We start from the raw sequence: 112,430 nt of genomic DNA, 5'->3' as shown, positions 1-112,430 counted from the left end.
CCGCCGCATGCAAAGAAACCGCCGAAGAAACCCTCTCAGACGAAGCAACACCGTCTCGCCAACGCGGATGCAACGCCGGCGAAACGTCACAAGGGAGACTGACCATGGCCGCTGTCAGCGCCAACAAGCTTGAATTGCTGCAGATCGCCGACGCCGTCGCGCGCGAGAAGTCGATCGATCGCAGCATCGTCATCTCCGCGATGGAAGACGCCATCGCCAAGGCCGCCCGCGCCCGCTACGGCAGCGAGACCGACGTACATGCCGAAATCGATGCCAAGAAAGGCGAGTTGCGGCTGTCGCGGCATATGCTGGTGGTCGAGCAGGTGGAGAATCCCGCGAACCAGATCGCGGTGGAAGACGCCCGCAAGCTGAACCCCGGCGCGCAGGTCGGCGACACCATCGCCGACACCCTGCCGCCGCTGGAGTATGGCCGCATTGCCGCCCAGTCCGCCAAGCAGGTGATCGTGCAGAAGGTGCGCGAGGCCGAGCGTGACCGGCAATACCAGGAGTTCAAGGATCGCATCGGCGACATCGTCAACGGCACCGTCAAGCGTGTCGAATACGGCAGCGTGATCGTCGATCTCGGCCGTGGCGAGGCGATCATCCGTCGCGACGAGATGCTGCCGCGCGAGATGTTCCGCAACGGCGATCGCGTGCGCGCCTTCGTGTTCGACGTTCGCCGCGAGACCCGCGGTCCGCAGATCTTCCTGTCACGCACGCACCCGCAGTTCATGGCCAAGCTGTTCGCGCAGGAGGTGCCGGAAATCTATGACGGCATCGTCGAGATCAAGGCGGTCGCCCGCGACCCCGGCTCGCGCGCCAAGATCGGCGTGATTTCCCGCGATTCCTCGGTCGACCCGGTCGGCGCCTGCGTCGGCATGCGCGGCTCGCGCGTGCAGGCGGTGGTGAACGAACTGCAGGGCGAAAAGATCGACATCATTCCGTGGTCGCCGGATATCGCCACCTTTGTCGTCAACGCGCTGGCGCCAGCGGAAGTCGCCAAGGTCGTGCTCGACGAAGACCGCGAACGTATTGAAGTCGTGGTCCCGGATACCCAACTGTCTCTTGCGATCGGCCGGCGCGGTCAGAACGTTCGTCTCGCCTCGCAATTGACCGGCTGGGACATCGATATCCTCACCGAGCAGGAAGAATCCGAGCGCCGTCAGGCCGACTTCGAGAACTCGACCCGCGTCTTCATGGAAGCGCTGAACGTCGACGAGGTGGTCGGACAGCTTCTGGCGTCGGAAGGTTTCTCGTCGGTCGAGGAACTCGCTCTGGTCGATATCCGCGACCTCGCCGGAATCGAAGGTTTCGATGAGGAAACTGCGGCCGAGCTGCAGTCGCGCGCGAAGGAATACCTGGAGCAGCAGGAAGCCGAGCTCGAAGCCCGCCGCAAGGAACTGGGCGTCGAGGATGCGGTGAAGGACGTGCCCGGCGTCACCTCGAAGATGCTGGTCAAGTTCGGCGAGAACGATATCAAGACCGTCGAGGATCTCGCCGGCTGCGCTACCGACGATCTGCTCGGCTGGAACGAGCGCAAGGACGGCGAGAATATCCGGCAGGCCGGCATTCTCGAAGGCTTCGAGCTGACCAAGGAGGATGCGGAAGCGTTGATCATGCAGGCACGGCTTGCCGCGGGCTGGATCACCGAGACCGATATCGCCAAGGATGCTCCGGCTGACGCCGAAGCCCCCGAAGCAACGGCATAAGGAGATGCCAAGGGAATGCTTGCCAGCGTGGACGAGGCCCATCTCGATGACGGCCCGAAGGCTTCAAAGCCCGGGACGGTGCGGATGTGCGCGCTCACGCGGCAGGTTCGCCCAATCGACGAACTGATCCGCTTCGTCGTTGCGCCATCCGGCCAGGTCATAGCCGATCTGCGGCGTAAGCTTCCCGGCCGCGGGCTTTGGCTGACCGCATCGCATAGGGCGGTGGCGGAAGCTGCCAAACGCGGCGTTTTCAGCAAGGGCTTCAAGCGCGACATTCCCGCGCAGCCCGCCCTCGCTGACGATACCGAACGGCTGATGGTTCGTGCCGCTGTCGAGGCGCTCGCCATCGCCGCCAAGGCGAAACAGGTGGTTTCCGGCTTCGCAAAAGTCGAAAACGCGCTGAAGCGCGGCAACGCGATCGCCCTGATCCACGCCGCCGACGGCGCGGCTGATGGAATCCGCAAGCTCGACGGCATGATCGACCGGGAAACGCCCGGTTTCCCGATCATCACGGCCCTCACCTCTGCTGAATTGGATTTGGCACTCGGCCGGGCAAATGTGATACATGCAGCGCTGCTTGCTGGCACGGCCGGCAAGACTTTCCTGTCCCGCTGTGAGGCCCTCGCCCGGTTCCGGGCCAATGCGCTGAGCGAGACGGCAAACGAAAATTCAGGTAGCAAGGCCCCCTTGGGTAGAAAGACTCGGGCAGGAACAGCCCGGCAAGATTTAGGACTTCTGGATGGCTGAGACCAAGACCCCCGGCGACAAGACGCTCAGCGTCGGCTCGAAAACTCTGTCGCTCAAGCCGCGGTCGGAGACGGGCACCGTGCGCCAAAGCTTCAGCCACGGCCGCACCAAATCGGTGGTGGTCGAGAAGAAGCCGAAGCGCCGCATGCCTGGTGACCCGCCGACCACGGTCGAAGCGAAGCCGGCGCCGGCCCCTGCTGCGCCGCGTCCCGCGCCGCCAGCTCCGCCGCCGCCGAAGCCCGCGCCCCAGCGCAATCCTGGCGTGCTGCTGCGCAGCCTGACGGAAGAGGAGCGCTCGGCCCGCGCCAACGCGCTTGCCGATTCCAGGCTCCGCGAGATCGAAGAGCGGCGCATCGCTGAGGAAGAAGCCGCCCGGCGCGCCGCGCGCGAGAAGATCGAACGCGAAGAGCGTGAAGCCGCCGAGGCCCGCAAGAAGGCCGAGGACGAGCGCCGCCGGCATGATGAAGAGGCCAAGAAGAAGGCCGAGCAGGAAGCCAAGAAGCGTTTCGGCGACGACCAGAACAATGCGGCCGCGGCAGCAGCGCCAGCGGCTGCCAGCCCTGCCGCGCGTCCCGCGACCGCAACCACGACGGCTGCGGCCACGACCCGTACCCCGGTCGCCGCGACCGATGCCGACGAGGACGAAGCGCCGCGGCAGGTTCGTCGCCCCGGCAGTCCGGCCCGTCCGGCTCCGGCACCGAAGGTCGCCGCGCGTCCTGGTGGAGAAAAGCGCCGTGGCCGGCTGACGCTGGTTACAGCGCTGAACGCTGACGATGTGCGCGAGCGCTCGGTCGCTTCGTTCCGCCGCCGGACCCAGCGTCTGAAGGGCCATCACAACGACGAGCCGAAGGAGCGGCTGGTTCGTGAGGTGACCATTCCGGAAGTCATCACGATTCAGGAACTCGCCAACCGCATGTCGGAACGCGCGGTGGATGTCATCCGCCTGCTGATGAAGCAGGGCGCGATGCACAAGATCACCGATACGATCGACGCCGACACCGCACAGCTCGTTGCCGAAGAACTCGGTCACACCGTCAAGCGCGTTGCCGAATCCGACGTGGAAGAAGGCCTGTTCGACGTTGCCGACGATCACGCGACGGATACCACGCCGCGCTCGCCGGTCGTCACCGTCATGGGTCACGTCGATCACGGCAAGACCTCGCTGCTCGACGCGCTGCGCTCGGCGAATGTCGTCAGCGGCGAAGCCGGCGGCATCACCCAGCACATCGGCGCTTACCAGGTGAACGCGCCGAACGGTGGCAAGATCACCTTCATCGACACGCCGGGCCACGCGGCATTCACCGCGATGCGCGCCCGTGGCGCCAAGGTTACCGACATCGTCGTGCTGGTGGTCGCGGCCGATGACGGCGTCATGCCGCAGACGGTCGAGGCGATCAATCACGCCAAGGCGGCGAAGGTGCCGATGATCGTCGCGATCAACAAAATCGACAAGGCCGACGCCAAGCCTGAACGCGTGCGCACCGAACTGCTGCAGCACGAGGTGCAGGTCGAATCGATGGGCGGCGACGTGCTCGACGTCGAGGTCTCGGCCAAGAACAAGACCAACCTCGACAAGCTGCTCGAGACTATCTCGCTGCAGGCGGAAATCCTCGACCTCAAGACCAATCCGGATCGCCCGGCGGAAGGCACCGTGATCGAAGCCAAGCTCGATCGTGGCCGCGGCCCGGTGGCGACCGTGCTGGTCCAGCGCGGCACGCTGCGCGTGGGCGACATCATCATCGCCGGTGCCGAAATGGGTCGCGTCCGCGCGCTGATCTCCGATCAGGGCGAGACCATCACCCAGGCCGGACCGTCGGTGCCGGTCGAGATTCTCGGCTTCAACGGCACACCGGAAGCGGGTGACCGCCTCGCAGTGGTTGAAAGCGAAGCCCGTGCCCGCCAGGTGACGGACTACCGCGCCCATCAGAAGCGCGAGAAGCAGGCGGCGCGTGCCAGCGGCATGCGCGGCTCGCTCGAGCAGATGATGTCGCAGCTCAAGACGGCCGGACGAAAGGACTTCCCGCTGATCGTCAAGGCCGACGTGCAAGGTTCGCTGGAGGCGATCATCGGCTCGCTGGAGAAGCTCGGCAACGAAGAAGTCGGCGCGCGTATCCTGCATGCGGCGGTCGGCGGCATCAGCGAATCCGACGTCACGCTCGCCGCAGGCTTCAACGCGGCGATCATCGGCTTCAACGTCCGCGCGTTCAAGGAAGCGTCCGACTCGGCCAAGCGCGACGGCATCGAGATCCGCTACTACAACATCATCTACGACCTCGTGGACGACGTGAAGAAGGCGATGAGCGGCATGCTGGCGCCGACGCTGCGCGAAACCATGCTCGGCAACGCGCAGATCCTCGAAGTCTTCAATATTTCAAAGGTCGGCAAGATCGCCGGCTGTCGCGTCACCGACGGTCACGTCGAGCGCGGCGCCAATGTCCGCCTGATCCGCGACAATGTCGTCATCCACGAAGGCAAGCTGTCGCAGCTCAAGCGGTTCAAGGACGATGCAAAGGAAGTCGTCGCCGGACAGGAGTGCGGCATGGCTTTCGAGAACTACCAGGATATGCGCGCTGGCGACGTGATCGAATGCTATCGCGTGGAGACGATCCAGCGCTCGCTGTGAGTCCAAATCTCACATCGCGCTCTGGATTGAATTGAACTGTCGTGTCCCGCGCAGGCGGGACACCCGGTAACCCGGTTTCTATCGAACGTAACGACCGCCGGATCATCCGCTTTCGCGGGTGACCGGGGCAATGGGATTTGCAATCATGCCTCGTCATCAACGCGGCAAGACACAGAGTTCGTCGCCGAGCGGCTCGCAACGGCAGTTGCGCGTCGGCGAACTGGTGCGGCACGCCATTTCCGAAGTCCTCGCGCAGGGCAACGTGCATGATCCCGTGCTCGAAGGCCACCTGATCACCATTCCCGAAGTGCGCATGACCGCGGACCTGAAACTCGCGACCATCTACGTCATGCCACTCGGCGGCGGTGCCGTGGACGACGTGGTCGCAGCGCTCGAGCGGAACAAGAAATTCCTCCGCGGCGAGATCGCCCATCGCGTTAACCTGAAATTTGCACCTGACATCCGCTTCCGCGCCGACGAGCGATTCGACGAAGCGGAACGGATCGAGAAATTATTGAGAACGCCTGCGGTGCAAAGAGACCTCAACAACCCTTCCGACGAGACGTGACCGACGTGACCGCTCAACACGACACCATCGCCGCCGCAGCCGACGGCTTTGATGAAAAAAATTCCGGCGACGCGATCGACCGTGGCGACCGCGCGGAGCGCCGCGGCGGCGGCCGGCACAACCGGCCGAAGCGCGACAAGCGCGACGTGCACGGCTGGGTGATCCTCGACAAGCCGGTCGGCATGACCTCCACCCACGCGGTCGCGGTGATCAAACGGCTGTTCTCCGCCAAGCGCGCAGGCCACGCCGGCACGCTCGACCCGCTCGCCTCCGGTGGCCTGCCGGTGGCCATGGGCGAGGCCACCAAGACCGTTCCGTTCGTGATGGACGGCCGCAAGCGCTACCGCTTCACGGTGCGCTGGGGCGAAGAGCGCGATACCGACGATTCGGAAGGACGGGTGGTCGCCACCAGCGACGAACGCCCCACCGCCGAGGCGATCCTTGCCCTGCTGCCGCGCTTCATGGGAACCATCGAGCAGATCCCGCCGCGCTACTCGGCGATCAAGATCCAGGGCGAGCGGGCCTATGACCTTGCCCGCGATGGCGAAGTCGTCGAACTGCAGCCCCGCCCGGTCGAGATCTACGAATTAACCCTTACGGACCAACCGGATAGCGATCACGCGGTGTTCGAGGCCGAATGCGGCAAGGGAACCTATGTCCGCTCGCTCGCCCGCGACATGGGCCGGCTACTCGGAACCTATGGCCATGTCAGCGCCCTGCGACGGACCGCCTGCGGCCCGTTCGACGAGCGGGACATGATTCCACTGGAAGAACTGGAAGCAGTGTGTCATAGAGCCGCGTCCGGTGAGGGGAACCTCGCCGACGCGCTATTGCCCGTTGAGACCGCGCTGGACGACATCCCGGCACTGGCCGTCACACGGGCTGATGCGGCAAGGCTCCACCGGGGCCAGGCCGTTTTGTTGCGCGGAAGGGATGCGCCCAATTCGAGCGGCACAGTCTATGTCACCGTCGGCGGCAGGCTTCTCGCCCTCGCCGAAATCGACAATGGCGAACTCATCCCCAAGCGCGTGTTCAACCTGAACGGGCTGGTCGCCAGTCCGCTCCGACAAGATGAAGAAGGTGTTTGACGATGTCGATTACCGCAAAGCGTAAAGCGGAAGTCATCAAGACGAATGCGACGAAGGCCGGCGACACCGGCTCTCCGGAAGTCCAGGTTGCGATCCTCTCGGAACGCATCACCAACCTCACCGAGCACTTTAAGACCCACACGAAGGACAACCATTCGCGCCGGGGTCTTCTGAAGCTCGTGTCCACCCGCCGTTCGCTGCTCGATTACCTGAAGCGTACGGACGAGGCGCGTTATAAGGCACTGATCGAGCGGCTCAACATCCGCCGCTGACGTTTGACGGCGCGCATGCGAGCAGCTTGCGCGCCGTGTCGATTCCGGCCGTTTCCGGTTCATGAAGCGGCCGACTTTGAAGACCGGCGACAGTCCTGGCCCTTGCAGAGAGCGGGCCGGGCTTCAGCTTAGCGGGTCGTACGTTTGGCCCGCAGTTTGCGCCCGATCGCAATACGGCAATCGGGCAACGACGGGAGGATACCCGTCTCGTGCGGACGAAGACGTCCGCATCTTCCGCGAGGGAAGAAAGCCATGGCAGGATCGCCAAGTTCTGATCTCACGACGCGATCGAGGTCAGCACTTTGCCGTCTTGCTCATGGCTTTCGTGCTTTTCGCGGAGCCATGATGAGAGAAAGACGCAATGTTCGATATTCACTCGGTAGAACTGGATTGGGGTGGACGTCCCCTCAAGCTTGAAACGGGAAAGATCGCGCGCCAGGCAGATGGCGCAGTTATGGCGACCTACGGCGAGACCATCGTGCTCGCGACCGTCGTCGCCGCGAAGCAGGCGAGAGAGGGCGTCGACTTCCTCCCCCTGACTGTCGACTATCAAGAGAAGGCTTACGCGGCAGGCCGCATCCCCGGCGGTTACTTCAAGCGCGAAGGTCGCCCCACCGAAAAGGAGACGCTGGTTTCGCGTCTGATTGACCGTCCGATCCGCCCGCTGTTCGCGGACGGCTGGCGCAACGAAACCCAGGTGATCGTCACCACCCTGTCGCACGACATGGAGACCGATCCCGACGTGCTGGCGATGGTCGCGGCCTCGGCTGCACTGACCCTATCCGGCGCGCCGTTCATGGGCCCGATCGGCGCAGCCCGCGTCGGCTTCATCAACAACGAATACGTCCTCAATCCGACCCTGGACGAGATGAACGAGACCCAGCTCGATCTCGTCGTCGCCGGCACCAACAACGCGGTGCTGATGGTCGAATCGGAAGCGAAAGAGCTGCCGGAAGAGGTGATGCTCGGCGCCGTGATGTTCGGCCACCGCCACTTCCAGCCGGTGATCGATGCGATCATCAAACTCGCCGAGAAGGCCGCGAAGGAGCCGCGCGAGCTCAAGACCCTCGACAACAGCGAGATCGAGAAGGAAATGCTCGGCATCGCCGAACAGGACCTGCGCGCCGCCTACGCGATCCCGGTCAAGCAGCAGCGTTACGCGGCGGTCGATGCCGCGAAGGCCAAGGTGATGGCCCACTTCTTCCCCGACGGCGCCGAGCCGCGCTTCGACAAGCTGCGCGTCGCCGGTGTGTTCAAGGAGCTCGAAGCGAAGATCGTTCGCTGGAACATTCTCGATACCGGCAAGCGTATCGACGGCCGCGATCTGAAGACCGTCCGCAACATCGTCGCCGAAGCCGGCGTCCTCCCCCGCGCGCATGGCTCCGCCCTGTTCACCCGCGGCGAGACGCAAGCGCTGGTGGTCACCACGCTGGGTACCGGCGAAGACGAGCAGTATGTCGACTCGCTCGCCGGCACGTACAAAGAGACGTTCCTGCTGCACTATAACTTCCCGCCCTACTCCGTTGGCGAGACCGGCCGCCTCGGCGGCACCAAGCGCCGCGAGATCGGGCACGGCAAGCTGGCGTGGCGGGCCATTCGTCCGGTCCTGCCGCCGCACCACGAGTTCCCGTACACGCTGCGCGTTGTCTCGGAGATCACCGAATCGAACGGTTCCTCGTCGATGGCGACCGTCTGCGGTTCATCGCTGTCGCTGATGGACGCGGGCGTGCCGCTGAAGCGGCCGACTGCAGGCATCGCGATGGGCCTGATCCTGGAAGGTGAGCGCTACGCCGTGCTGTCCGACATCCTCGGTGACGAGGATCATCTCGGCGACATGGACTTTAAGGTGGCGGGCACCGAGAAGGGCATCACCTCGCTGCAGATGGACATCAAGATCGCCGGCATCACTGAGGAGATCATGAAGGTCGCGCTGGGCCAGGCGAAGGACGGCCGCATGCACATCCTCGGCGAAATGGCCAAGGCGCTGACCACCGCCCGCGCCGAACTGGGCGAGCATGCGCCGCGCATCGAGGTGTTCCAGATCGCCACCGACAAGATCCGTGAAGTGATCGGCACTGGCGGCAAGGTGATCCGCGAGATCGTCGAGAAGACCGGCGCCAAGATCAACATTGAGGACGACGGCACGGTCAAGGTCGCCTCCGCCTCCGGCGAGTCGATCAAGGCGGCGATCAACTGGATCAAGTCGATCGCTTCCGACCCGGAAGTTGGCCACATCTACGAAGGCACCGTCGTCAAGGTGATGGAGTTCGGCGCATTCGTGAACTTCTTCGGCGCCAAGGACGGCCTCGTCCATATCAGCCAGCTCGCGGCAAACCGCGTGCAGAAGACCTCCGATGTCGTCAAGGAAGGCGACAAGGTGAAGGTCAAGCTGCTCGGCTTCGATGACCGGGGCAAGACCCGGCTGTCGATGAAGGCGGTCGATCAGACCACCGGCGAGGACCTGGAAGCCAAGCCGAAGGTCGAGCCGGCGGCCGAGTAATCCAAGCCGCGGCAAACAGCGATCTGCGCAAACAAAAAGGGCGGCCCGCAAGGCCGCCCTTTCCGCGTCTGCGACGCTCTCGCTTATTTCGCAGAGAACGCCTTGCCGATCAGGCCGCCAATGAGGCCGCCGACGATCGGCGCGACCCAGTACAGCCACAGCGACTGCAGCGCGACCTCGCCACCGAAGATCGCCGTCGCGGTGGAACGGGCCGGGTTCAGCGACGCGTTCGACACCGGAATCGAGACCAGGTGAAACAGCACCAGCGCGAGGCCGATCGCGATCGGCGCAAAGCCCGCGGGAGCCTTCTCCGAGGTCGACCCGACGATCACCACCAGAAACAGCGCAGTGATCACGACTTCGATCAGGCCGGCGCTGAGCAAGCTGAAGCCCGAACCGCCATAGGTGTTGGACACCGCCAGGAACGTATTCCACTTACCCGCCGCCGGCGCACCCTGCAGGATCACGTAGAACACCGCCGCCGCCGCCACACCGCCGAGCACCTGGGCGATGATGTAGGGCAGAGCCTTACCGGCGCTGAAACGGCCAGCAGCGACCAGCCCGAGCGTGACCGCCGGGTTGAAATGACCACCGGAAATCGGCCCTAGCGCGTAAGCCATCGCCAGCACCGACAACCCCACGGCGAAGGCGACGGCGACCAGTCCAGCGCTCGGCGCGGAGAACAATGCCGCGCCGCAAACCGCCGTGACCAGCGAGAACGTCCCCACAAACTCCGCACCCAGCTCCTTCGACATCTGAATATCTCCCCTTTCCCGGCCCATGCTTCGGGCTAATGGCATCATGACACCTTGCCGCAGGACCTGACAACGCCATCACGCCTGAGTTCACAACAGTCGCGCTGGCCGACGCCGCGAAAATGACAAGCGCTCCGCCCACGCACGACTTTCAAGCATCTTATTCTTCAAGCGAAATCGCATGTCCTACGATGCCTGCGCCCGACCGGATTTGAAGCCGGCATGGCAGGCATGTTTTGCATTGTGCGAGCGCAGCGTCTGGCCCCAGCTCTGCAGATGACATCACCATGACGCCTATTGGATGCACTGATTCGCCGATGTTGAATCGATTTGAAGGGAGTTTGCGATGCCGGCCGTGACGATCCGCGAGGCGCAGGAAGACGACTATGAGACGATTGCCCGGATCTGGACGGAGAGCTGGGCGTCGGTCGGAATCGAACCCGCCAGCGCGGCCATGCTCGCCGAGAACCGGGCCCGCATCCCACGCGAGATGGCTGCCGGCTGGAGCCTCTACGTCGCCGACGATGGCGGACGGATTGCGGCCATGCTCGCCTTCCGGCCCCGCGACAGCTATCTCGATCAACTCTTCGTCGCGCCGGAGCATCACGGCCGCGGAATTGGCAAAATGCTCCTCGAATTTACCCGCAAACGTCTCCCCGACGAAATCTGGCTGCGCTGCGCCAGCCTGAACGGCAAGGCGTGGCGCTGGTACGAGCGTGAAGGCTTCGTCCTCGAAAAGGAAGAGATGCATCCGCAAAGCGGTCTGATGATGCGATACTATCGCTGGAGGAAGGAGTCCCGCGCATGATGAAACTCTACTGGTCGCCGCGCTCGCGCGCGTTCACAACCCTCTGGCTGATGGAAGAGACCGGCCAACCCTATGAGCGGGTGCTGACCGACATCTCGACGGGCGCGCAGAAGAAGCCGGAGTTTCTCGCTATCAACCCCATGGGCAAAGTGCCTGCGCTGCAGGATGGCGATGCTGCAATGGGCGAGGCAGCCGCCATTTGCGCCTACGTCGCGGATCGTTACCCGCAAGCGAATCTTGCCCCACCCGTCGATGATCCGCGCCGCGCCAAATATCTCTATTGGCTATTCTTCGCTCCGGCCTGCATCGAGCCCGCCATCATTCAGCTCTTTACCAAGATTCAGGTGCCGACCAGCACGGCCGGTTGGGGCGACGCGGCGCAGGTCTTCGACGTGCTCGACCGCGCCGTGGAGACCGGCCCGTGGCTGCTCGGCGACAGCTTCTCCGCCGCTGACGTCGTGATCGGCTCAGGCCTGAACTACGCGGTGCGCGCGTTCAAGATGGTGCCAACACGTCCGTCATTCGACCGCTACATCGATCGCTGCGCGGCCCGACCGGCCTTCCAGCGCGCGACGGCGATCGCCAACGGCTGAGCATGAGCCGTACCTGAGCGGCGCGTCTGTCCAAGAAGGCGCGCCCACGGCTCCAAGCTCGTGCCGAACGGGCCAGTGAAACGCAGAACGGCACATCATACCGCAGGCTTGATACCGCAAGGCCTGCCGCGGCCTTCCGCCGGCTCTTGGCCGGAGCCGTGAATACCTATTTGCCGGTGGTGGACGGATCGGATTCCGCGGCCGACTCCGCCTCGTCGATCAGCTTCAGCGCCTCGGCCCGCGGCATCGAGATGATGTTGTAGCCGGAATCGACATAGTGAATGTCGCCGGTGACGCCGCTCGACAGATCCGACAGCAGATACAGCGCCGAATTGCCGACCTCGTCGATCGTCACCGTCCGCCGCAACGGCGTATGCCGCTTCTGGAACGAGAACATGTAGCGCGCATCGGAAATCCCCGCGCCGGCAAGCGTGCGGACCGGGCCCGCAGAGATCGCGTTGACGCGGATGCCGCGCGGTCCGAAATCGTTGGCGAGATAACGCACCGACGCCTCGAGCGCAGCCTTCGCCAGGCCCATGACATTGTAATTCGGCATCACCCGCTGCGAACCGGCGTAGGTGAGCGTCAGCAGCGAGCCGCCGCTCTCCGGCATCAGCTCAGCGGCGCGCTTTGCGACTTCCGTGAAGGAGAAGCACGAGATCACCATGGTCCGGGAGAAGTTCTCCCGCGTGGTGTCGGCATAACGCCCCTTCAGCTCGTTGCGATCCGAAAAGCCGATCGCATGCACGAGGAAATCGAGCCGGCCCCACTTGGCGCGCAATTGCTCGAACACGGCATCGACCGAGGCGATATCCTCGACGTCACAGGACAGGATGGTGTCGGAGTTGACCGATTGCGCGAGCGGACGGACGCGCTTGCCCAGGGCCGCGCCCTGGTAAGTGAAGGCGAGCTCCGCGCCCTGCGCAGCGAGGGTCTTCGCAATGCCCCATGCGATCGAATGATCGTTGGCGACGCCCATGATCAAGCCGCGCTTGCCCTGCATCAATGCCTGCATGTCCACCTTCCGGAGCGGTAACCAACCTCAAGGCTGGCTTCAATTGTCTTAGAATTGGCTTATCAAAACGCCGATGGCCGGGACAAGCCCGGCCATCCGCAAACTCAATCACCGTTTATAACGATCATGCATCGAGGCGCTTGAACACCAGCGTCGCGTTGGTGCCACCGAACCCGAATGAATTCGACAGCACGGCACCGAGCTTGGCATTGTCGATGCGCTTGCGGACGATCGGCATATCAGCGAACGCCGGATCGAGCTCCTCGATATGCGCGCTCTCGCAGATGAAGCCATTGTTCATCATCAGCAGCGAGTAGATCGCCTCCTGCACACCGGTTGCGCCGAGCGAATGCCCGGTCAGCGACTTCGTCGCCGAAATCGGCGGACACTTGTTCTCGTTGCCGAAGATGTTGCGGATCGCCCCGATCTCCGGCGGATCACCGGCCGGCGTCGAGGTCGCATGCGGGTTGATGTAGTCGATCGGCGCCTTCACCGTCGACAGCGCCATACGCATGCACCGCTCCGCGCCTTCGCCTGACGGCGCCACCATGTCGTAGCCGTCGGAGGTCGCGCCATAACCTGCAACCTCGGCGTAGATGCGCGCGCCGCGCGCCTTCGCATGCTCCAGCTCTTCGAGCACCAGCACGCCGGCACCACCGGCAATGACGAAGCCATCGCGATTGATGTCGTAAGCGCGCGATGCGGTTGCCGGCGTATCGTTGAACTTCGACGCCATCGCGCCCATCGCATCGAACAGCACCGACATCGTCCAGTCGAGGTCTTCGCAACCTCCGGCAAAGACAATGTCCTGCTTGCCCATCTGAATGGTCTCGTAGGCGTTGCCGATGCAGTGGTTCGACGTCGCGCACGCCGATGAGATCGAGTAGTTCACGCCCTTGATCTTGAACCAGGTGGCGAGCGTCGCCGACGCAGTCGACGACATCGCTTTCGGAACGGCGAAGGGACCTACGCGCTTCGGTCCCTTCGAGCGGGTGATGTCGGCGGCATCGACGATGGCGCGTGCTGAGGGGCCGCCCGATCCCATGATGATCCCCGTGCGCTCGTTGGAGACGTCTTTCTCCTCGAGACCCGCATCGCGGATCGCCTGCTCCATCGCAACGTGATTCCACGCTCCGCCTTCACCAAGGAAACGCATGGCGCGGCGATCGACCACATCGGCAGGCTTCAGCGTCGGCTGACCAAAGACCTGCGACCGGAAGCCGAGCTTGGCATACTCTTCCGAACGCGTAATGCCGGACTTCGCCTCATGGAGGCTTCCGAGAACTTCTTGAGTGTTGTTGCCAATCGATGAGACGATGCCCATCCCGGTAACGACAACCCGCTTCATGCTCGCCTCGCCTTGATTCCTGCTTGTCGACATCGCGGCCGCTTGCTGCAGGCCGCTTCGGCATCATGATCCAGCTGGATCACAATCTCATTGCGTTCGTTGAGACGATCTCGTCGTAAAATCTGTTTCCGCCGTCATGTCAGGCAATCCGCGATCGCGGCCGCCGGTCACGCGCCAGGCTGAACTGCAGCCTCTTGCTGGAACAGGCCCACCTTGAGATCCTTCGCGCGGTAGATAATCTCGCCGTCGGCGGAAAGCCACCCGTCCGCAACCCCCAACACAAGTTTCGAGCGCATCACCCGCTTGAAGTCGACATTGTAGACGATCTTGCGGACGTTCGGCAGAACCTGGCCCGAGAATTTCAACTCGCCCAGGCCGAGCGCGCGGCCGCGCCCGGGGGAACCGAGCCAGCCGAGGAAGAAACCGACCATCTGCCAAAGCGCGTCGAGTCCGAGACAGCCCGGCATCACCGGATCGCCCTTGAAGTGGCAGCCGAAGAACCAGAGGTCCGGCTTCACATCGAGTTCGGCGCGCAGGAAGCCTTTGCCGTACTCGCCGCCCTGTTCGGAGATTTCGGTGATCCGATCAAACATCAGCATCGGCGGCAGCGGCAATTGCGCATTGCCCGCCCCAAACAATTCGCCGCGGCCGCAAGCCAGCAGGTCTTCATACTCGAAACGGCTTCGGCGTTCGGTCATCACGTTCCATTTTCCCGTTGCCGGCCCCCATCCGGCCGAATAATGCGGGGTCTGTAACACAAAGCCGGGAGAACACGAAAACGAGTTCGGCCATTCCGCAGCCGCATGGCGCCCTGCCGTTAACCTCATTCACAGCTTAGCGGATGGCCTGTCTGCCATCGGAGCGACGCGGGATTTCGGTCCGGCTTGTGACGGAATCATTAAACTCCATGATTCCACAGCGTTTTTCAGGAGACCTGGCGCTGCAGCCCATGGCGCATCCAAAGCCTGTGCTGCACCCCCGGACAGCTGCCCAGTTGCGAAATACTTGCATCTATCCCCTTGAGTTTCTATAGTGAAATTCAATCGAGCCGTGAATGGAAGGGCAGGCGCAGGTCTGCACCCGGGACCGTATGACTGAACAGACCGCCGATCGGAAGAGCGACGAGGCTATGGTCGGCCAGGGCCGCCCTCCCCTGCTGACGGGCTGCCCGTGGCATGACGTCAACGAGATGCTGCAGTCGGTTGGACTTCGCCCGACGCGGCAGCGCATGGCTCTTGGCTGGCTGCTGTTCGGCAAGGGCGAACGGCACCTGACGGCGGAAATGCTCTATGAGGAAGCCACGCTGGCGAAGGTGCCGGTGTCGCTGGCCACCGTCTACAACACGCTGAATCAATTGACCGATGCAGGCTTGCTGCGGCAGGTGAGCGTCGACGGGACGAAGACCTACTTCGACACCAACGTGACCGCCCATCATCATTTCTACATTGAGGGCAAGCACGAGCTGGTGGATATCCCGAACTCCAATCTCGTCGTTCAGAACATGCCGACCCCGCCGGAAGGCTATGAGATCAGCCGCATCGACATGGTGGTGCGGTTGCGAAAGAAGCGCTGAGGTCAACGGCGTCCGACCCGCGATCCGCGTCTGGCCGAACTTTTTCCGGCCGCCGTATCCACGCATCAGCTAAACACGTCTCGTTCAGCGAACACATCGCGTGGGGCGGGTTTCGCGCGCGACGCAGGCATGCGGCTCTCGGCCGCGGCCGAACCATGTGTGACCGCCGCACAGAACACCGCTTTGCAGCGCAGGGAGGGACGCCCCAGCGCCTCAGTCGAGCTTTTCGTCGGGGTAGACGCCCCAAAGCCGTTGCTGCTCGATCCAGCCGTCGAAACCGCTGCCGCTGATCCGGCACCAGCTGCCGGAGCAGCGTCGCACGGTCGCGAGCACGCCAGGCTCGAGCCGGGCTGCGATCGCGCTGGTGGGATCCGCCCTGTCGTAGAGCGGGGTCAGGTCGTCCTTCACTTTGGCGATCACCACGGCGGTTCGGCGTCCTGATAGCAGCGAGTGATAGACCCAGCCCTCGGCGCCCTCGGAATCGCGAATCCGCCGCCAGTTCTCGAATTCGGCTGTGATCTCCACGGGCAGGCTGGACCGGGTGTAGATATAGCTGACGTCGTTGTCCTTGGTCGGGCCGACCCGCACGTTCACGTGGTCCGATTTCAGGCTGACGAAGCGCGGCACTGGCAACCCGCTGGTGGTCAGAGCCCCATCCTTTGCCGGGGCGATACTGGCCGAGCCAACGGTTGCGGTTCCGGCCAGAACTGCTGCGACAAGATAACGGGCAGAAAACATCGGGACCGACCCCTCCAGACTTCCGGTTTCTGTTGATCCAGTGTGCGCAAACCGGGCTTCTTGTCTTGGCCCCGCCTTCTGCTAGAGAGGGCCGAAGCTTCCAGATGCTGCCGGCTGCGGTGAATTTGCAGTTTCATTCAGCCGGGTTAACGACGCCTGAATAATCTTAGCAATTGACAGCCGCCGCACGCATTGGCTCGATCGAGGTTTGAGACGCTGAAGATGTCGGTTCGCAAAAAGCCCCTGGTCGTCGTCACGCGCAAGCTGCCTGACAGCATCGAGACGCGCATGCGCGAACTGTTCGATGCCAGGCTGAACCTCGACGACCGGCCGATGACGCCCGAGCAGCTGATCGACGCGGTGAAAACCGCCGACGTGCTGGTGCCGACGGTCACCGATGAGATCAACGAGGCGGTCCTCAATCAGCCCGAGCTCAAGGTGAAGCTGATCGCCCACTTCGGCAACGGCGTGGACAATATCGACGTCGAAGCCGCGCATAAACGCGGCATCACCGTCACCAACACGCCGAAGGTTCTCACCGAAGACACCGCGGACATGACGATGGCGCTGATCCTGGCGGTGCCGCGGCGCCTGATCGAGGGATCGTCGATCCTTGCCGAAGGCAAGGATTGGCAGGGCTGGGCGCCGATGTGGATGCTCGGCCACCGCATCGGCGGCAAACGGCTCGGCATCATCGGCATGGGGCGGATCGGCCAGGCGGTGGCGCGCCGCGCTCATGCCTTCGGACTGCAGATCCACTATCACAACCGCCGTCCGGTTGCGCCGAGCATCGAAGAAGAGTTGGGAGCAACCTATTGGGACAGCCTCGACCAGATGCTGGCCCGCATGGATATCATCTCGGTCAACTGCCCGCACACGCCGGCGACGTTCCATCTGCTCTCGGCGCGCCGTCTCAAGCTGCTGAAGAAGGACGCCTACATCGTCAACACCGCGCGCGGCGAGGTGATCGACGAGACCATGCTGACCAAGCTGATCGAGAGCGGCGATATCGCCGGAGCGGGCCTCGACGTCTACGAGCACGAACCCGCGGTTAGCCCGCGGCTGCTGCGGCTTGCGAAGGCCGGCAAGGTGACCCTGCTGCCGCACATGGGATCAGCGACCATCGAAGGCCGCGTCGAGATGGGCGAGAAGGTGATGATCAACATCCGCACCTTCCTCGACGGGCATAAGCCGCCGGACCGGGTGTTGCCGGGCGTTGGCTAAGGCTTGCGGCTGAACGCCTTCCTTCGATCGTGGTTGTTCAGCCCGAAGCGGCGATTGCGTGCTCTCGTGAGGGAGAGGTGAAGCGCTCCATTCTATGAATTCGATTCAAGCGATCACATGCCTTAGGACGCGTGGACGGCCAGATCGCAAATCGTCGGCTTGTCACCATTCAGAGGATTTGACGGGTCGCGCGCATAGGCCAGCGTTTCAAACCGCATCGCGCGCGCATCGACCATCAACAGCCTGCCGACCAGCCCCTCGCCGAAGCCGACGATCTCGCGGATTGCCTCCAGCGCCATCATCGATCCCAGCACACCCGTCAGCGCGCCGAGGACGCCGGCCTCCTCGCAGGTCGGGACCGTTCCATCCGGCGGCGGCTCGGGAAACAAGCAGCGGTAGGTCGGATTGAAGTCGCCCTGCGCATTGCGCTCATGGGCGCGGATCGTCGTCAGCGAGGCATCGAACACGCCGAGCGCACCGGTGATCAGCGGCTTCCGCGCCAGATAGCATGCATCGGAAACGAGATAGCGGGTGGCGAAATTGTCGGAGCCGTCGGCAACGAGGTCGTAATCGGCAAGCAGGGCCATCGCATTGCCGGCGTCGAGACGCTGCCGATGCGTTCGAATCGTCACATGTGGGTTGATGGCGGCGATCCGATCACGCGCGCTGTCGGTCTTGGCCCGGCCGACGTCCGCCGTCGCGTGAATCACCTGGCGCTGCAGGTTGGATAACGACACGACATCATCATCGACCACGCCGAGCGTCCCCACTCCCGCCGCCGCGAGATACATCAGCGCAGGGGCTCCCAGACCGCCGGCGCCGATCACCAGAACCCGCGCAGCCTTCAGCTTGGCCTGTCCTGGACCGCCGACCTCGCGCATGACGATGTGCCGCGCATAGCGTTCAAGTTCGTCGGAGGTCAGCATCGCTCGTCTCGGTTCCCCTGCATCGAGGCTGTGTAGCACGCGCCGCCGCTGACCAGGAGTTCCCGTTGGCGTCTGCAACATAGCTGGGATGCAGGGAACATTTTGCACTGCACACTGTTAACCAAGGCTCAGCTTACGAGGATGGTCATGTCAAACGCGGTCGAAACGGCCACGCGCCGGGTTCTTGAGACCTATGCGCTGATGTTCAATTCCGCAAAGGCGGAAGCCGCGCGCGATTCCGTCGTCGATTACCTGCAAAAGGTGTTCAGCGCCGGCGAAAAGGACGAGATGCGCCTGGCCGTCTATGGTCTCGCCTACCTGCGCGAAAAACACGGCGACAGTGATCCGGTGAGCCAGGGCTATACAGGCCTTTGACGCCATCCGATTCGGATGGCGCTTGTCCCGCTCAGTCTTCCGGCCGACGCTCCGAAAACGTGATGCGACTTGGATAGATCGCCCGCGCACGGCGGCATGCCGCCGCAGATTCAAGACTGCTGTCACTCTCTGGCATGAGGCGGACTTCCCGGCGCAAATGCTGTGCTAGGTTGCTGCCATGCGCGCGTCGTGCTGCGCCCGGGAGCTGTCTGTGTCTACACCGCTTGCTTTGAAGATCGCTCGCGACTACGGCACCCCTGCCGTCGTCATCGACATGGACCGCGTGGAGCGCAACATCGCCCGGATCCAGGCCCAATGCGATGCTGCGGGCCTTGCCAACAGGCCGCATATCAAGACCCACAAGAGTCCCTATCTCGCCCGCCTGCAACGGGATGCAGGCGCCAAGGGCATAACCTGCCAGAAGCTCGGCGAGGCCGAGGTGATGGTCGATGGTGGCCTCGACGACATTCTCATCAGCTACAATCTGATCGGCGAGGAGAAGATGGCGCGCCTCGCCGCGCTGATGCGCCGGGCGAGCGTCACGGTCGCGGCCGACAATCCGACGGTGGTCGCCGGGCTGCAACGGGCTGCTGAACTCGCCGAGCGTCCGCTGTCCGTGGTGGTCGAATGCGATACCGGCCGCAAGCGTGCAGGTGTCGAGACGGTTGCCGAAGCCATCGCGTTGGCGGGACAGATCGCCGCCACCAAAGGCCTCAGCTTCGCGGGCTTCATGCTGTACCCCACCGAAACCGGCTGGCGCGAGGCGCAGACATTCTACGACGAGGCGCTCAACGGCGTGCGGGCGCTGGGGCTTAACGCCAGCATCGTATCTACGGGCGGATCGCCGAACATGAAGAACCTCGGCAAGCTCGTTGGCGCCACCGAACATCGCCCAGGCACCTACATTTATAACGACCGGATGCAAGTCGCCGCCGGCGTCGCCACACTGGACGACTGCGCCTTGCAGATCTACGCCACCGTCGTCAGCCGTGCCGCGGCCGACCGCGGCATCCTCGATGCCGGATCGAAAACGCTGACCGCCGACCCTGGCGGCGGACTCGACGGCTATGGGCTGATCCTCGAACATCCGCAAGCGCGCATCGCGCGCTTCGCCGAGGAACACGGCTTCCTCGATCTCGCCCAAAGCAACACGCGGCCGAACGTCGGGGATGTCGTGCGTATCATCCCGAACCACGTTTGCGTGGTCGTCAATATGGTCGACGAGGTGGTGATGGTGCGTGGCGACGAGATCATCGGCACGCTACCGGTTGCCGCGCGCGGCAAGCTACGCTGATCCTACGCTGCCCTTTCCTTCTCCTCCCTAACGAAGACCTTCCAGCATGCGGCTTCCGTTCTTCTATGGCTGGCTCGTCGTCGCGGTGACTTTCGTGACCATGGGCATCGGCGTCAACGCACGAACCTCGTTCTCCCTGCTGTTCTCACCGATCATCGACGAATTCGGCTGGCCGCGCGGTGTCACCGCCGGCGCCTTCTCGTTCGGCTTCGTGATGTCGGCGATCTTCAGTCCATTGATCGGCAAGCTGATGGATCGCACCGGTCCGCGCATGGTGATGGAGATCGGCGTGCTGCTGATGGCCGCGGGTTTTCTGCTGGCACCGCTGACGACCGAACCTTGGCATCTGTACCTGACCATCGGCGTCCTGGTCGGCGCTGGCAGCGTTTGCCTCGGCTATTCCGGACAATCGCTGTTTCTGCCGAACTGGTTCGTTCGCAAGCGCGGGCTCGCGATCGGCATCGCTTTCGCAGGCGTCGGCGTCGGATCGATCACGTTGCTGCCTTGGATGCAGACCCTGATCGAGCGCAGTGGATGGCGCGCGTCGTGCTGGATGCTGGGCATTCTGATCCTGCTCGTGCTGGTGCCGATCAACCTGTTGCTGCGCAAGCGCCCGCAGGATCTCGGATTGCAGCCGGATGGCGATGCTGCTCCGGCGCCAGGCGCAACCCGTGCGTCGAACATCGTCGATGCCGATTGGGCCTCGACGGAGTGGACGCTGTCCCGCGCCGTCCGCACGCAGCGTTTCTGGTGGCTGGCCCTGACCTACTTCTGCGGCCTGTACGTCTGGTACGCGGTACAGATTCATCAGACGAAATNCCTTACCGAGATCGGCTTCTCGGCCACCGCCGCTGCATGGGCGCTCGGCTTCGTCAGCCTGATCGGCGTCCCGGGGCAGATCTGGCTCGGCCATCTCTCGGATCGCATTGGCCGTGAATGGGTCTGGACCATAAGCAGCGTTGGCTTCGCGGCCTGCTTTCTCGCATTGATCGCCCTCGAACGGACGCCCTCTCTGCCGCTCCTGTATCTGATGATCGCAACCCAAGGCTTTCTCGGTTACGGCTTCACCTCGATCATGGGTGCGGTGGCGATGGAGATCTTCGAGGGCAAGCACTTCGGCAGCATCTACGGAACGCTGACGCTGGCCGGCCTGTCAGGCGGCGCGGCGGGCCCTTGGATCACCGGTGTCCTGCACGACAGGCTCGAAACCTATACGCTCGCGTTCTGGCTCGGCGTCGTCATCAGCCTGCTCTCGGTGCTGGCGATCTGGATGGCATCGCCGGGCACGATTCGCGCCGTTGCCGGACGAATCGATCGCATCAAACCCGCGGTCTGAGCCTCAAAGAAATCGGCGCGCTGTCCTGCAGCGCGCCGATGTGATGGTTTGATTGCGGATGTCAGCGCCGCGGCGGCGCTGCGCCCGGCGGAGGCGGCGGCGGGACCTGATTTGCTCCTGCGAGCAGTGGCGTGATCCGGCGGATGGTCGAGCGGCGGTTCGCCCGCTCAGGCTCCTGCGTCGGCACCTTCAGGTACTGCTCACCGTAGCCCTGGGTGGTCAGGTTCTCCGGGGGCACGTTGAACGAGTCCGTCAGCGCCTGAGCCACAGCTTCCGCGCGCCGATCCGACAGCGACAGGTTGTCAACGTCGGAGCCGACCGCGTCGGTGTGACCTTCGATGAGGAACACCTCGCGCGGATTGCGGGAAATGGCCCGGTTGAGGCCTTCGGCGATCGCGGCCAGCTTCTGCACCTGATCGGGCGTGATCTCCCACGAGCCGGTGTCGAACGTGATGGTGTCGAGATCGATGCGCGGCATGCGATCGCGGACCATCGGGCTGTAGCGGATTTCGTCGAGGCTGTAGCGACGATCGATTCGCTCCACCGGCGGCGCCACCAGGGTCTCGTAGATCAGATCCGGGTCGGCGCTCTCCGCCTCGACGATGTAACGGTCCTGCGGGATGCGAACCACCGGCGGCGGCAGGTTGACGTAGTAACCGCCGATCACCGCCCCGGCGACACCCGCCGCGACACCCGCGGCGATGCCTCCTACTCCCGGTCCAGGCCGCGGACGAACGCTATCGTCGATGATGATGATCTCGCGCCCATGGGAATCGCGTCGGATGCGGCGGAGCAGCCGTCCATCCCGATCGCTGGTCGTGATGATCTGCGATCCGTCGGGCCTGACGATCACGGTGCGGGTCTCCCCGCCACGCTGCTGCACCTGCACGTCACGCGCACCATAGCGGAAGCGGTCGATCTCGTTGTGACGCACGAACGACTGCCCGCTCGGATCCCGCACGATGATACGGCCAGGCTCGTTGATGATGGTGCGGCCGCCCTCCTGCACCTCGCGGCGCTGCGAGCGGAAGCTGTCGAGCTGACGCGGCTCCTTTGCGCCCGGCGCGATCGGCGCCGCGGTCGAAACCGAAGGCGGCGGCGGCAACGGGGCAGCGACCGTGGGCGGCGGTGGCGGGACGGCCGCCTTGGCGCCGCCGGGCGGTTGACCGCCCTGCTGTTGCGGAGCGGCACCCGGCGCGGGGGCCTGTGGCTGCGTGGCCCCCTTCACGCCACCGGGCGCAGGCGCTGCAGGTGGAGACGTGGCGGTGGAGGGAGCCGGCTGCTGAGCGGCTCCCGGCGCTGCGGGTGCTCCTGCAGGTGGCGGCCCACCAGCACCCTGCGGCGGCCTTCCCTGACCACCAAGACCACTGCCGGGACCACCAGACCCGCGCGGGCCCTCCCGCCGCTCGGTTTGACCCGGCGCCGGTGCAGGGGCGGGCGAAGCCGGTGGCGTCGCTTGCGACGGTGCTGTTTGAGCCGGTGCAGCCGGCGGCGCGGCCTTCGTCCCCGGCGCAGGCGCTCCACCAGGCGCGGGCGTAGGCGCGGCAGGCGGTGCAGCCTTCTGCTGCTGTGAGGGCGGAACGGCCGGCGCGGCCGGAGGCGGAGCCGACTTCTGTTGTGGCGGCGGTGTCGGCGCAGGGGCGGCAGGAGACGGCGCCGGACGCGCAGCCGGAGGCGGAGCTGCCGCTGGCGGCACCTTCGGTTGCGGGTGAGCCGCAGGAGGCGGAGGCGGCGCGGACTTCTGGGCAGGCGGCGGAGGCGCGGCAACCGGCGGCGGAGCCTTCTGTTGAGGCGGCGGCGGAGGCGGAGGTGCGGCCGGACGCGGCGCGGCAGGCGGCGTTGCCGCAGGCGGTGAGGGTGGTGCAGGCCGCGCAGCGGGAGGAGCGGCAGGATGCGAAGGTTGTGCAGGCGCCGTCTTCGGCGTTTCGCGAGGCTGCTTCGCCTGCCCTGGAGGTCCCTTGCCTTCATCAGGCTGCGCTTGCGCGATGATGGTGCGCGCGTCGTTCGCTTGCGCACCATGCGTCAATGCAAGCGCCGAGACAGCCGTCGTCGCCAACAGGATGAAACGAAATCGAGCCATGGTGATATCAACCCCAGCAATCCCTGAATGAACAACAAGTGACGTGCGCAACAGTTCCAGGGACATCCGTGCGCGTTGCTATCAACGTCACTGTTGAGGGCCGCATTATGGCAGCGTGCCAGGCAAATTTCTTCACATGCGGTTGCATGTTCAGCACTCATTCATCGACAGCGCACATGCAGCATTCGCGAAACGCGAAAGGCGCGCCGCGACAATATGGCCTTAATGCGATGCGATCGCGCATGACGGCAATTGACAAGCACGCGGAGAAACTCCACGGAACGGCGACCGAACTTGCGTCACGTTGGAGAGGATTCGATGCCGCTCGCTTATTGGTGCGTCCTGATCGCAGCCTTGATGCCGCTCGCCATCGTGAGCTACGCGAAGGCCGGTACGCAGAACAGCAATCACAATCCTCGCGAAGGCATCGACGACCTACCGCCCGCGAAGCGACGCGCCTATGCGGCTCATCAGAACGCCTACGAGAATTTTCCGTTCTTCGCTGCGGCGGTGATCATCGCGGTGGTGTCAGGCACGCCGATCAACACCGTCAACATCCTTGCGGCGCTCTACATCGTACTGCGCGCCATGCACGCAGTGCTCTACGTCAATGACGCCGCGACCGCGCGATCGATCGTCTATGCGCTCGCACTCGTGGCGAACATCGCGATCTTCGTTCTGCCGGCATTTCAATGATCGATCCGGACGCATGAACCGGGCACAGGTTCGGAACGACGTTCATCCCGGCTTATGACACACCGCCTCGATGTTGTGGCCATCGGGATCGAGCACGAACGCGCCGTAGTAATCCGGATGATAATGCGTGCGGAGACCGGGCGCACCGTTGTCCCGGCCGCCCGCCGCGATCGCTGCACGGTAGAACGCATCGACGGCCGATCGCTCGTCCGCCGCGATCGCGATGTGCACGGACTTGCCGAGGCCCCCCTCGCCGCCGATCCAGAAATCCGGCTTGCCGCCCTTGCCAAATCCCGCCGCCGGGGCGTCATGTTCGTTCTGCTGCACCTCCATGATCAGCCCATAACCCAGCGGCGCCAGCGCCTGGCTGTAGAACGCCTTTGCCCGCGCATAGTCGGAGACCGGAAAGCCAATGTGATCGATCATGAGCCTCTCCATTGTCGGAACGTCGCCCGCATCCTAGCATGACCGACCGATGCGGTGTCGCGGCAGCGAGCCTCATTGACGAGGTTCTTTCGGCTGGGTCGGCACGACCGAGACCAAGCAGGGGTGAATGATGATCGGATTTCAGATCGCCAAGCGCATGCGGAGAATCGACGAGGGCATGGTCGACAGGTTTCGCCGACTTCCGGTCGCCAACATCAGCGATTCGATGGCACGCATGACGGCCGGCGGCGCGAGCCTGCGGCCAATGCATGCGGGTGGCGTGCTCGCGGGCCCGGCGTTGACCGTGAAGACCCGTCCCGGCGACAACCTGATGATCCATAAGGCGCTCGATCTGGCCCAGCCGGGCGACGTCATCGTCGTCGACGGCGGCGGCGATCTCACCAACGCGCTGATCGGGGAGATGATGGTGGCGCATGCGGAAACCCGCGGCCTTGCCGGGCTGGTCATCTATGGCGCTATCCGCGATTACGATACGATCCATGCCGGCCGGTTTCCCGTCTACGCGGCGGGCGTCACCCATCGCGGCCCTTACAAGGACGGCCCCGGCGAGATCAACGGCGCCATTGCCATCGACGGCATGGTGATCGAGCCCGGCGATTTGATCATCGGCGATGGCGACGGCGTGCTCTGCGTGCCGTTCGCACTGGCCGAGACGATCTACAAGGCCGCGAAGGCCAAGAACGATGCCGAGATCACCCAGCTTGCCGCCATTCGCGAGGGGCGCAGCGACCGAAGCTGGGTCGATGCCACATTGCAGCGCCTGGGCTGCACGCCGTGAGCAGCACATGACGGGACGACTTCCGATGACGTCATTCGCCTTTCAGCAAGTCGATGTGTTCACGACTGTTGCGCTCAAGGGGAATCCGCTCGCGGTCGTGATCGGCGCGGACGGATTGTCCGATGCGGCGATGGCCGCGCTCGCCAACTGGACCAATTTGAGCGAGACGGCATTTCTGCTGCGACCGACAGCATCCGGGGCTGACTACCGCGTCCGCATCTTCACTCCCGAACGCGAACTGCTGTTCGCCGGACATCCGACACTTGGAAGCTGCCAGGTCTGGCTCAATGCCGGTGGCAAACCGAAGGGGGCCGACATCGTCCAGGAATGCGGCGTCGGCCTCGTCAGGATCAAACGCGATGGCGAGCAGCTTGCGTTCGCAGCGCCGCCGCTTCGGCGCACCGGTGACGTCGAACGCGAGACCCTCGACGTGATTGCGAAAGGTCTCGGCATTCAGCCGCAGGCGATCATCGCTTCGCAATGGATCGACAACGGACCGGGCTGGGTAGCGGTGATGCTCGGCAGCCGTGCCGAGGTGCTGGCGATCAAGCCGGATTATCCGGCACTGAAGGGGCTCAAGCTCGGCGTCGTCGCTCCATGGGATGTGGCGAAGGACGGCTGCGAGGCGCAGTTCGAGGTCCGCGCGTTTGTCTCGACCCTCGCCGATGAGGACCCGGTGACCGGCAGCCTGAACGCCGGTATCGCGCAGTGGCTGATCGGCAGGGGTATCGCGCCGGCAGCCTATGTGGCCAGCCAGGGCACTGCGCTCGGGCGCGGCGGCCGCGTGCATGTGCAGCGCGACGGCGACGACATCTGGATCGGCGGCAGCGTGGTCACCTGCATCGAAGGCACGCTACGGCTTTAGGCACTACTGCTGCGGGTTCGCGCCTCTCTCCCGCCTGCGGGGCAAGGGGAGAGCGATCTCATGTGCTCGTCCTGCCTTATCCTGAGAGCCTGACCGATGGGCTGCCCTTTGAGTCAGGCTCCGAGGCGGCGCGCAGCGGCCGTCTCGGACGAGACAGCGACGTCAGCGGCCTCATGGTTCGAGACGCCGCGTTGCGGCTCCTCACCATGAGGATCATCGACTTGGCGAGATGCTCGCTTTCGCGAGCATGACAGATTTCAACTCAGACCTGCCGCTCGACCATCTTCAGCTTGAGGTCGGCGATCGCCTTCGAGGGGTTGAGCCCCTTCGGGCAGGCCTTCGCACAGTTCAGGATGGTGTGGCAGCGATAGAGGCGGAACGGATCCTCGAGATTGTCGAGCCGCTCACCGGTGCCCTCGTCACGCGAGTCATTGACCCAGCGGCTCGCCTGCAACAGCGCCGCCGGACCGAGGAAGCGATCGCTGTTCCACCAATAGCTCGGGCACGAGGTCGAGCAGCAGGCGCACAGGATGCATTCGTAAAGGCCGTCGAGCTTCTGCCGGTCTTCGTGGCTCTGCCGCCATTCCTTCTGCGGTGTCGGCGACGTGGTCTTCAGCCACGGCTCGATCGACGCATACTGGGCGTAGAAGTTGGTGAGATCGGGCACCAGATCCTTCACCACCGGCTGATGCGGCAGCGGGTTGACCTTGATCGCTCCCGCATCGACCTCGTCCATCGCCCGCGTGCAGGCCAGCGTGTTCTGGCCGTCGATGTTCATGGCGCAGGAACCGCAGACGCCTTCACGGCAGGAGCGGCGGAAGGTCAGAGTCGGATCGATGTTGTTCTTGATCCAGATCAGGCCGTCCAGAATCATCGGTCCGCAGTCGTGCAGATCGACATGATAGGTGTCGACGCGCGGGTTCTTCCCGTCATCGGGGTCCCACCGATAGACGCGAAATTCGCGTGTCTCGGTGGCGCCGGCCGGCTTCGGCCAAGTCTTGCCTTCGGTGACCTTGGAGTTCTTCGGAAGATTGAACTGAACCATGGGGCTTTCCTGGCGAGAGCTTCGAGATCAGTACACGCGCGCCTTCGGCGCGATGTACTGGATTTCATTGGTCATCGTGTAGTTGTGAACCGGGCGATATTCGAGCGTCACCTTGCCGGTGTCCTCGAACCAGGCGAGCGTGTGCTTCATCCAGTTCGCATCGTCGCGGTCGGCGAAGTCTTCGCGCGCATGCGCGCCGCGGCTTTCGGTGCGGTTGGCCGCCGAGTTCATGGTGACGACCGCCTGACCGATCAGGTTGTCGAACTCCAGCGTCTCGACCAGATCCGAATTCCAGATCAACGAGCGGTCGGAGGTGGCGAGATCGCCGACGCCCGAATAGACCTCGTTGATCAGCTTGACGCCTTCGGTCAGCACTTCGCCGGTGCGGAACACGGCGCAGTTGGTCTGCATCACCTTCTGCATCGCCGCGCGCAGCTTGGCGGTCGGAGTGCCCCCCGAAGCATGGCGATACTTGTCGAGACGGCTCAAGGCGAGGTCCGACGAACCGGCCGGCAGCTCGGGCTGCTTGGCATTCGGCTCGAGCTTCTCGGCGCAGCGCAGCGCTGCAGCGCGGCCAAACACGACCAGATCGATCAGCGAGTTGGAGCCGAGGCGGTTGGCACCATGCACCGAGACACAGGCCGCCTCGCCCACCGCCATCAAGCCCGGCACGACAAGGTTGTCGTCGCCGTTCTTGCGGGTGACGACCTCGGCGTGGAAGTTGGTCGGGATGCCACCCATGTTGTAGTGCACCGTCGGCACGATCGGGATCGGCTCGCGCGTGACATCGACGCCGGCGAAGATCTTCGCCGATTCCGAGATGCCCGGCAGCCGCTCATGCAGCACGGCCGGATCGAGATGGTCGAGATGCAGGAAGATGTGATCCTTCTGCTTGCCAACGCCGCGGCCTTCGCGAATCTCGATGGTCATCGCGCGCGAAACGACGTCGCGCGAGGCGAGATCCTTCGCCGACGGCGCGTAGCGCTCCATGAAGCGCTCGCCTTCGGCGTTGACGAGATAGCCGCCCTCGCCGCGCGCGCCTTCGGTGACGAGACAGCCCGAGCCGTAGATGCCGGTCGGGTGGAACTGGATGAACTCCATGTCCTGCAGCGGCAGGCCGGCGCGCAGCACCATCGCGTTGCCGTCGCCGGTGCAGGTATGTGCGGAGGTGCAGGACGCGTAGGCGCGGCCGTAGCCGCCGGTCGCGAGGATCACCGTCTGGGCGCGGAAACGATGCAGCGTGCCGTCATCGAGCTTGAGCGCGATCACGCCGCGGCAGGCGCCCTCGGCGTCCATGATCAGATCGATGGCGAAGAACTCGATGAAGAATTCCGCCGAGTGACGCAGCGCCTGGCCGTACATCGTATGCAACATGGCGTGACCGGTCCGGTCCGCGGCGGCGCAGGTACGCTGGGCCTGAGCCTTGCCGAAGTCGATCGTCATGCCGCCGAACGGGCGCTGATAGATTCTGCCATCTTCGGTGCGCGAGAACGGCACGCCCCAGTGCTCGAGCTCGTAGACCGCTTCCGGTGCATTGCGCACCATGTATTCGATCGCGTCCTGGTCGCCGAGCCAGTCCGACCCCTTCACGGTGTCGTACATGTGCCAGCGCCAGTTATCCTCGTGCATGTTGCCGAGCGCCGCCGAGATACCGCCCTGCGCCGCCACCGTATGCGAGCGGGTCGGGAAAACCTTGGTGATGCAGGCGGTGCGAAGACCGGCCTCGCCACACCCGACCACGGCGCGCAGGCCTGCGCCACCGGCTCCCACCACGACGACGTCGTAGGTGTGATCCTCGAACTTGTAAGCGCTGCCATTGATGGCAGCCGCACCGTTGCCCTGAGACGCCATGCGCTAGTGCCCTGAATCCAAAGTTCGCCTAACGTGACCGTGCCCTTCGCGCGAACTTAGGATTCGAAAGGACACTGGAAGGTGGAGGGTGGTCGTGCAGCAGCAGGACTTCAACGGCGCTCTTGCGAGCCATACGCCACGCTGGAAGCGCCGCAGAGCCACTGCACTAAACCCCGAACGACAGCTTGAGGATGGCGTAGACCGCAGCCAAGGCTACCGCCGCCGAGAAGAAGTTGTTGCCGATGATCGTGACGAGCTTCAGCTTCTCGTCATGCACGTAGTCTTCGATCACCACCTGCATGCCGATCTTCATGTGCCAGACGCTGGCGATGATGAACAGGATCAAGACGATGGCGACGAACGGCGAGCCGAGAATCTGGATCGCCGCCGCATGGCTGCGCCCCAGCAGCATCATGACGATGACGATCACCGGAATGATCAGCGCCACCATGGCGATCGCCGTCAGCCGCTGCCGCCAAAAATCCCCCGTTCCAGCCTTCGCCGAGCCGAGGCTGCGCACCCGGCCAAGCGGCGTGCGCATCGAAGTTTTGCTTCCGCTCATCGCAGGCCTCCCGCCGCAAACGCGATGATCCAAAGGATCACGGTGACCGAGATCGAGCCGATCAGCGCCGCCCGCGTCAGCCATTCACGCTCGTTCGGGCCGAAACCATAGCCCAGATCCCAGATGAAGTGCCGCGCACCGCCGAGCAAGTGATGAATCAGCGCAAAGGTATATCCAAACAGGATCAGCCGGCCGAACCAGCTGCCGATGAAGCCCTGGAACGTCGCATAGGCCGGCGGGCCGGACGCTGCGGCGAGCAGCCACCAGACCAGCAGCAGGGTTCCCGCGTAGAGCGCTATGCCGGTGACCCGGTGACCGATGGACATCGCCATCGTCAGCGTCCAGCGATAGGTCATGAAGGGCGAAAGCGGACGTTCGATTTGAGGAGCCATCGGACCGTTGATGTTCAGGGTCGTTGGTTTGACCGGTGTCGTATTGACGTCGCCTTAACGGCAACGCCTTGGCTGAATGTCTGTGTCTACGGCCGTTTTCAGCACAAAAAGCCTTGCCAAACCGACAATTTGTCCCAAAAGCGGCAAGCCCTCTCTTACGAATTCGAGGCCAGCAGCGCAACGAAGAATTGAACCTGTCTAAAGTCCATGGGACGGCAAATTCGCAACCCTGCCTGCCCGCTGTTGACAGGCTCTTATCCAACGGGCACGGCCCGCCCGGCGGGACGAATCGGATAACCCACCGCACCAACCGGGGTATCTGGAGATCCCAGATGCTCGGAAGCCCGGATGCTTGAAAGCCAATGGCCACCGCCCTCCCCACCTCGGAACTGATCTGGCTCGCGGTCGCGCTGGTGACCGGCGGCGCCGCCACCGGATTCTTCGCAGGTCTGTTCGGCGTCGGCGGCGGCGCCATCGTCATCCCGATCCTCTACGAGGTCTTCCGGATCGTCGGCGTTCCCGAAGCGGTGAGAATGCCGCTTTGCGTCGGCACCTCGCTCGCAATCATTATCCCGACGTCGATCAGTTCGTTTCGCGCGCACCGGGCGCGTGGCGCGGTGGATATGAGCGTCTTGCGGCGCTGGGCCATTCCGGTGGTGATCGGCGTGATCGCCGCGAGCGCCGTCGCCCGTTATGCGCCGGAACAGGTGTTCAAGACGGTGTTCGTCGTGATCGCAGGCTTCTCGGCTGTCCGCCTGCTGTTCGCGCGCGACCGCTGGCGTCTGCCGGGCGACCTGCCGGGCAATCCGATGATGAGCATCTACGGCCTGACCATCGGCTCCCTGTCGGCGCTGATGGGGATCGGTGGTGGCCAGATCGCCAACCTGTTCATGACCTTCCACGGCCGGCCGATCCATCAGGCGGTGGCGACGTCGTCCGGCCTCGGGGTCCTGATCTCGATCCCGGCAACGATCGGCTACATCTATGCGGGCTGGCCACGCGCGGCCGAGTTTCCGACCGTCGCCGCGCTGCAGTTTCCATTCGCGCTGGGCTATGTCTCGTTGATCGGCACACTTCTGGTGATGCCGACCAGCGCGCTGGTGGCGCCGCTCGGCGTGCGGCTCGCGCATAAGCTCTCCAAGCGTCAGCTCGAGGTCGGCTTCGGCTTGTTCCTGCTCGCGGTGAGCTTGCGTTTCCTCGTCAGCCTGGTCGGTTAGAGCATGATCGGGACGCGATCATGCTCCAACCCAATGGCGACAGCCATGGCGCGCGTCGTCGCTCATTCATACTCGCCCTCGATATCCTTGCCAGTGTAGTCCGTCATCAGCGCGGTCGCGATCAGGCTCAGCACCGAGCAGGCGAGAATGTAGAACGCGATCGCATAGGCCGTTCCATACCGGCCGAACAGCCACGCGGCGATCAGAGGCGCCGGGCCGCCGGCGATCACCGAGGCAAGCTGATAGCCCAGCGATGCGCCGCTATAGCGCAACCGCCCGGTGAAGGATTCCGCGATCAACGCCGCTTGCGGCCCATACATCATGTTGTGCGGAATTAGCGACAGGATGATGGCGAGGAAAATCAACGCCGCCGAGCCGGTGTTCAGCAACCCGAAATAGATGAAGCCGTAGACGCCGATGGTCGCCGCGCCGATCATGTACATGCGCTTGCGGCCGATCAGATCGGAGATATGGCCAAACAACGGAATCGCGAAGAAGGCCAGCAGCGAGGCGGACAGCACCGCGACGAGCAGAAAGTCGCGCGACGTTTTCAGCGTGCCGACGCCGTAGGAGAAGATGAACGCAGTGAAGATATAGAACGGCGCCTGCTCCGCCATGCGCAGGAGCGCACAGAGCAGGATCTCCTTCGGCTGGCTGCGTATCACCTGCAGCATCGGCATCCGCTCGACCTTGTTTTCAGCAACAAGCTTGCTGAAGATCGGCGTCTCCATGATGCCCAACCGGATCCACAGGCCGACGGCGACCAGCACGATGCTCAGGAGGAACGGGATGCGCCAGCCCCAGGTCAGGAACTGATCGCCCGACAGCCAGCTGAACACGAGCACGGCGAGATTGGCGAGGAACAGGCCGCATGGGACACCGAACTGTGGCCACGATGCGATGAATCCGCGATGGCCGGTTGTCCGCGCCCACTCCATCGACAGCAGCACTGAGCCGCCCCATTCACCACCCACGCCGACGCCCTGGATGAAGCGCAGCGCCGTCAGGATGACCGCACCCCAGATGCCGATGCTGTCGTAGGTCGGGACCAGCGCAACCAGGAACGTGGCGATGCCCATCAGCAAAAGCGTCGCGATCAGCGTCGACTTGCGGCCGATCCGGTCGCCGTAATGGCCGAAGATCGCAGCGCCGATCGGGCGGGCGAGGAAGCCGACCGCGTAAACCGCGAAAGCCTCAAGTGTGCCGACCAGCGGCTCCGACTGCGGGAAGAACATTCGCGCGAAGACGAGTCCCGTCACCGTGCTGTAGAGAAAGAAATCATACCACTCGATCGCCGTGCCAACTGTGCTCGCCAGAATGGCCCGCCGAAGTTGCTTGCTGTGCTCTTGCTCGGGGAGCACCCCGACGCCAAGATCGATGGTTGCCATGATCAACCTCCACGCATCGTCGCTCCCCTGCGCAGGCCGTCGCAAATCAATGCGATGTCGTCATGTCGTGAAGAATGGCTCTTCGCTCAGGCGATGGCCTATGTTTCTTGCCCGCCGCGATACCACGATCGCGATCGTCAGCCGGCCGAGCCCCCCGCGGCGATGCACGCATCGTGGCCGCAGCTAAGCGATCTAAGAACAGTCTTGCCGGCGCCCGGGTTCCATCCGCGGTCGAAAATGACCTTCGGCCTCAAGCAGCCTTGACTGGCCGGGTGGCTTCACCGGCGGCTCTGAACCCCTCGGACGCTAATCCGTCGGACGCTCCGGATCGGGCGCTCACCCGCTCTAGCCGGCATAGATCTTGGCATAGGTGTCGCGCAGCACGTTCTTCTGCACCTTGCCCATGGTGTTGCGCGGCAGGTCGTCGACGAAGACCACCTTCTTCGGCATCTTGAACTTGGCGAGGCGCCCTTCGAGGGCTTGCATCACCATCGCTTCGTCGATAGCGGCACCCTTGTCCTTCACCACGACGGCCGTGACGCCCTCGCCGAAATCGGCGTGCGGCACGCCGATCACAGCGCTTTCGACCACGCCCGGCATCGCATCGATCTCGCTTTCGACCTCCTTCGGATAGACATTGAAGCCGCCCGAGATCACCAGATCCTTGCCGCGACCAAGGATGTGCACATAGCCGCGCTCGTCGATCTTGCCGAGATCACCGGTGATGAAGAAGCCGTCGTCACGGAATTCGGATTTTGTCTTTTCAGGCATCCGCCAGTAGCCCTTGAAGACATTCGGCCCTTTCACCTCGATCATACCGATGGCCTCGCGGCCGAGCTCTTTGCCGGTCTCCGGATCGGTGATCCGCACCGAGACACCGGGCAGCGGAAAGCCGACAGCGCCGGGCACGCGATCACCGTCGTAGGGATTCGACGTGTTCATGTTGGTTTCCGTCATCCCGTAGCGCTCGAGGATGCCGTGGCCGGTGCGGGCGGACCATTCGCGATGGGTGTCGGCGAGCAGCGGCGCGGAGCCGGAAATGAACACGCGCATGCTCCTGGTCGCTTCGCGCGTCAGGCCCTTCTGCTGCAACAGCCGCACGTAGAACGTCGGCACGCCCATCAGCGCCGTTGCCCGCGGCATCAGGCTCAAGACATCGGCCGCGTCGAACTTCTCGCGGAAGATCATCGAGGCGCGGGCGAACAGCGTGACGTTGCTCGCTACGAACAGGCCATGCGTGTGATAGATCGGCAGCGCATGGATCAGCACGTCCTTGTCGGTGAAGCGCCAATAATCCACCAGAGTCAGCGAGTTCGATGCGAGATTGTCGTGGGTCAGCATCGCGCCCTTGGAGCGCCCGGTGGTGCCCGACGTGTAGAGGATCGCGGCAAGATCGTCGTCCTTGCGATCGACGGTGACGAATTCCGCCTTCTCCTTCGCCGCGCCGTCGGTGAGCGAACCCTTGCCCGCCGGATCGAGCGTATCGACCTTCGCCTTCACCCTGGCGGCGATGGCGGCGATGCCATCCGCCTTCGACGGATCGCAGACGACCAGCGACGGCTCGGCGTCGGTGATGAAGTAATCAAGTTCGTTCAGCGTGTAGGCGGTGTTGAGCGGAAGATAGACCGCGCCCGCGCGCACGGTGGCGAGATACAGCACGAGCGCCGGCACGGATTTTTCCGCCTGCACCGCAACGCGGTCGCCGACCTTGACGCCGCGCGCCACCAGGTAATTCGCCATCCGGCCCGACTGAGCAATCAGATCGCCATAGCTGACGTGCCGGCCGTCCGGCGTCTCGATCGCGAGCTTGCCTGCCTCTTTCAGACTATCGAATAGACGGGAAAACAGATTTGCATTCATTGTTGTGCTTCTTGGCTCGTTTGGCGGCCGCGCAACGGCGGTCAGGGCACTGCAAAACCGGCCGCTGTCTTCGCCCATTCCGCAGGCGAGATCAAGGATCACCGCACACGGAAGGCGTGCGAGAAAGTTTCAGCTTTCACGAAAAATTATCCGCGAAACCGCAACGGCCGTCCTGCCGTAGCTCGGTGAGCGATTGCGCGGGTCTGACCGACACAAGCGCCGTCGAGCCCACGCCGGCATAACCTCCGGCCTGTAACCCTCTCGGGAGACGATCCATGCCCAAGCACAAGCATAGCCTGTCCGCGGCCATCTTGACTGCGCTGTTCGCGACATCGGTTTTCGCTGCGCCCTCGCTCGCCGAGGACAAAACCATGGCGAAAGGCGAGAAGACGGTGATGGTTGGCGGCGCGCCGATGTATCCGTCCAAGACCATCGTCCAGAACGCGGTGAACTCAAAGGACCACACCACCCTGGTCGCTGCGGTGAAGGCGGCGGGCCTCGTCGATACACTCTCCGGCGCCGGCCCGTTCACAGTGTTCGCCCCCGTCAATCCTGCGTTCGCGAAGCTCCCGGCCGGAACCGTGGAGACGTTGCTGAAGCCGGAGAACAAGGCAACGCTGACGAACGTGCTGACCTACCACGTCGTACCGGGCCGGCTCACCGCCGCAAATCTGATGAAGGCGGTCAAGGACGGCGGCGGTCAGGCCAAGTTCAAGACCGTGGCCGGCGGCGAGATCACTGTGAAGTCTCCATCGGCAGGCAAGCTGACCGTTACCGACGCCAAGGGCGACGTCGCCACCGTCACCACCGGCGATGTGATGCAGGCGAATGGCGTGATCCATGTGGTGGATACAGTGCTGTTGCCGGGCTGATCTCGCCAAACGCTAGCCATTCGTCAAAACGCCAGTCATGCGGGGCGACCGGTCCACATGGGTCGCCCCCTTTATCTTGCCGCAGCCACGACGGCTCACCGTCACGGATTTCTGATCCGCGATTCCGCCTCACATATGGGCGAACCGCCGTAACATGTGTAACTTTCATCCGTATCAGCGAATATGGGAACCAGGCACGAACCGGCTGACGCCGGGATCAGCCGCATGCTGCAACGGGAACGAACCATGTCGAGCCTCGCGGCCAGTGAGCGCGAACAGACCCGCTCCGCTGAAACGTCTGCAAGCAGGACGATCCATCCGGTCTGGGTCCGCGTCTGCCATTGGACCAACGCGGTGGCGATGGTACTGATGATCATGTCCGGCTGGCAGATCTACAATGCCTCGCCGCTGTTCGACTTCGTCTTCCCCCCGTCGATCACCCTCGGCGGCTGGCTCGGCGGCGCGCTGCTGTGGCACTTCGCGGCAATGTGGCTGCTGATGATCAACGGCCTCGTCTATGTGAGCCTCGGGCTGATCAGCGGGCGCTTTCACCGCAAGCTCACGCCGATCTCGCCATCGGCGGTCGCCGCCGACGCGAAGGCCGCGTTGACCGGCAGACTGAGCCACGAAGATCTTACGACCTACAACGCGGTGCAGAAGCTGCTTTATGCCGGAATCATTCTGGTCGGCGTTCTCATTGTGCTGTCCGGCCTTTCGATCTGGAAGCCAGTACAGTTTCAATACCTCACCGCCCTGTTCGGCGGCTACGACACCGCGCGTTACGTCCACTTCTTCGCCATGGCGATGATCGTTACCTTCCTCGTCGTCCATGTGGTGATGGCGCTCGTCGTGCCGAAGAGCCTGCGCGCGATGATCATCGGCCGCTGAAAGAATGAAGCCATGAGCCTGTTCCGCAAGACCGTCACCGGCATCGATAAGAGGCTTCTGGTGAAGGACGCCACGAAACTGATGCCCGACCTGTCGCGCCGCCGCTTCCTCGCGGGCGGCGCCAGCCTCGGCGCGCTGACGCTGCTCACCGGCTGCGAGGTCGTCGACAGCGCATCGGCGGAAACCCTGCTGGCGCACGTCTCGAAGTTCAACGACGCGGTGCAGGCGAAGCTGTTCAACCCCAACGCGCTGGCACCGACCTATCCCGAGAGCCGGATCACCCGCCCGTTCCCCTTCAACGCCTATTACACCATCGACGACGCGCCGGAGATCGACGCCGCCGATTGGGAGCTGGAAGTCACCGGGCTGGTCGAGAACAAGAAGCCCTGGACGCTTGCGGAGCTTCATGCCCTACCGCAGGAGACGCAGATCACCCGCCACATTTGCGTCGAAGGCTGGAGCGCGATCGGCAGCTGGACCGGCACGCGCCTGAGCGAATTCCTAAAACGCATCGGCGCCGACAGCCGGGCGAAATACGTCTGGTTTCGCTGCGCCGAGGGATACACCACCTCCATCGACATGCAGACCGCCATGCATCCGCAGACGCAGATGACGTTCAGGTTCGACGGGCAGATCCTCCCGCGCGCCTACGGCTACCCGATGAAGGTGCGCATCCCCACGCGGCTCGGCTTCAAGAACCCGAAATATGTCGTCGGGCTGGATGTCACCAACGACTACAAAGGCGGCTATTGGGAGAACCAGGGCTACAACGATTATAGCGGCCTTTGATTCCGACCTCGCCCCCAGATCGTGTTTGAACGATTCAAGCGCCGCCGCGTTGATCCAACAACACCATCTGTTCCGGGAAGAGGCCCATGACCATTCGCATAACCATTCGCATTCTTGCCCTATCAGCCATTTTGCTGACCGCCACCTCTGCATCGGTCTTCGCGCAGGCTTCGAAGTCCACCGCAACCAATCTCAGCGCTCAGGCCGCGATGCAGGATGCCAAGGGCGCCAAGATCGGCACCGTCGATCTGGAAGAATCCGCAAACGGCGTTCTAATCAAGGTTGCGGTCACCGGGCTGCCGCCGGGCGAGCACGCGATCCACATCCACAATGTCGGCGTCTGCGAGCCGCCCTTCACTTCCGCCGGACCACACTTCAATCCCGACCACAAGAAGCACGGCACCATGTCCCCGGAGGGGCCGCATGCGGGCGATCTGCCGAACATCACCGCTTCGGCGTCTGGCGAGGCCAAGCTGGAATTCACCAGCAAGCTCGTCACCCTGAAGCCGAATGCGCCGAACTCCGTGTTCAAACCGCAGGGCACCTCGTTCATCATTCACGCCGGGCCCGACGACAACAAGACCGACCCCGCCGGGAACTCCGGCGACCGGATCGCCTGCGGCATCATCGCCACCAAATAGGAAGCGATCCTATCGCTGCGACGCAGGAGCGATCGGCCGCTGGCATGCAGCGACCGCCGCGCCCAGCGCCAGCATCGCGGCCGACAGCGCCAGCACGATCTTGAGGCTTCCCGTAGCATCCGTGACAGCACCGGTGACGACGGGGCCGAGCGTCTGGCCAAGGCCGAAGGACATCGTCAGCATCGCTATCGCCCGCGGCCAGACCTGCGGCGGAAAATTGAAGCGCACGAATGCCGTCGTCGATGACGTCACCGCAAAGAAGCCGCTCCCGAACACGAGCGCTGATCCCGCCAGCGCCAGCGGCGTCTGCGTGAAATAGGGAATCAGCGCGCCAAGCGCCGTGACCGCGGTAACGATGGCCGTCGCGCCGCCACCCCGGTTGCGGTTGATGATGCCAGCCCACAACGATGGCGAGATGAACGAGCCGATCGCGATCGTGGTCCAGAATGCGCTCTGCAGCAACGCCTCACCACCGGCATCGCGCACGAAGGCGATCATGAAGGTCATGTAGGCGATCGAGCCTGCGCCGTAGAAGAAGTAGCCGACGAGGTAGACCAGCATCGGCGAGATCGGCGCCGTCTCCGACGCGAGATGCTCCGGCGTCCGCTCTGGCGCGCCCCGCGCCAGCGGCAGAGCAAGAGCAAGCAGCGCGGCGATGGCGCCCAGCACGGCCCAGATCACCCACCAGGACCCGGGCCCCAACCATTGCAGCAGGAACGGTGCTGTGAGACCGGAAATGAACAGACCGATGCCCGGCCCGGTATAGAGCAGCCCGGTCAGAAAACCGAGGCGCGCCGGATGAGCCTGCGCGACATTGGTCGCGAGTGCGGACGCCGCGACGAACGACACCGCACCCGCGACGCCCGATGCGAACCGCACCACACTCAGCACCGCCACGCTCGCTGACACGGCCGATAAGAACAGCGAGGCGATGCAGACGAGCGTACCGATCCAGACGGCGCGGAACAGACCGGCTTGGCGGATCGCCAGGCTCGCCACCAACGCCCCTGAAAGATAACCGGCGGCATTCACCGTGTTCATGAAACCCGCGACGGAATACGACCAGCCGAGACTGTCGCGCATATCAGGCAAGACCAGCGAATAGGCGAAGCGGCACAGACCGACGCCGATTGCCGGCGCCAGCGCCAGGGTGAGGATCAGCCGTGCGGGATGCTGGTCAGCTGCTGGCGAAGACGGCAAGGGACATGGCTCCGATGGACGGCCAATCATGCCCGCCGATGTCGGGCAAGCCAATGGTGCACCGCCACCCGGTTCGCGACAGCGCCCGCGGCGGACGAACGCCAGCCAGTTCCGGCCATGCGGCCGCCCATCTTGCCAAGCCCGGCTGCGCCCTTTAGCAATCCCGGCGCATTCCCGTCTTCCGCCATGGCCGGCATGTCTCTGGCAATCTCGCGATTCGATTGCCGGGTCGGGACACCGGGCTGGTCATGACTAACGCTAGAAGGTCCTTCCCATGGCAACCCACAAACTGCTGCTTCTCGCCGGCGACGGCATCGGCCCCGAGGTGATGACCGAGGTGAAGGCCATCATCGCCTGGCTCAACAGCCAGGGCGCGGCCCGCTTCGAGTACGAGGAAGGGCTGGTCGGCGGCGCGGCTTACGACGCGCACAAGGTGGCCATCACCGACGAGACGATGGCGCTGGCGCATGCCTCGGATTCGGTGATCTTCGGTGCGGTCGGCGGCCCGAAGTGGGACACGATCCCCTACGACGTGCGCCCAGAGGCAGGCCTGCTGCGCCTGCGCAAGGATCTCGGCCTGTTCGCCAACCTTCGGCCCGCGGTCTGCTATCCGGCCCTGGCCGAATCCTCCAGCCTGAAGAAGGAGGTCGTCGAGGGCCTCGACATCATGATCGTGCGCGAGCTGACCGGCGGCGTGTACTTCGGCGAGCCGAAGACGATCACCGACCTCGGCAACAACCAGAAGCGCGCGATCGACACGCAGGTCTACGACACCTACGAAATCGAGCGCATCGCCCGTGTCGGCTTCGATCTCGCACGCAAGCGCCGCAACAAGCTGACCTCGATGGAGAAGCGCAACGTGATGAAGACCGGCGTGCTGTGGCACGAGGTCGTCAATCAGGTGCATCAGCGCGAATACAAGGACGTCCAGCTCGAGCACCAGCTCGCGGATGCCGGCGGCATGCAGCTCGTGCGCTGGCCGAAGCAGTTCGATGTGATCGTCACCGACAACCTGTTCGGCGACATGCTGTCGGACGTGGCAGCGATGCTGACTGGCTCGCTCGGCATGCTGCCGTCGGCCTCGCTCGGCGACATCGATCCGAAGACCAAACGCAGCAAGGCGATGTACGAGCCGGTGCATGGCTCGGCGCCGGACATCGCAGGCACCGGCGCAGCCAATCCGATCGCGATGATCGCCTCGTTCGGCATGGCGTTGCGCTACTCGCTCGACGAGCCGAAGCTCGCCGACATGGTCGACCAGGCGATCGCTGCGGTGCTGGCAAAGGGCCTGCGCACCAACGACATCAAGTCGGAAGGCTCGACGGTGGTGAACACCTCGCAGATGGGTGCGGCGGTGCTGAAGGAAATGCAGGCGCTGGCCGGCTGATCCGCACAGAGCCCGACTACGCAAACACGACACGGCAAACAAGAAGGGCGCGCCGCAGCCGGTGCGCCCTTCTTTCTTTGTTTCCGGCGTTTGCCCGGTCAGCCGGATCGCGGCTGCGCGCGATCTCCGACTGAATCGTTCTCAGTCGTAGACGTCCTTACCAGTAATAGCGCGGACCGAAGCCGAAGCTGAAGAACGGCGCGGGCGCATAGTACGGGCGGTAATACGGCCGATAGTAATAGGGCCGCGGCCGGTAATAGCCGTAGTACGGATAAGGCCGATAATACGGCCGCGCATAGCGGTAGCGTCGATAGCGCCGCTGCGCGCTTATATCCGTCGCGGTTGCCGCTCGCTGGGCAGCAAAGTCTTGAGATGCCGCGGTCCCGGCTGGCGAACCGGCAGGTGCCGCACTGGCCGGCGTCAACGCAGCACCCCCTGCCAGGGCCAGGGCGGCAGCGACGAGCATCGCACCAAGTCGTCGTTTCATGATTGCTCCTCTGCTCCTCACACACCTCTGTTCAAAGCCAACAACGCAAGACTTACCCAGAAGTTTCGTCGGAAAAGCGGCAGCGGCCATGATCGCTTCCGTTCATGATCACTGCAAGCTGATCAGAAGTAACCGCGATCTTGCGCGAACGGGTAAAAGCTCGGGACCGGCCGGTAGTAAGGGCGATCCGGATTCGGCGGCTCCGCCGCGCGCCGCGACAGGCGCGACACGCGCAAGCTCGTCGCCCGCTGGCGCTTGACGGCACGTTTTCGCGCCGAGACCTCCAAAGGCCTTTCGGCGGCCGGACCAGCCGCACGCATCTCGGACGCTGCGGCCGGAGCGCTCGCGCCGAAACTGGCGACGGCAAATGCCGCAGCCACGATCGCCGTGCCGACGATGATCTTGATCGACATTCTCATGATCTGCCGCTCCCTGACATCATCCAGCCGGGCACCTGAACCCGGAAAGACACCAACACCGCAATACGGCAACAATCGGCTGCGGAGTTACCAGCCGGACCAGCCAAAAATAGGTCCCGGAAGAAGGCTCCACAAGATGCATCGGCGGCGCCAGACCACGCGGGCACGCCACCGGTCTGATCAGTGTTGCTCAATCAGACCGGCACCGCGCGAGCGGGACGCTCCGGCGTCGACCTCACCACCAGGGGCGATAGCGGCAGATGCGGCGCGGCCCGAAGTCAGTCCAGACGCGGCGGCAATAGCGCGGGCCCGCGTAATAGTAGCTCGGATAATAGTATGACGGGCCGCCATAGTAGAACCGTGGGCCGCCATAGAAACGTGGGCCGCCATGAAAGCCCCATCCACCATGAAAGCCGCCGCCACGGAAACCTCCACCATGGAAACCGCCGCCATGAAAACCGCCGCCGCCATGGAAGCCTCCACCATGGCCACCGCGGACCAGGATCAGATCGGCAGCGGAAGAACTCGCGGAGATCGCACCGGCCGCGGGGTTGATCAACGCAGCGGCGCTGGCTTGGGGCGTGGGGACCGCGAGTGTGGCGAGCCCGGCGACAGCGAGGAAAGCGAATAACCTTTTCATCGGACATCCTCCTCGATCCGAACGCCGCTCGGATCAGAGCATGACGGCGACGGACCGGCTTGAAGCTCCCCCGACCGTGGACGTTAGTTTCCGCGACGTGAATGCGGCATGAATGATCCGCACGCGAAGATGCCTCGCAAGCACGCTTTCGTGAGATGTCGGCGAGACGGCGGCGAGAAACGTTATCCCGCGACCCAGCGGCAGCGCATGCGCGGCACGATCACTGTGCCGCTCGGCCGAAATTCCTGCTCGTACCAGGCATTGCAGGCACGCACCGCATTCGGCGGAAGATAACCGCGCTCACGATAGATCCGCAGGCGGGTCGGCGGCGGACGCCGGCGCGACTGCGACGATACCTGCAGCGAACGCTCGACGGCGGGCGCCCCTTGCGCCGCCTGCATCGCACGCTCCTGCGCCTGGACGGGCGCGCTCGTCAGGATGCAAAGGGCCGCCAGCGCTCCTGCCAGTCCCGCCACCATCGTCTGCCCCGTCCGTTGCATCGCTATGCCCTGTCGCCTTGACCCGATTGGCGCGCACGGTCCCGCATCACGCCCGCGAGGTCAACCCGTCCGGCGCGCTTTGAACACCCCTTGGCCGTATCGCCCCCTTCCCGTAAACAGACGAGATGACGCCCTCCTCTCCCGACTGGCTCGCCGCCAAGGCGCCCTCTCTCGCCGAAATGGAGGAGATGGCGCACGCGATGTTCGCACGCCTGCCAACGACCTTTCGGAGCCTGTGCGAGGGGCTGGTGATCCGGGTTGACGATTTCGCCACCGACGAGGTGCTGAATTCGCTCGGGATCGAGAGCGAATTCGATCTTCTGGGGCTGTTCCAGGGCGTGGGCCTGCCCTTCCAGAGCCACAACGACCCACAGCCGATGCCGAACATGATCTGGCTGTACCGGCGGCCAATCCTCGACTACTGGTCCGAGCACGACGAGAGCCTCGGCCACATTGTCCGGCATGTGCTGATCCACGAAATCGGCCACCATTTCGGGCTGTCGGACGACGATATGGAGCGGATCGAGGCCAGCGTTGCGTAGCGGGCAGAGCAAACGGCTTCCCCACGGCCTCAGGGCAGGATAAACATTCGGCCGAATAATGCCTTACGGCATGGCCATCCAAGCTCCCGCTGCAGGTCATGCCGGCCCGGCCACCGAACGGAACATCGCCATGGACAAGTTTACCGTGCTGGAGGGCGTCGCGGCGCCTTTGAAGATCATCAATGTCGATACCGACATGATCATCCCGAAGCAGTATCTGAAGACGATCAAGCGCACCGGCCTCGGCAAGGGCCTGTTCTCGGAACAGCGCTACAAGGACGACGGCAGCGAGAACCCGGATTTCGTTCTGAACAAGCCGGCCTATCGCAATGCCAAGATCCTGGTCGCAGGCGACAATTTCGGCTGCGGCTCCAGCCGCGAACACGCACCGTGGGCTCTGCTCGACTTCGGCATCCGCTGCGTGATCTCGACCTCGTTCGGCGACATCTTCTACAACAACTGCTTCAAGAACGGGATCCTGCCGATCCGCGTCACCCATGACGAACTGGAGAAGCTGTTCGACGACGCCGACCGCGGCTCCAACGCAACGCTGACTGTCGATCTGACCAAGCAGGAAATCCGCGGTCCGGACGGCGGCACGGTGAAGTTCGAGATCGACCCGCACCGCAAGCACTGCCTGCTCAACGGCCTCGACGACATCGGCCTGACGATGGAGAAGAAGACATCCATCGACACTTACGAGACCAAGGCCAAGGAGCTGATGCCCTGGCTGTGAGCGCTCGCCGTTCGCAGACGATCGATGCAAATGCCCGGCAGACGCCGGGCATTTTTGTATGATGCGGCACTCGCCAGTTCACGCGGGCAGGTCATAGCCGATCGCAGCCTCCGCCGCGATCGTCTTTTGCACCGCCGGCCGCGCCATCATCCGCGCATAATGCGCATCGAGGTTCGGAAACGTACCGGGCGCAGGCTTCAACGAATGGACGAAGCGCCAGTACAAGCGGAACAGATGGATATCGGCGATCGAATAGCGATCACCGAGCGCCCATCGCCGCGCACCCAGCCGTTGGTCGGCAATCGCATAGATCGTCTTCGCATGCTCCAGCCCTTGACGTCGCGCGGGATGCACGGTCGCGGCGATGAACGACATCCATGAGAGCGCCTGCGCTTCCGCCTCGATGTCGTTATCTGGCAGCAGTACGGCATCGGGAAAGCGCCTGGCGAGATAGAACAGGATCGCCGCGACCTCCGTCAGCGGCCGATCCTCGGCCAGCAGCACCGGCACCTTACCCTCGGGATTGAGCGCCAGAAAATCCGGTCGGCGCAGCGCGCCGCTGGCGAACGTGAGAGGAACGACCTCAAATGCTGTGCCGATCTCGTGCAGCGCGATATGCGGAGCCATCGAACTCGCACCCGGCACGACATACAGCGTCAGCATCGCGAGACCTCACATCGGCGATAGCATCCTAGCGAGGCGGACCGCGTCGAGCAAACGCGAGACCGGAACGTCAGCCGGCCCCGGCGATGGCGTCGGCAATGGCGACGGTTCGCTTCGCCATCTCCGCGTGCAATCGCTCGACCATTTGCCCATCGATCTGGATCGCGCCGCGCCCGTGGTTCTCCGGCTTTTCGAACGCGGCGAGGATGACGCGCGCCTGCGCGACCTCCTCGGCCGGCGGCGAGAATGCCACGTTGCATGGCTCGATCTGACTCGGATGGATCAGTGTCTTGCCATCGAAGCCCATATCGCGTCCCTGCGCGCATTCGGCGGCGAAGCCCTGCGTGTCGCTGAAATTGTTGAACACGCCGTCGAGGATGTCGATGCCGTAGGCATGGGCGGCGAACACGCATTGCATCAGCGCCGGAATCATCGGTGCGCGGCCGGGCACCAGGCGCATGCGCGTCTCGCGGGCGATGTCGTTCGGGCCGATGACGAGACCGGCGAGCCGCATGTCCCTGTTCTGCGCCTGGGCCGCAAGCTCCTCCACCCGCAGCACGCCGAGCGGCGTCTCGATCATGATCCAGATCCGGATCGCCGGATCGGCGTTGATGTGGGCGAGCCGCACCGCGATCGTGCGCAGGTCCGCCACGCTGGATATTTTCGGCACCAGGATGCCGTCCGGCTCCGCCTGCGCGGCGGCCGCAAGATCATCGGCCCACCACGACGTGTCGAGAGCATTGATCCGAACCAGCACTTCGCGGCGGCCGAATCCCTTGGCCTCGACCGCCTTGGCGACCTGCTCGCGAGCGGCCACTTTGGCGTCGGGCGCGACCGAATCCTCGAGATCGAGAATGACGCCGTCGGCCGGCAGCGTGCGGGCCTTTTCCAGCGCGCGGGCATTGGAACCCGGCATATACAACAGACTGCGGCGCGGACGGATCATACGGGCTCCCCCTTTTTGCGATCATGCTCTAAAGACGTGGGCGGCCGGGTCAAGAGACCGGCCGAATTGAGAGCCATGTTAAAACCGAGGCAACCATGACATCGTCGTTCCCCCAGCGGCTGATCTCCGGCTATCAGACCTTCGCGACACAGCGCCTGCCGACCGAGCAGACGCGCTACCGCGAGTTGTCCGAGCGCGGCCAGTCTCCCGAGATCATGGTGATCGGCTGTTGCGACTCCCGCGTCTCGCCGGAGGTGATCTTCGATGCCGGCCCCGGCGAAATGTTCGTCGTGCGCAACGTCGCCAACCTGGTGCCGCCCTATTCCCCCGACGGCCAGTTGCACGGTGTCTCCGCCGCGCTGGAATTCGCAGTGCAGGTGCTGCGCGTGAAGCACATCGTCGTGCTCGGCCATGCGCAGTGCGGCGGCGTGAAAGCCTTTGTCGAGGACGCTGCGCCGCTATCGCCGGGCGACTTCATCGGCCGCTGGATGTCACTGATCGCGCCCGCCGCAGACAAGCTCGGGCCGCGCGGCGATGACGAGACCGTGCAGAACTTCATCACCCGGCTCGAGAAAGCCGCCGTCAGCCGCAGCCTCGAGAACCTGATGACGTTTCCCTGCATCAGCATTCTGGTCGAGCGGGGAACGCTGGCTCTGCATGGAGCCTATTTTGGCGTGGCGAAGGGCTCGCTATCGGTGCTCGATCGGGCGACCGGCAATTTCGTCACGGTGGACGGCCGAGCGTAGGTGAGGCAACGCCCGTTCGGGCCGGCACGAAACCGGCCCGACACGAGAGCGTCTCAGGCCGCCGCTTTCTTCGGCTGCAGCAGCTTACGATTGTTCAGGCACTCGGCGATCTGAACCGCGTTCAGCGCCGCGCCCTTGCGCAGGTTATCCGACACGCACCACAGCACGAGACCGTTCTCCACCGTCGCATCCTCGCGGATGCGGCTGATGTAGGTCGCGTCCTCGCCGGCGGCTTCGTACGGCGTGGCGTAGCCGCCGTCCTCGTGCTTGTCGATGACGAGCACGCCCGGCGCCTTGCGCAGAACCTCACGCGCCTCGTCCGGTGTGATCGGCTTCTCGAATTCGATGTTGACGGCTTCCGAGTGGCCGATGAACACCGGCACACGTACGCAGGTCGCGGTCAGCTTGATGGCGGGATCGAGAATCTTCTTCGTCTCGGCCATCATCTTCCACTCTTCCTTCGTGTAACCGTCCTCCATGAACACGTCGATGTGCGGGATGAGGTTGAAGGCGATACGACGCGGAAACTTTTTCGCCTCGATTTCGCCGGTCGTGTAGACCGCCTTGGTCTGGGCGAACAGTTCGTCCATGCCTTCCTTACCGGCGCCCGACACCGACTGGTAGGTCGAGACGACCACGCGCTTGATCTTCGCCGCATCGTGCAGCGGCTTCAGCGCGACGACGAGTTGCGCCGTCGAGCAGTTCGGATTGGCGATGATGTTCTTCTTGGTGAAGCCCGCAACCGCGTCCGCATTCACTTCCGGAACGATCAGCGGCACGTCGGCGTCATAGCGCCACGCCGACGAGTTATCGATCACGACGGCGCCGGCCGCGGCGATCTTCGGCGACCACTCCTTCGAGACGGAGCCGCCCGCCGACATCAGGCAGATATCGACATCGGAAAAATCGTAGTTCTCGAGAGCTTTGACTTTCAGAGTTTTGTCGCCAAAGGACACATCGATGCCCTGGCTCCTGCGGGATGCGACTGCCACGACCTCGTCCGCCGGAAATCGGCGTTCGGCCAGAATGTCGAGCATTTCCCGGCCGACATTGCCGGTCGCTCCGACCACTGCAACCTTGTAACCCATCGTTCACTCTCTCCGAACAAAAATGCCTCGTCCATGACTGCGCGGATAACCGAAGCGTCCGCGCTTCTAGGCGAGAACCACCGGCGAGACAACGTTGCCCACCTGCAAGTCCTCATGAAGCCAGATCCCCATCAGCCTAACACGCCCCAGCACGTCCGGCTGCGTCCGACGCTGGTCAATTTTGTCCGGGAGTTCCGGGCGACCTCCGTTCGTCTGTTTGCTTACGTTGGCGGCATCGGCGCGCTGGCGCTGATCGCATTCCACCAGCTTTCGCCGCTCGTGGCGGGACTGCATACATCGCTGCCTGTTTCGAACGAATCGCGAGCCTGGACCCAAGCCAGCCGCCCGCAGCCGGCCTTCTCCGCACCTGTGACCTATTTTTCCGATAAATCAGAGAGTTACGACATCTTCCGGCATCCGGATGGCGGTCGCAGGGACATTCTGAGCTGGGCTCCCACGCCGGAGGACCCACCGATCGCGCAGCTGGAAATCTACCGTCCCGGTCAGGAACGGACCGAATTCGACACCGGCATTTTCAAGATTTCCGCACGCGGAGACTTGGCCCACGTCCAGGACGTCGAGCCTGCGGGGCTGCTCGAAAGCAAATTCGGTCCTGTCGCCTTGACCCGTTTCTCAAGCCATGCGTCGGGGACGGCTCAGCCCTGTCTCAGTCTGGCCCGCACATTTGACGAGCCGCGGTTGCTGATCACGGCGTGGGCCTGCCAGGGAGAGCAACGCAGTCAGCGGCAAGCTCTTGGCTGCATGCTCGATCGCCTGACCCTTCTTTCGGCCGGCAACGATCTCAAGCTCGCCGAACTGTTTGCCCGGGCCGAGCTCAGGCGCGCCGGCTGCCGCACTACCGACTAATCGTTCGGACGGGGACGTTCTGGCTTTTCATTCGCAAGCTCGCGAGCAGGGACTGGCCGGCGCAACCGAACGACCCCTCCCGCCATTATGTCTCCGAGTGTGGCCCAATTGACCTTGTGGTCACGGGAGGCCCCCCTGTATGGTGGCCCGCAAACGGGGTAATCCCTTGAGAGGATAAGATGAATTTTAGATTCTTGCAGGTCGGCCTGGGGATCGCGGCAGCGGCGCTGATCACGGTCAGCCTGAGCGCCAGCCCGGCCGATGCGCAGCAGAAGCGCAAGCGGACTGTCGTGAGCGCCAATTCGCCGAACTACTCCTATCAAGCCGGTCCCCGCACGCGGATTTACGTCTCGCGCCGGAATTGGCTCGACTTGGGAACCGAGGTGCTTCCGGGCGAGCGCAAGTACACCGACTACGCGATTCCGCCGAACAGCGGCGACACCATCGGTCAGCTGACCGGGCGCTCCTGGAGCCGCCAGCCGCTTCCCGATCCGTGGGATCTGCCGGGTTATCCGAAGGGCGGCTTCGGCAGCTACGGCTACTGAGCCGTTCACCAACGAACACGAAGCGGCCGGCGCTAGGGTGAATCCTTCGCCGGCCGCTCTGTTTCTGCTCGTCGTTTTCAGCGTCTTCCTATGCCGGCCGTTAGATGGTCCCGATCAGGCTTGCGTCATCTGTCGCGGGTCATAGAAGAAATGCTCCTCGACCAGCTCTTCTCCCCGCCAGGTCTGCAACGCGACCTCCTCCAGAACTCTCGTCGGACCATTCTCCGGCGTAAACTCGAAGCGCCAGTGAAACGCGGCCTTGTCCCCATCGATCAGGATCGGGCCTAGCCGATAGGTCGCGACCGATCTGTAGGAGCTCAGCACCTTGCGCTCCTTCGTCATCAGCGCGTCGCGCCCGCGCACAGGCTCGGCCATGTTTTCCCGCGTCGAGGCATCAGCCGCATAGAATCGTTCGATGGCGCCGACGTGGTCGCCGGATTCCACCATCCTGGAGAAGGCCTCGATCGTCTCTCGGCTTGGCATGCGCATCTCCCGAAAGGATCTGACAAAATACCGACCAATGGTCGGTATTTACCGACCGGCAGTCCAAAAGTCAATTGGCGCGCGGTGCGAATGCCGCTAAAGAACCGTCATGGCCACCCAGTCTGATCGGCGCGCGGCAACCCGCGCCGCAATCGTGAAAGCAGCGCGCCGCCTGTTCGGCAGCGGCGGATTCCATCCGACGACGATGAACGATATCGCGACCGCCGCGCACGTCGCCAAGGGCGCCATTTATCACCACTTCAAGACCAAGGAGGCTGTCTTCGAGGCGGTGTTCGACCTCACCTCGCGCGAGCTCGTCACCGAGATCGACCAGGTCTCGCGCGCGGAAAGCGACATCCTACGCGCGATGGCTGCCGGCACACGTCACTATCTCGCAGCCTGCTCCAAGGGATCGACGGGACAAATCATCCTGCGCGACGGCCCCGCCGTGCTGGGCTGGGAGCGCTGGCGCGCAATCGACGCGCAGCACTTCGGCGGCAAGATTCCCCGCGCGCTGGCCGCTGCCATGGAGCGCGGGCTGATTGCACGGCAGCCGGTGGAGCCGCTGGCCCGCTTGCTGCTCGGCGCGATGACGGAAGCGGCCGTTGCCTGCGCCAGCGCGGCCAATGTGAAAGATGCCGCCCCGCGCTACGCGAAAGCATTCGCAGCGCTGCTCGAGGCGCTGCGAACGGCATAGAGCGATAACGCGAGCATCGCTTCGGGCACATGCTCACTCGAACTGTCGGCGACGTGGCAGGGTCCAAGATCAAAACAGGCAGCCCTTGGAGGCTGCCTGTCCCGCCTATCAGCGCAAAGGTGCGATCCCGCACGCCTTTCGATGATCAAAGACCCAGCTTCTTCTTGCGCTGGCCGAGCGTGCGCAGCCGCAGTGCGTTGAGGCGAATGAAGCCTGCCGCATCACGATGGTCGTAAGCGACCTTGCCTTCCTCGAAGGTGACGAGGTCCTGGTCGTAAAGCGAGTTCGGACTCTCGCGGCCGACCAGAATGACGTTGCCCTTGTAGAGCTTCAATGTGACGCGCCCCGTCACATGCTGCTGGCTGTAGTCGATCGCCGCCTGCAGCATCTCCCGTTCAGGCGCAAACCAAAAGCCGTTGTAGATCAGTTCCGCATAGCGCGGCATCAGCTCATCCTTGAGATGGCCGGCGCCGCGATCGAGCGTGATCTGCTCGATGCCACGGTGCGCCTGCAGCAGGATCGTGCCGCCGGGCGTCTCGTACATGCCACGCGACTTCATGCCGACGAACCGGTTCTCGACCAGATCGAGCCGGCCGATGCCGTTGGCGCGGCCGAGCTCGTTGAGCTTGGTCAGCAGCGTCGCCGGCGATATCACCTTGCCGTCGATGGCGACAGCATCGCCGCGCTGAAAATCGATGGTGATGTAGGTCGGCTTGTCCGGCGCCTTCTCCGGATCGATGGTGCGCGAATAGACGTAATCCGGCACTTCCTGCGCGGGATCTTCCAGCACCTTTCCTTCCGAGGACGCGTGCAACAGGTTGGCGTCGACCGAGAACGGCGCCTCGCCGCGCTTGTCCTTGGCGATCGGGATCTGATGCTTCTCGGCATACTCGATCATCTGTTCGCGGCTCTTGAAGTCCCACTCGCGCCACGGCGCGATGATCTTGATGTCCGGCTTCAGCGCGTAATAACCAAGCTCGAAACGGACCTGGTCGTTGCCCTTGCCGGTCGCCCCATGCGACACCGCATCGGCACCGACTTTCTCGGCGATCTCGATCTGCTTCTTGGCGATCAACGGGCGCGCGATCGAGGTGCCCAGCAGATACTGGCCCTCATAGACCGCATTGGCGCGGAACATCGGGAACACGTAATCGCGCACGAACTCTTCGCGCAAATCCTCGATGAAGATGTTCTCCGGCTTGATGCCGAGCAGCAGCGCCTTCTTGCGCGCGGGCTCGAGCTCTTCACCTTGGCCGAGATCGGCGGTGAACGTCACCACCTCGCAGCCATAGGTGGTCTGCAGCCACTTCAGGATAATCGAGGTATCGAGCCCGCCCGAATAGGCAAGCACCACCTTCTTCACGTCGCCCTTGCTCATGGAAACCTTTGACTGTCGGACCGCATCCGCGCGGCCGCTCCGATCACTGTGCGGCGGCGACTATAGGCACAAAGCCCTGTTGCGCAAGCGCTTTTGGGCCCAACGCGCCGCCGCCGACAGGCCGTGGCGCGTGGAATGGGCCCACGGAATGGGCCGGGTGGAGCCGCTCAGTTAGTACAGCCGCCCAGCGGCGCGACCGGTCCGCGCACGCCGGAGAGCAGGAAGGCGCGGTAATGGCGTGACGAGTGCGGGCCGCTCGGCACCGAGATTTCGCCAAGCGGCCTCACCTCGCGATATTGCCGCGCCAGACGGCCCTCGAGCGGACAGGCGCTGATGAAGAGGATCGGCTCGGACGCGGCCGCGGTCAGCGCGTGAGTCATGTCGAATTGGTTGTCGGGGCCCCTGCCCACCGGCCAGGACAACACCGGCTGGCGCATATCGTGCAGGTAGTAGATCAGCGAAGCCAGTTCGTGCCGCCCATCAGCGGCGATCGACTGCGCGCCGGCTTCACCGGCCTTCTGCCGCACCGCCTCGCCGAGACCGCGCCAGCCGAGCGTCCGGCGGTACACATCACCCTTCTCGCCGAGCGACGCGACGCCTGCCTGATAGGCGACCACGTCACCGGCAAGCAGCGCCGCCTGTGCGACGACACCAATGGCCAACGTGGCGGCGAGCAGCCGCGAACGCTCCTGCCGGATCCAGATGGCAACGACGGCGACGGTCAGCGACACGAATGCGGCGGCCGCCCAGTTCGCATTGACGCCGCGGAACAGGCCGAGCGCGGTGACCGCGGCCAGCGGCGGAATCGCGAACACGATCATCAACCGGTCCTCGCGACTGACCTCGCTTCTGCCGAAGCGCGCCAGCGCGACCAGGAATGTCCCGAACACCAGTGGCCCGACGACGCCGAACTGGCTGGCCAGAAACTCGAGCGCGCCGACCACCGTGAGGCGCAAGCCGGAGTTGCCCTGAATGTTGTCGCCAGTGTGCTTCAGCGTGACGAAGCCGTTGCTCATGTTCCAGGCGATGTTTGGCGACAGGATCAGCACCGCGAGGGCGATGGCTACCCACGTCTGCGGCCGCGCCAGCACAGCACGGGCCGCGCGATCGAACAGCGCCGCGATGATCATGCCGGCGAGGAAGTATGCCATCGCATACTTCGCCAGCATGCCGAGTCCCAGCGCAACGCCGAGCAGGATCGCCCAGCGCCAATCCGCCCCACGCAGCAGCTTCACATAGGCCAGCAACGCCAGCGCCCAGAAGAACAACAGCGGCACGTCGGTCGAGATGATGCGGCTGGAAAACGCGACGCCCGGCAGCAGCGCGAATACGATGGCGGACCAGAATGCGGTGCGCGCGTTGTAGAGCTCGTGCGCGATCGCATAGATCGCAAGCGACGTGCCGAAATAGAGGACCGGGCTCGCCGCCCGTGCGCAGGCCTCACCGTCGCCGCAGATCGCACTGCTGGCGGCGATGATCCAGGCGAGCAAGGGCGGCTTCGAGAAATAGCCGAAGGCGAGCTCGCGCGACCATGCCCAATACTGCGATTCGTCGAAGAACAGATCGACCGCGGAGTAATGCAGGCCGACGTAACGCAGAATCGTCAACGCGGCGATCAGCGCCACTGCAAGAGCCAGGCTCGGCGCGGCGGCGGGTCTGGCATCGACGGAAGGGGCAAGCGTCATAGTGCGATCACAGGAAGGCGGCGTCGGATCACTCTAGGCCGCGGCCATGACCGGACGCAAACGCGCATGCGCATCGTTTAGGGCTGAGCCCCGCTCTCCGCCCGTGGCTGGCGCGCCATGTCGGGGAGCACCGGCTTCGGACCGAACAAGCCACGGAACCAGGAATAACCGGGCCATGCGAACCGCGTCAGAGCCGCATCGACCTGCTCGTCAGTCGATCGCGTCGACGGCCAGCGATAGACCATCGCATAGATCAGCCAGATCAACAGGAATGTGACGAGTCCAGCAACGATGACATCGCTCGCATAGTGACCGCCGAACGCCATGCGCAAGCCGCCGGTCGCAAGCCCCAGTACCGTCGCGCCGACGTAAGCCAGCGGCCGCCATTGCGGCGGCGCAAGCGCTGCTGGCGCATAAGTCCAGAACGCCGTTGCCGCTTCACCCGAGAAGAACGAACAGTTGCGCGGGCACTCGCCGCCAGGCTGCCACCAGTGCTTGTATTGCCACTGGCCGCTGAACTCGACCGTGGAGACCGGCCGTGGCCGACCCCAGAAGGTCTTGAAAGTAAAATTCGTGACGATGCCCGCGGTCAGCACCATCGTAATCAGAAGAAAGGCGACCGAACGGCCCGGAAGCAGCAGCGGCTTGTCGGGCCGGACCAGCTTGACGACAAGCGCGACGATCGCCGGCGTGCAGAGCGCCCAGGCGATGATCATCGCTGTTTCGCGCGCGATCAACGCGGCGACATGCGATTTCAACGGAAACGTCTGGTTTGCGGCATCGAAGAAATATGCGCCGACGCGAAGGTCCAGATCGGGAACGATCGTGAACAGGACGACGAATGCCAGCGACAGCCCCAACGCGATATAAAGACCTGTCCGATTCATAACCTCGGTCTAGCCGACCTCGTCAGTTCTGAAAAGAGCGGCGCACCGACGAATTCGTGTGCTTGCCGCAGCGCCGTCTTGGGACCATTCTAGCCCTTGCAATCAAGGAGTGGCGATGCCCCAGCCAACGATCGACTTCTGGTATGACTTCGCATCGACCTACTCCTACGTTGCCGCCATGCGCATCGCGCCGCTTGCCGAGCAGGCCGGCGTCAGCATCCGTTGGCGACCATTTCTGCTCGGGCCGATTTTTCAGGCTCAGGGGCTAAACAACTCTCCGTTCAATCTCTTTCCGGTCAAAGGCCGGTACATGTGGCGCGACATGGAGCGCTTGTGCGCCGACATCGGAATTGCGTTTCGCAGGCCGGAACCGTTCCCGCAGGCGAGCCTGCTCGCGGCGCGTGTGGCTTTGGTCGGTGCCGACCAGGGCTGGTGCGAGACGTTTAGCCGCGCCGTCTACCAGGCAGAGTTCGCACACGGGCACGATATCGGCAAGCCCGAAACCATTGTCGCTGTGCTGCACGATCTCGGCCTTCCGCCCGATCCGATCCTCGGCCAAGCCCACAGTGAACCGATCAAGGCGCGGTTGCGCCAGCAGACCGACGCCGCCTCGGCGCTGCACATCTTCGGTGCACCAACGTTTTCGACCGGCGATGGCGAAATTTTCTGGGGCAATGACAGGCTCGAACAAGCCCTGCAATGGGCCCAGCGCCGCTGACTGCGCGCCATGCTTCAGGTGTTCCGACCAGCGTCCGACGTCTCGCGCCATGCACCCGCACGCCGTCCCGCGATCAGCCAATAGACCAGGCCCGCCACGATTCCGGCACCGGTCATGACCTCCAGCTCGCGGCGCTCGATGCCGACGAACGTCATCGACGAGGGATCGTACTGAGTGAAGGCGAGATAGACGCCGAGACCGAACAAAGCCCCGCCAATGGCATAGAACAGAATGCTGCGGATGCTGAACGCCTCGGTCACCAGCGCCATCACCAGCGCAGGCAGCAAGGCAAAACCACTGACGAAGATGAACCCAAAGCCGATCACCACGCTGAGCGCGTCACGATCCATCGGCCCGAGATCGAGGCTGCTCCATTCCGGGTACATCACCGCGAGCACGATGACGCACCCGGCGGCGAGGCTTGCTGCTAGAAATGCAACGCAGATGACGATCAGCCGCCCAATCAACGCCATCGCAGCTTTGCCCCCGTGGGTTCGATTCAGCAACCAAGCGAGCGCACGGCCACGAGCAGCCGCGCCGCGCAAGGATCAGTCGGTCATAGCCATGGCTCGCAGCGCCTGACGCTCGCGGGCCGACAGCTTCTCGGTCTCCGACTTCAGCTGACCGCACGCCGCAAGGATGTCGCGGCCGCGCGGCGTGCGGACCGGCGACGAGTAGCCGGCATTGAAGACGTATTCGGAGAATGCCTCGATCTGCGTCCAATCCGAGCACTCGTAAGCCGAACCTGGCCACGGATTAAAGGGGATCAGATTGATCTTAGCGGGAATGCCCTTCAGCAGCTTGACCAGCCGCTTGGCGTCGTCGAGCGAATCGTTCACGCCCTTCAGCATCACATACTCGAAGGTGATGCGGCGCGAATTCGAAAGACCCGGATAATTCCGGCAGGCCTCGAGCAGCTCGGCGATCGGATATTTGCGGTTGAGCGGCACGAGCTCGTCGCGCAACTCGTCACGCACCGCGTGCAGCGAGATCGCCAGCATCACGCCGATCTCCTCGCCGGCGCGAACGATGTTCGGCACCACGCCCGACGTCGACAGCGTGATGCGCCGGCGCGAAATGCCGATGCCCTCGTTGTCCGACACGATCGCCAGGGCGTCGCGCACCGCGTCGAAATTGTAGAGCGGCTCGCCCATGCCCATCATCACGATGTTGGTCACGAGGCGGTTGCCGTTCGGCGTCTCGCGATCGACCCAATCGTTCAACCGATCACGCGCCACCATCACCTGGCCGACGATTTCTCCGGGCGTCAGATTGCGGACAAGGCGCTGCGTACCGGTGTGGCAGAACGAGCAGTTCAGCGTGCAGCCGACCTGCGAGGACACGCACAGTGTTCCGCGATCGGTCTCGGGGATGTAGACGCACTCGACCTCGTGAGCGCGCTCGCCTGCAAGACCGCTCGGCAGCCGCAGCAGCCATTTGCGGGTCCCGTCTTCGGAAATCTGCTCGGCGACCACCTCCGGCCGAGCCACCGTGAAGTGCTGCTCCAGGTCGGCACGCACCGCTTTCGACACGCTGGTCATCTCGGCGAAGGTCTGTACGCCGCGCACATACATCCAATGCCAGAGCTGCTGCACGCGCATCTTGCGCTGGCCCTCCGGCACGCCAATGCCGCCAAGCCTTTCGGCGAGTTCCGCACGCGACAGCCCCACCAGCGACGGCTTCGCCGGCGGCACATAGCTCTCCAGCGGCACCTTCTCGACGAGGACGCCCCGCGCCGCCTGGGGTTCGATTGCCGTAACAGTCATCGATCAATCCCGCGCCGGGCTCTTCCGGAGCGCATGGACGCGCGATCCGGGCCTCCACCCGGCCTCGGCCAGGTCAGCGCCTTTCCTGGCGCTTACTTGGCGCTTTATCGGCTGAGAATCAATGCAGATTTGAGGTAGTTAGCGGCGACAGTCCTGCGCCAGCCGGTCGAGCGCCTGCGACAGCCCCCTCAAGGAATAGACGTCAGTGGTCTCGGTGCCGCGCGAGGAGACGCCCTTGACGGTCACGTCGGAACCCTTGCGCAGGGCGTCGACCATCTTCTCCTCTTCGGCGGCATTCTTGACCCACAGGCCATCACCCTGCGTGTACATCGCATAGCGGTTGCCAGACACTTCGAGCGTCCCCTCCGAACCCGGCTTCAACGGATAACCGATCATGATCGAGACCTCGTTGGTGACCTTCTCCTGCGGGCGCGTGGAGATGAAGGCGTAGGCCGGATCGCGCGGGCGGTTGGGTGGATTGGTCTTCATCGACGTCGGCTTGGCCAATGCAAAGCAGATCCGCTTGCCGCCAGGCGAGGCGACATAAGCACCCCACGGGCCGAACTGCCCGACGAGTGTCGGCTCGGCGCCCCCGGTCGCAGCCGATGCGGCTTGCTTGGTGTCCTGCTTCGGGGCCGCTTTCGCACCCTTCGCGGCTTGTGCATTGACCTGCAATGGCCACACACAGGCGACTGCGCCGGCAATGCACGCCACCAGACCAACTGCCCCTCGCACCGACATCTCAAGAACCTCGCTCAAATCAGGGCTTTCCGAGCCAGTTCCGCAGAATCCGGCTGCGCAAATGGAATAGACGGGAACGGCAAAATTGTGAAGCTTCGCGCCTCTCGCCTGCGGCCCGACCGCACATGCGCGCATGCTCGCGCACGACAGCCGCACCGACGATGAGGATTGTCGGACCCGCGCAAATCCGCCATGAACAGCGACCCGATCAACACTCATAATCGCGTGGTGCTGCATGAAGGCCATCATCTGCTCGCAATGGTGCGAACCTGCCGATCTCGTCCTCGGCGATCTGCCCGATCCGGTTGCGGGTCCAGGCCAGGTCGTGATCGCGATCAAGGCCGCGGCATTGAACTTCTTCGACATCCTGATGGTGCAGGGAAAGTATCAGACCAAGCCGCCGTTTCCGTTCTCGCCGGCGGCTGAGATCGCAGGGGTGATCGAGAGCGTCGGCGAAGGCGTCACCGATCTGAAGGTCGGCGACCGCGTCGTCTCCTCGATCGGCTACAACGGCGCGCGCGAGAAGGTTGCCGCCGATGCCGCACTGACGGTCAAGATTCCCGACTCGCTCGACTACGATCGCGCGGCTGGTGTCATCCTCATCTACTCGACCGCGCTGCATGCGCTGGAAGATCGCGCCGATCCGAAGCCGGGCGAAACGTTGGTGGTGCTTGGCGCCGCAGGCGGCACCGGCCTTGCAGCGATCGAACTCGGCAAGCTGATGGGCTTGCGTGTTGTCGCTTGCGCCTCGTCGGACGAGAAGCTCCAGTTCTGCAAGCAGCACGGCGCTGACATCCTGTTCAATTACGCGACGAACGATCTGAAGGAAGGCCTGAAGAAGATCGGCGGCACGAAAGGCATCGACATCGTGTTCGATCCGGTCGGCGGCGATTTCACCGAGGCGGCCCTGCGCTCGCTCGGCTGGGAGGGACGCCTGCTGGTGATCGGCTTCGCCTCGGGACCGATCCCGCGCATCCCGCTCAACCTCGCGCTGCTGAAGAGCTGCGACATCCGCGGCGTGTTCTGGGGCGGCTTCAACAAGGCCTTCCCGGACAAGAGCCGCGCCAACCTGGAGAAGATCGTGCAATGGGCGGCGGACGGAAAACTCTCCTCGCACGTGCATGCCACTTTCCCGCTGGCGAAAACGGCCGAGGCAATGGCTGTGCTTTCAAGCCGTCAGGCAATGGGCAAGGTCATCCTGCATCCCTGATGCATGACCGCGAAGAGCCGGAGATGATTTTCGGCCAGATCCCGCTGAAAAATAGAGCTGCGGTTCGCTTCGGGTGAACCGCAGCTTCAGGCACCAGCGGGATTGTCGAGATCGCCTTCGGTCCCGCGCGCCAAAGCCTGCCGCGCGGCCTCGCGATGGTCGGGGCGGATGTGAGTCGCCACCAGCCGCAACGCCGTCACCAGCACCGCCGCATCGTCGGTGAAGCCGAGCATCGGCAGGATGTCCGGAACGAAATCGAACGGCAGTACGAAGTAGGCCAACGCACCGAGCAGCGACAGCTGCACATGGCGTGGCGTCTGGCGATCGAAGGCGCAATAGTAGGCGGCCAGCAGGTCCTCGGCGAACGGCAGCCGCGCCGCGAACCGCTTGAACTTCGCCTTAAAGCGCCGGCGCACACTCTCGCTGTCCTGCGCGAGCTTGCGCGCGGGCTCGAAATCCTCCGCGTTGAAGTCGGTCGCGCCATCTGTCGCGTGATGCATGGCCATTGCTCGGCAACCCTCGTCACACCGGTCCGCATGGCGGGTGCCGGCGAACGCAGTCAAAAATTGGTGAGCGGCGCGGGCGTTTGCAAGATGAACGGCGCGTGGCGCGGATTCGGTATTCGCACCTCACTCGGCCGCGGTCGCGCAAAATCCAAGCTCCGTTAAGCTCCTATGGTTCCGAGCGGTTTTCGATTCCAACAGGGGATCCTGGCCACGGTGGACGCAGCCGGATGTAGCTGGACGCAAATGTTGGACCCGAACCCCTTAGATCCGGGCGATGCGGTCCATCGCTTCCGCGAGCGCGATGTCCTTGGCTGTCAGGCCGCCCGCATCGTGGGTCGCCAGCACCACCTCCACGGTCTTGTAGACATTGCGCCATTCAGGATGGTGATCCCGCTTCTCGGCCACCAGCGCAACCCGGCTCATGAACCCGAAAGCTTCATTGAAGTCTTTGAAAACAAATGTCTTTGTGATCGCGTCCCGGCCCGGAACCTCGGCCCAGCCGGACAATGTCGCAAGCGCGGTGCGGCGGGATTCGCCAGTCAGTTTCTCGGTCATGCGGGTCTCCTTCACTGCCTTATAATTACCATATGCGGCCGTCTTGGTTCACGGCCGGACGCGATATCGGCCCGAACCGCATGGATGTCTCCGCGATGCCAACCCAGGCGCGATCGCGGAACTGCGTGAGAGCGGCAAAGTTTGCTATACTGTCCGTTGAAAGCACCTTCGTGGGATGACGCCTCTGACCCTGCGCCAGCTCTTTTCCCGATCGATGGCTGCCGATAGCTCGCTCGGAGCAGGCGGAACACCGGCTCCGCGTCATCGCGGGCCAAGAGCCATGACGATCCTGTCCTTGGTCGCGGGCGCGATCGCCGCGGCATCGGCGATCGGAGCAACGATCTATTACTTCAACCGTCCGGTTACGGTGCGGATCGCGATCGGCCCTCCTAACAGCGAAGACTTCAAGGTCGTGCAGTCGATCGCCCGGGTGTTCGACCCGCAAGGTGCCGGACGTGACCGCAGCTCGATCCGCCTGCGCCTCGTGCCGACGGACGGCTCGGTGCAAAGCGCCGTGGCTCTCGATGCCGGTCAGGCCGACCTCGCCGTGGTTCGCGGCGACCAGAAGCTCCCGAAGGACTCGCAGGCCGTCGCGACGCTGCGCAAGAACATCGTTGCCATCTGGCTGCCGCCGGCTCCTGCCGTTGCCGCGGCCAAGGGCGCCAAACGCGCGCCGCCGGAACAGAAGATCAAGCGGATCGACAATCTGGCCGGCCACAGGATCGGCATCATCGGCCGCAGCCAATCGAACGTGAACGTGCTGCGCGTGATCCTGAAGCAGTACGGCGTCGCCATCGACAAGGTCGCGATCTTGCAGTTCTCGGCGAATGAAGTCGCCGAGGCGGTCCGCAACAACAAGGTCGATGCCCTGGTCGCGGTCGGCCCACCCAACAGCCGGATCACCTCGGACGCGGTGGCGGCATCGGCGCGCGATGGCGGCGCACCGATCTTTCTGCCGATCGATTCCGCCGACGTGATCGCCAACAACGATCCGATCTACGAATCGACCGAGATCGCCCCCGGCGCCTTTGGCGGAGCACCCGCACGGCCCGACGAGACCATCAAGACCATCGGCTTCTCGCACCACATCGTCGCGCGCAAGACCCTGCCCGATTCGGTCGTGACGGCCTTCACGCGGCAGCTGTTCTCGATGCGGCAGGCGCTGATCGCGGAGAATCCCTCCGCCGCCAAGATCGAGGTGCCCGACACCGACAAGGACGCCGCGATTCCGGTTCATCCCGGCGCCGCCGCCTACGTCGATGGCGAAGAAAAGACCTTCATGGAGACCTACAGCGACCTGATCTGGTGGAGCATCATGGCGGTGTCGGTCCTCGGCTCGCTGGGCGCCTGGTCGGTGAGCTACCTGAAGAAGGACGACCGGACCACCAACTCGTCGCTGCGGGAGCGGCTGCTGCAAATGCTGACGCAGGCGCGCAAGGCGGCCTCGCACGAAGAACTGGACCAGCTGCAGGCGGAAGCCGACGACATTCTCCGCAACACGCTGGATTGCTACGAACACGGCGCGATCGAGACCGGAACGCTGACAGCCTTCCAGATCGCGCTTGAGCAGTTCCACAATGCCGTTGCCGACCGGCGCCTGTTCCTGGCCACCGATCCGACGCCGCTGGTGCCCTCGGTTCGCCCCTCCCGGCCCGCCGTGGTCTGACCCTTGGCCGGTTCCGGGAGTTTCCGGGCCAGAAAGTCCAAATTTCGGTGCCGGAGCTCCTGCAAAAGCCGTTGTTCTCGGACGATTTCTGACTATATTGCGCCGCAGCGCGTCCCCCGAGTGCCCGGTCCCAGAAGGCCGGGCTCGCTGTTTCTGAGGGCGGCGTGGCTGGGCATGACGTCCGAAAAGCGGTCCCGGTTTTCGGACGTGATCGTTCCCGAACAATGAGATCCGCGGCGTCATCCATTCGGCAGGTTCTGCCGGAGCGCTGCGATCATAACCGGTAGACCCTATGAATTTGCGCAACGTCGCCATCATCGCCCACGTCGATCATGGCAAGACCACACTCGTCGATCGCCTGCTGCAGCAATCTGGCACATTCCGCGAAAACCAGCGTGTCGCCGAACGCGCGATGGACTCCAACGACATCGAGCGCGAGCGCGGCATCACCATTCTGGCCAAGGCCGCTTCGGTGCAGTGGAAGGACACCCGCATCAACATCGTCGACACGCCAGGCCACGCCGACTTCGGTGGCGAGGTCGAGCGCATCCTGAACATGGTGGACGGCGCCCTGGTGCTGGTCGATGCCGCCGAAGGCCCGCTGCCGCAAACCAAGTTCGTGGTTTCGAAGGCGCTCAAGGTCGGCCTGAAGCCGATCGTCGTGATCAACAAGGTCGATCGTCCCGACGCACGGGCGACCGAAGTCGTGAACGAAGTGTTCGACCTGTTTGCGGCACTCGACGCCACCGACGAGCAGCTCGACTTCCCGATTCTCTACGGCTCCGCCAAGCAGGGCTGGATGGCCGAGAGCCCGGACGGGCCGCAGGATGCCGGCATGCAGCCGCTGTTCGACCTGGTGCTGCGCCACGTTGCACCGCCGGTGGTCGAGGACGGACCGTTCCGCATGATCGGCACGATCCTGGAGTCCAATCCCTATCTCGGCCGCCTGATCACCGGCCGCATCACCTCCGGCATCATCAAGCCGAACCAGGCGATCAAGGCGATGAGTCGCGACGGCAAGCTGATCGAACAGGGCCGGATTTCGAAGATTCTCGCGTTCCGCGGCATCGAGCGCATTCCGCTCGACGAGGCGGAAGCCGGCGACATCGTCGCCATCGCCGGTCTGACCAAAGGCACCGTTGCCGACACCTTCTGCGACCCGAGCGTCGAAACGCCGCTGGTCGCGCAGCCGATCGATCCGCCGACCGTATCGATGTCCTTCATCGTCAACAACTCACCGCTCGCCGGCACCGAAGGCGACAAGGTGACCAGCCGCATGATTCGCGACCGGTTGCTGCGCGAAGCGGAAGGCAACGTCGCGCTGCGCGTGACCGAGGCCGACGACAAGGACTCGATGGAAGTCTCCGGCCGCGGCGAACTGCAACTCGCGATTCTGATCGAGAACATGCGCCGCGAAGGCTTCGAACTGTCGGTATCGCGTCCGCGTGTGGTTCTGCAGAAGGACGAGGCCACCGGCGGCTGGACCGAACCGGTCGAGGAGGTCGTCATCGACGTCGACGAGGAGCATTCCGGCGTCGTCGTGCAGAAGATGAGCGAGCGCAAGGCGGAGATGATCGAGATGAAGCCGTCGGGCGGCAACCGTCTGCGGCTCGTGTTCTACGCTCCGACCCGTGGCCTGATCGGCTATCAGGGCGAACTGCTGACCGACACGCGTGGGACGGCGGTGATGAACCGGCTGTTCCACGGCTACGCCCCTTATAAGGGCGACATCCCCGGCCGCCGCAACGGCGTGCTGATCTCCAACGAACAGGGTGAGGCGGTGGCCTACGCCATGTGGAAGCTGGAAGACCGCGGCCCGATGATGATCGAGCCGGGCTGGCGCGTCTATCGCGGCATGATCGTCGGCGAGCATACCCGTGACAACGATCTCGAGATCAACGTGCTGAAGGGCAAGCAGCTCACCAACATCCGCACCACCTCGAAGGACGAGGCGGTGCGGCTGACGCCGCCGATCAAGATGTCACTGGAGAAGGCGCTCGCCTACATCGAAGACGACGAACTGGTGGAAGTGACGCCGAAATCCATCCGGCTGCGCAAGAAGCTGCTCGATCCCAACGACCGCAAGCGGGCCGAGAAGTCCAAGGAAGCGCTGGCGGGCTGACGGTCCCCATCCCAGGCATGCGCTTACCGCAAGCGCATGTCTGCCATCGGTCATCCTTGCTGCTGACACGCGTCGCGCAAACGATCGTAAGATCATATATTGAGGTCAGTCGCCGGGTTCCCACCCGGCAGCCGACAACTCTCGCCCATAGGCTATCGGATTCACCATGCCGCTGCCGTCCGACGTTGACGTTGCCATCATCGGCGCAGGCGCTGCCGGCATCGGCGCAGCGCGCGCGCTGGAGGCGAGCGGCCTGCGCGTAATCCTGCTGGAAGCCCGCGACCGGCTTGGCGGCCGAGCTTTCACCCGCCAGCTCGAGAACGGCATCGTCTTCGACGTGGGTTGCGGCTGGCTGCATTCGGCCGACAAGAACCCGTTCGTCGCGATCGCCACCCGGCTCGGCTTCGATATCGACCGCAGCCGTCCGCATTGGAGCCAACAGACGTTCAACATCGGATTTCCGCAGCACGAGCGCGAGGCGTATCTGCGGGAGATGGAGGCGTTCTATGCCCGCGCCGAGAAAGCGGCTGAAGAAGGGCCGGACCGGCCCGCCAGCGCGTTGCTGCTGCCGGGCAATCGCTGGAATGCGATGCTGGATTGCGTTTCGACCTACATCAACGGTGTCGAACTGGATCGGGTGTCGATTTACGACATCGATGCTTATGAAGATACCGAGGTCAATTGGCGGGTGAAGCGCGGTTATGGCGCGCTGGTGGCCGCCTACGGCGCGACCTGCCCGGTCGCCTTCGATACGCAGGTCGGGCTGATCGATCACGCGGGCGCGCGCATCCGCATCGAGACCTCGCGCGGCACGCTGACCGCGACCAAGGTCATCGTCACCGTTCCGACGAACCTGATCGCCGATGAAACCCTGCGCTTCTCGCCCGCGCTGCCGGACAAGATCGCGGCCACGCGCGGCCTGCCTCTCGGCCTCGCCGACAAGGTGATGCTGGCGCTCGACGACGATGGCGAGGCCTTGCCGCGCGACGGCAACCTGCGCGGCTCGACCACGAAGGTCGGCACCGGCACGTACCACCTGCGGCCGCAGGGCTTCCCCAGCATCGAGGGTTACTTCGGCGGGCGCTTCGCGCGCGAACTGGAAGACGCCGGCGAGGGCGCCATGGCCGCAACCGCGATCGACGAGATCGTCGCCCTGCTCGGTTCAGCCTACCGCAAGAAGCTGCGGCCGCTGTCGTCGTCGCGCTGGGCGCATGATCGGTTCGCGACGGGATCCTACTCGCATGCCTTACCTGGCCATGCCGACGACCGCGCCATCCTGGCAACGCCTGTCGACGACCGGCTGTTCTTTGCCGGCGAGGCGACATCGCCGAACTTCTTCTCCACCTGTCACGGCGCGCTGGAGAGCGGCATCCGGGCTGGGAAGGAAGCGCTGGCGACGATCCCTGTTCGTGCGGCCTAACCTTACATCTCGGTGAGCACGCGCTTGCGCAGCGATGCGTCGCCGACGAAGCATGTGTCATAGGTCCCGAAGATCCGATAGCGGTTGCGCGCGACCAGATCATAGACTGCATCGCGCAATCGCTTCGGCACGCGTGTCAGCATCCGCGCCCAGCGCCACCCAGGCAACATCCCGAGGACCGTCAACGTCGCATCCGATTTGAACAGCACGGCATTGTTCACGACCACCGCATTGGTGTCGGGATCTGAAGTGTCGATCCCGAAGGTCTCCGCGAGCTTTCGTCCATAGTCGGATTGGATCGCGGTGAAGCGAAACAGTCCGCCGTCGCGGGCCGCGATAAAGCGCACCCAGCGCGAGCAGAACACGCAGATGCCGTCATAGAGAATGACATGGTTGTCGGGCCATCGCGGCGCAGACATCGTTGTCACCTCACCTGCGGCATCTGCCGCGCCGCTCAATTGGGTCGCAATGTCTGCCGCACGACGCTGCCATCGGCGAGCTTGTCGAAGCCTTCGTTGAGGCCGTCGAACGTCAGATCACCCGCATGCAGCTTATCGACGGGCAGCTTGCCCGCGAGGTACAGATCGAGGAACCGCGGAATGTCGCGGCGGGCGATGCAGCTTCCCATATAGCTGCCCTTGATGGTGCGCTCGTCGGTTACCATCGCCGCATGCGGATAGGCGATTGCCGCGTCCGGCTTCGGCAGGCCGGCGCTGACCGTGGTGCCGCCACGCGCGGTGATCGCGTAGGCGAAGTCCATCGCCGGCAGCGATCCCGCCATCTCGAAGGCGAAGTCCACGCCGCCCCGTGTCAGATCACGCACCTGCGCAATCGCGTTCTTGTCGTTGGCCAGCACCGTATGTGTCGCGCCAAGCGATTTCGCCAGCTCCAGCTTCGCGGGTAACACGTCGGCGGCGATGACCGGGTAGGCGCCCGAAGCCACCAGCGCCAACAGCGAGTTCAATCCGACGCCGCCGAGGCCGACCACCGCGGAGCTCCGCCCAGGCGCAACCTGCGCCGTGTTCACAACCGCGCCGACACCGGTCATCACCGCGCAGCCGAACAGCGAGGCGACGTTGAGCGGCGCACGCTTGTCGACGGTCACCACCGAGCTTTCGGCGACCACCGCGTACTGCGCATAGACCGACAGGCCGCTGTAGTGATGCAGGTCACCGCCGTCATCGCAGAACAGGCGCCGCGCGCCGGATTGCAGCGTGCCCGCGGCACGCGACGCGGTGGACACCATGCAAAGATTGGGACGGGCGTCGGAGCAGTAGCGGCAGGNGCCGCAGCTCGACACGAACGAGGNGACGACATGATCGCCGACCTTCACGTCACGCACGCCGGGACCGACTTCGACCACGACGCCCGCGCCTTCGTGACCAACGACCGTCGGCAGCTTGCGCGGACGAACGCCTTCGATGGTCGACAGGTCGGAATGGCAGAGGCCCGCCGCAGCGACCTCGATCATCACCTCGCCGGGACCAGGGCCGTTCAGCTCGACCCGCTCGATCCGCAGTGGCTTCGACACGGTGAATGGATGTGGCAGCCCCTGCTCGAACAGGATCGCGGCGGTCATTTTCATGGTGGTCCTCCCCTTCTTGTTGCCGGCGAGCATGGCCGGGAATACCGCAGCGGTTCAATGCCGTGACACCGCAATGCCGGCATGCAGCATAACGAAGCGAGCAAATGGCAAGCGGCCGCGAATCAGCCGTGGCGCAGACGGCAGGGAATGGTGCGGACGATCAGACGCTCCACCGTTCCGACTGAACGACAATGCATAATCGTGCAGAAACCGAATAGCCGGGTCACATGCGTCGATCCATCCGTCCTGTTTCGAGACAAGTCACCGCACTTTCGCGCGCCAGTGATGCAGAAAATCCACATCTTAACCGATTATTAAGCAAAGCTCTTGAAGCGGCGCGGATGTCTTGCTTTGATCGGTTCATGAGCACGATCCTGATCGAAGTTCGGCACGCCAAGCCATCCGACGCAGCAGCGGTTGCGTCCACCCACGATCAGGCGTGGCGCGCCGCCTATCAGGGCATCATCCCCGGTGCTGAACTGGACAAGCTCATCAACCGTCGCGGTCCGCAGTGGTGGGACAGCGCAATCCGTAAAGGCAGTCGGGTCAGCGTTCTGGTTTTCGGCGAGCAGATCGCGGGCTATGCCAACTATGGTCGCAATCGCGCCCGCAGCCTCCACTTCGATGGCGAGATCTACGAGCTTTACCTGAAGCCCGAGTTCCAGGGCCTCGGCTTCGGCCGCCGCCTGTTCACCGCCGCCCGGCGCGACCTGGCCCAAAGCGGGCTGAAAAGTATGGTGATCTGGGCGCTTTCTGATAACGATCCGGCGGTAGATTTCTACCGGAACCTGGGCGGCCGCATGGTGGCGCGCTCCTCGGAGCGGTTTGGAACCAAGACCCTCGACAAAGTTGCGTTCTCCTGGACGCATTGATTTGCTGGACGCATTGGCGGCCGGGGGACTTCTTCCTGGATCCATGTCCTGGATGCATGCATAGCGGACGCATGAACGCCCCAAACCAGCGATAAACGCGGGATCGGGGTCAGTCGCCTCTCCGCAGGCGTTTGCATTGTTTTTGACGAAGATCACGCACCACGCGTCTTATCGTCTTCCCTCGTGACCGAGAGCCGTATAGGCAATGCTCGCCGTTACGCTGCGGTGCAACCGCCGGCCGGCATCCCTGAATCTTTGCGGAGCTTTTCATGCGTATCGATGCGATCTCGACTGGGGCCAACCCGCCGCACGAGGTCAACGTGATTATCGAAGTCCCCGTCGGCGGCGAGCCGATCAAGTACGAAATGGACAAGGCGGCAGGGACGCTGGTGGTGGACCGCTTCCTTTACACGGCGATGCGCTACCCCGGGAATTACGGTTTCATCCCGCATACCCTGTCCGACGATGGCGATCCCTGCGACGTGCTGGTGGCCAACACCCGCGCGATCGTGCCGGGCGCTGTGATGAGCGTGCGTCCCGTCGGCGTGCTGTTCATGGAAGACGAAGCCGGCGGTGACGAGAAGATCATCGCCGTGCCGTCGATGAAGCTGACCCGCCGCTACGCGAACGTAAAGAGCTACACCGACCTGCCGGAAATCACCCTGCAGCAGATCCAGCACTTCTTCGAGCACTATAAGGATCTCGAACCGAACAAATGGGTCAAGGTGCTGCGCTGGGGCGGTGTCGACGAGGCGCACAAGCTGATCCAGGAAGGCATCGAACGCGCGAAGACGAAGTAGCGCTTGCGATTGTGCTGAGAGACGGCGAAGCTCATCAATGGTAGGAGCTGTCGATGAGCCGCCCGTTCAAAGCTGTTCTCACTGGCCTCGCCGCGCTGGCGGGCCTCGCCGTCATTCTTGCCGGCGTTCTGCTGCTCAATACGTTCACCCACCGGTCGCTGCAGCTCGACGTGCGGCCGCTGCAACGCGCAGCCGTCGAAGCCGGCGCAGCCGAGCGGCTCGCCGCGGCGATCCGCTTCCGCACCATTTCCAACTTTCTCAATCCCGCGCAAAACGCTGACGAATTCGCCAAGCTGCATGCGCACATCGCGGAGAGCTTCCCGGCTTTTCACGCGGCCGCGAAGCGCGAGGTGATCGGCAGTCACGCCCTGCTCTACACCCTTGAGGGGGCCGACAGGAATGCCGCGCCGATCGCACTGCTGGCGCATCAGGACGTTGTGCCGATCGCGCCCGGCACCGAGAACGACTGGCAAGTGCCGCCGTTCGACGGCGTGGTGAAGGACGGCTATATCTGGGGTCGCGGCGCCTGGGACGACAAGGGCAGCCTGTTCGCGATTCTCGAAGCCGCAGACATGCTCGCCAAGGAGGGCTTCAAGCCGAAGCGGACGATCTACTACGCCTTCGGCCATGACGAAGAGGTCGGCGGCCAGCGCGGCGCCAAGGCGATCGCCGCCTTGCTCGCCGCCCGCGGCGTGCGGCTCGACTTCGTCCTCGACGAGGGGCTGATCATCACCGACGGCATCCTGAAAGGCCTGAGCAAACCTGCCGCGCTGATCGGCATCGGCGAGAAAGGCTTTGCGACGCTGGTGCTGTCATCGACGGCAACGCCCGGCCACTCCTCGCTGCCGCCGCGCGAGACCGCGATCGGCATGCTGAGCGCGGCGCTGGCGCGGCTGGAGGATCACCGCATGCCCGCCGACATCCGCGGCATCTCGGAGGAGATGTTCAACACGCTGGCGCCGGAAATGGACGGTCTCAACCGCGTCGTGCTGTCGAACCTGTGGCTGCTGAAGCCATTGTTGCGGCGGGAGCTCGAGAAATCCGCCGCCACTGAAGCGGCGATCCGCACCACGACGGCGCTGACGATCTTCAACGCCGGCAACCAGGACAACGTACTGCCAGGCCGCGCCGAGGCGACAGTGAATTTCCGTCTGCTGCCCGGCGACACCCAGGACAGCGTGATCGCCCACGTGCGCAGCGTGATCGCTAACGACCGCATCGGCATCACGCCGGGCGCGGCGAACACCGACCCGCCGCCGGTCTCGCCCACCAGCACCGCTGTTTACCGCGCGCTCAACCAGACCATCCGCGAGGTGTTTCCCGATGTCGTCGTCTCGCCAGGCCTGATGGTCGGCGGCACCGACGCGCGGCATTATGCAGGGGTTTCCGACAATGTTTTCCGCTTTGCCCCGGTGCGGGCGAAGCCGGAGGACCTGTCACGCTTTCACGGCACCAACGAACGGCTCAGCGTCGAGAATTACGCCGACATGATCCGCTTCTACCGAAGGCTGATGCAGACCATTGCGGGTTGAGATCATAACAGGAGGACACCCATGAAACTCGAAGGCGGTTGTTACTGCGGCAACGTGCGTTACGTGGCGGAAGGCGATCCGGCGATGAAGGCGCAATGCCATTGCCGTGAATGCCAGTACATCACCGGCGGTTCGCCGAACATGTTCATGCTGATGCCTTCCAGCGGCTTCCGCTACACCAAGGGCGAACCAAAGCAGTTTTCGCGCAGCGATCTGGACAACCCGGTCACGCGCGAATTCTGTCCCAACTGCGGCACCCACCTGCTCACCCGCCGCCCCGGATTGCCGCCGGTGATCATCAAGATCGGCACGCTCGACGACCCGGCGCAGTTCGGCGAACCGCAGATGGCGATCTTCACCGTCGACAAGCAGAGTTTCCACCAGATCCCACAAGGCGTGCCGGCCTTCGAGCGGCTGCCGCCGCGGGCTTAGTGGATTGAGGCGCCGGTCGCAGGCGGCCTCAGTTGACGGCTTCTTTCCATAATAAGGCCGCGGCATGATCGGCGCTTCGCCATGTTTTCCCATCAGCCTTCTGGCACCTTCACGCGTGAAAACAATCAGAAGGAGGCCACCATGAAGCTTGCTGTTGCCGCGGCCCTCAGTGCCGCCGCGTTGTTTACGAGCGACGCTCGCGCAGCCGATACATTCGCCACCTACGATAGCTATCCCAACGGCCCGCCGGTCGTTGAACGCATGCGCACGGTCTGCGACGGCTATGGCCGCTGCTGGCAGGAGCGCTTGCCCGCACGTGCCGTCATCGAACAGGATGGCTATGATGCGCCGACGCCGCGCTATGTCGAGCGCCGCTACGATCCCTATCGTCCAGCCGGGGTCAGCGTTTACAGGCCGGACGTCAATGTCGATCTGGATGACGATGACGACGATTGATCGCTTCGGCATGAGCGCCGACGTCACGGCGACGCCATAAGGGAGCCGCGCGCGGAGACCCGATGATACAGGCCTCCACCGCTTGCCACGCGTTGCATAAACGATTGGTGCTGGCGCTTCGTTACCGCGGGCATCGCCGTCTGGTCGAGGTCCATACGGTCGGCATCACCCGCGAGCAGGTCGAGATCATGCGCGCCTGGCAGGTCGCGGGTGGCAGCGTCAGCGGTCAGCCGGTCGGGTGGAAGCTGATCCACCTGGCGGAAGCCACTGAGCCGGAGATCACCGACCAGCCCTCACAGGCTCCGCGTCCGGGTTACAATCCGGACGACCCGGCGATGGTACGGATCATCTGCCGGGTCTGAACGGCTCACACCGCAGAGCCGTTTACACCGCGGGCTTCGACAACCCGTGAATGGCGCAAGCCGCGCGCACGGTGTTGACCAGGAGGCACGCGACCGTCATCTGGCCGACGCCGCCCGGCACCGGCGTAACCGCGCCTGCGACCTGCAGCGCCTCGTCATACGCAACATCGCCCACCAGCTTGTCCTTGCCGTTCGGCCCCGGAATGCGGGTGATGCCGACATCGATCACGGTTGCACCCGGCTTCAGCCAATCGCCGCGCACCATCTCCTTCTGACCCACCGCCGCATAGACGAGATCGGCCCGGCGGCAGAGCGCGGCGAGATCGCGCGTACGCGAATGGGCGATCGTCACCGTCGCATTTTCGTTCAGCAGCAACTGCACCAGCGGCCGGCCGACGAGATTGGAGCGGCCGATCACCACCGCGTCCATGCCCTGCAAGGACGGATGGACGCTCTTGGTCAGGATGATGCAGCCGAGCGGCGTGCACGGCGTCAGGGCCGGCAGGCCGGTAGCGAGCCGCCCGGCATTGACAGGGTGCAGGCCATCCACGTCTTTCGCCGGATCGATCGCCGCCACGATGCGGTTCGGGTCGAGCCCCTTCGGCAACGGCAGTTGCACCAGGATGCCGTGGACGGCTGGATCGCGGTTGAGCTTCTCCACCACGGCCAGAACATCGGCCTCGGACGCATCACCCGGCAGCACGTATTCGAATGAATTCATGCCGGCCGCGCGGGTCTGCTTGCCCTTGCTGCGCACATAGACTTCGCTCGCCGGGTCGCTCCCGACCAGGACCACAGCGAGGCCGGGGGTGAGGCCATGATCGCGCTGCAGCCGGGTGACCTCCTTCGCCACGTCCTCCCGCAGCGCTGCCGCCACCGCCTTGCCATCGATGATCCTTGCCGTCATTCGTTCGAATCCTCTGTCGTCTCTGACGTCACGGCGACCAGCCGCCGCAATGTTTCTCCAAGCCGCTTCGGGTCGCCGTCCACCGCCACCTGCTTCAGCCGCGAGGTCGCCCCGGCGAGAAGCCGGATGTCGCTTTTGCGGGCGCCGAGTTCCCGCGCCAACAGCTCCATCACCGCCCGGTTCGCCTCGCCGCCCTCGGCGATGGCCCGCACCCGCACCTTCACCACGCTGCGACCGTTCGCCAGGATCTCGACGCCGTCGATCTGGTCCCTGCCGCCGCGCGGGGTCACGCGCAACGCAATGCTCACGCCTTGGGCGGAATACCGCCAGGGCTCCATGTCATCCTCGTAAGTTATCGACCGGGCCGCCAGGCGGCCCCCGAAGCGGTGCTCAGAACACGTTCGGATAGATGTAATAGCTGATGACCCGCTGAATCAGCATGATGAGCAGGATCAGGATCACCGGGGAGATATCGAGGCCGCCCAGATTGGGCAGGAACGAACGGATCGGCCCGAGCACCGGCTCCGTGATCCGGTAGAGGAATTCCGCCACGCTAGCCACGAACTGATTGCGGGTGTTCACGACATTGAAGGCGATCAGCCAGGACAGGATGGCCGAGGCGATCAACAGCCAGACATAGAGGTCCAGCGCGATGAGAACGATGTCGAGGATGGCGCGCATGGGCTTTTTTGGGGTGCTTTACGGGGCGGAATCAAAAAACGGCGGTCCGGGCAAAATATCGGTTCGGGTCTGGCGGAACAAGGGACGACATGCGGCACGGGCAGAAAAGACCCCTCAAGCGGGCTTTGCGTTCTTGACTTGATATTGCCTCCAAACGTAAATGACCGCTCTTTCGGCGTCCGGCCTGTCCGGCCTGGCGCGGGAGGGGCCGTAGCTCAGCTGGGAGAGCGCCTCGTTCGCAATGAGGAGGTCAGGGGTTCGATTCCCCTCGGCTCCACCAAATCCCCTCCAGCACTCATTGTCGGATCGCCGCCTTCGGGGCTGGTCAGCATCATGCGGGGCTGTTGAGCGTCCCTGATATTTCGTGGTTCAGCGATGATGACCGCCGGCGTGAAGATCGATTGCTGGCGGTTGCCCGTGATCGTTGCCCGTCCACCTGCGCCTGATGCTCGCACTATGCCGCATCCTCACGATCCAGCCGAACACGACGACGCAGCACCCGACGAGCGCACGCCTCATACAACCGCAGGGATACGCCGGACCCGCGACTCAACGAGCCGGTGGACTTACGCGTGGCTTTCGCGGTCCGTCGCCGTCTTTGCGTCACACGCAATCCGATCAACTTGAAACGATAACCTTAAGCGATCCCTGCCGAGATCGAACGTCATGAACGAGTTGTTAGGCCCGATGCCTGTTTGACGAGCGCAATGCGTATCGTTTCGCCATGGGTAAGGTTCCCTTAGGCAATCCTCCGTACTCGGTCAGTAACTGCGCACCGTCCACTTCGCCGAAGTGTGCGGGCTATCCAATGATCCGAGTGCGATTTGCAGTCACCGCACTCACTCCGTCTTCACCATGGCGCTGCGGACCGCACGTCGCCATCGGTCAAGCCCGCGAAAGTCGTGCGTCATGATGCGTGTCATCACTTGTGTCTTCGTCGAGCACGACATCAAACTCGTTCTGCTGGCAGCGATGGTCTGCCTGGCCGGATCGTGGACCACGATCCGGCTTTTCACGCGCGCGAACACCACCGCGGGACTTGCGAGCGTGGGCTGGCACTTTCTTGCCGCCGTCGCTGCCGGCTCATCGATCTGGTGCACGCATTTCATCGCCATCATCGCGTACGATCCTGGCACTCCGGTCAGCTTCAATCCAGTTCTGACTATCGTGTCGCTCCTGATCGCAATGGCCGGCACCGCCGTCGGATTGACCATCGCCTCGACGGGGCCGACGCAGATCGCACCCGCCGCAGGCGGGCTGATCGTCGGATTGGCGATTGCGCTCATGCACTATACGGGCATGGCCGCCTATCACGTCGAAGGCCTGGTGGAGTGGACGACGGCCTATCTCGTCGCCTCCGTCGTGCTCTCAGCGCTGTTCGGCGCCGCCGCGTTGCATGTCGCCATCCGCCACACCAACGCCAACAGCAAATACATCGCCACCGGTATCCTCGTGCTTGCGATCGTTAGCCTGCATTTCACCGGCATGGCTGCAGTCCAAGTCACGCCGATGAATCTTGGCGGCGCGCATGCCGATCCTGATGCGCTACAGGCGATGGCGCTCGCCGTCGCCGTCGTCGGACTGGTGGTGGTGGGCGCTGGCATCGCGAGCTACCTGATCGACGACCGGACGCGCCTGGACAACTATCAGCGCCTGCGCGAGATGGCGATGAACGATGCGCTCACGGGTCTTCCCAACCGCACCTGCTTCACCGATCATCTTGACCTTGAGATCCAATACGCAAGGCGCGCCGCGAGCAAGATCGCGCTGATCTGCATCGATCTCGACCGCTTCAAGGAGATCAACGACCTCCGTGGCCACAGCGTCGGCGACGAGGTGCTGAAGACGTTGGCCGGACGCATGAGCGACCTTCTCGGCGAGGGAGAATTCGTCGCCCGCCTCGGCGGCGATGAGTTCGTTGCCGTCAAGCGGATGCGCGACCAGGCCGACCTCCTCGATTTCATCTCCCGTCTCGAAACTGCGCTGTTCGCGCCGATCTGGCTCGACAATTTCGACGCGACAGCGGGCGCGAGCCTCGGCGTCGCCATCTATCCGGACGACGCGGACAACCGGGACATGCTGACCAACAATGCCGATCTTGCCATGTATCGCGCCAAGGCGGACGTGACCAAGATCGTCTGCTTTTACGAGCGGTCGATGGATGAGGCCGTCCGCTCCCGCCGCACGCTCGCAAGCGAACTTCGCAGCGCGATGGAGAACGGCGAGCTCGACCTTCACTATCAGGTGCAGACCTCGGTCTCCACCGGCGAGGTTCTCGGCTACGAGGCGCTGCTGCGCTGGAAGCACCCGACCCGCGGCTTCATTCCGCCATCGCTGTTCATCCCGCTGGCGGAGGAAAACGGGTTGATCAAGCCGATCGGCGACTGGGTGCTGCGGACGGCCTGCGCCAAGGCCGCCGCCTGGCCGAACGATTACAAGATCGCGGTCAATCTATCGCCCGTCCAGTTCACCAACGCCGACCTGCCAAAGCTCGTCCATGAGGTTCTGCTGGAGACCGGATTGCCGCCGAGCCGGCTCGAACTGGAGATCACGGAGACGACCATCTTCGCTGATCGCGAGCGCGCCCTGCATATGCTGCGGCGGATCAAGGCGCTCGGGGTGACGATTGCGATCGACGACTTTGGCACCGGCTATTCGTCGCTGGAGACGCTGCGGGCATTTCCATTCGATAAGATCAAGCTCGATCGATCCTTCATCCTCGAAGTGGAGACGAGCCCGCAGTCGAAGGCGATCATCCGTGCGGTGCTGGCGCTGGGACAGAGCCTGGATATTCCGGTGCTCGCCGAGGGGGTCGAAACGTCGAGCCAGCTCACATTGCTCGCGGACGAAGGTTGCGATGAAGCACAGGGCTTCCTGCTGGGGAGGCCGATGCCACTGGAGGAAATCACAAAGTCGCTGAGCGAAGTTCGCCTCGTCCCGCGCCGGAAGACGCTGCTACTGCCGGAAGACGCGGAGTTTGCCCAGGTCGGCTGAGTAGCCCGTTCGTGCCCCGGAATCTCGAGCGGCCGCTCCACGCCGGGTCGTGGTTAGCCGCGGCTTCTTTGTACCCGTCCGACCAGCGATACCAGCAAGCCGCGGGGAACGAACCGCAGCATGAATGGAATCACCTTCATGCCCCAACCCGGCAGCACCAGCCGCTTGCCGGCCATCAGTCCCTGATAGCCCGCCATCGCAACCTTATCGGCCGGGACGTTGAGCACTTTCGAATCCAGGCCCGGCTGAAATCCGGCCCGCTGCTGAAATTCGGTCGGCACCGGCCCTGGGCATAGCGCGGTGACGCGCACGCCGCGCGGCGCCAGCTCGCAGAACAGCGCCTCGCTGAACGAGAGCACATAGGCCTTGGTGGCGTAATAGACCGCCATGCGCGGGCCGGGCAGGAAGCTCGACAGCGACGCGACATTGAGAATGCCGCCGCGATGACGCGCGAGGCTATCGACGAACCGCAGCGACAGATCGGTCAGCGCGCGGACATTGACGTCGATCATCGACAGCTGCTCGGCGCGGTCGAGGCGAAGCCATTCGCCGTACAAACCGAAGCCGGCATTGTTGACGAGGTACTCGGCTTCCACATCCGCCGCCTTCAGGGCCGCGGAAATGACATCGCCGGCCTCCGCGCTCTGCAGGTCGCAGGCGATGATCAAAGGCTCGATACCGCCCGCCTTGACGATCTCCTCGGACAGGGTCTGGAGCCGGTCGATCCGGCGCGCCACCAGCGCGACGCGATGGCCCTTGCTGGCGAAGATCTTCGCGAGTTCATAGCCGATGCCCGCTGATGCACCGGTGATCAAGGCGACACGACCAGTCATTCAAGACCTCGAAAAAGCGTGTTCACCGGCACTCATTCAAGACATCAATTCGAGACATCGGGCGCGAGCCGTCTGGCGGCGACGCGATTTTTCAAAGCAATCCGCTCCGTCGAGGAGACCCCGAGCAGATCGGCCGAACGCCAGAGGACGCTCTCTTCAAACTCGCTGGCGTGATCGTCGACGAAAACCAGCTCCCACATCATCTCGACGATGCGCGCCCGTCCCTGCTCATCCACCGACCGCATGATCAGGCTGGTAAAGTGATAAAGATCGACCGCCTCACCCTCGACGCGGGTTGCCGTCGCCACCAGCTCGTTGACCGACGCGTCGTCGAGCTCGAACCGGCTCGCCAGCAATGCATGCAGCTTCTGCCGTTCCGCCTCGGTCGGCTCACCGTCGATCGAGATCAGGTGAACCAGCAGCGCCGCAGCGGCTAGCCGGTAATCGTTGTCATCGAACGTCTTGCGTTCGTGGCTCGTAGCGAACTCAGCGACAATCTGACGAAGTTTTTCCAACATCAACACGATAACCAAACCCGCGTGGACATCCAAGCCGCCACGCGTGCGCTGCTCCCGCCTCCCTGTAACAGCCGCTACAGTCTTCCGGTCAGGCTCTGTTCCTCTTATGGGATGGAATCGCGACAGCTGCAAGAATGTGCCTATTACCCGTGCCCCCGCCGGAGCCTCATTTTTCACACTCCGCCTTCGGCAAGGCCAAATTTAGCCCGTTTCTCGCCCAGCTCTTGCTTCGTGACCTCTGTCACATCGCCCTCCCTGCCGCGCCGATACCGTGTCCCCATCTCGACCCGGTTTGGAGGCTCCCATGAGGAAGCTGGTTCTCATTGCCGCGATGCTGATGGCGAGTGCGTCCGCGCAGGCCGGCAACTCGTTTTCCTTCAGCATCGAGGGCCACAAGGTACGCGTGAACATCCCGCGCAACTGCGCCTCGCTCTCATGCATCTCCATTTCGGCCCCGAGCCTGACAGAAACATCCAAGAACAAGGATGAGGGGGCCATGCCGCCGGCCGCCAAGGTCGCAGCTCCTCCCGCTGCAGCGCCTGCGGCTCCGCCGCCGCCCCCGCCGACACCATCTGCAGCTCCGGCTGCGCAGAGCTCGCCGCAGGCAGTAACGACGCCGTCACCACAAGCGCCGGGTCGGGCTCAAGCCGCGCCGGCGGCGGCAGGAGAACCGGTTGCCGTCGCGGTCCCTGCACCGGCGCCGGTTGAAACTGCCGCGCGGACCTCGCCGCAAGCACAGCCACAGGTCGTTGCCGCAACCCCGGCCGCACCTCCGGTTGCGGCTCCGCCAACCTCAATCCAGATAGCATCGCCGATCGGCATCTGGCTGTCGGAAAAGAAGGAGGGCACGATCCGCATCGAGGACTGCAACGGCAACCTTTGCGGCTATGCGGTCGACGGCAAGACCGGAGCAAATGCAGCCAAGGTTCTGATCAACATGAAGCCCCGTGGCGACAAATGGGCTGGCCGAATCCACGACACCCGCAGCGGCGGCACCTACGACTCCACCATCGCCCTGCGCGGCACCGACAAGCTCCGCGTTCAAGGCTGCGCCTTCGGCGGCATGGTCTGCGGCGGCGAAATCTGGACGAGGGTCCAGTAAGGACGGAGTTGGTCGCCTCCCGTGTCCCGCTCGAAAGCCTCGCTAGGACGAAGCTCATCCCGCGCGGCTCGCCGGCATCAACGGCTCCGGCACCGGTCGCGCAGCACGCCGCAGTCGCTATGCGTCTTCGCCGGACTTCAGAAGTAGCTTTGCAATGTCCCGCGGCGGCGCACATCGAGCGTGGCGCAATGAAACGCCCCGCCGAACGCCGCATAGTGCAGGAATTCGCACGGAATCGGCTCCAGCCCCCAGTCCTTCATCGCCCGCATCATCCGCGTATGATGCGGATCGACGATCACCCGCGTCTCGTCGAGCATCAGCACATTCATGCTGAGCCACTTGCCGCACAGCGAGGTGATCTTCAGCAGGCGGTTGTCGATCGGGTCTGGCTCGGGCGCGATCAACACATCCCATTTCTTGAGGATCGGCGGCAGCCGTTCGACATCGATGTACTCGGGATTGATCAGAATCTTTCCCGGCCCGAGCGGCAGGATCGTGGTGTCGATATGCATCGGGTTCGGACAGCGGCTTTCGATCTCGTGGATGCGATAGCCGTCGCCGAGATGCCGACGCAGCCATTCGATGCCCATCAGGTTGGTGACATTGCTGCGGGTGACGAAGATATCGCGGCCACAGCGGAAGAAGTCCGCCGCATCGAACACCGGCTCGAATTCGGTGAGAATGTAGCTCACCGGCTCACCCTTCTCCGGCAGGCGAAAGTCCGGATCGAACAATTCGCCGGTCAGCTGCGGTTTGGGCGCCGACGTCCAGCGCGCGCCGCGCCTGAAGTAATCCTTGAGGATCCGACGATAGGAATGTGTCTCGAAGTAGCGGCAAGGCCAGACCATCGGCGTCTCGATGATCTCGTCGCCGATCACCAGCATGCTGTCGCGCGGGCATGAATTGCAGAAGCCGCGCGACGACCAATCGGGCGTCGAGAACTTGCGCTTATGATCGACAGGATCGGGACGTGTCACGGTGATCCCCAGCGACTCGAGCAGCGCGACAAAGGCGTCCAGTTCGCGCTGCGCCGGCTCGACGATGATCTTGGGAAATCGAAAACCGGCCACCAGCGACTGTGCCCGCGCCGCCATTCCCGGGATGTTGCAGGTCACGACCGGATGATCGGACGGAATGGTGGAGCCTTCGAGGCGTCCGACGATGATCTCTTCCAGCGGGTCCCATTCATTGTGCGAATTGACAGGACAAGCTGCGGCGTCAGTTGGCTGCAGCGGCGCTGCATCCGTCTTCATTTGCAACTGCATTCGGTTCCGATCCTTGGTCAGGACAAGTTTCAGAAGCCCCCTGCTGTTCCTTTCCGATCAGCGCCCATCACGTCAAACACTCAAAACGTCGCACACTTTTCGGTGACACACGTTCAGTGACGCACGTAAGGAGGTTCAGTGATATGCGTAAAGACGCGGGCCGCGGCGATCCGCCGCAACGCGTCGCATGTTGCTTGTCGGAACACCGTCGATCAGAGCAGCCGCTGTATCGCGGCCACCGTCTCGCGCGTCTTCTCCGCAAGCACCATGTGGCCGGCTTCCGGAATCGATACCAGTTGCGATCCCTTGATAAGACGCTTGAACTCGTGCGCGTAGACCGGCGACACGAGCTTGTCGCTGTCGCCCCAGATGAGGATCGTCTTCGCCTTCACGCGATAAAGCCGCTCCGACAAGCCTCGCTCCGGAATCGGGAACAGCAACCGCCCGGCCATACCCAGCTGGCGCGCATTCGTCACCAGGAAGCTCTGCAGAAATTTCGGATCGTCGAGAGCAAGTCCGGTGGTCAGCTTCGCGGCACCTGCCGCTTCGTCGTGATAGAGCAGCGCCGGCATCTCGTAAGGCAACTTGACGAAGATATCGGCGATCGGATGATCGTCGAGCCAGAGCCCCGCCGGCGCGATCAGCCCGAGCCGGGACACGTCATTCGGGCACACCGCCGCCATCTCGGCCGCAATCATACCCCCCATCGAATGCCCGACCAGCACCGGGTCCTTCAAACCGAGCGCGTCGACGACGTCCCACGTATGCAAGGTGAAATCAAGCATGTCGCGGATTTCGTGGCACTCTTCGCTGTCGCCGTAACCGGGGATCAGCGGCGCATAGACGTGGAAGCTCTCGGCGAGCTTCGTCAGGAACGGATCGTCCGCCGTGACGCCGCCTGCGCCATGCAAGAACACCAGCGGCTGGCCCGAACCGCCTTCGAGATAGCGGACAGGGACGTGATGAGTCTTGACCGTCTTCAGTTCCATGGTCGTCAGCCCCACTTAAGCCAGCACACGCGAGACAGCCGCGGCTGCATCGCGCTCCGTCGGCAGCCGACCGGAGGTGACCCGCTGGTTGATCGGCTTGCACCAGAAGCGGTTGTCGTCCGCATATTCGGGGAACATGTTGCGCAGCTTCGGCAGCACCTTGTCCGCGAACAGCTTGGTCGAATACATGCACTTCTCCTTCGGCATGTTTCCGACATGCATCAGGCAGAAAATGTTGCCGACATGCAGCGACTTGATCAGGTCCTCCATGCGCTGGCGAACCGTCTCCGGCGAACCGGCAATGACGTGACCGCCCTCGACGAGATCCTTCCAGGTCAGCTTCGAATAACCGGCCCGCGGCGGCGCATATTGCGACAGCGCGCCGGTCTGGATCGTCTTGATGGTGCGATAGCCTGGCGCATCGGCGAAGCCCGCGTAAACATGCAGGCAGCGGTTATAGAAGTAGAGCACATGCTCGGCATAGAGCCGCTCGGCCTCCTCGTCGGTCTCGGCGACACAGATCGTCTGCGCAAAGCCCGCCCGGTAAGGCGACGTGTCCGGCGCGTTGCGCTCGGTGACGCGATCCCAGTAGCCCTTCATTAGCGCTTGCGCCCGGATGTAACCGGAGAAGCTGAGATACGAGTAGGAGTAAGTGTTGTCGATGCAGAAGTCGTACGTCTCCACCGAGCCGCCCCCGGGGATATGCACCGGCGGATGCGGCTGCTGGATCGGCCGCGGCCAGATGTTGACGTAGCGCAGTTTGTTGTAGCGCCCATTGAACGCGAACGGCTTGCGTTCGGTCCAGGCCCGGATGATCAGGTCGTGCGCCTCCTGATACTTCTCGCGTGTCAGCGAAGGGATCTGTCCATAGCAGTAGTTGGTGTCCATCGACGTGCCGACGGGGAAGCCAGCCACGAGGCGGCCTCCAGAGATGCAGTCCAGCATCGCGAATTCCTCGGCGACGCGCACCGGCGGGTTGTAAAGCGCGATCGAGTTGCCGAGCACCACCAGCGCTGCGTCTTTCGTGCGGCGTGCTAGACCTGCGGAAATGATGTTCGGCGACGGCATGATGCCGTAGCCGTTCTGGTGATGCTCGTTGACGCCGATGCCGTCGAAGCCGACGGTCTCGGCATATTCGAGCAGATCCATGTAGGTGTTGTAGACTTCATGGCTCTTTTCGGGATCGAACAGCGCCTGATCGATATCGACCCACACCGAGCGGTTCTTCTCGCGGAAGTCATCCGGCAAGAAGGGCCACGGCATCAGGTTGAACCACGTGAACTTCATGGCGCGTTCTCCCTTATCGCTGAATTGTAGGCCTGCGCTTGAACGGCAGATTTGGTCGAATGATACCCGCGCCCGGTCCAAAGAATAGGATTTTGTTGCTTCCTACCTATGCGGAAGCGTCGCAGGGCATCTGCGGTTGTGCCGAGCCTGTCGGCGATCCCAAGCTTTGCGAGGAACTGTTTCGTATCCCGAAAAGGCGCCAAAGCGAGCGGCTGGAGCTTCGTTCGCTGCCATTATCGGCGGCCGCCCTCGCTCGCCGAGAAATCGCCCGGCCTCAATTCGATCGGCGATCCGTGGGGCGTGCGGTCAGCAGCCCGATTCCACGCATCGCGATAGCGGCGCAGCGTTCCGAGCGAGGTAACCTTCTTGTCGGCCACGATCTTTTCCAGTGTTGCCAGCCAGTGCCGGTAGTAGGTGTCACCGGTGTCAGCGTCACCGGCAGCCTGCGCGCGCTTGATCTCTTGCGCCAGCGCGGCCGCCCATTCGGGCCAGGTGAACAACCCTTTCTCGTGCAATGTCAGAGCCATGGCGAATGCATGGGCCTCCCACGGCTCACGAAACACCGGGCCGTCCGCATCACGCGGGACGCCGGGAACGGCGATGGCGACCTCCCATGCGTCGCTAGCCAGCTGCGGCCTTGGAGCAGCGGGATCAGGCGGCATCAGGCTGGCTCCAGATAGGGGTCCCACGCATCAACCGACACGCTGACGGTCGGATCGGCGTCAGGGCCCCACAGTTCCGGCCCCGCAAACCGCACGGTGTAGAGCCATTGCGGGTTTTCGCCCGCGCCGATGGCATTGCTGTCCGGGAACACATGACAGCCATGGATCAACGCGATCTCGCCGACATGCCCGCGAACGTAGCGTGGCAGCCTGGTATGGGTCGGCGGATTGATGGTTCGCGCACGCACCCGATCGCCGACGACGAACCGCGCCGGCCCTGCAGGTTCGCGCGCGGTCAGCCCGCCCCGACGCAGCATTGCAGCGACCGCATCCGCGGGCAGCGCCTTCGCTTGCGCTCCGGCTTTCGGTGGCTGCAGCGCATGCCCTGCCTCGATCTCCTCGCGGCTCACCAGATCGCGCTCGATCATCAGCCGTTCGAGGCCTGCGATCCAGAGCTGGTAGTAACTCTTGCTCAGATAGTCCGCCGGTGGGCGATCTTCGCGCGCGAAGCGGGACATGTCGATATTCCAGCCGCCCGGAGCGGCCATCGCCAACGTCAGCGCGAACGCGCGACGCTCCCATTCCGCATGGAACGGTGGCTCATCGGCTTCGGCAACCACGGCGCCGAAGCCCTTGACGCCGCCCATGTCCTGCGCGCCGTCCATCGGTGTCCTCTCTCAGGCGATCTGGTCGGGATGCTTCGGCAGGCCGGTACCGATCATGCTGTCACGGGTAACGAGATCGGCGAGGCGCTCTTCGCTCCATCCGTCCGTGCCCGCCGGCCGCATCGGCAACACCAGGTAGCGGATTTCGGCGGTCGAATCCCAAACACGGATTTCGGTCTCCTTCGACAGCTCGACGCCGAAGTCGCGCAGCACGCCGCGCGGATCGGCGACGGCACGCGATCGATAGGGCGCGGACTTGTACCAGACCGGAGGCAGCCCGAGCACCGGCCACGGATAGCAGGAGCACAGGGTGCAGACGACCATGTTGTGGGTCTGCGGCGTGTTCTCGACCACCACCATGTGCTCACCTTGCCGACCTTTGTAGTCCAGTTCGGCGATGGCCGCGGTGGCGTCGGCAAGCAGCCGCGCGCGATAGGCCGGATCACTCCAGGCGCGAGCAATGACGCGCGCCCCGTTTCGCGGACCCACCTTGGTCTCGTAGGTTTCGATCAGAAGATCGAGCGCTTTGGGGTCGACGTAGCCCTTCTCGGCGAGCAGCGTCTCCAGCGCACGCACGCGCAGTTCCGTTTCGGACAGCTCCGAGTGCTCGTGATCATGATGGTGATCGTGACCGCTCATGCCACCAGAATAAGCCCGTCCCCGCTTCGCTGTCGAGCCGGAGCATCTCACGCTTCGCTGATCTAGTTCCCGTAGAGATAGTTCGGCAGCCACAGCGTCATGCCGGGCCAGAGATACATGATGACCATGCACAGGATCACCACCAGCATGTAGGGCATCATGCCGGCGAAGATCTGGTTGATGGTCACGTGCTTCGGCGCGACCCCCTTCAGGTAGAACGCCGACATGGCCACCGGCGGCGACAGGAACGCCGCCTGCAGGTTGACGAACACCAGCACGCCCCAAAGGATCGGATCGATGCCGAAATGCTTCAGCAGCGGCAGGAAGATCGGCACGAAAATGATGATGATCTCGGTCCATTCCAGCGGCCAGCCGAGCAGGAAGATGATCGCCTGCGACAGGATCATAAACTGGATCGGCGAGAGATTGAGGCTGAGCACCCACTGCTCCACCAGTGCCTGACCGCCCAGGATCGCGAACACGGCCGAGAACAGCGCCGAGCCGACGAACAGCCAGCAGACCATGGCCGTGGTCTTGGCGGTCAGGAACACGGCCTCCTTGGTGCGCTTCCAATCGAGCGTTCTTGCATGGAAGGCGAGGATGAAGGCGCCGGCTGCGCCGACTGCCGCGGACTCGGTCGCAGTGGTGATGCCGAACAGGATCACCGCCAGCACCAGCACGGAGAGAATGGCGAGCGGCATCACCGAGCTGGTCAACAGCTTCAGCAACTCGTAGCGCTCGGCATTGAGCCGCCAATAGTAGCGCACGGTCAGCAACGCCATCACCGCGGCGATCCCCCAGAACCAGATATAGAACTGGGACGACGGCCCTTGATTTCCAGCCGCCGTCTGCGTGGACGCCGGAGCGGCGCCGAGCGGCTGCAACCCTTCGACTTCGACCGAAGCAGCCGCCTGCTGGTGGATCACGACATACCACCACACCAATCCGAGCGTGGCTGCCGTCAAGGCAAACGGAACCAGCGCAACCAGCACGTTCTGAGCGATGCGGAACAGCGTCAACGGTTTGCCATCGGCCTCGAGCCCTTTCATTCCGGACGGCACGAACAGCGCCTTCAGCAAACCGACCAACATGTTGGGCGAATAACGCTCCTGGATGCGCGTCATCCAGTCCGGCACCCGCACCTGGGTCGCCTCGGGGGGCAGCGGCGGCGCGACTTTCGGATTCAGCAGCGCCCAGCCGATGATGTAGACGAGATAGAGAAACGCCAGGAAGAAACCTGGGAACATCGCCGCCGCATACAGCTTCACCACCGACTGGCCGGCCACCGCCGCATAGACGATGATCATCACCGAGGGCGGGATCAGGATGCCGAGCGTTCCGCCTGCCGTGATCACGCCGGAGGCGAGCTTGACGTCGTAGCCGGCGCGCAGCATCGGGTTCAGCGCGATCACGCCCATCAGCACCACGACGGCGCCGACGAGCCCAGAGGCGATGCCCCAGAAAGTACAGACGATCAGCGTCGCGACCGCGAGCGATGCCGGAAGGCGGCGGAACGCGAGCTGGATCGAATAGAACATCTTGTCGACCAGCGCGCCACGCTCCATCACGTAGCCCATCAGCACGAACAGCGGGATCGAGATCAGCACGTCGTTGGTCATCGCGCCGTAGGTGCGCTGGACCATCAGGTCGAACACCCGGTTCTGCCACCAGTGTTCGGCGGGATTGTAGAAGGCGATATAGCCGAACACGATGCCGAGCCCCATCAGCGTGAAGGCCGTGGCAAAGCCCATCATGATGACGACGACGATCAGGGCGAGCATCAACAGCCCGAGCGCTGGATCGCTCATGTATTCAGTTCCCCACCCATACCGCGCTGGCGCGCGGCCTCGTCGATCTTCTGCGCGTTCTCGATCGCGATTCTGCGCGACTCTTCGTCAACGAACTCGCTGTTGGCGAGCTGCTCGCCGACGACGTCGATCTCCGCGACATCCTTCAGGCGGCTCGGCCATTCGCCGGTCTTGAGGCAGACGACGCAGCGCATGATCTCGGCGATGCCCTGCAGCATGACGAGGGCGCCGGCGATCGGAATGACCGTCTTGAAGTGATAGACCGGCGGCCCATCCGCGGTGACGTTCGAATGCTCGGCGATCCGCCAGGAATCGGCGGCATAGTCGGTGCCCGCATAGATCAACGCGGCGATGCCGGGCAGGAAGAAAACGAAATACAGGACGAGATCGAAGGTCGCTTGGGTTCTCGGCCGCATCGACGAATAGAAAAAGTCGCCGCGGACATGCGCGTTCTGCGCCAGCGTGTAGGCGCCGGCCAGCATGAACAGCGTGCCGTACAGCATGTTCTGCGCATCGAAGATCCATGCCGTCGGCGCATTCAGCACGTATCGCTTGAAGACTTCGATGCAGACCACCAGCATGAGCACGATCATCAGCCAGGCGGTCGCCTTGCCGACCCAGGTGCTGATGCCGTCTATGGCGTGCAGGAAACGCTCGACCTTCATTCAACAGCAACTTTGCAGAGATGCGTAAGGCGGAGCACCGCCCGGCCCAGACTCGACCCCACGTTCGAGGCCAAGGTCAGATCCGGTCCGGATGGTGCTCCAGACTGTCGAAGCCGTCCGTCAGATCGGCTTCTTCGCGTTGGGTCCGAAATAATGTTCGAAGGCCATCCGGCGGTTGACCACCGTGTCCTGCTCCCACTGCGTCGCACGCTTGGCGAAGGCGAGTTGGGATTCGGCGATCTCCTTGAACAGCGGATTCTCGGCGGCCTTCTTGCGCACAACATCGTCATAGACTTCGAGCTGGCGCTTCAGAACGGCGTCGGGCGTCTTGTAGAATTTGACGTTGTCCTTCGCCTGCATCTCCGCGTAATCCTTGGAATAGCGGTCGATGGCCTTCCACTGCATGTCCTGCGAGGCCGCTTCCGTCGCGTTTACGATAATCGCCCGCACCTTCTCCGGCAGCGCGTTGTACTTGTCCTTGTTGAACATCACCTCGAACTGCTCGGCGTTCTGGTGATAGCTCTGCAGCATGCAGATCTTGGAGACGTCGGGGAAGCCGAGCGCCCGGTCCGACGAGGCGTTGTTGAATTCCGCGGCTTCGAGCAAGCCGCGATCCATCGCCGCGACGATCTCGCCGCCGGGCAACGCATTCACCGCCGCACCCATGTTCTGAAACACGTCGATCGAGATGCCGACGGTGCGGAATTTAAGGCCCTTCAAATCGTCAGGCTTGGCGATCGGCTTCTTGAACCAGCCCAGCGGCTGCGTCGGCATCGGCCCATAGAGAAACGAGACGATGTTCGCCCCGATCGAACTGTAGAGCTTGTCGAGCAGCTCCTTGCCGCCACCGTATTTGTGCCAGGCCAACAGCATGTTGGCATCCATCGCATAGCCCGGTCCCGAGCCCCACAGCGCCAGCGCCGTCTGCTTGCCGTAGTGATAGACCATCACCCCGTGGCCGCCGTCGAGCGTGCCCTTCGAGACGGCATCGAGCAACTGGAAGGCCGGCACCACCGCGCCCGCCGGCAGCACCTCGATCTTCAGGTCGCCGCCGGTCATGTCGTTGATCTTCTTGGCGTAGTCGATCGCGAATTCGTGGAAGATATCCTTGGAGGGCCATGTGCTCTGCCAGCGCATGTTGATCGGGCCTTGCGCCGAAACGACGGTCGGCGCTGCCACGGCAGCCGTTGCACCCGCAGCAGCCGTCGCAAGAAAGCGGCGGCGACTCGTCTTGGTCTTCTCCTCACTGCGTTTCGTCATGATGCTCCCCTGTTTGATTATCGTCCGTTTTTACGGATCGATTTTTCGTTGCCGCAAAGACAACGGCCTGCGCACGACCTTGGCAAGCGAAAACAGCGCAAGCACACCTGAACGAAACGTCGCATGCGGTCGACAAAAAATGAAAGAAGCGCCTGCATCGCAGGCACAACTGGTCGTTCCCGATCGTCGGGCTGCCGCCGTCACCGAAGCCTTACACTTTAGACGTAGAGGGCCGGCGACAGCGCAGATGACTGGCAACGGCGAAGACATCGAGCCGCGCTTCGGCACAATCGCGCTTCTCCGCTGGACCGCGGATCGACACCTTCTTCCGGCACCAACCCCGCATCTCGCGAAAACGTCCCTGCGTCGGCAAATTTATGCCGATGCGGAGATGATAGAATCGTGCGCCGCCCCCTGCGGATGAGATGGCTTACGCGATCCGCAAGTCCATTTTGTCGAACATGATCAGCCGCTTGGAATGCCAGGCACGGGCCGCGGGCGCCGGACCTCAGCACGCGCCGGCTCACGCGGTTCGGAATCAGGCGCCGGCGTCAGTGATCGTAGACCAGCCGGGCGCGGATGGTGCCGTCGAGCGAGCGGATTTCTTCGAGGATCGTCTGGCTGACGGGTCCGAGCTGGTCCGCATCCAGCACGACATAGCCGATCTCGCTGTCGGTCTGCAGATACTGGGCGGTGATGTTGAGATCCCGCACCAGGAACACCTCGTTGAGCCGGCGCAGCATGCCCGGCACGTTGCGATGGACATGCAGAAAGCGCGTGCCGGTCGAGCGCAGCGGCAACTGCACCTGCGGGAAATTGACCGCGCCGACGGTCGAGCCGGAATCCGAGTAATCGACCAGCTTGCGCGCGACCTCCCGGCCGATGCGATCCTGGGCTTCTTCGGTGGAGCCGCCGATATGCGGGGTCAGGATCACGTTCTCGATCCCCTGCAGCGGCGAGTGGAAGCGATCCGTATTGGAGGTGGGCTCGACGGGGAAGACATCGACCGCCGCTCCGGCGAGATGGCCCTCGCGCAGCGCCTCCGCCAGCGCGTCGATATCGACGACCGTGCCGCGGCTGTTGTTGATCAGGTAGGCACCCCGCGGCATCGCGCGCAGCTCGTCCCGCCCGATCATCTTGAAGGTCGCCGGCGTCTCCGGAACATGCAGGCTGACCACGTCGCTCTGCGCCAGCAGCGCCATCAGCGAATCGGTTGGCTCGGTGTTGCCATGCCGCAGCTTGTCGGTGTGATCGTAATAGATCACCCGCATGCCCATCGCCTCGGCGAGGGTCGAGAGCTGCGAGCCGATGTTGCCATAGCCGATGATGCCGAGGGTGCGGCCGCGCACCTCGCGGCTGCCCTTCGCCGACTTGTCCCAGCCGCCCTGATGCGCCGAAGCCGAGCGCGGCAGGATGCGCCGCAGCAGCATCACGATTTCGCCGATGGTGAGTTCGGCCACACTGCGGGTGTTCGAGAATGGCGCGTTGAAAACCGGCACGCCGCGCCGGCGCGCCGCATCGAGCTCGACCTGATTGGTACCGACGCTGAAGCAGCCGACGGCGATCAAACGGTCGGCATGGGAGAAGACCTCCTCCGTCAGGTGTGTGCGCGAGCGGATGCCGATCAGATGTACGCCCTTCAACGCCTTGCGCAGGGCATCGCCATCGAGCGCCTTGGTCAGGCGTTCGACATTGGTGTAGCCGGAGCTCGTGAACAGCTCGACCGCGCTGTCGTTAATGCCCTCCAGCAGCAGGATGCGAATCTTGTCTTTGGCGAGGGAGAGTTCTTTCGATAAAGCCAGTTCGGACGACATGCAGTCACACTAATTTCGTTTCAATCATGGTCTCGCCGGACCGTCGCCGCAAGTCTATCACTCAGCGTTCCAGTTTGGAAAATTTATCCAAGGCTGACAGGGACTTCATCCGTGTTTGATTACGACGCCCGATACCGTGAATTGCGCGCTGCCGGGTTTGAAGGCTGGGCCGGATATGGCTTCAAACGAGGCTACGATCGTTTGTCGGCAACGCTCGACCGCCTCCAGCGCGACGGCCGGTTTTGTCCGCCTCCGCCGTCCGAGAAAAGAAGTAAGATTCGCGTTGAGCATGAAGCAGGGTATCAAATTCATCAACAGTGCGACCACTATGGCCGAAAGAAAACGTCGAACAATACAGGTTAGGAATTATCTGACAGGTTGGTAGGCGAGCTTTGGACTTTGCGATGGAATGCAACAACGTGTAGCCTTACGGAATTCACGAATAGCGGAATGCTCAAGTTAGCGGATCGTGGCGGGGAGAGTTATCGTTCATATTCCACATAGGCGTAGGGGAGCGCCATGTTTGAAATTATAATTTTCTGGCTCGTTTTTTCGATAATCGTCGCGATTGTAGCATCGGCGCGCGGGAGAAGTGGCGGCGGATGGTTTCTTCTATCGGTTATTCTTTCTCCCCTGTTGATGCTGATCTTGGTGGTCTGCCTCCCCAATCTGAAGGTACAAGCGCAGCTTGAAAGGGCAAACAAGCCATTCGTACCCGACAGCGTGCTCGCTGGAGTTCCGTATAAAGCCCAGCGTGACGGTCGCATAACGGCGATGATGCAGGGAGGGGTCGTCCAATTTCGCTCGTTCGATCAATTCAGGGCTGCAGTCGGAGGAGAGACAAAAAACGAGGACATCGACTTTGTCGCGCTGTCCAGAAAATACCCAAACCAGACAAACGGAATATGGTATCGCGTTGAGAAAAGCGGCGAGGTGGCGATTTGGAGGGAAGACCGTGGCGAAGAGCGCTTCCCAAACTGGCGGTCGTTTTACACCTACGTCGAAGGTGGTTTAGATGAAGTTGCGATTCAAACGATCAGCGAGAACAGGCCGAGGCTAATCGACTCGCCGAAATTTGCGAGAGGCTTGGCGGCCGTCGCGATAGTCGGCTTTGTCGGCTTTGTCGCATATACTGCCGCACAACGCGACAAACAGCAGAACCCATCACCGGCCTCGAACGAGATTAACGCTAAACGGTTCGATACCGACGCGAACACCGTCATCGCTGCTGGCCAACTCGATCAGCAATGGTCTGATACGTTCGACAAGACTGGCAAGTATCCTGAAAAGCAGGTTGCGAACTTTCACGAGGCGACGCTGCAGATATTGTCGCAAATAAAGTCCGACAGTCCGAGCTATGTCGCCGCCCGGGAAGTGAGAGAACGCATGCTGACAAGGCAGCTCAAGATCAGCAAAGTTGAGCTAGCAAATAGGCCGCCTCAGCCGCAGAACCCTGACATTACGCTTGGCCAAGTCGATATGTCTTACAGCAACTTCAAGGGTAGCTTCACGATCACGAATCCTAACGGGTTTGCGATTGCAGATGTCAGGGTTAGATGTGCCGTCTATGGTGGCAGCGGCACGTCGATCAAGGACTACGAATTCACGGTGTATGAAGTCGTCCCAGCAAAGGGCAAGAAATCCATCCAAGGATACAAATTCGGCTATTGGCCTGACCAAGGAAAAAAAGTTGGATGCGCCACGGCTGGCTACCAACGCCGCTAAGTTAAAGCGCGGTGCTCCCCCGGCGTTTTGCGAGAGACCACCAGAAGCGCATAAGATAAATTCAATTTATTTTTCAGCCGGACAGTGGTGCCGCAAGAGGGATTCGAACCCCCGACCCCGTCATTACGAATGACGTGCTCTACCAGCTGAGCTATTGCGGCAGCTTGTTTGTCGCTTGGACGGCCCCTGATATCGGGCGACCTTCCGCTTTGCAAGCAGGCTCTTGCCGGAAAATGCGAAATCGGCCCGATGGCTGCCGGCAGGCGCTCGGCTAGCCGACCCACCGCGATAGAAATCCGCGAAAACCACCCTCCTGCCGTGCGGTTGCCTCGGGCTGTCCGATCGCCTCCGGATCAGGGTGGTCATCGACGCCGGGATCGTCCGGCGCACGGACGATCGGAATGACGGCGGGGATCGCGGGAGGGATGGCATTCGCCCGGATATCCGTCCGCGGTCGAAAGACGGGAACCGCCGCTTCGGAAGCGGGAGGCCGATCGTTCATGGATCCTGGTGCCAGCGCGTCCGGCTTTTCCGCATTCGCGGAATCGGCCGGAAGCGCCTCCACCTTCCGTATCGGGGGAGTAACCGGCTCGGCGACGGCGGGGCCCAAGGATGGCAGGGCTGCGACCGGCACCATCCACCGGAACGCATCGAGCCGCCCGGTCACCGGCGACACCGGCCGCCACCGATCCGAGACATAGCCGTCCGCGGTCCAGGCTGGATCGAGCGCCGCATGCACCGCACGCATGGTCCAGGCACGGGCGGCCCCCTCGTCATCATGCTCACCGCGTTCGATCTCGGCCATCAGTAACGCCACCCGCTGGGTCGGCACAGCGAGCAGTGGTGCGAGCGCCTCGCGCGCCTTCGTAAACTCACGCGCGTCGATGGCGACCCGCGCGACGCCCAGCGCGCCTTCGGCATGCCCCGGCGCCTTCTCGGCGAGCCGTTCCATCCGCCGCAGCCGCTCCAGCGCCGAATCCCCGAGACGGACATGCGCATAGGCATCGGCGAGATCGGGATGCGGTTGCGCCGCCCAGGCGGCCTCGATCATCTGCATCGCTTTTCGCGTCTGCTGGTTTTCGCTGAGGAAGCGGGCGGCCAGCACCGCCGCTGGAATCAGGGTCGGCGCCAATTTGATCGCCTCCATCACGCTCTCGCGGGCGAGATCGCGATCCGCGGTTTCGAGCTCCAGCGCTCGCGCCGTCAGCAGCACGGCGCGCTGACGGCGATAGGTGGCCTTGTCGATCGCGCCCGCTGCCGTGTTGCGTTCAACGATCGCCAGCGCGCCGGTCCAGTCATTCTGCGCACAGCGAAAACCAAGCACGGCATGTGACGCCCAGCTTACCGTCGGCGTCACCTTCAGCGCCTCCTCAGCCGCGGCCACGGCCTGCAGCGGATCGTCATTGCGCTGAGCCTCGATGAACAGCCCGTGCAACCCGAGCAGCCGGGTATCCGGTCGTTCGGCCATCGCGTGGAACGCCCGCCGCGCGCCATCGTGATCGCCGGCGAGCTGGGCGGATTGTGCCGCAAGCAACAACCGCAACGGATCATGCTGCGCGTGACGTTCGGCGATCGTCGCATGTCGGCGGGCTGCAGCACGATCGCCGGCACCGATGGCGATGAGCCCTTTGGCGATCGCCTCACGGCCGCGTCGCTCGTGGCGCAGCTGGCGGCCATGACGCAACCGCTGCGGCAGCCGGATCAGCGTGCTGATCACCACCCAGATGACCATGGCCGCGACGACCGCAAGGCCGAAGCCAAGGATCGCAACCGGCAGGCTGGTGCTGACCCGCCAGCCGTCCCAGGCGAGAACGATATCGCCGCCTTGGTCGGCAACCCAAGATGCGCCGAATGCGAGCACGCCGATCACGAGCAGAAAAACAATGACCCGAACCATTGGCGACCCTAGCCCCCCGACTTGCCGACGGCCGAAAGCGCCTGGGCCGAGAACTGCCGCGCTGCTGCGAGCGCCGCATCGCGTGCATCGACCGACCTGATCCAGGCTTGAACCTGCGGATCATCAGCCTGCGGCAGCTTCGCGAGATCGCGGCGGACTGCGGCGAAATCGTCGCGACGGGCCGAGGCTTCGAGCGATGCCACCAGCGGCTGGCTCGCTCCTTGCGCCGCCGGCGCATCGGTGCGCTCGACCCGTACCAGTTTCGACAGGCTGGACTGAAGCCGCCCGAGCACGCCTTCGCCTGTTGCCGGTTTGTCGGCAGCGTTCGTCGCTACGGCCTTTGCTTCACCGCCCGCCGTGAGTTGTCGCAGAATCTGCACGATCTCCCGCAGATAGGCCGTATCGCTCGGAACGCCCTTGGCGGCGAAAGCGTCGAGCGGCGCAAGCACCGACGCATCGATCGCGACCTGTTTGGCTGTATTCAACGCCTCTGTGTAGGGCACGCCCCGCAACACGGCCGTCTCCAGTGCGTTCGCCACCACGAGACGGCGAACGTTGATGTCGCCGCCCGCTTGCGTCTTGCGTGCGGCAAGCTCCGCCGACAACGATTGCGCCGTCTGCTCCAGTCGCGCCAGCCGTTCGGTGAGCGGCGCAAGATTGACGGACGCGCGCTCGCTCGCAGCCGGCGCTGTCTTCAGATCGTTCAAAGCAGAGGCCGTGGAGGCTGCTTGCGTCTTCAGGGCCGCAAGATCGTCACGCACCGCACCGACGTCCTTTTCGAGCGCAGCGGCACGCGACAGCAGCGCTGCATCCTGCGCAGGCGCCGCGGGCTTCGCAGCATTCGCCTCGATGTGCGACAGCCGGGATGTCAGCGCGCCGACCTCGGCAGCAACCTTGTCGAACTGCGCTGACGATATCGCCGGCGCCGCTGGTTGCGACGGACCGACAACGCCGCCGAACCAGGCAGCAGCGATCACCGCGAGCGATGCAACCGCACCGCTGACCGCCGCCAATATAGTGCGCACCGAACCGCGCCCTTGACCGCCTGGCGTCTCACCACCGGGCTGTGGTGCGGACGCTTGTTCCGCATCGGCATGATCATCGGTGCCGGATTCATTCGGCTGCGCCGATGCGTCGCCGGAAACATCCGTAGCGGCGAGATCGATCGTCGGCGGCGCGCGCTTCGGCGTTTGTTCGACGGGAGACGCTCCCGGATCATCCTGCCGTTCGTTTGCCATGCTGCAATCGCTCCTGACGGCGCCGCGATCCGGCCAACCTACTCTAAATCAAGATCGCCGTCCCGTTGGACCGAAACGGACATCGGCGTCTGTAGCAGATTTGCACGCAGTCCTTAATGGGAGCCTGTGCGCGGAAGGACACGCTGCAGCATGTCGAGCAAAGCCGGCTCATGGGGCGCGTCGGCGACAGCCAGACGATTTGCTCCTGCGTCCCGCAAAACACCCGCCACCAGCTCGGACAGGCACACCTGCGGCAGCGCCAATGCGGAAATCTCGAGCCCGCCCAGCCGAACCGCCTTGATAAACGCCAGCGCACTCCGCCGGGAATAATGCAAAATGGCCCGCACCTCATGATGCGCAAGCGCCTCGCTGGCCGTCGGCGGCAGCTCGAGCGCCTCCGTCATGCGATAGACCGGCAGCCGGATCACCGCAATTCCGTGCGGCGCCAGGTCCTTGCCGAGATCGCGGCTGATCTCCGCCGCAGACAGATACAGCAAGGACTTGCCTGCGTTCTGCGGCAGGCTCGCAAGAATCAAGTCGCGCAATGCAACCGCGTCGCCGTCGGCGGAACGAACGTCGGTGAACGACGCCTCGCGTGCCGCCTGCGCCGTCCGTTCGCCGACCGCGAACACCGGCAGATCGCGCAAGCGTCGCGGCATCGGCTGCTGCGCCATGGCGCGCAATGCATTCGTGCTGGTGAGAATCACGCCGTCATATGCCCGCGCCTCGTCATCCCGAAACGGCAACGCCTGGAACAGGAGCACCGGCGCGAGCAGCGGCTTGAATCCGCGCGCGCTCAGCGCCGCGGCGGTGATCGCATTGTCCGGTGCCGGTCGCGTGACAAGAATGCTCACGCCTCAGGCCCCGGCGAACAGCGTAAAGAACTTTTCGCCTGCCTGGGCGCGAACCTCTTGCGCGGCATCGGCGCCGAGCGCAGCGGCCTCGCCACGCGCGCCCTCGCGCGCCGCCTCGAAGGCCTCGCGGCCGTCCGGCGTGATGATCATGCCGCGGAAACGGATGCGTTCGCCTTCGACGATGCAATGCGCCGCGATCGGCGTGCGGCATGACCCATCGAGCAGCGCCAGAAATCCGCGCTCCGCCGCAACCGCGACTTCGGTGTCGCGATCGTCGATGGCCGCCACCAGCGCATTGGCGCGCTCGTCCGCCCGGCGCGTTTCGATCGCGATCGCGCCCTGTCCCGCCGCCGGCAGAAATGTGTGCGGATCGAGAATCTCGTTTGCCTTGCCCTGCAAGCCGAGTCGCTTCAATCCCGCCAGCGCGAGGATGGTCGCATCCGCCTCACCGTTTTCCAGCTTGCGCATGCGCGTCTCGACATTGCCGCGAATGCTGGCGAGCTTCAGGTCCGGCCGCAACCGGGCGATCAGCGCCCGGCGGCGCGGCGACGAGGAGCCGACGACGGCGCCTGCAGGCAGATCGGCGAGCGCCGTCGCCTTCAGGCTCAGGAATACGTCGCGCGGATCCTCGCGCGGCAGCCATGATGACAGCCAGAGATCGTCCGGCAGGAAGGTCGGCACGTCCTTCGCAGAATGCACGGCGAGATCGATCTCGCCGGCGAGCAGCGCAATTTCAATCTCCTTGGTGAACAGGCCCTTGCCGCCAGCCTCATACAGCGGCCGGTCCTGGATCGCATCGCCGGAGGTCTTGATCACACGGATCGCGAAGCGTTCCGCAGCCAGGCCGTGCGCATCCGCCAGTCGCTGGCGCACCTCATGCGCCTGGGCCAGCGCCAGCGGGCTGCCACGGGTGCCGATCGTGGCGACAATATCTGCGGAAGATGGCTCTGTAGACGATTGCACCTGAAGACCTCGCAATGCTACGCCGGAACATCCCGTTCCCGGCCGCGCTGGAGAAGGGAAACGCCGGTTTTCCGGCGAAGGCAAGAGCCGATTCGAAGAACCCGCACGGGACAGATACGCATGCTGGTGCTGGGCATCGAGACCACCTGCGACGAAACCGCTGCCGCCGTGATCGAGCGGCGCGAGGACGGTAGCGGACATATCCGCTCCAACGTCGTGCATTCGCAAATCAAGGATCATGCGCCGTTTGGCGGCGTGGTGCCGGAAATTGCCGCGCGTGCCCATGTTGACCTGCTCGATGGGCTGATCGACGCCGCGATGCGGGATGCGGGAACCCACTACGAGGACCTCGACGGCATTGCCGCCGCAGCCGGCCCCGGATTGATCGGCGGTGTCATCGTCGGGCTGACCACGGCCAAGGCCGTCGCACTGGTTCACGGCCTGCCGCTGATCGCGGTCAATCATCTCGAAGCGCATGCGCTGACCCCCCGCCTGGTCGCGCCGCTCGATTTTCCCTACTGCATGTTCCTTGCCTCGGGCGGGCACACGCAGATCGTCGCCGTGCTCGGCGTCGGCAATTATGTACGGCTCGGCACGACGGTCGACGATGCGATCGGCGAAGCTTTCGACAAGGTGGCGAAGCTGCTCGGCCTGCCCTATCCCGGCGGACCTCAGGTGGAACGCGCCGCCGCAAAGGGCGACGCCACCCGCTTTGCCTTTCCACGGCCGATGCTTGGACGCCCGGACGCCAACTTCTCGCTCTCCGGCCTGAAGACTGCGGTGCGTCAGGAAGCCGAACACCATCGTCCCTTGAGCCCGCAGGACATCGACGATCTCTGCGCCGGATTCCAGGCCGCGGTGCTGCAATCGACCGCCGATCGACTCAATGTCGGCCTCAAGCTGTTTCGTGAGCGGTTCGGCACACCGACGGCGCTGGTGGCCGCTGGCGGCGTCGCGGCCAACCGTGCGATCCGGGCCGGGCTCGAGGAGGTCGCAGCCAAGGCAAACACCCGGCTGGTGTTGCCGCCGCCGGAACTCTGCACCGACAATGGTGCGATGATCGCTTGGGCCGGCGCCGAACGGCTCGTGCTTGGCGCCAGCGACGCGCTCGACACCGCGCCCCGCGCGCGCTGGAAACTTGACGAGAGCACAGCCACACCCGCCCAGTTCGCCAACACGCGGGCAAACTTTTAGTGAAACGGATTTGACATTCGCATCCCACTTAACCGCTGGTGCGCCATGCGAATACCATCCAGAGCTCCACTAACGTTATCACGTTTGCTAGTGATTCCTTGATTCCAACATTCGCAAACAGCGTTGCCGCAATGGAATGCAAATGTTGGAATCGAACCGCTAGAGCTGAGACCGCACCCCAACGAACGATCGAGAACGATGTCCGCGCACAAGACTATTTCCGTCATCGGTGCCGGCGCCTGGGGAACGGCGCTCGCCAACGCCGTCGCCAATGCTGACCGGTCGGTGATCCTCTATGCACGCGACGCGGAAGCGGCGGAGCGAATCGCCACCACCCGCATCAATCCGAAGCTGCCGGGCATTCGCGTGGATGACGACGTCATCGTCACTGCGGATTCCACCCGCGCCACCAATGCAAGAACGGTCCTGCTCGCGGTGCCGGCGCAGAACCTGCGCGCCGCGATCACCACGCTGGCGCCGAAGCTCGCCGACGGCACCCATGTCATTGCCACCGCCAAGGGCATCGAACGCGGTACCCGCAAATTCATGACCGAGATCATCGCCGAGGTCGCGCCGCAGACCATCGCCGCGATCCTGTCGGGCCCGAGTTTCGCCGACGATATCGCCCGCGGCTTGCCGACCGCCGTCACCATTGCGTCCCGCGAAGCGCCCGATGCTGCTTCGCTGGCCTACAAGCTCGGAACGCCCGCATTCCGCCCCTATCACACCACCGACGTTCGCGGCGTCGAGATCGGCGGCGCCGCCAAGAACGTGCTGGCGATCGCCGCCGGCATCGTCATCGGCCGCAAGCTCGGCGCCTCGGCCTTGGCGGCACTGACCACGCGCGGCTTCGCCGAACTGATGCGCTTCGGAACGGCGCTCGGGGCGCAGCCGGAGACGCTGACCGGCCTGTCCGGTCTCGGCGATCTCGTCCTCTCCTGTTCGAGTCAGCAATCGCGCAATCTGTCATTCGGCATCGCGCTCGGTCAGGGCAAGACCGTGAACGAAGCGAGTGGCGGCAAGCTCGCCGAAGGCTCGTTCACCGCCGAGGTGCTCTTGGAAATGGCCCGCGCGCAGGGCATCGACATGCCGATCAGCGAGGCCGTCGCTGCCGTCCTGAACGGGCAGTTGAGCACCGGCGACGCGGTCGATATGTTGCTAGCGCGACCCATCAAGGCGGAGAGATAGCATGGCGTACTGGCTCGTGAAGTCCGAACCGGACGCATGGTCGTGGGATCAGCAGGTCAAGGAGGGCGCGAAAGGCACGCCGTGGACCGGAGTGCGCAACCATTCCGCCAAACTGAACCTGATGAAGATGAAGAAGGGTGATCAAGCGTTCTTCTATCACTCCAATATCGGCAAGGAGATCGTCGGCATCGTCGAGGTCGTGCGCGAGCACTATCCTGATCCGACCGACAAGACCGAGAAATTCGTCGTGGTCGATTTCAAAGCCGTGAAGCCGTTGAAGACCCCGGTCACCCTCGAGCAGATCAAGGCCGACAAGGCGCTCGGCAACATGGCGCTGATCAAGCTCTCGCGGCTTTCCGTTCAGCCGGTGACGGCCGAGGAGTGGAAGCACGTCATCAAGCTCGGCGGCGTCTGACCACGCGAATTATCATTCCGTGACACCCGCCCTCGATCCCCCGGGATTCATTCGCGCCAACACGCGGCTGCGGCCGGTGCCGCATGTTCCGGAGATTTCACTGCTGCTTGCCGACGAGGCGGTGCCGCTTTGGCAGAAAACCGAGGAGCAGCTGAACGAGGACGGGCTACCGCCGCCGTTCTGGGCCTTCGCCTGGGCCGGCGGCCAGGCGCTCGCCCGCTATGTGCTTGATCATCCGCAGAGCGTCGCCAGCAAGCGGGTGCTCGATCTCGCCTCTGGCTCGGGCCTCGTCGCAATCGCCGCGATGAAAGCCGGCGCATATGAGACAGTTGCCGCGGACATTGATCCGTTCGCGCTGGAAGCCATCAAGCTGAATGCGCATGAGAACGGCGTGACGCTGCAATGCTGCGCCGAGGATTTGCTCGCCGGCACGGCGCAGACCTGGGACGTCGTGCTTGCCGGCGACATCTTCTATGAGCGCGAGACGGCCGAGCGTGCCCTCGCGTTCGTTTCCGGACAGGCCGCGCGTGGTGCGACGATCCTAATCGGCGATCCTGGTCGCAGCTACCTGCCGAAGGAACGTTTGATCAAGCTCGCCGAATACAGCGTGCCGGTGACGCGTGAGCTGGAAGACAACGAGATCAAGCGCACCGCAGTCTGGGGCCTGCGAACCGCATAACCGCCGAAGTAGCGGCCGAGACATTCCTCGAGACGATCGCCTAGGCGCTGGCGGATATCGATTAATGACTTGCTCGCGCGAACGCGGTTTAATCGCCGCGCGCAACAAGCCGTTCGCGAGGGGAGGACGCCATGCATATGACGATGCTGCTGCCGGAAACCACCAACTTCCTCGTCATGCTGGCGGCCGCGGTTGCCGCCTGGCTGTTCGGCGCCATGTGGTACGGCAGCCTCGGCAAGCTGTGGATCAGAGCGCAGGGCTATACCCTCGACGAGTTCAAGGCCAAGCAGGCCGAAAAGATCGGCAAGCTGTCGGCGCAGTTTCCGTTCATCCTTGCCTTCGTCGCTGAGCTGATCATGGCCTACGTGCTGTATGGCCTGATGAAGCATGTGGCGCATACAAATCCGCTCAGCGTGCGGACCGGACTGATCTCGGCGGCTTTCGTCTGGCTCGGCTTCGTCATCACCGTCCTTGCCGTCAACAATGCATTCACCGGCCGCAGCGCGACGCTCACCGTGATCGATGCGGGACACTGGCTCGGCGTGATGCTGATCCTCGGCGCGGTTCTCGGTGCGCTTGCGACCTAAGACGCAATCCAGCTATTCGCGACAAAAGTTCAAACCGTTCCAGCTTGTCGGGCCAAGGCCCGCCGTCGCATAATGCGGCAAATTTCAAGGATCCGCTGACGCCGTCTTGCGGCCATGCGTTTTCGAGCGGCGGTTCGCGCCGAGAAAACGCCGAAGCGAGCGAGCAGTGCATATCCGAAGTTGCGTGGAGGAAACCTGCATGTCCGACAAAATCTATGACGTGTCCGCAGATTGGGCGAAGCGCGCCTATATCGATGCCGCCAAGTACAAGGATATGTATGCGCGCTCGATCCGCGACCCGAACGGTTTTTGGGCGGAACAGGCCCAGCGGGTGGACTGGATCAAGCCCTTCACCAAGGTCGAGAACGTTTCCTACGCGCCCGGAAACATCTCCATCAAGTGGTTCGAGGACGGCGTGCTCAACGTCGCCTACAACTGCGTCGATCGTCACCTCGCCACGCGCGGCGATCAGACCGCCATCATCTGGGAAGGCGACGATCCGAAGGACGACAAGAAAATCACCTATAAGGACCTGCATGCCGAGGTGTGCAAGTTCGCCAACGTGCTGAAGGCGCGCGGCGTCAAGAAGGGCGATCGCGTCACCATCTACATGCCGATGATCCCGGAGGCCGCCTACGCGATGCTGGCCTGCGCACGCATCGGTGCGATCCACTCGGTCGTGTTCGGCGGGTTTTCGCCCGATTCGCTCGCGGGCCGCATTGAGGATGCGACGTCCAGCGTCGTCGTCACCGCCGACGAAGGCCTGCGCGGCGGCAAGGCCGTGCCGCTGAAGGCGAATGCCGACATGGCGGCCGAGAAGGCCGGTGGCGTCACCTCGATCATCGTCGTTCGGCGCACCGGCGCCAACGTGGCGATGAAAGCCGGCCGCGACGTTTATTATGACGAAGCGGCGAAGAACGTGCCCGCCGATTGCCCCTGCGAGCCGATGAACGCCGAGGATCCGCTGTTCATTCTCTACACCTCGGGCTCCACCGGCAAACCGAAAGGCGTGCTGCACACCACCGGCGGCTACCTGGTGTTTGCGTCGATGACGCATCAGTACGTGTTCGACTATCACGACGGCGACATCTACTGGTGCACGGCGGATGTCGGCTGGGTCACCGGCCACAGCTACATTCTCTATGGGCCGCTGGCCAACGGCGCGACCACGCTGATGTTCGAGGGCGTGCCGAACTATCCGGACAACTCGCGTTTCTGGAACGTGATCGACAAGCACAAGGTCAACATCTTCTACACCGCCCCGACCGCGATCCGCGCGCTGATGCAATCCGGCGACGGCCCGGTGAAGAAGACCTCGCGTGCGAGCCTGCGCCTGCTCGGCTCGGTCGGCGAACCGATCAACCCGGAAGCGTGGGAGTGGTATCACCGCGTCGTCGGCGACGGCCGCTGCCCGATCGTCGATACCTGGTGGCAGACCGAGACCGGCGGCATCCTGATCACGCCACTGCCGGGCGCGACCAAGCTCAAGCCGGGTTCTGCGACGCAGCCGTTCTTCGGTGTCGTGCCAGAGATCGTCGATGCGGACGGCAAGGTGCTGGATGGCGCCTGCACCGGCAATCTCTGCATCGCCCGCTCATGGCCGGGGCAGATGCGCACGGTCTATGGCGACCATGAGCGTTTCGAGCAGACCTACTTCTCGACCTACAAGGGCAAGTACTTCACCGGCGATGGCTGCCGCCGGGACGAGGACGGCTATTACTGGATCACCGGCCGCGTCGATGACGTCATCAACGTCTCAGGCCACCGCATGGGCACCGCCGAGGTGGAGAGCTCGCTGGTGGCGCACGAGAAGGTGTCGGAAGCCGCCGTCGTCGGCTATCCGCACGACATCAAGGGCCAGGGCATTTACGCGTATGTGACGCTGATGACCGGCGTGCAGCCGACCGAGGAGTTACGCAAGGAGCTGATCGCCTGGGTCCGCAAGGACATCGGTCCGATCGCCTCGCCGGACCTGATCCAGTTCTCGCCGGGCCTGCCGAAGACCCGCTCCGGCAAGATCATGCGCCGGATCCTGCGCAAGATCGCCGAAGACGATTTCGGCGCGCTGGGCGACACCTCGACTCTCGCCGATCCGGCCGTCGTCGACGACCTGGTCAGCAACCGGCAGAACAAGCAAAGCAAGAAGGGCGCCTGAGCCCCTTCGCTCGGGCTCAACTCTCTGGCTGAACCACAAGGCTCCGATCAGCGCGCTGGTCGGGGGCCTTCGCTTGGGTCACCCTGTTCACTCTCTGTGAACCTTATCCGTTTGCCGGTCCTTTACCGTGTCGAGCGGAAGCCGAAGTCCGCAGCCCTCGACTCCAGCGGCAAGCGTGCGGCATGAACCAATTGGTGAACCTCCGCGCATAGAAGGATTCATGACGCTGAAAGCATAAGCATCAGCTCTGAGACCGCGTTCTGTTGCGTTGGGGTGCTGCGATGTTCCCTCGTCTTGCGTTTGCCATTGCCGTCGCTGCGGGATCGATCCTCGTCGGTTCACCCGCGCAGGCGGCTCCCGAAGTCGTCGCCTTCTCGGGCAATTATCCCTCCGGCACTATCGTTGTCCGCACCAACGAGCGCAGGCTTTACCTCGTGCTCGGCGATGGATCGGCGATGCGCTACAAGGTCGGGGTCGGCCGTGCCGGCAAACAGTGGGCCGGCGTTTCACGGGTGGACGGCAAGTACACCTATCCCGCCTGGGCGCCGCCGCCGGAAATCCGGCGCGACAAGCCGTCGCTGCCTGAGGTCATCCCCGGCGGATCGCCACACAACCCGATGGGCGTCGCCGCATTGACGCTGACCGGTGGCGAATACGCCATCCACGGCACCAATTCGCCGAAGTCGATCGGCGGCTTCGTCTCCTACGGCTGCATCCGCATGTACAACCAGGATATCGCTGACCTGTATCAGCGTGTGCAGGTGGGAACGCCGGTTGTCGTGCAGTAACGGACGGACCGGTTACGGTCCGGCGCCGTCGCACCAGCTCTGACGCTGACCACCGAGATAGCTGCGCGCGTGCCCGGCGGCGACCAGCGCAGCGGAGACATTCGGCGTCGTCCGGGTGGCGGCATCGGCAACGATCCGGCCGTACTTGTCGGGACCGAGGTTGTAGATCGAGACCCCGCCTTCGCCGAGCAGAGTTCGCAACGCCCGCTTCGACACTTCGGCCTTTTGCAATTCCTGCTCACACGCAGCATGAAGCTCGGGCGCATCGATGTTGCGCAGCCTGACCCGCGCGCGGTGCTCGCGGCCGGGCCACAGGGCGATGCGCGCATCGAAGGTGTCGCCATCAACGGTGTAGAGCACCTCCACCGGATAGCGCGCCGCCGGACTGCCGGCGCGCTGGACGATGATGTCGCTATCGCGCTGCCGCTGCGCCTGCTGGTCCATCCGCGGCAATCCAAGCCGTGCCGCCCAATCGCCCAACGGCAGCGCTGACCCTGCGGCAATGGCCAGCACGACAAGCCAGGGCAGCACGGCGGTCAACCGGCCCTGCCACGAACGTCCGCGGTGCGGGGTATTTATTCCACGATATAGGAACATATGTCTATATAGACGCGAGTCGCGGATCCGCGCAAGGGCGAAGCACGTCGCTCGCGCCGCGCCTTAGAAATCGGAGGCGATGCCCTTGCGCTCCCAATCGCCGAATCGCGTCGGCTCCGGCCCCTTCGGTCCCTGGAATTCGGCAGGCCGCTGTGCGGCTTCGGCTTCTGCCTTGGCGCGCCGCTCGGCGGCCTCGGCGAGCGCGCGTTGGGCTGCGGGTGTCAGCGGCTTGCGCGGCGGTGCGCCGGCAGCCTGCGTCGCTGTCTTGTCGATCTCAGCGTCGTCCATCGCACTCACCTTAATCTTGCCCGGCAGGCGGGCGTCATGCGTCTGCGAACAGATACGTCACTTTCGCTGTGCTCGGTTTCGTCCGCGGCCGTTGGATAGTCCCGTGCGCCGCGTCATCGGCTTCTTATATTTGGCTTATTTGATGCATATCAATGCTTCCGAACACACCGTTGTTCCGGCCCCGCCGTTTTCGAACTGAGACCCGAAGTACCTTATGCCGCCATCGAAATTTGCCCTGCAGACGGAAGTGCCGGGTCTAGCTGCGCGCCGAATCGCGGCCGACATCATCGACAATGTGCTGCTGCGGCGACGCGCGCTGGACGATCAGCTCGACGGCGTCAGTGCGCATCCGGCGGTGAAGACACTCAGCGACCGCGATCGCGCCTTGATGCGGCGGCTCGCGGCCACGGTGTTGCGGCGTCTCGGAACCTTGCGGTTCATCCTGTCCCGTCTGCTCGACCGTGGCACGCCGACCGATTCGCAACGCGCGGAGACCGCACTGCTGCTTGGCGCCGCCCAGATTCTGTGGATGGAAGTCCCCGATCATGCCGCGGTGGACCTGTCGGTGCGGCTCGTGCAGGCCGATCGACGCGCCGCCAAATATGTCGGCCTCGTCAACGCGGTGCTGCGGCGTTGCGCCCGCGACGGCCAGGCTCTGAGCGAGGAAGCGGGACAGCACGTTGTCGATGTCGCACCCTGGCTGTTTCAACGCTGGAGCGCCCATTATGGCGAGACCACCGCGCGCGCCATTACCGCGGCCATTCACCACGAGCCCGCGCTCGACATCACCGTGAAGGCCAATGCCCAGGCCTGGGCGACGCGGTTGCACGGCGAGCTGCTGCCAACCGGCAGCATTCGCACGCTGCTGCATGGCGCAGTTACGCTGTTGCCAGGCTTCGACGAAGGCAACTGGTGGGTGCAGGACGCGGCCGCCGCACTCCCGGTCCGCCTGTTCGGCGACCTGCGCGGCAAAACCGTCGCAGACCTCTGCGCAGCTCCCGGCGGCAAGACCGCGCAACTCGCGCATGCGGGCGCGATCGTCACGGCCGTCGACCGTTCGCCGGCGCGCATCCGCCGTCTCCGGGACAACCTGTCACGGCTCGCTCTGTCTGCCGAGGTTGTCGTCGCCGATGCCGACGAATGGCAGCACGAGCCGTTCGACGCCATCCTGCTCGATGCGCCATGCACCGCGACCGGCACCATTCGCCGCCATCCGGATATCGGCTGGCTGAAGCAGGACTCCGACGTCGCCGCGCTCACGGGCCTACAGCAGCGCCTGCTGAACAAGGCCGTCTCGCTGCTGAAGCCCGGAGGCACCCTCGTCTACTGCACCTGTTCGCTCGAACCGGAGGAAGGCGAACAGGCCGTCGAGCGGCTGCTTGCAGAGGAAACAAGCTTGCGCCGCGTGCCGGTGGACCCGTCGGAGATCGCCGGCCTCGACGAACTGATCTCGCCTGCGGGCGATTTGCGGACCCTGCCGAATCACTTGGCGCGCCCGGACCCACGGCTCGCCGGACTGGACGGCTTCTACGCCGCCCGACTGATAAAAGCCTGACGGCGCTCGACTATTCCCAATTCGATTTGGCCGAATCCGCCGCCTTCGCTATGATGCGGTTCGTGCTTTGCCGCGCTTGCCGGAAGCGTCCGATTCGAGACATCTGACTCGGACCTATTCGGCGAGGGCGGCTGGCCTTTTGGGGCTGCATCACTCACCGACATGACGCCGAAGGGCGCGGAGAAACTCATTCAGCAATGGCGCGCCGATCTGTCGCCTATCATCGACGTGTTTCGGGTCTCGTCGCCTCCCGCTTCGCCAGGAACGTGGTGGCGCGGGCCAGCTGGAACTCGTTCGTGCTCTGGCGCGTCTGGCCAGGGCGGACCGATCAACTGCTGATCTCGCCGCAGGAGCTGCGGACGGCGGACGCGACCCGCGCGGCGGAGATCTATGCAGGCCGTTTCGTCTTCGCCGGCAAGATCGTCACCTGCCATGGCCGCTCGGTGTTCTTGCTCGATCCTCCATCGGAGGATTGGGAAGTCGCCCTGCTCGGCTTCGGCTGGCTGCGGCACCTGCGCGCCGCCGATTCGGCGATCACCCGCGCCAATGCCCGTTCACTGGTCGAGGAATGGCTGTCCAGCCAACAGCATGCGAGCAAGACGGCCTGGCGCGCGGACGTGCTGGCCCGACGGGTAATCTCGTTCCTGTCGCAGGCCCCACTGCTGCTGAGCGACACCGACGGCCGATTCTATCGCCGCTATCTGCGCAATCTCGCCCGTGAGATCCGCTACCTCCGCCACACGATGCTGACCGCCGCCGATGGCGTGCCGCGGCTGCAGGTGCTGATCGCGCTGTGCTATGCCTCACTGTGCCTTGCCAACCACGCGCGGCACATCCGCAGCATCACCCGTCGTTTGTCCGAGGAACTGCAGCGGCAGATCCTTCCCGACGGCGGCCATATCTCGCGCAACCCGTCGGCGCTGATCGAACTGCTGCTCGATCTCTTGCCGTTGCGTCAGACCTTCGCCGCCCGCAACATCGCGCCGCCGCCGATGCTGCTCAATGCGATCGATCGCATGATGCCGATGCTGCGTTTCTTCCGGCACGGCGACGGCAACTTCGCGCTGTTCAACGGCATGAGCAACACGCCATCGGACCTGTTGGCGACGCTGCTTGCCTATGACGACGCGCACGGCAGCCCGATGGCGAGCATGCCGCACAGCGGTTTCCAACGACTCGATGCCGCGTCCACCGCGGTCATCATGGACACCGGCGCCTCGCCGCCGCCGAATGTCAGCCAGGATGCCCATGCCGGCTGCCTGTCGTTCGAACTGTCGTCCGGAACCAACCGCATCGTCATCAACTGCGGCATGCCGACGAGCGGTCGCGACAACTGGCGCACGTTTGCACGCGAGACCGCGGCGCATTCGGTGCTGACCTTCAGCGACACCTCCTCCTGCGAATTCGTCGCGCTGTCGGCGATGAAGCGCCTGCTGCATGGCGCCTTGATCGTGTCCGGGCCGGCCAACGTCGAGGCCTATCGCGAAAATCTGCCGGACGGCGTGCTGCTGACCGCTTCGCACGATGGTTATGCCCGGCGCTTCGGTATCATCCACCGCCGCGCGGTGATGCTGTCCAGCGACGGCAGCAAGATCGACGGCGAGGACGCGATCGAAGCTGCGCCAGGCGCATCCGCGCGGATGGGCAATGGCGACTTTGCGCTGCGCTTCCATCTGCACCCCGCGATCAAGGCGAGCCGGCTGAGCGATGCGCGCGGCGTGATGCTGGTGCTGCCGAACCGCGACGTGTGGACGTTCGAGACCCGCGAGGACAAGGTCGATTTGGAGGATAGCGTGTTCCTCGCGGGATCCGATGGCCCCCGGCGCACCGCGCAAATCGTGATTCGGCAGAACGCGCGTCAGGTGCCGAGCATCCGCTGGAGCTTCAGCCGTTCCACCGGCGGGGTGGCCGCGACCACCGCACGCCGCAATGCGCGGCGTGAGCCTGAGCTGCCGCTCTAAATTTCTCACGTAGAATCAATTCCATAGGAAAGCGCACGGGCTGAGGCGACATGGCCTGTGGCCAACCGCCCGCGACGAATCATGGGTGGTTTCGTGCGCCCCGGAATCGTGCTACCGGGCGGCCTTTCCGCCAGGATCATCCCCATGACCGATACGCTGCGCCCCGTCACTCGGGCTTTGCTTTCCGTTTCCGACAAAACCGGACTGATCGACTTCGCCCGAGCGCTGGCCGGCCATGGCGTGGAGCTGGTTTCGACCGGCGGTACCGCCAAAGCGATTGCCGACGCTGGCTTGAAGGTCCGGGACGTTTCCGAATTGACCGGATTTCCTGAAATGATGGACGGCCGGGTCAAGACCCTGCACCCGAAGGTGCATGGCGGCCTTCTTGCCATTCGTGGCAATGCCGAGCATCAGAAGGCGGCGGACGCCCACGGCATCGCGCCGATCGACCTTCTGGTCGTCAATCTTTACCCGTTCGAGCAGACCGTCGCGAAGGGCGCGAGCGAGGAAGACTGCATCGAGAATATCGATATCGGCGGCCCGGCGATGATCCGCGCGGCGGCCAAGAACCACACCGATGTGGCTGTTGTGGTCGAGCCGGACGACTATGCAGCCCTGCTCGCCGAACTCGCCGCCAACGGCGGTGCGACCACCCTCGGCCTGCGCCGCAAGCTTGCAGCCAAAGCCTATGCCCGCACAGCGGCCTATGATGCGGCGATTTCCAACTGGTTCGCCGCCGAGCTCAAGATCGAAGCGCCGGATTTCCGCGCCTTCGGCGGCAAGCTGGCCGAAGCGCTGCGCTATGGCGAGAACCCACACCAGAAGGCGGCGTTCTACCGCACGCCGGAGACGCGCCCCGGCGTTGCCACCGCGCGCCAAGTGCAGGGCAAGCAGCTCTCCTATAACAACATCAACGACACCGATGCGGCCTATGAGTGCATCGGCGAGTTCGACGCGGCGCGCACCGCCGCTTGCGTCATCGTCAAGCATGCGAACCCGTGCGGCGTCGCCGAAGGCACCGATCTCGTCAGCGCCTATCGCAAGGCGCTCGCCTGCGATCCGGTCTCGGCCTATGGCGGCATCATCGCGATGAACCGTCCGCTGGACGCGGATACGGCCCGCGCGATCACCGAGATCTTCACCGAAGTCATCATCGCTCCGGATGCGACCGACGATGCGATCGCCGTCATCGCCGCCAAGAAGAACCTGCGGCTGCTGCTCGCCGGCGGCCTGCCCGACCCGCGCACGCCGGGCCTGACGGTGAAGACCGTCGCCGGCGGCATGCTGGTGCAGACCCGCGACAACGCCGTGGTCGACGATATGGAGTTCAAGGTTGTCACCGAGCGCAAGCCGACCGCCGCCGAACTGCAGGACCTCAAATTCGCGTTCCGCGTTGCCAAGCATGTGAAATCCAACACCATCGTCTATGCCAAGAACTTGGCGACGGTGGGCATCGGCGCCGGTCAGATGAGCCGGGTGGATTCGGCCCGCATCGCCGCGCAGAAAGCCGAGGACGCCGCGCGCGAAGCGAAACTGGCGCAACCGATGACGCGGGGTTCGGTAGTGGCCTCGGACGCCTTCTTCCCGTTCGCGGACGGACTGCTTGCCGCCATCAACGCCGGAGCGACGGCGGTGGTTCAGCCGGGCGGCTCGATGCGCGACGATCTGGTGATCAAGGCGGCCAATGAGCACGGCATCGCCATGGTCTTCACCGGAACGCGGCACTTCCGGCACTAAAGCGTTTTTGGTTCTGATCGAATCAGAACCAAAGCTCGATCCTTGTTTGACGCGTTTTCTTTACGCGAGCCCGTTTCCATTCCGGATCAGTGCAGGCTTCGCGCGAAAACCCTCTAACGGCCTCGCACGGCGGGGCTTCAATCCCGCACGCGCAGCAACAGGCCAAGCCCGATCAGGAAGAAACTGATCAGGATCACCATCCCCGATTTCTGGTTCATCGTCGCGGCCGTGACCGACGCCACCGCGAGCGGCCCGACGAACGACGTCATCTTGCCGGTCAGCGCGAACAGGCCGAAGTGCTGGGTGATCCGATCGATCGGCGCCAGCCTAATCAGCAGCGTCCGCGACGCGGCCTGCAGCGGCCCGGCGACAAAACCGAGAACACAGCCGATCACCAGATAGGCTTGTTCGGCGGCCGCTCCGAACAAAGGCCCGCCGTCCACCGGCGGCGCCACTTTCACGAAGAGGATCGAATCACGGTCGATCATGAGAATCGCCGCGAGCGCGATGAGCAGCGCAACGAGACTCGCGGCGATCACTTTCTTCGGCCCGATCCTGTCGTCCAGCTTGCCGCCGAGCCACGCGCCGAAGGTACCGGCAATCGCGAGAATCAGGCCGAAGGTGCCGATCTGGATCGTATGCCATCCGAAGGTGCTCGCCGCGTAAATGCCGCCGAAGGCGAACAGCGAGACGAGCCCGTCCATGTAGATCATGTTGGCGATCAGGAACGTCATCAGCATCTTGTTCTGGGGCAGCCGGAGCAGTGTCTCCCTCAGTTCGGCAAATCCCTCCCGCACGGCGGCCGCTGCCGGACGCTTCGCCGTTAGATCTGGCGTGAACAGAAACATCGGTGTCACGAACAGCAGAAACCACAGCGCGGTCAGCGGCCCTGAAATACGCGTTCCTTCATGGGTTGCGGGATCGAGGCCGAACAGCGGCGCAAGACCGAACAGCGTTCGTCCACTCTTCGGATCGCCTGCCAGGAAACCCAACACGACGACGAGGCTGAGAATGCCGCCGACGTAACCGATCGCCCAGCCGGTGCCGGAAAGGCGGCCCATCCGCTCCGGCGGCACGAGTGCTGGCATCATCGCGTTGTTGAATACGGTCGCGAACTCGACGCCGACGGTGGCGATCGCATAGGCGATCAGCACCAGCATCACCACACCCGGATCTCCCCCCGGCGTTCCGAGCCAGAGTAAAGCCGTGCCGATCATCAGCAACAGGCCGAAAGCTGCAATCCATGGCTTGCGGCGTCCGGCGGCATCGGCGATCGCGCCGAACACCGGCGACAGCAATGCGATGACGAGGCCCGCCGACGCAGCCGCGTATCCCCACATCGACTGGCCCACGACCGGATTGGGCGCGACGTAGGTTGCGAAATAAGGCGCGAAGACGAAGGTCGTGATCAGGGTGAAATAAGGCTGCGCCGCCCAGTCGAACAACAGCCAACCGATGATAGCGGAACGCGGCGCATAACGCCTTGCGGACGTGTCGTCCACGGCCACGTTGTAGGATGGTGTCAATCTGCACCTCTTTGAGAATCGCCGGTAGACTTTCAGCAATCGTGAATCGGGACAAGCGCTAACAGCGCGTTGTCGTCTCGCCGAACGCAACCAGGCGTTCAGCAACGCATCGCTTGGACTTTGTCCGGTTGTATGTTCCGGCCAATCAGGTGGCTTGTTACCGCGAAAGCGGTGTAGCATTCCCGCTGATGCGCCAAGTGTGCTTATGGAGGCAGGACGTGAATCGATTCAGAGTCATGGCGTCAGGCACAGCCTTCGCGATTGTCGCGCTCGCGATCCTGCCGTTCGTTGCGCACGCCCAGGACGCACACCGCACGCCTTATGTGCCTGCAACCGTCGCAGCCCGACAGCCTGTCATCGCCAAGAACGGCATGGTGGTCGCGCAGGAGCGGCGCGGCGCCGAGATCGGCGCGGACATCCTGGCGCGCGGCGGCAACGCGGTCGACGCCGCAGTCGCAACCGGCTTCGCAATGGCCGTCACCTATCCGCGCGCCGGCAACCTCGGCGGCGGCGGCTTCATGGTGATCCACAACGCGGAACGAAACGAAGCCATCACCATCGACTATCGCGAGACCGCGCCGATGGCTGCGACCCGCGACATGTTTCTCGGTAACGACGGCAAACCCGATCCGGCAAAATCGCGCAGCTCGGTATTGGGCGTCGGCGTTCCCGGCACGGTCGCGGGTCTGGCTCTTGCCTGGGAGAAATACGGCTCCGGCAAATTCACGCTGGCGGAATTGATCGCGCCGGCGATCGCCCTCGCGCGCGACGGCATCCCCATCGAGGACGACACGGCCGACTCGCTGCCGAGCGCACGCGAGATGTTTGCACGCTGGCCCGCATCGGCCGCGATCTTCCTGAGGCCTGACGGCCGTGCCCTCGGCCCCGGTGACCGGCTCGTGCAAACCGACCTGGCCAGAACCCTTGAGGCCATCGCCGCGACAGGTCCGTCAGGATTCTATCGAGGTGACGTCGCAGCGAAGCTGATCGACGCCATCAAAGCCGACGGCGGGATCATGACCCTTGAGGATCTGAAANCCTACCAGCCGGTGATCCGCACGCCGGTCCGCGGCAGCTATCGCGGCTACGACATCATATCGATGCCGTTGCCATCGTCGGGCGGCACCGTGCTGATCGAGATGCTCAACATTCTCGAGGGCTATAAGCTGAAGGAGATGGGGGCCGCTTCGATCGACACGTTGCATGTCATGATCGAAGCGATGAAGCGCGCCTACGCCGATCGCGCCCGCTATCTCGGCGACCCCGCGATGGTGGACGTGCCGATGCAGCGCCTGCTTTCGAAGGAGTATGCCGAGCGCCTGCGCGGCAGCATCGACATGCAGCAGGCAACGCCGGCATCGGCGATCGCCGATCTGTCCGTCCCCAGGCGCGAAGGACAGAACACCACGCACTACTCCGTCGTCGACCGCTTTGGAAATGCTGTGAGCAACACCTACACGCTGAACTTCAGCTATGGCCTTGGCATGGTGGCAGCGGGAACCGGCATCCTCCTCAACAATGAGCTGGACGATTTCACCGCCGCCGCCGGTGCCTCGAACGCGTACGGGCTGGTCGGCTACGAGGCCAACCTGCCTGGCCCCGGCAAGCGGCCGCTGTCGTCGATGACGCCGACCATCGTGCTGAAGGACGGCAAGCCGGTGCTCGTCACCGGCACGCCTGGTGGCAGCCGCATCATCAGCGGCGTGCTGCAGGTGATCCTCAACACCATCGACCATGGCATGAACGTGGCCGCGGCCGTCGCGGCGCCACGCCTGCACAATCAATGGCTGCCGGACGAGGTGCGCGTGGAGAACGGCTTCGCCCCCGAGGTGCTGGACGGCCTGCGATCCCGCGGCCACACCATCGCAACGCCGCTGCTGCAAACCTCCGCCAACTCCATCGCCATCACACCCGACGGACTCGCCGGTGCGCCCGATCCGCGCACACGCGGCGCGTTCGCGGCGGGACAATAGGCTCACATCACCATCAGGAATCGGCCAGCGATAAGGCCGGCCCGCAACAGCCGGGAGGAACGAGATGACCGAACCGCTTGCGACCGAAGACGCGCCGGCCTGCCCGCCCGCTCCGACAACCCAGCGCAGGCCGTCGCGCTTTCCGATCCCGCGCGGCGCCGTCGATACCCATGCGCATGTGATCGGCCTGCCGCCCGACTATCCTTTCATTCCCGGACGCGCCTATACGCCGCCACCGGCGACAGCGGAGTCCTACGTCGCGATGCTGGACGCAACGGACATGACCTATGGCGTGCTGACCCAGGTCAGCGTGCACGGCACCGACAACCGCCTCATGGTCGAGGCGCTGCGTGCGCATCCGCAGCGGCTGCGCGGCATCGCGGTGATCGCCCCCGACTGCCCGGACCGAGAGCGTGCGGCGCTGAAGGAGGCAGGCGTCGTGGGCCTCCGCGCCAACCTGTTTCACAACCGCGCGCTCGACGGCGATACGGTCGAACGTTTTGCCGCGATCTGCCGTGA

Annotated in this window: 114 protein-coding genes and 2 tRNA genes (2 of these 116 cut by a window edge); 60 read left to right on the top strand and 56 right to left on the bottom strand. The window is 63.9% G+C overall.

The annotated features are described in order from the left end of the window. From rimP to pnp, 8 genes are all read left to right on the top strand, one after another. A protein-coding gene (rimP, locus tag X566_RS09775) for a ribosome maturation factor RimP (RefSeq protein ID WP_034465670.1) crosses the window boundary here: on the top strand, positions 1-102 show its 3' end. It extends 615 nt beyond the left edge of the window; 102 of the gene's 717 nt are visible here — the last part of the coding sequence; the start codon falls outside the window, past its left edge; its stop codon occupies positions 100-102. Between the two features lie 2 nt (positions 103-104). Further along, the gene (nusA, locus tag X566_RS09770) at positions 105-1,709 is read left to right on the top strand and encodes a transcription termination factor NusA (protein WP_034465667.1); all 1,605 of its coding nucleotides are present in this window, start codon (positions 105-107) and stop codon (positions 1,707-1,709) included. A gap of 15 nt (positions 1,710-1,724) precedes the next feature. After that, entirely contained in the window at positions 1,725-2,456 is a 732-nt protein-coding gene (locus X566_RS09765) for an RNA-binding protein (protein ID WP_081740114.1), read from the top strand. Beyond that, entirely contained in the window at positions 2,449-5,079 is a 2,631-nt protein-coding gene (gene infB / locus X566_RS09760; protein ID WP_034465664.1) for a translation initiation factor IF-2, read from the top strand. Before X566_RS09765 ends, infB begins: the two co-directional genes overlap by 8 nt. 145 nt (positions 5,080-5,224) lie before the next feature. Next, entirely contained in the window at positions 5,225-5,647 is a 423-nt protein-coding gene (rbfA, locus tag X566_RS09755; protein ID WP_034468259.1) for a 30S ribosome-binding factor RbfA, read from the top strand. Between the two features lie 74 nt (positions 5,648-5,721). Continuing rightward, positions 5,722-6,735, top strand: coding sequence for a tRNA pseudouridine(55) synthase TruB (gene truB, locus X566_RS09750; RefSeq protein ID WP_244434781.1), 1,014 nt, complete (start codon positions 5,722-5,724; stop codon positions 6,733-6,735). Between the two features lie 2 nt (positions 6,736-6,737). After that, positions 6,738-7,007 (top strand): 30S ribosomal protein S15, encoded by a 270-nt coding sequence (gene rpsO, locus X566_RS09745; protein ID WP_034465659.1) that lies wholly within the window; start codon positions 6,738-6,740, stop codon positions 7,005-7,007. A gap of 361 nt (positions 7,008-7,368) precedes the next feature. After that, the gene (gene pnp / locus X566_RS09740) at positions 7,369-9,507 is read left to right on the top strand and encodes a polyribonucleotide nucleotidyltransferase (protein WP_034465657.1); all 2,139 of its coding nucleotides are present in this window, start codon (positions 7,369-7,371) and stop codon (positions 9,505-9,507) included. 83 nt (positions 9,508-9,590) lie between these two features. Here the strand turns inward: pnp and X566_RS09735 are convergent, their stop codons facing one another. Next, positions 9,591-10,262, bottom strand: a complete 672-nt coding sequence (locus X566_RS09735; protein ID WP_034465655.1) for an aquaporin — start codon at positions 10,260-10,262, stop codon at positions 9,591-9,593. A gap of 346 nt (positions 10,263-10,608) precedes the next feature. On the opposite strand from X566_RS09735, the gene X566_RS09730 reads away from it, so the two are divergent. Beyond that, positions 10,609-11,070: a GNAT family N-acetyltransferase gene (locus X566_RS09730; RefSeq protein ID WP_034465653.1), complete on the top strand. Its 462-nt coding sequence runs from the start codon at positions 10,609-10,611 to the stop codon at positions 11,068-11,070. Further along, the gene (locus tag X566_RS09725; RefSeq protein ID WP_034465651.1) at positions 11,067-11,663 is read left to right on the top strand and encodes a glutathione S-transferase family protein; all 597 of its coding nucleotides are present in this window, start codon (positions 11,067-11,069) and stop codon (positions 11,661-11,663) included. The genes X566_RS09730 and X566_RS09725 overlap by 4 nt, the downstream gene beginning before the upstream one ends. Positions 11,664-11,829: 166 nt before the next feature. Here the strand turns inward: X566_RS09725 and fabI are convergent, their stop codons facing one another. The 3 genes from fabI to fabA form a co-directional block, all read right to left on the bottom strand. Continuing rightward, entirely contained in the window at positions 11,830-12,678 is an 849-nt protein-coding gene (gene fabI / locus X566_RS09720; protein ID WP_034465648.1) for an enoyl-ACP reductase FabI, read from the bottom strand. Between the two features lie 124 nt (positions 12,679-12,802). Continuing rightward, complete coding sequence (gene fabB, locus X566_RS09715) at positions 12,803-14,026, bottom strand: beta-ketoacyl-ACP synthase I (protein ID WP_034465646.1); 1,224 nt, start codon at positions 14,024-14,026, stop codon at positions 12,803-12,805. Between the two features lie 167 nt (positions 14,027-14,193). Further along, entirely contained in the window at positions 14,194-14,724 is a 531-nt protein-coding gene (gene fabA, locus X566_RS09710; protein WP_034465643.1) for a 3-hydroxyacyl-[acyl-carrier-protein] dehydratase FabA, read from the bottom strand. Between the two features lie 392 nt (positions 14,725-15,116). Between fabA and irrA the strand changes: the two genes are divergently transcribed. Then, complete coding sequence (irrA, locus tag X566_RS09705; RefSeq protein ID WP_034468257.1) at positions 15,117-15,599, top strand: iron response transcriptional regulator IrrA; 483 nt, start codon at positions 15,117-15,119, stop codon at positions 15,597-15,599. A gap of 213 nt (positions 15,600-15,812) precedes the next feature. Here irrA and X566_RS09700 read toward each other — a convergent pair whose 3' ends face one another. Beyond that, complete coding sequence (locus tag X566_RS09700) at positions 15,813-16,337, bottom strand: SH3 domain-containing protein (RefSeq protein WP_034465639.1); 525 nt, start codon at positions 16,335-16,337, stop codon at positions 15,813-15,815. A 222-nt stretch (positions 16,338-16,559) separates the two neighbouring features. On the opposite strand from X566_RS09700, the gene X566_RS09695 reads away from it, so the two are divergent. After that, positions 16,560-17,561 (top strand): D-glycerate dehydrogenase, encoded by a 1,002-nt coding sequence (locus tag X566_RS09695; protein ID WP_034465636.1) that lies wholly within the window; start codon positions 16,560-16,562, stop codon positions 17,559-17,561. Between the two features lie 122 nt (positions 17,562-17,683). On the opposite strand, the gene X566_RS09690 is transcribed toward X566_RS09695, so the two are convergent. Beyond that, on the bottom strand, positions 17,684-18,487 hold the full coding sequence (locus X566_RS09690; protein WP_034465633.1) for a molybdopterin-synthase adenylyltransferase MoeB: 804 nt from the start codon (positions 18,485-18,487) through the stop codon (positions 17,684-17,686). A 147-nt stretch (positions 18,488-18,634) separates the two neighbouring features. Between X566_RS09690 and X566_RS09685 the strand changes: the two genes are divergently transcribed. From X566_RS09685 to X566_RS09675, 3 genes are all read left to right on the top strand, one after another. Continuing rightward, complete coding sequence (locus X566_RS09685) at positions 18,635-18,862, top strand: hypothetical protein (protein ID WP_034465630.1); 228 nt, start codon at positions 18,635-18,637, stop codon at positions 18,860-18,862. A gap of 211 nt (positions 18,863-19,073) precedes the next feature. Next, positions 19,074-20,156 carry a D-TA family PLP-dependent enzyme gene (locus tag X566_RS09680; RefSeq protein WP_034465627.1) on the top strand — a complete coding sequence of 361 codons (1,083 nt, stop codon included), beginning with the start codon at positions 19,074-19,076 and terminating at the stop codon, positions 20,154-20,156. Between the two features lie 46 nt (positions 20,157-20,202). Further along, entirely contained in the window at positions 20,203-21,492 is a 1,290-nt protein-coding gene (locus X566_RS09675; protein WP_034465624.1) for an MFS transporter, read from the top strand. 61 nt (positions 21,493-21,553) lie between these two features. Here X566_RS09675 and X566_RS25505 read toward each other — a convergent pair whose 3' ends face one another. Then, the gene (locus X566_RS25505) at positions 21,554-22,720 is read right to left on the bottom strand and encodes an OmpA family protein (RefSeq protein WP_343213055.1); all 1,167 of its coding nucleotides are present in this window, start codon (positions 22,718-22,720) and stop codon (positions 21,554-21,556) included. Positions 22,721-23,043: 323 nt separating this feature from the next. Between X566_RS25505 and X566_RS25500 the strand changes: the two genes are divergently transcribed. Together X566_RS25500 and X566_RS09665 are read left to right on the top strand one after the other, a co-directional pair. Continuing rightward, complete coding sequence (locus X566_RS25500) at positions 23,044-23,481, top strand: hypothetical protein (RefSeq protein WP_343213054.1); 438 nt, start codon at positions 23,044-23,046, stop codon at positions 23,479-23,481. A 409-nt stretch (positions 23,482-23,890) separates the two neighbouring features. After that, on the top strand, positions 23,891-24,268 hold the full coding sequence (locus tag X566_RS09665; protein WP_034465617.1) for an MAPEG family protein: 378 nt from the start codon (positions 23,891-23,893) through the stop codon (positions 24,266-24,268). A 42-nt stretch (positions 24,269-24,310) separates the two neighbouring features. On the opposite strand, the gene X566_RS09660 is transcribed toward X566_RS09665, so the two are convergent. Beyond that, complete coding sequence (locus X566_RS09660) at positions 24,311-24,694, bottom strand: VOC family protein (protein ID WP_034465614.1); 384 nt, start codon at positions 24,692-24,694, stop codon at positions 24,311-24,313. A 127-nt stretch (positions 24,695-24,821) separates the two neighbouring features. On the opposite strand from X566_RS09660, the gene X566_RS09655 reads away from it, so the two are divergent. Next, positions 24,822-25,493, top strand: coding sequence for an RraA family protein (locus tag X566_RS09655; protein WP_034465612.1), 672 nt, complete (start codon positions 24,822-24,824; stop codon positions 25,491-25,493). A 25-nt stretch (positions 25,494-25,518) separates the two neighbouring features. Next, entirely contained in the window at positions 25,519-26,358 is an 840-nt protein-coding gene (locus X566_RS09650; RefSeq protein ID WP_034465610.1) for a PhzF family phenazine biosynthesis protein, read from the top strand. 262 nt (positions 26,359-26,620) lie between these two features. Here X566_RS09650 and X566_RS09640 read toward each other — a convergent pair whose 3' ends face one another. The 4 genes from X566_RS09640 to sdhC form a co-directional block, all read right to left on the bottom strand. Beyond that, entirely contained in the window at positions 26,621-27,403 is a 783-nt protein-coding gene (locus X566_RS09640; protein ID WP_034465603.1) for a succinate dehydrogenase iron-sulfur subunit, read from the bottom strand. A 27-nt stretch (positions 27,404-27,430) separates the two neighbouring features. Then, positions 27,431-29,254: a succinate dehydrogenase flavoprotein subunit gene (sdhA, locus tag X566_RS09635; RefSeq protein WP_034465600.1), complete on the bottom strand. Its 1,824-nt coding sequence runs from the start codon at positions 29,252-29,254 to the stop codon at positions 27,431-27,433. A gap of 166 nt (positions 29,255-29,420) precedes the next feature. Further along, a complete protein-coding gene (sdhD, locus tag X566_RS09630; RefSeq protein WP_034465595.1) occupies positions 29,421-29,816 on the bottom strand; it encodes a succinate dehydrogenase, hydrophobic membrane anchor protein in 396 nt (131 codons plus the stop codon). Then, positions 29,813-30,208 carry a succinate dehydrogenase, cytochrome b556 subunit gene (gene sdhC, locus X566_RS09625; protein WP_034465593.1) on the bottom strand — a complete coding sequence of 132 codons (396 nt, stop codon included), beginning with the start codon at positions 30,206-30,208 and terminating at the stop codon, positions 29,813-29,815. The genes sdhD and sdhC overlap by 4 nt, the downstream gene beginning before the upstream one ends. A gap of 362 nt (positions 30,209-30,570) precedes the next feature. Here sdhC and X566_RS09620 point away from each other — a divergent pair, with 362 nt between their 5' ends. After that, complete coding sequence (locus X566_RS09620; protein WP_034465589.1) at positions 30,571-31,425, top strand: sulfite exporter TauE/SafE family protein; 855 nt, start codon at positions 30,571-30,573, stop codon at positions 31,423-31,425. Between the two features lie 62 nt (positions 31,426-31,487). On the opposite strand, the gene X566_RS09615 is transcribed toward X566_RS09620, so the two are convergent. Both X566_RS09615 and X566_RS09610 read right to left on the bottom strand, forming a co-directional pair. Further along, complete coding sequence (locus X566_RS09615) at positions 31,488-32,813, bottom strand: MFS transporter (protein WP_034465587.1); 1,326 nt, start codon at positions 32,811-32,813, stop codon at positions 31,488-31,490. A gap of 345 nt (positions 32,814-33,158) precedes the next feature. Beyond that, on the bottom strand, positions 33,159-34,673 hold the full coding sequence (locus X566_RS09610) for a malonyl-CoA synthase (RefSeq protein ID WP_034465583.1): 1,515 nt from the start codon (positions 34,671-34,673) through the stop codon (positions 33,159-33,161). Between the two features lie 275 nt (positions 34,674-34,948). Between X566_RS09610 and X566_RS09605 the strand changes: the two genes are divergently transcribed. From X566_RS09605 to X566_RS09590, 4 genes are all read left to right on the top strand, one after another. Further along, positions 34,949-35,545, top strand: coding sequence for a fasciclin domain-containing protein (locus tag X566_RS09605; RefSeq protein ID WP_034465580.1), 597 nt, complete (start codon positions 34,949-34,951; stop codon positions 35,543-35,545). 246 nt (positions 35,546-35,791) lie between these two features. After that, positions 35,792-36,433 (top strand): cytochrome b/b6 domain-containing protein, encoded by a 642-nt coding sequence (locus X566_RS09600; protein ID WP_034465578.1) that lies wholly within the window; start codon positions 35,792-35,794, stop codon positions 36,431-36,433. Positions 36,434-36,445: 12 nt separating this feature from the next. Continuing rightward, a complete protein-coding gene (locus X566_RS09595) occupies positions 36,446-37,222 on the top strand; it encodes a molybdopterin-dependent oxidoreductase (RefSeq protein WP_034465575.1) in 777 nt (258 codons plus the stop codon). 86 nt (positions 37,223-37,308) lie between these two features. Then, positions 37,309-37,863: a superoxide dismutase family protein gene (locus X566_RS09590; RefSeq protein WP_034465573.1), complete on the top strand. Its 555-nt coding sequence runs from the start codon at positions 37,309-37,311 to the stop codon at positions 37,861-37,863. A gap of 9 nt (positions 37,864-37,872) precedes the next feature. Here X566_RS09590 and X566_RS09585 read toward each other — a convergent pair whose 3' ends face one another. After that, positions 37,873-39,063 (bottom strand): YbfB/YjiJ family MFS transporter, encoded by a 1,191-nt coding sequence (locus X566_RS09585; RefSeq protein WP_034465571.1) that lies wholly within the window; start codon positions 39,061-39,063, stop codon positions 37,873-37,875. A 274-nt stretch (positions 39,064-39,337) separates the two neighbouring features. Here X566_RS09585 and leuB point away from each other — a divergent pair, with 274 nt between their 5' ends. Then, positions 39,338-40,450 (top strand): 3-isopropylmalate dehydrogenase, encoded by a 1,113-nt coding sequence (gene leuB / locus X566_RS09580; RefSeq protein ID WP_034465568.1) that lies wholly within the window; start codon positions 39,338-39,340, stop codon positions 40,448-40,450. Between the two features lie 157 nt (positions 40,451-40,607). Here leuB and X566_RS09575 read toward each other — a convergent pair whose 3' ends face one another. The 4 genes from X566_RS09575 to X566_RS09560 all read right to left on the bottom strand — a co-directional run bounded on the left by X566_RS09575 (position 40,608) and on the right by X566_RS09560 (position 42,496). After that, positions 40,608-40,937 carry a hypothetical protein gene (locus X566_RS09575; RefSeq protein ID WP_034465566.1) on the bottom strand — a complete coding sequence of 110 codons (330 nt, stop codon included), beginning with the start codon at positions 40,935-40,937 and terminating at the stop codon, positions 40,608-40,610. Between the two features lie 122 nt (positions 40,938-41,059). Beyond that, a complete protein-coding gene (locus X566_RS09570) occupies positions 41,060-41,356 on the bottom strand; it encodes a hypothetical protein (protein ID WP_152539833.1) in 297 nt (98 codons plus the stop codon). A gap of 235 nt (positions 41,357-41,591) precedes the next feature. Next, a complete protein-coding gene (locus X566_RS24290; protein WP_081740113.1) occupies positions 41,592-41,996 on the bottom strand; it encodes a hypothetical protein in 405 nt (134 codons plus the stop codon). 182 nt (positions 41,997-42,178) lie between these two features. Continuing rightward, positions 42,179-42,496, bottom strand: coding sequence for a hypothetical protein (locus X566_RS09560; RefSeq protein WP_051443977.1), 318 nt, complete (start codon positions 42,494-42,496; stop codon positions 42,179-42,181). Positions 42,497-42,621: 125 nt separating this feature from the next. Between X566_RS09560 and X566_RS09555 the strand changes: the two genes are divergently transcribed. Both X566_RS09555 and leuD read left to right on the top strand, forming a co-directional pair. Next, positions 42,622-43,038, top strand: a complete 417-nt coding sequence (locus X566_RS09555; RefSeq protein ID WP_034465555.1) for a metallopeptidase family protein — start codon at positions 42,622-42,624, stop codon at positions 43,036-43,038. 130 nt (positions 43,039-43,168) lie between these two features. Continuing rightward, on the top strand, positions 43,169-43,774 hold the full coding sequence (gene leuD / locus X566_RS09550) for a 3-isopropylmalate dehydratase small subunit (RefSeq protein ID WP_034468255.1): 606 nt from the start codon (positions 43,169-43,171) through the stop codon (positions 43,772-43,774). A gap of 78 nt (positions 43,775-43,852) precedes the next feature. On the opposite strand, the gene X566_RS09545 is transcribed toward leuD, so the two are convergent. After that, complete coding sequence (locus X566_RS09545) at positions 43,853-44,437, bottom strand: glutathione S-transferase family protein (RefSeq protein ID WP_034465553.1); 585 nt, start codon at positions 44,435-44,437, stop codon at positions 43,853-43,855. A 70-nt stretch (positions 44,438-44,507) separates the two neighbouring features. Next, complete coding sequence (locus tag X566_RS09540) at positions 44,508-45,383, bottom strand: CoA ester lyase (protein WP_034465551.1); 876 nt, start codon at positions 45,381-45,383, stop codon at positions 44,508-44,510. 95 nt (positions 45,384-45,478) lie between these two features. On the opposite strand from X566_RS09540, the gene X566_RS09535 reads away from it, so the two are divergent. Continuing rightward, positions 45,479-46,129, top strand: coding sequence for a carbonic anhydrase (locus X566_RS09535; protein WP_034465548.1), 651 nt, complete (start codon positions 45,479-45,481; stop codon positions 46,127-46,129). 53 nt (positions 46,130-46,182) lie between these two features. Here X566_RS09535 and X566_RS09530 read toward each other — a convergent pair whose 3' ends face one another. Continuing rightward, positions 46,183-47,217, bottom strand: a complete 1,035-nt coding sequence (locus X566_RS09530) for an aspartate-semialdehyde dehydrogenase (protein WP_034465546.1) — start codon at positions 47,215-47,217, stop codon at positions 46,183-46,185. Positions 47,218-47,331: 114 nt separating this feature from the next. Here X566_RS09530 and X566_RS09525 point away from each other — a divergent pair, with 114 nt between their 5' ends. Both X566_RS09525 and X566_RS09520 read left to right on the top strand, forming a co-directional pair. After that, positions 47,332-48,084, top strand: a complete 753-nt coding sequence (locus tag X566_RS09525; protein WP_051443976.1) for a hypothetical protein — start codon at positions 47,332-47,334, stop codon at positions 48,082-48,084. Between the two features lie 179 nt (positions 48,085-48,263). Next, the gene (locus tag X566_RS09520; RefSeq protein ID WP_034465544.1) at positions 48,264-48,629 is read left to right on the top strand and encodes a hypothetical protein; all 366 of its coding nucleotides are present in this window, start codon (positions 48,264-48,266) and stop codon (positions 48,627-48,629) included. A gap of 114 nt (positions 48,630-48,743) precedes the next feature. Here X566_RS09520 and X566_RS09515 read toward each other — a convergent pair whose 3' ends face one another. Next, entirely contained in the window at positions 48,744-49,112 is a 369-nt protein-coding gene (locus X566_RS09515) for a nuclear transport factor 2 family protein (RefSeq protein ID WP_034468251.1), read from the bottom strand. A 109-nt stretch (positions 49,113-49,221) separates the two neighbouring features. On the opposite strand from X566_RS09515, the gene X566_RS09510 reads away from it, so the two are divergent. Continuing rightward, positions 49,222-49,809 carry a TetR/AcrR family transcriptional regulator gene (locus X566_RS09510; RefSeq protein WP_034465541.1) on the top strand — a complete coding sequence of 196 codons (588 nt, stop codon included), beginning with the start codon at positions 49,222-49,224 and terminating at the stop codon, positions 49,807-49,809. A gap of 145 nt (positions 49,810-49,954) precedes the next feature. Here the strand turns inward: X566_RS09510 and X566_RS09505 are convergent, their stop codons facing one another. The 3 genes from X566_RS09505 to X566_RS09495 form a co-directional block, all read right to left on the bottom strand. Continuing rightward, a complete protein-coding gene (locus X566_RS09505) occupies positions 49,955-51,187 on the bottom strand; it encodes an argininosuccinate synthase (protein ID WP_034465537.1) in 1,233 nt (410 codons plus the stop codon). A gap of 167 nt (positions 51,188-51,354) precedes the next feature. Continuing rightward, a complete protein-coding gene (locus X566_RS09500; RefSeq protein WP_034465534.1) occupies positions 51,355-52,872 on the bottom strand; it encodes a glycosyltransferase family 39 protein in 1,518 nt (505 codons plus the stop codon). A gap of 77 nt (positions 52,873-52,949) precedes the next feature. Next, positions 52,950-53,759, bottom strand: a complete 810-nt coding sequence (locus tag X566_RS09495) for a phosphatase PAP2 family protein (RefSeq protein ID WP_051443975.1) — start codon at positions 53,757-53,759, stop codon at positions 52,950-52,952. Between the two features lie 115 nt (positions 53,760-53,874). On the opposite strand from X566_RS09495, the gene X566_RS09490 reads away from it, so the two are divergent. Further along, entirely contained in the window at positions 53,875-54,477 is a 603-nt protein-coding gene (locus X566_RS09490) for a 2-hydroxychromene-2-carboxylate isomerase (RefSeq protein ID WP_034465532.1), read from the top strand. 14 nt (positions 54,478-54,491) lie between these two features. Here X566_RS09490 and X566_RS09485 read toward each other — a convergent pair whose 3' ends face one another. The 3 genes from X566_RS09485 to X566_RS09475 form a co-directional block, all read right to left on the bottom strand. Next, a complete protein-coding gene (locus X566_RS09485; RefSeq protein WP_034465529.1) occupies positions 54,492-54,950 on the bottom strand; it encodes a hypothetical protein in 459 nt (152 codons plus the stop codon). Positions 54,951-55,025: 75 nt separating this feature from the next. Beyond that, on the bottom strand, positions 55,026-56,228 hold the full coding sequence (rlmN, locus tag X566_RS09480; RefSeq protein ID WP_409337831.1) for a 23S rRNA (adenine(2503)-C(2))-methyltransferase RlmN: 1,203 nt from the start codon (positions 56,226-56,228) through the stop codon (positions 55,026-55,028). Positions 56,229-56,381: 153 nt separating this feature from the next. After that, the gene (locus X566_RS09475; protein WP_034465524.1) at positions 56,382-56,984 is read right to left on the bottom strand and encodes an invasion associated locus B family protein; all 603 of its coding nucleotides are present in this window, start codon (positions 56,982-56,984) and stop codon (positions 56,382-56,384) included. Between the two features lie 235 nt (positions 56,985-57,219). On the opposite strand from X566_RS09475, the gene X566_RS09470 reads away from it, so the two are divergent. Then, positions 57,220-58,194: an NADPH:quinone oxidoreductase family protein gene (locus X566_RS09470; protein ID WP_034465522.1), complete on the top strand. Its 975-nt coding sequence runs from the start codon at positions 57,220-57,222 to the stop codon at positions 58,192-58,194. A gap of 86 nt (positions 58,195-58,280) precedes the next feature. On the opposite strand, the gene X566_RS09465 is transcribed toward X566_RS09470, so the two are convergent. Together X566_RS09465 and X566_RS09460 are read right to left on the bottom strand one after the other, a co-directional pair. Then, positions 58,281-58,694, bottom strand: a complete 414-nt coding sequence (locus tag X566_RS09465; RefSeq protein ID WP_034468248.1) for a YkvA family protein — start codon at positions 58,692-58,694, stop codon at positions 58,281-58,283. Between the two features lie 267 nt (positions 58,695-58,961). Continuing rightward, positions 58,962-59,270 carry a 4a-hydroxytetrahydrobiopterin dehydratase gene (locus X566_RS09460; protein ID WP_275451018.1) on the bottom strand — a complete coding sequence of 103 codons (309 nt, stop codon included), beginning with the start codon at positions 59,268-59,270 and terminating at the stop codon, positions 58,962-58,964. Positions 59,271-59,541: 271 nt separating this feature from the next. On the opposite strand from X566_RS09460, the gene X566_RS09455 reads away from it, so the two are divergent. The 3 genes from X566_RS09455 (at position 59,542) to X566_RS09445 (ending at position 64,463) form a co-directional block, all read left to right on the top strand. Next, complete coding sequence (locus tag X566_RS09455) at positions 59,542-60,921, top strand: TAXI family TRAP transporter solute-binding subunit (RefSeq protein WP_244434780.1); 1,380 nt, start codon at positions 59,542-59,544, stop codon at positions 60,919-60,921. A 292-nt stretch (positions 60,922-61,213) separates the two neighbouring features. After that, a complete protein-coding gene (gene typA / locus X566_RS09450) occupies positions 61,214-63,043 on the top strand; it encodes a translational GTPase TypA (protein ID WP_034465516.1) in 1,830 nt (609 codons plus the stop codon). A gap of 166 nt (positions 63,044-63,209) precedes the next feature. Further along, complete coding sequence (locus tag X566_RS09445) at positions 63,210-64,463, top strand: NAD(P)/FAD-dependent oxidoreductase (protein ID WP_034465514.1); 1,254 nt, start codon at positions 63,210-63,212, stop codon at positions 64,461-64,463. Between the two features lie 2 nt (positions 64,464-64,465). On the opposite strand, the gene X566_RS09440 is transcribed toward X566_RS09445, so the two are convergent. Both X566_RS09440 and X566_RS09435 read right to left on the bottom strand, forming a co-directional pair. After that, positions 64,466-64,882 (bottom strand): thiol-disulfide oxidoreductase DCC family protein, encoded by a 417-nt coding sequence (locus X566_RS09440; protein ID WP_034468246.1) that lies wholly within the window; start codon positions 64,880-64,882, stop codon positions 64,466-64,468. A 35-nt stretch (positions 64,883-64,917) separates the two neighbouring features. Further along, entirely contained in the window at positions 64,918-66,048 is a 1,131-nt protein-coding gene (locus X566_RS09435; RefSeq protein WP_034468245.1) for a zinc-dependent alcohol dehydrogenase family protein, read from the bottom strand. A 362-nt stretch (positions 66,049-66,410) separates the two neighbouring features. Here X566_RS09435 and X566_RS09430 point away from each other — a divergent pair, with 362 nt between their 5' ends. From X566_RS09430 to X566_RS09405, 6 genes are all read left to right on the top strand, one after another. After that, positions 66,411-66,920, top strand: a complete 510-nt coding sequence (locus X566_RS09430; RefSeq protein ID WP_034465512.1) for a GNAT family N-acetyltransferase — start codon at positions 66,411-66,413, stop codon at positions 66,918-66,920. Positions 66,921-67,189: 269 nt separating this feature from the next. Further along, positions 67,190-67,720: an inorganic diphosphatase gene (gene ppa / locus X566_RS09425; protein WP_034465509.1), complete on the top strand. Its 531-nt coding sequence runs from the start codon at positions 67,190-67,192 to the stop codon at positions 67,718-67,720. 53 nt (positions 67,721-67,773) lie between these two features. Next, on the top strand, positions 67,774-69,252 hold the full coding sequence (locus X566_RS09420) for a M20 family peptidase (protein ID WP_034465508.1): 1,479 nt from the start codon (positions 67,774-67,776) through the stop codon (positions 69,250-69,252). A 21-nt stretch (positions 69,253-69,273) separates the two neighbouring features. After that, entirely contained in the window at positions 69,274-69,684 is a 411-nt protein-coding gene (locus X566_RS09415) for a GFA family protein (RefSeq protein WP_034465505.1), read from the top strand. 141 nt (positions 69,685-69,825) lie between these two features. Then, positions 69,826-70,140 carry a hypothetical protein gene (locus tag X566_RS09410; RefSeq protein ID WP_152539832.1) on the top strand — a complete coding sequence of 105 codons (315 nt, stop codon included), beginning with the start codon at positions 69,826-69,828 and terminating at the stop codon, positions 70,138-70,140. A 62-nt stretch (positions 70,141-70,202) separates the two neighbouring features. Further along, complete coding sequence (locus X566_RS09405) at positions 70,203-70,502, top strand: hypothetical protein (RefSeq protein ID WP_051443974.1); 300 nt, start codon at positions 70,203-70,205, stop codon at positions 70,500-70,502. Between the two features lie 22 nt (positions 70,503-70,524). Here X566_RS09405 and folD read toward each other — a convergent pair whose 3' ends face one another. Genes folD through X566_RS09390 form a run of 3 tightly spaced genes read right to left on the bottom strand, consistent with a single transcriptional unit; the run spans position 70,525 to position 72,090 of the window. Further along, entirely contained in the window at positions 70,525-71,409 is an 885-nt protein-coding gene (gene folD, locus X566_RS09400; RefSeq protein WP_034465500.1) for a bifunctional methylenetetrahydrofolate dehydrogenase/methenyltetrahydrofolate cyclohydrolase FolD, read from the bottom strand. Further along, the gene (locus tag X566_RS09395) at positions 71,406-71,747 is read right to left on the bottom strand and encodes a DUF167 domain-containing protein (RefSeq protein ID WP_034465499.1); all 342 of its coding nucleotides are present in this window, start codon (positions 71,745-71,747) and stop codon (positions 71,406-71,408) included. Before X566_RS09395 ends, folD begins: the two co-directional genes overlap by 4 nt. A 52-nt stretch (positions 71,748-71,799) precedes the next feature. Beyond that, on the bottom strand, positions 71,800-72,090 hold the full coding sequence (locus tag X566_RS09390; RefSeq protein WP_034465498.1) for a YggT family protein: 291 nt from the start codon (positions 72,088-72,090) through the stop codon (positions 71,800-71,802). A 204-nt stretch (positions 72,091-72,294) separates the two neighbouring features. On the opposite strand from X566_RS09390, the gene X566_RS09385 reads away from it, so the two are divergent. Beyond that, positions 72,295-72,370 (top strand) — tRNA-Ala (locus tag X566_RS09385). Between the two features lie 629 nt (positions 72,371-72,999). Then, positions 73,000-75,084, top strand: coding sequence for a bifunctional diguanylate cyclase/phosphodiesterase (locus X566_RS09380; RefSeq protein WP_081740112.1), 2,085 nt, complete (start codon positions 73,000-73,002; stop codon positions 75,082-75,084). A gap of 53 nt (positions 75,085-75,137) precedes the next feature. On the opposite strand, the gene X566_RS09375 is transcribed toward X566_RS09380, so the two are convergent. Both X566_RS09375 and X566_RS09370 read right to left on the bottom strand, forming a co-directional pair. Beyond that, on the bottom strand, positions 75,138-75,917 hold the full coding sequence (locus X566_RS09375; protein WP_034465496.1) for an SDR family oxidoreductase: 780 nt from the start codon (positions 75,915-75,917) through the stop codon (positions 75,138-75,140). A gap of 44 nt (positions 75,918-75,961) precedes the next feature. Beyond that, entirely contained in the window at positions 75,962-76,435 is a 474-nt protein-coding gene (locus X566_RS09370) for a TerB family tellurite resistance protein (RefSeq protein ID WP_034465494.1), read from the bottom strand. Between the two features lie 304 nt (positions 76,436-76,739). Between X566_RS09370 and X566_RS09365 the strand changes: the two genes are divergently transcribed. Then, a complete protein-coding gene (locus X566_RS09365) occupies positions 76,740-77,537 on the top strand; it encodes a DUF2147 domain-containing protein (RefSeq protein WP_034465491.1) in 798 nt (265 codons plus the stop codon). A gap of 137 nt (positions 77,538-77,674) precedes the next feature. Here the strand turns inward: X566_RS09365 and X566_RS09360 are convergent, their stop codons facing one another. From X566_RS09360 to X566_RS09320, 9 genes are all read right to left on the bottom strand, one after another. Beyond that, positions 77,675-78,802 carry an amidinotransferase gene (locus tag X566_RS09360; protein WP_173402569.1) on the bottom strand — a complete coding sequence of 376 codons (1,128 nt, stop codon included), beginning with the start codon at positions 78,800-78,802 and terminating at the stop codon, positions 77,675-77,677. 212 nt (positions 78,803-79,014) lie between these two features. Then, on the bottom strand, positions 79,015-79,791 hold the full coding sequence (locus tag X566_RS09355; protein WP_152539831.1) for an alpha/beta fold hydrolase: 777 nt from the start codon (positions 79,789-79,791) through the stop codon (positions 79,015-79,017). 15 nt (positions 79,792-79,806) lie between these two features. Beyond that, entirely contained in the window at positions 79,807-81,078 is a 1,272-nt protein-coding gene (locus X566_RS09350) for an LLM class flavin-dependent oxidoreductase (RefSeq protein ID WP_034465486.1), read from the bottom strand. A 233-nt stretch (positions 81,079-81,311) separates the two neighbouring features. After that, on the bottom strand, positions 81,312-81,740 hold the full coding sequence (locus X566_RS09345; protein ID WP_081740111.1) for a nitrile hydratase accessory protein: 429 nt from the start codon (positions 81,738-81,740) through the stop codon (positions 81,312-81,314). Then, a complete protein-coding gene (nthB, locus tag X566_RS09340; protein ID WP_034465483.1) occupies positions 81,740-82,405 on the bottom strand; it encodes a nitrile hydratase subunit beta in 666 nt (221 codons plus the stop codon). Before nthB ends, X566_RS09345 begins: the two co-directional genes overlap by 1 nt. 12 nt (positions 82,406-82,417) lie before the next feature. Continuing rightward, positions 82,418-83,044: a nitrile hydratase subunit alpha gene (gene nthA, locus X566_RS09335; RefSeq protein ID WP_034465481.1), complete on the bottom strand. Its 627-nt coding sequence runs from the start codon at positions 83,042-83,044 to the stop codon at positions 82,418-82,420. Positions 83,045-83,106: 62 nt separating this feature from the next. Further along, a complete protein-coding gene (locus tag X566_RS09330) occupies positions 83,107-84,852 on the bottom strand; it encodes a TRAP transporter large permease subunit (RefSeq protein ID WP_034465479.1) in 1,746 nt (581 codons plus the stop codon). Further along, positions 84,849-85,517 carry a TRAP transporter small permease subunit gene (locus X566_RS09325; protein WP_034465477.1) on the bottom strand — a complete coding sequence of 223 codons (669 nt, stop codon included), beginning with the start codon at positions 85,515-85,517 and terminating at the stop codon, positions 84,849-84,851. Before X566_RS09325 ends, X566_RS09330 begins: the two co-directional genes overlap by 4 nt. Before the next feature lie 120 nt (positions 85,518-85,637). After that, positions 85,638-86,777 (bottom strand): TRAP transporter substrate-binding protein, encoded by a 1,140-nt coding sequence (locus tag X566_RS09320; protein WP_034465475.1) that lies wholly within the window; start codon positions 86,775-86,777, stop codon positions 85,638-85,640. Between X566_RS09320 and X566_RS24650 the strand changes: the two genes are divergently transcribed. After that, positions 86,776-87,201, top strand: coding sequence for a hypothetical protein (locus tag X566_RS24650; protein ID WP_206538691.1), 426 nt, complete (start codon positions 86,776-86,778; stop codon positions 87,199-87,201). The genes X566_RS09320 and X566_RS24650 overlap by 2 nt on opposite strands. Before the next feature lie 127 nt (positions 87,202-87,328). Here X566_RS24650 and serA read toward each other — a convergent pair whose 3' ends face one another. After that, the gene (serA, locus tag X566_RS09315) at positions 87,329-88,591 is read right to left on the bottom strand and encodes a phosphoglycerate dehydrogenase (RefSeq protein ID WP_034465474.1); all 1,263 of its coding nucleotides are present in this window, start codon (positions 88,589-88,591) and stop codon (positions 87,329-87,331) included. Between the two features lie 111 nt (positions 88,592-88,702). Here serA and X566_RS24645 point away from each other — a divergent pair, with 111 nt between their 5' ends. Next, entirely contained in the window at positions 88,703-88,954 is a 252-nt protein-coding gene (locus X566_RS24645) for a hypothetical protein (protein ID WP_152539829.1), read from the top strand. 156 nt (positions 88,955-89,110) lie between these two features. Next, positions 89,111-90,316: a hypothetical protein gene (locus X566_RS09310; protein ID WP_034465472.1), complete on the top strand. Its 1,206-nt coding sequence runs from the start codon at positions 89,111-89,113 to the stop codon at positions 90,314-90,316. Positions 90,317-90,401: 85 nt separating this feature from the next. Here X566_RS09310 and X566_RS09305 read toward each other — a convergent pair. The 5 genes from X566_RS09305 to hemC form a co-directional block, all read right to left on the bottom strand. Next, positions 90,402-90,477: transfer RNA gene (locus tag X566_RS09305), tRNA-Thr, on the bottom strand. Between the two features lie 110 nt (positions 90,478-90,587). Then, a complete protein-coding gene (locus tag X566_RS09300) occupies positions 90,588-92,213 on the bottom strand; it encodes a heme biosynthesis protein HemY (protein ID WP_034465471.1) in 1,626 nt (541 codons plus the stop codon). Between the two features lie 8 nt (positions 92,214-92,221). Beyond that, on the bottom strand, positions 92,222-93,451 hold the full coding sequence (locus X566_RS09295) for a COG4223 family protein (RefSeq protein WP_051443972.1): 1,230 nt from the start codon (positions 93,449-93,451) through the stop codon (positions 92,222-92,224). Positions 93,452-93,564: 113 nt separating this feature from the next. Beyond that, positions 93,565-94,305 carry a uroporphyrinogen-III synthase gene (locus X566_RS09285; protein WP_034465465.1) on the bottom strand — a complete coding sequence of 247 codons (741 nt, stop codon included), beginning with the start codon at positions 94,303-94,305 and terminating at the stop codon, positions 93,565-93,567. A 3-nt stretch (positions 94,306-94,308) separates the two neighbouring features. After that, positions 94,309-95,268, bottom strand: a complete 960-nt coding sequence (hemC, locus tag X566_RS09280) for a hydroxymethylbilane synthase (protein WP_034465462.1) — start codon at positions 95,266-95,268, stop codon at positions 94,309-94,311. Positions 95,269-95,388: 120 nt separating this feature from the next. Between hemC and tsaD the strand changes: the two genes are divergently transcribed. The 7 genes from tsaD to X566_RS09245 all read left to right on the top strand — a co-directional run bounded on the left by tsaD (position 95,389) and on the right by X566_RS09245 (position 102,274). Further along, complete coding sequence (tsaD, locus tag X566_RS09275; RefSeq protein WP_034465461.1) at positions 95,389-96,462, top strand: tRNA (adenosine(37)-N6)-threonylcarbamoyltransferase complex transferase subunit TsaD; 1,074 nt, start codon at positions 95,389-95,391, stop codon at positions 96,460-96,462. 165 nt (positions 96,463-96,627) lie between these two features. After that, positions 96,628-97,650 (top strand): NAD(P)H-dependent glycerol-3-phosphate dehydrogenase, encoded by a 1,023-nt coding sequence (locus X566_RS09270; RefSeq protein WP_409337830.1) that lies wholly within the window; start codon positions 96,628-96,630, stop codon positions 97,648-97,650. A 1-nt stretch (position 97,651) separates the two neighbouring features. Then, positions 97,652-98,065 carry an EVE domain-containing protein gene (locus tag X566_RS09265; RefSeq protein ID WP_034465457.1) on the top strand — a complete coding sequence of 138 codons (414 nt, stop codon included), beginning with the start codon at positions 97,652-97,654 and terminating at the stop codon, positions 98,063-98,065. Positions 98,066-98,084: 19 nt separating this feature from the next. Beyond that, positions 98,085-98,744: a methyltransferase gene (locus X566_RS09260; protein WP_034465455.1), complete on the top strand. Its 660-nt coding sequence runs from the start codon at positions 98,085-98,087 to the stop codon at positions 98,742-98,744. Between the two features lie 131 nt (positions 98,745-98,875). Further along, entirely contained in the window at positions 98,876-99,331 is a 456-nt protein-coding gene (locus tag X566_RS09255) for a DUF1761 domain-containing protein (protein WP_244434712.1), read from the top strand. A gap of 199 nt (positions 99,332-99,530) precedes the next feature. Then, positions 99,531-101,486 carry an acetate--CoA ligase gene (acs, locus tag X566_RS09250; protein ID WP_034465452.1) on the top strand — a complete coding sequence of 652 codons (1,956 nt, stop codon included), beginning with the start codon at positions 99,531-99,533 and terminating at the stop codon, positions 101,484-101,486. Positions 101,487-101,767: 281 nt separating this feature from the next. Next, complete coding sequence (locus X566_RS09245) at positions 101,768-102,274, top strand: L,D-transpeptidase (protein WP_034465451.1); 507 nt, start codon at positions 101,768-101,770, stop codon at positions 102,272-102,274. A 12-nt stretch (positions 102,275-102,286) separates the two neighbouring features. Here the strand turns inward: X566_RS09245 and X566_RS09240 are convergent, their stop codons facing one another. Then, the gene (locus X566_RS09240; RefSeq protein WP_244434711.1) at positions 102,287-102,805 is read right to left on the bottom strand and encodes a thermonuclease family protein; all 519 of its coding nucleotides are present in this window, start codon (positions 102,803-102,805) and stop codon (positions 102,287-102,289) included. Positions 102,806-102,934: 129 nt separating this feature from the next. After that, positions 102,935-103,159, bottom strand: a complete 225-nt coding sequence (locus tag X566_RS09235; protein WP_051443970.1) for a DUF1674 domain-containing protein — start codon at positions 103,157-103,159, stop codon at positions 102,935-102,937. A 214-nt stretch (positions 103,160-103,373) separates the two neighbouring features. Here X566_RS09235 and X566_RS09230 point away from each other — a divergent pair, with 214 nt between their 5' ends. The 3 genes from X566_RS09230 (at position 103,374) to purH (ending at position 108,412) form a co-directional block, all read left to right on the top strand. Then, positions 103,374-104,714: an RsmB/NOP family class I SAM-dependent RNA methyltransferase gene (locus X566_RS09230; protein ID WP_034465450.1), complete on the top strand. Its 1,341-nt coding sequence runs from the start codon at positions 103,374-103,376 to the stop codon at positions 104,712-104,714. A gap of 197 nt (positions 104,715-104,911) precedes the next feature. Next, positions 104,912-106,675 (top strand): heparinase II/III family protein, encoded by a 1,764-nt coding sequence (locus X566_RS09225; RefSeq protein WP_034465449.1) that lies wholly within the window; start codon positions 104,912-104,914, stop codon positions 106,673-106,675. 144 nt (positions 106,676-106,819) lie between these two features. Further along, entirely contained in the window at positions 106,820-108,412 is a 1,593-nt protein-coding gene (purH, locus tag X566_RS09220) for a bifunctional phosphoribosylaminoimidazolecarboxamide formyltransferase/IMP cyclohydrolase (RefSeq protein ID WP_034465448.1), read from the top strand. Between the two features lie 137 nt (positions 108,413-108,549). On the opposite strand, the gene X566_RS09215 is transcribed toward purH, so the two are convergent. Then, the gene (locus tag X566_RS09215) at positions 108,550-109,938 is read right to left on the bottom strand and encodes an MFS transporter (RefSeq protein ID WP_051443969.1); all 1,389 of its coding nucleotides are present in this window, start codon (positions 109,936-109,938) and stop codon (positions 108,550-108,552) included. A gap of 236 nt (positions 109,939-110,174) precedes the next feature. Between X566_RS09215 and ggt the strand changes: the two genes are divergently transcribed. Then, positions 110,175-111,911: a gamma-glutamyltransferase gene (gene ggt / locus X566_RS09210; protein WP_034465445.1), complete on the top strand. Its 1,737-nt coding sequence runs from the start codon at positions 110,175-110,177 to the stop codon at positions 111,909-111,911. A gap of 64 nt (positions 111,912-111,975) precedes the next feature. Continuing rightward, positions 111,976-112,430, top strand: partial view of an amidohydrolase gene (locus X566_RS09205; protein WP_034465444.1) — the 5' portion only. It continues 439 nt past the right edge of the window; only the first 455 of its 894 coding nucleotides appear in the window; it begins with the start codon at positions 111,976-111,978; the stop codon falls past the right edge of the window.

This window comes from Afipia sp. P52-10, from assembly GCF_000516555.1.
Classification (GTDB): Bacteria; Pseudomonadota; Alphaproteobacteria; order Rhizobiales; family Xanthobacteraceae; genus P52-10.
The sequence above is the reverse complement of the archived record's forward strand: the minus strand, read 5'-3'. Positions and strand labels throughout refer to the sequence as shown.

What these genes read in the sequence shown, in the direction of transcription:
- nusA (WP_034465667.1), top strand. Translation starts at nt 105, where the DNA reads ATGGCCGCTGTCAGCGCCAACAAGCTTGAATTGCTGCAGATCGCCGAC.
- X566_RS09765 (WP_081740114.1), top strand. Translation starts at nt 1,725, where the DNA reads ATGCTTGCCAGCGTGGACGAGGCCCATCTCGATGACGGCCCGAAGGCT.
- infB (WP_034465664.1), top strand. Translation starts at nt 2,449, where the DNA reads ATGGCTGAGACCAAGACCCCCGGCGACAAGACGCTCAGCGTCGGCTCG.
- rbfA (WP_034468259.1), top strand. Translation starts at nt 5,225, where the DNA reads ATGCCTCGTCATCAACGCGGCAAGACACAGAGTTCGTCGCCGAGCGGC.
- rpsO (WP_034465659.1), top strand. Translation starts at nt 6,738, where the DNA reads ATGTCGATTACCGCAAAGCGTAAAGCGGAAGTCATCAAGACGAATGCG.
- pnp (WP_034465657.1), top strand. Translation starts at nt 7,369, where the DNA reads ATGTTCGATATTCACTCGGTAGAACTGGATTGGGGTGGACGTCCCCTC.
- X566_RS09735 (WP_034465655.1), bottom strand. Translation starts at nt 10,262, where the DNA reads ATGTCGAAGGAGCTGGGTGCGGAGTTTGTGGGGACGTTCTCGCTGGTC.
- X566_RS09730 (WP_034465653.1), top strand. Translation starts at nt 10,609, where the DNA reads ATGCCGGCCGTGACGATCCGCGAGGCGCAGGAAGACGACTATGAGACG.
- X566_RS09725 (WP_034465651.1), top strand. Translation starts at nt 11,067, where the DNA reads ATGATGAAACTCTACTGGTCGCCGCGCTCGCGCGCGTTCACAACCCTC.
- fabI (WP_034465648.1), bottom strand. Translation starts at nt 12,678, where the DNA reads ATGCAGGCATTGATGCAGGGCAAGCGCGGCTTGATCATGGGCGTCGCC.
- fabB (WP_034465646.1), bottom strand. Translation starts at nt 14,026, where the DNA reads ATGAAGCGGGTTGTCGTTACCGGGATGGGCATCGTCTCATCGATTGGC.
- fabA (WP_034465643.1), bottom strand. Translation starts at nt 14,724, where the DNA reads ATGACCGAACGCCGAAGCCGTTTCGAGTATGAAGACCTGCTGGCTTGC.
- irrA (WP_034468257.1), top strand. Translation starts at nt 15,117, where the DNA reads ATGACTGAACAGACCGCCGATCGGAAGAGCGACGAGGCTATGGTCGGC.
- X566_RS09700 (WP_034465639.1), bottom strand. Translation starts at nt 16,337, where the DNA reads ATGTTTTCTGCCCGTTATCTTGTCGCAGCAGTTCTGGCCGGAACCGCA.
- X566_RS09695 (WP_034465636.1), top strand. Translation starts at nt 16,560, where the DNA reads ATGTCGGTTCGCAAAAAGCCCCTGGTCGTCGTCACGCGCAAGCTGCCT.
- X566_RS09690 (WP_034465633.1), bottom strand. Translation starts at nt 18,487, where the DNA reads ATGCTGACCTCCGACGAACTTGAACGCTATGCGCGGCACATCGTCATG.
- X566_RS09685 (WP_034465630.1), top strand. Translation starts at nt 18,635, where the DNA reads ATGTCAAACGCGGTCGAAACGGCCACGCGCCGGGTTCTTGAGACCTAT.
- X566_RS09665 (WP_034465617.1), top strand. Translation starts at nt 23,891, where the DNA reads ATGCCGCTCGCTTATTGGTGCGTCCTGATCGCAGCCTTGATGCCGCTC.
- X566_RS09660 (WP_034465614.1), bottom strand. Translation starts at nt 24,694, where the DNA reads ATGATCGATCACATTGGCTTTCCGGTCTCCGACTATGCGCGGGCAAAG.
- X566_RS09655 (WP_034465612.1), top strand. Translation starts at nt 24,822, where the DNA reads ATGATGATCGGATTTCAGATCGCCAAGCGCATGCGGAGAATCGACGAG.
- X566_RS09650 (WP_034465610.1), top strand. Translation starts at nt 25,519, where the DNA reads ATGACGTCATTCGCCTTTCAGCAAGTCGATGTGTTCACGACTGTTGCG.
- X566_RS09640 (WP_034465603.1), bottom strand. Translation starts at nt 27,403, where the DNA reads ATGGTTCAGTTCAATCTTCCGAAGAACTCCAAGGTCACCGAAGGCAAG.
- sdhA (WP_034465600.1), bottom strand. Translation starts at nt 29,254, where the DNA reads ATGGCGTCTCAGGGCAACGGTGCGGCTGCCATCAATGGCAGCGCTTAC.
- sdhD (WP_034465595.1), bottom strand. Translation starts at nt 29,816, where the DNA reads ATGAGCGGAAGCAAAACTTCGATGCGCACGCCGCTTGGCCGGGTGCGC.
- sdhC (WP_034465593.1), bottom strand. Translation starts at nt 30,208, where the DNA reads ATGGCTCCTCAAATCGAACGTCCGCTTTCGCCCTTCATGACCTATCGC.
- X566_RS09620 (WP_034465589.1), top strand. Translation starts at nt 30,571, where the DNA reads ATGGCCACCGCCCTCCCCACCTCGGAACTGATCTGGCTCGCGGTCGCG.
- X566_RS09615 (WP_034465587.1), bottom strand. Translation starts at nt 32,813, where the DNA reads ATGGCAACCATCGATCTTGGCGTCGGGGTGCTCCCCGAGCAAGAGCAC.
- X566_RS09610 (WP_034465583.1), bottom strand. Translation starts at nt 34,673, where the DNA reads ATGAATGCAAATCTGTTTTCCCGTCTATTCGATAGTCTGAAAGAGGCA.
- X566_RS09605 (WP_034465580.1), top strand. Translation starts at nt 34,949, where the DNA reads ATGCCCAAGCACAAGCATAGCCTGTCCGCGGCCATCTTGACTGCGCTG.
- X566_RS09600 (WP_034465578.1), top strand. Translation starts at nt 35,792, where the DNA reads ATGTCGAGCCTCGCGGCCAGTGAGCGCGAACAGACCCGCTCCGCTGAA.
- X566_RS09595 (WP_034465575.1), top strand. Translation starts at nt 36,446, where the DNA reads ATGAGCCTGTTCCGCAAGACCGTCACCGGCATCGATAAGAGGCTTCTG.
- X566_RS09590 (WP_034465573.1), top strand. Translation starts at nt 37,309, where the DNA reads ATGACCATTCGCATAACCATTCGCATTCTTGCCCTATCAGCCATTTTG.
- leuB (WP_034465568.1), top strand. Translation starts at nt 39,338, where the DNA reads ATGGCAACCCACAAACTGCTGCTTCTCGCCGGCGACGGCATCGGCCCC.
- X566_RS09575 (WP_034465566.1), bottom strand. Translation starts at nt 40,937, where the DNA reads ATGAAACGACGACTTGGTGCGATGCTCGTCGCTGCCGCCCTGGCCCTG.
- X566_RS09570 (WP_152539833.1), bottom strand. Translation starts at nt 41,356, where the DNA reads ATGAGAATGTCGATCAAGATCATCGTCGGCACGGCGATCGTGGCTGCG.
- X566_RS24290 (WP_081740113.1), bottom strand. Translation starts at nt 41,996, where the DNA reads ATGAAAAGGTTATTCGCTTTCCTCGCTGTCGCCGGGCTCGCCACACTC.
- X566_RS09560 (WP_051443977.1), bottom strand. Translation starts at nt 42,496, where the DNA reads ATGCAACGGACGGGGCAGACGATGGTGGCGGGACTGGCAGGAGCGCTG.
- X566_RS09555 (WP_034465555.1), top strand. Translation starts at nt 42,622, where the DNA reads ATGACGCCCTCCTCTCCCGACTGGCTCGCCGCCAAGGCGCCCTCTCTC.
- leuD (WP_034468255.1), top strand. Translation starts at nt 43,169, where the DNA reads ATGGACAAGTTTACCGTGCTGGAGGGCGTCGCGGCGCCTTTGAAGATC.
- X566_RS09545 (WP_034465553.1), bottom strand. Translation starts at nt 44,437, where the DNA reads ATGCTGACGCTGTATGTCGTGCCGGGTGCGAGTTCGATGGCTCCGCAT.
- X566_RS09540 (WP_034465551.1), bottom strand. Translation starts at nt 45,383, where the DNA reads ATGATCCGTCCGCGCCGCAGTCTGTTGTATATGCCGGGTTCCAATGCC.
- X566_RS09535 (WP_034465548.1), top strand. Translation starts at nt 45,479, where the DNA reads ATGACATCGTCGTTCCCCCAGCGGCTGATCTCCGGCTATCAGACCTTC.
- X566_RS09530 (WP_034465546.1), bottom strand. Translation starts at nt 47,217, where the DNA reads ATGGGTTACAAGGTTGCAGTGGTCGGAGCGACCGGCAATGTCGGCCGG.
- X566_RS09525 (WP_051443976.1), top strand. Translation starts at nt 47,332, where the DNA reads ATGAAGCCAGATCCCCATCAGCCTAACACGCCCCAGCACGTCCGGCTG.
- X566_RS09520 (WP_034465544.1), top strand. Translation starts at nt 48,264, where the DNA reads ATGAATTTTAGATTCTTGCAGGTCGGCCTGGGGATCGCGGCAGCGGCG.
- X566_RS09515 (WP_034468251.1), bottom strand. Translation starts at nt 49,112, where the DNA reads ATGCCAAGCCGAGAGACGATCGAGGCCTTCTCCAGGATGGTGGAATCC.
- X566_RS09510 (WP_034465541.1), top strand. Translation starts at nt 49,222, where the DNA reads ATGGCCACCCAGTCTGATCGGCGCGCGGCAACCCGCGCCGCAATCGTG.
- X566_RS09505 (WP_034465537.1), bottom strand. Translation starts at nt 51,187, where the DNA reads ATGAGCAAGGGCGACGTGAAGAAGGTGGTGCTTGCCTATTCGGGCGGG.
- X566_RS09500 (WP_034465534.1), bottom strand. Translation starts at nt 52,872, where the DNA reads ATGACGCTTGCCCCTTCCGTCGATGCCAGACCCGCCGCCGCGCCGAGC.
- X566_RS09495 (WP_051443975.1), bottom strand. Translation starts at nt 53,759, where the DNA reads ATGAATCGGACAGGTCTTTATATCGCGTTGGGGCTGTCGCTGGCATTC.
- X566_RS09490 (WP_034465532.1), top strand. Translation starts at nt 53,875, where the DNA reads ATGCCCCAGCCAACGATCGACTTCTGGTATGACTTCGCATCGACCTAC.
- X566_RS09485 (WP_034465529.1), bottom strand. Translation starts at nt 54,950, where the DNA reads ATGGCGTTGATTGGGCGGCTGATCGTCATCTGCGTTGCATTTCTAGCA.
- X566_RS09475 (WP_034465524.1), bottom strand. Translation starts at nt 56,984, where the DNA reads ATGTCGGTGCGAGGGGCAGTTGGTCTGGTGGCGTGCATTGCCGGCGCA.
- X566_RS09470 (WP_034465522.1), top strand. Translation starts at nt 57,220, where the DNA reads ATGAAGGCCATCATCTGCTCGCAATGGTGCGAACCTGCCGATCTCGTC.
- X566_RS09465 (WP_034468248.1), bottom strand. Translation starts at nt 58,694, where the DNA reads ATGCATCACGCGACAGATGGCGCGACCGACTTCAACGCGGAGGATTTC.
- typA (WP_034465516.1), top strand. Translation starts at nt 61,214, where the DNA reads ATGAATTTGCGCAACGTCGCCATCATCGCCCACGTCGATCATGGCAAG.
- X566_RS09445 (WP_034465514.1), top strand. Translation starts at nt 63,210, where the DNA reads ATGCCGCTGCCGTCCGACGTTGACGTTGCCATCATCGGCGCAGGCGCT.
- X566_RS09440 (WP_034468246.1), bottom strand. Translation starts at nt 64,882, where the DNA reads ATGTCTGCGCCGCGATGGCCCGACAACCATGTCATTCTCTATGACGGC.
- X566_RS09430 (WP_034465512.1), top strand. Translation starts at nt 66,411, where the DNA reads ATGAGCACGATCCTGATCGAAGTTCGGCACGCCAAGCCATCCGACGCA.
- ppa (WP_034465509.1), top strand. Translation starts at nt 67,190, where the DNA reads ATGCGTATCGATGCGATCTCGACTGGGGCCAACCCGCCGCACGAGGTC.
- X566_RS09420 (WP_034465508.1), top strand. Translation starts at nt 67,774, where the DNA reads ATGAGCCGCCCGTTCAAAGCTGTTCTCACTGGCCTCGCCGCGCTGGCG.
- X566_RS09415 (WP_034465505.1), top strand. Translation starts at nt 69,274, where the DNA reads ATGAAACTCGAAGGCGGTTGTTACTGCGGCAACGTGCGTTACGTGGCG.
- X566_RS09410 (WP_152539832.1), top strand. Translation starts at nt 69,826, where the DNA reads ATGAAGCTTGCTGTTGCCGCGGCCCTCAGTGCCGCCGCGTTGTTTACG.
- X566_RS09405 (WP_051443974.1), top strand. Translation starts at nt 70,203, where the DNA reads ATGATACAGGCCTCCACCGCTTGCCACGCGTTGCATAAACGATTGGTG.
- folD (WP_034465500.1), bottom strand. Translation starts at nt 71,409, where the DNA reads ATGACGGCAAGGATCATCGATGGCAAGGCGGTGGCGGCAGCGCTGCGG.
- X566_RS09395 (WP_034465499.1), bottom strand. Translation starts at nt 71,747, where the DNA reads ATGGAGCCCTGGCGGTATTCCGCCCAAGGCGTGAGCATTGCGTTGCGC.
- X566_RS09390 (WP_034465498.1), bottom strand. Translation starts at nt 72,090, where the DNA reads ATGCGCGCCATCCTCGACATCGTTCTCATCGCGCTGGACCTCTATGTC.
- X566_RS09380 (WP_081740112.1), top strand. Translation starts at nt 73,000, where the DNA reads ATGATGCGTGTCATCACTTGTGTCTTCGTCGAGCACGACATCAAACTC.
- X566_RS09375 (WP_034465496.1), bottom strand. Translation starts at nt 75,917, where the DNA reads ATGACTGGTCGTGTCGCCTTGATCACCGGTGCATCAGCGGGCATCGGC.
- X566_RS09370 (WP_034465494.1), bottom strand. Translation starts at nt 76,435, where the DNA reads ATGTTGGAAAAACTTCGTCAGATTGTCGCTGAGTTCGCTACGAGCCAC.
- X566_RS09365 (WP_034465491.1), top strand. Translation starts at nt 76,740, where the DNA reads ATGAGGAAGCTGGTTCTCATTGCCGCGATGCTGATGGCGAGTGCGTCC.
- X566_RS09360 (WP_173402569.1), bottom strand. Translation starts at nt 78,802, where the DNA reads ATGCAGTTGCAAATGAAGACGGATGCAGCGCCGCTGCAGCCAACTGAC.
- X566_RS09355 (WP_152539831.1), bottom strand. Translation starts at nt 79,791, where the DNA reads ATGGAACTGAAGACGGTCAAGACTCATCACGTCCCTGTCCGCTATCTC.
- X566_RS09350 (WP_034465486.1), bottom strand. Translation starts at nt 81,078, where the DNA reads ATGAAGTTCACGTGGTTCAACCTGATGCCGTGGCCCTTCTTGCCGGAT.
- X566_RS09345 (WP_081740111.1), bottom strand. Translation starts at nt 81,740, where the DNA reads ATGCCGCCTGATCCCGCTGCTCCAAGGCCGCAGCTGGCTAGCGACGCA.
- nthB (WP_034465483.1), bottom strand. Translation starts at nt 82,405, where the DNA reads ATGGACGGCGCGCAGGACATGGGCGGCGTCAAGGGCTTCGGCGCCGTG.
- nthA (WP_034465481.1), bottom strand. Translation starts at nt 83,044, where the DNA reads ATGAGCGGTCACGATCACCATCATGATCACGAGCACTCGGAGCTGTCC.
- X566_RS09330 (WP_034465479.1), bottom strand. Translation starts at nt 84,852, where the DNA reads ATGAGCGATCCAGCGCTCGGGCTGTTGATGCTCGCCCTGATCGTCGTC.
- X566_RS09325 (WP_034465477.1), bottom strand. Translation starts at nt 85,517, where the DNA reads ATGAAGGTCGAGCGTTTCCTGCACGCCATAGACGGCATCAGCACCTGG.
- X566_RS24650 (WP_206538691.1), top strand. Translation starts at nt 86,776, where the DNA reads ATGATGCTCCCCTGTTTGATTATCGTCCGTTTTTACGGATCGATTTTT.
- X566_RS09320 (WP_034465475.1), bottom strand. Translation starts at nt 86,777, where the DNA reads ATGACGAAACGCAGTGAGGAGAAGACCAAGACGAGTCGCCGCCGCTTT.
- serA (WP_034465474.1), bottom strand. Translation starts at nt 88,591, where the DNA reads ATGTCGTCCGAACTGGCTTTATCGAAAGAACTCTCCCTCGCCAAAGAC.
- X566_RS09310 (WP_034465472.1), top strand. Translation starts at nt 89,111, where the DNA reads ATGTTTGAAATTATAATTTTCTGGCTCGTTTTTTCGATAATCGTCGCG.
- X566_RS09300 (WP_034465471.1), bottom strand. Translation starts at nt 92,213, where the DNA reads ATGGTTCGGGTCATTGTTTTTCTGCTCGTGATCGGCGTGCTCGCATTC.
- X566_RS09295 (WP_051443972.1), bottom strand. Translation starts at nt 93,451, where the DNA reads ATGGCAAACGAACGGCAGGATGATCCGGGAGCGTCTCCCGTCGAACAA.
- tsaD (WP_034465461.1), top strand. Translation starts at nt 95,389, where the DNA reads ATGCTGGTGCTGGGCATCGAGACCACCTGCGACGAAACCGCTGCCGCC.
- X566_RS09265 (WP_034465457.1), top strand. Translation starts at nt 97,652, where the DNA reads ATGGCGTACTGGCTCGTGAAGTCCGAACCGGACGCATGGTCGTGGGAT.
- X566_RS09255 (WP_244434712.1), top strand. Translation starts at nt 98,876, where the DNA reads ATGCATATGACGATGCTGCTGCCGGAAACCACCAACTTCCTCGTCATG.
- acs (WP_034465452.1), top strand. Translation starts at nt 99,531, where the DNA reads ATGTCCGACAAAATCTATGACGTGTCCGCAGATTGGGCGAAGCGCGCC.
- X566_RS09245 (WP_034465451.1), top strand. Translation starts at nt 101,768, where the DNA reads ATGTTCCCTCGTCTTGCGTTTGCCATTGCCGTCGCTGCGGGATCGATC.
- X566_RS09235 (WP_051443970.1), bottom strand. Translation starts at nt 103,159, where the DNA reads ATGGACGACGCTGAGATCGACAAGACAGCGACGCAGGCTGCCGGCGCA.
- X566_RS09230 (WP_034465450.1), top strand. Translation starts at nt 103,374, where the DNA reads ATGCCGCCATCGAAATTTGCCCTGCAGACGGAAGTGCCGGGTCTAGCT.
- X566_RS09225 (WP_034465449.1), top strand. Translation starts at nt 104,912, where the DNA reads ATGGCGCGCCGATCTGTCGCCTATCATCGACGTGTTTCGGGTCTCGTC.
- purH (WP_034465448.1), top strand. Translation starts at nt 106,820, where the DNA reads ATGACCGATACGCTGCGCCCCGTCACTCGGGCTTTGCTTTCCGTTTCC.